This window comes from Paenibacillus sp. Dod16 (genome assembly GCF_049893405.1).
In the GTDB taxonomy this organism is placed as follows: Bacteria; Bacillota; Bacilli; order Paenibacillales; family Paenibacillaceae; genus Paenibacillus_AQ.
The window spans coordinates 1-115,343 of record NZ_JBNDYG010000011.1; the positions used below are offsets into that span (position 1 = coordinate 1).

The 115,343-nt window shown below is 51.4% G+C and carries 93 protein-coding genes, 3 pseudogenes and 1 riboswitch (1 of these 97 running past the window's edge); of the genes and pseudogenes, 26 read left to right on the forward strand and 70 right to left on the reverse strand.

Annotation, left to right across the window (positions count from 1 at the left end; translation table 11 throughout):
• Positions 1-571 precede the first annotated feature (571 nt).
• The 21 genes from ACPV3A_RS10785 to ACPV3A_RS10885 form a co-directional block, all read right to left on the reverse strand.
• Positions 572-1,942 (reverse strand): NCS2 family permease, encoded by a 1,371-nt coding sequence (locus ACPV3A_RS10785; protein ID WP_071220837.1) that lies wholly within the window; start codon positions 1,940-1,942, stop codon positions 572-574.
• Positions 1,943-2,156: 214 nt separating this feature from the next.
• A riboswitch (purine riboswitch) is annotated at positions 2,157-2,255 on the reverse strand.
• Positions 2,256-2,600: 345 nt separating this feature from the next.
• The gene (locus ACPV3A_RS10790; protein ID WP_220686543.1) at positions 2,601-3,539 is read right to left on the reverse strand and encodes an NADP-dependent oxidoreductase; all 939 of its coding nucleotides are present in this window, start codon (positions 3,537-3,539) and stop codon (positions 2,601-2,603) included.
• Between the two features lie 228 nt (positions 3,540-3,767).
• Complete coding sequence (gene guaA, locus ACPV3A_RS10795) at positions 3,768-5,306, reverse strand: glutamine-hydrolyzing GMP synthase (RefSeq protein WP_113059352.1); 1,539 nt, start codon at positions 5,304-5,306, stop codon at positions 3,768-3,770.
• 78 nt (positions 5,307-5,384) lie between these two features.
• The gene (locus ACPV3A_RS10800; RefSeq protein ID WP_426199506.1) at positions 5,385-7,709 is read right to left on the reverse strand and encodes a transglutaminase domain-containing protein; all 2,325 of its coding nucleotides are present in this window, start codon (positions 7,707-7,709) and stop codon (positions 5,385-5,387) included.
• On the reverse strand, positions 7,681-8,979 hold the full coding sequence (locus ACPV3A_RS10805) for a DUF58 domain-containing protein (RefSeq protein WP_426199508.1): 1,299 nt from the start codon (positions 8,977-8,979) through the stop codon (positions 7,681-7,683). The genes ACPV3A_RS10800 and ACPV3A_RS10805 overlap by 29 nt, the downstream gene beginning before the upstream one ends.
• Entirely contained in the window at positions 8,976-9,983 is a 1,008-nt protein-coding gene (locus tag ACPV3A_RS10810; RefSeq protein WP_426199509.1) for an AAA family ATPase, read from the reverse strand. The genes ACPV3A_RS10805 and ACPV3A_RS10810 overlap by 4 nt, the downstream gene beginning before the upstream one ends.
• 276 nt (positions 9,984-10,259) lie before the next feature.
• Complete coding sequence (locus ACPV3A_RS10815) at positions 10,260-14,702, reverse strand: endo-1,4-beta-xylanase (RefSeq protein WP_426199511.1); 4,443 nt, start codon at positions 14,700-14,702, stop codon at positions 10,260-10,262.
• Positions 14,703-14,759: 57 nt separating this feature from the next.
• Positions 14,760-15,719 (reverse strand): carbohydrate ABC transporter permease, encoded by a 960-nt coding sequence (locus ACPV3A_RS10820; protein WP_007127858.1) that lies wholly within the window; start codon positions 15,717-15,719, stop codon positions 14,760-14,762.
• Positions 15,719-16,678: an ABC transporter permease gene (locus tag ACPV3A_RS10825; protein WP_426199514.1), complete on the reverse strand. Its 960-nt coding sequence runs from the start codon at positions 16,676-16,678 to the stop codon at positions 15,719-15,721. Before ACPV3A_RS10825 ends, ACPV3A_RS10820 begins: the two co-directional genes overlap by 1 nt.
• 86 nt (positions 16,679-16,764) lie before the next feature.
• Complete coding sequence (locus ACPV3A_RS10830; RefSeq protein WP_145040907.1) at positions 16,765-18,468, reverse strand: extracellular solute-binding protein; 1,704 nt, start codon at positions 18,466-18,468, stop codon at positions 16,765-16,767.
• A 126-nt stretch (positions 18,469-18,594) separates the two neighbouring features.
• Positions 18,595-20,127 (reverse strand): response regulator transcription factor, encoded by a 1,533-nt coding sequence (locus ACPV3A_RS10835; RefSeq protein ID WP_220686547.1) that lies wholly within the window; start codon positions 20,125-20,127, stop codon positions 18,595-18,597.
• Positions 20,099-21,943: a histidine kinase gene (locus tag ACPV3A_RS10840; protein WP_426199517.1), complete on the reverse strand. Its 1,845-nt coding sequence runs from the start codon at positions 21,941-21,943 to the stop codon at positions 20,099-20,101. The genes ACPV3A_RS10835 and ACPV3A_RS10840 overlap by 29 nt, the downstream gene beginning before the upstream one ends.
• Before the next feature lie 17 nt (positions 21,944-21,960).
• On the reverse strand, positions 21,961-23,508 hold the full coding sequence (locus ACPV3A_RS10845; RefSeq protein ID WP_426199519.1) for a response regulator transcription factor: 1,548 nt from the start codon (positions 23,506-23,508) through the stop codon (positions 21,961-21,963).
• A 188-nt stretch (positions 23,509-23,696) separates the two neighbouring features.
• Positions 23,697-24,530, reverse strand: a complete 834-nt coding sequence (locus ACPV3A_RS10850; RefSeq protein WP_113059342.1) for a carbohydrate ABC transporter permease — start codon at positions 24,528-24,530, stop codon at positions 23,697-23,699.
• A gap of 31 nt (positions 24,531-24,561) precedes the next feature.
• Positions 24,562-25,512, reverse strand: coding sequence for a carbohydrate ABC transporter permease (locus tag ACPV3A_RS10855; RefSeq protein WP_113059341.1), 951 nt, complete (start codon positions 25,510-25,512; stop codon positions 24,562-24,564).
• A 30-nt stretch (positions 25,513-25,542) separates the two neighbouring features.
• Positions 25,543-26,865, reverse strand: coding sequence for an ABC transporter substrate-binding protein (locus ACPV3A_RS10860; protein WP_071220850.1), 1,323 nt, complete (start codon positions 26,863-26,865; stop codon positions 25,543-25,545).
• Positions 26,866-27,005: 140 nt separating this feature from the next.
• The gene (locus ACPV3A_RS10865) at positions 27,006-28,559 is read right to left on the reverse strand and encodes a response regulator (RefSeq protein WP_426199522.1); all 1,554 of its coding nucleotides are present in this window, start codon (positions 28,557-28,559) and stop codon (positions 27,006-27,008) included.
• On the reverse strand, positions 28,534-30,312 hold the full coding sequence (locus ACPV3A_RS10870) for a histidine kinase (protein WP_426199524.1): 1,779 nt from the start codon (positions 30,310-30,312) through the stop codon (positions 28,534-28,536). Before ACPV3A_RS10870 ends, ACPV3A_RS10865 begins: the two co-directional genes overlap by 26 nt.
• 313 nt (positions 30,313-30,625) lie before the next feature.
• Positions 30,626-31,801, reverse strand: coding sequence for an NAD(P)/FAD-dependent oxidoreductase (locus tag ACPV3A_RS10875; protein ID WP_071220853.1), 1,176 nt, complete (start codon positions 31,799-31,801; stop codon positions 30,626-30,628).
• Between the two features lie 31 nt (positions 31,802-31,832).
• On the reverse strand, positions 31,833-32,303 hold the full coding sequence (locus tag ACPV3A_RS10880) for a DUF1641 domain-containing protein (protein ID WP_194540930.1): 471 nt from the start codon (positions 32,301-32,303) through the stop codon (positions 31,833-31,835).
• 270 nt (positions 32,304-32,573) lie between these two features.
• A complete protein-coding gene (locus tag ACPV3A_RS10885) occupies positions 32,574-33,881 on the reverse strand; it encodes a polysaccharide deacetylase family protein (protein WP_426199527.1) in 1,308 nt (435 codons plus the stop codon).
• Between the two features lie 104 nt (positions 33,882-33,985).
• On the opposite strand from ACPV3A_RS10885, the gene ACPV3A_RS10890 reads away from it, so the two are divergent.
• The gene (locus ACPV3A_RS10890; RefSeq protein WP_426199529.1) at positions 33,986-34,168 is read left to right on the forward strand and encodes a hypothetical protein; all 183 of its coding nucleotides are present in this window, start codon (positions 33,986-33,988) and stop codon (positions 34,166-34,168) included.
• A 471-nt stretch (positions 34,169-34,639) separates the two neighbouring features.
• Here ACPV3A_RS10890 and bcp read toward each other — a convergent pair whose 3' ends face one another.
• Positions 34,640-35,122, reverse strand: a complete 483-nt coding sequence (gene bcp, locus ACPV3A_RS10895; protein WP_426199531.1) for a thioredoxin-dependent thiol peroxidase — start codon at positions 35,120-35,122, stop codon at positions 34,640-34,642.
• Positions 35,123-35,251: 129 nt separating this feature from the next.
• Here bcp and ACPV3A_RS10900 point away from each other — a divergent pair, with 129 nt between their 5' ends.
• The 5 genes from ACPV3A_RS10900 to ACPV3A_RS10920 all read left to right on the forward strand — a co-directional run bounded on the left by ACPV3A_RS10900 (position 35,252) and on the right by ACPV3A_RS10920 (position 40,626).
• Positions 35,252-36,340, forward strand: a complete 1,089-nt coding sequence (locus ACPV3A_RS10900) for an LCP family protein (protein WP_426199533.1) — start codon at positions 35,252-35,254, stop codon at positions 36,338-36,340.
• 79 nt (positions 36,341-36,419) lie between these two features.
• Positions 36,420-37,736, forward strand: coding sequence for a glutamate-1-semialdehyde 2,1-aminomutase (locus ACPV3A_RS10905; protein WP_339295569.1), 1,317 nt, complete (start codon positions 36,420-36,422; stop codon positions 37,734-37,736).
• A 172-nt stretch (positions 37,737-37,908) separates the two neighbouring features.
• Positions 37,909-38,781, forward strand: a complete 873-nt coding sequence (locus tag ACPV3A_RS10910) for an aminoglycoside 6-adenylyltransferase (protein ID WP_426199535.1) — start codon at positions 37,909-37,911, stop codon at positions 38,779-38,781.
• 308 nt (positions 38,782-39,089) lie between these two features.
• Positions 39,090-39,689, forward strand: a complete 600-nt coding sequence (locus tag ACPV3A_RS10915) for an RNA polymerase sigma factor (protein WP_194540924.1) — start codon at positions 39,090-39,092, stop codon at positions 39,687-39,689.
• On the forward strand, positions 39,640-40,626 hold the full coding sequence (locus ACPV3A_RS10920; RefSeq protein WP_426199538.1) for a DUF4367 domain-containing protein: 987 nt from the start codon (positions 39,640-39,642) through the stop codon (positions 40,624-40,626). Before ACPV3A_RS10915 ends, ACPV3A_RS10920 begins: the two co-directional genes overlap by 50 nt.
• Before the next feature lie 248 nt (positions 40,627-40,874).
• Here the strand turns inward: ACPV3A_RS10920 and ACPV3A_RS10925 are convergent.
• From ACPV3A_RS10925 to ACPV3A_RS10990, 14 genes and pseudogenes are all read right to left on the reverse strand, one after another.
• Positions 40,875-42,323: pseudogene (locus tag ACPV3A_RS10925) on the reverse strand (ABC transporter substrate-binding protein).
• 130 nt (positions 42,324-42,453) lie between these two features.
• Positions 42,454-43,320, reverse strand: coding sequence for a carbohydrate ABC transporter permease (locus ACPV3A_RS10930; protein ID WP_216532521.1), 867 nt, complete (start codon positions 43,318-43,320; stop codon positions 42,454-42,456).
• 1 nt (position 43,321) lies between these two features.
• Positions 43,322-44,257, reverse strand: coding sequence for a carbohydrate ABC transporter permease (locus ACPV3A_RS10935; protein ID WP_194540920.1), 936 nt, complete (start codon positions 44,255-44,257; stop codon positions 43,322-43,324).
• A gap of 96 nt (positions 44,258-44,353) precedes the next feature.
• Positions 44,354-45,674, reverse strand: a pseudogene (locus ACPV3A_RS10940) (response regulator transcription factor).
• Positions 45,674-47,506 carry a cache domain-containing sensor histidine kinase gene (locus ACPV3A_RS10945; RefSeq protein WP_426199540.1) on the reverse strand — a complete coding sequence of 611 codons (1,833 nt, stop codon included), beginning with the start codon at positions 47,504-47,506 and terminating at the stop codon, positions 45,674-45,676. The pseudogene ACPV3A_RS10940 and the gene ACPV3A_RS10945 overlap by 1 nt, the downstream one beginning before the upstream one ends.
• A gap of 303 nt (positions 47,507-47,809) precedes the next feature.
• Positions 47,810-49,675, reverse strand: a complete 1,866-nt coding sequence (locus ACPV3A_RS10950; RefSeq protein WP_426199542.1) for an SLC13 family permease — start codon at positions 49,673-49,675, stop codon at positions 47,810-47,812.
• A 267-nt stretch (positions 49,676-49,942) separates the two neighbouring features.
• Complete coding sequence (locus ACPV3A_RS10955) at positions 49,943-51,205, reverse strand: stalk domain-containing protein (protein WP_426199544.1); 1,263 nt, start codon at positions 51,203-51,205, stop codon at positions 49,943-49,945.
• A gap of 74 nt (positions 51,206-51,279) precedes the next feature.
• The gene (locus ACPV3A_RS10960; protein ID WP_426199546.1) at positions 51,280-51,615 is read right to left on the reverse strand and encodes a hypothetical protein; all 336 of its coding nucleotides are present in this window, start codon (positions 51,613-51,615) and stop codon (positions 51,280-51,282) included.
• 185 nt (positions 51,616-51,800) lie between these two features.
• Positions 51,801-52,067, reverse strand: a complete 267-nt coding sequence (locus tag ACPV3A_RS10965) for a hypothetical protein (RefSeq protein WP_071220868.1) — start codon at positions 52,065-52,067, stop codon at positions 51,801-51,803.
• A gap of 64 nt (positions 52,068-52,131) precedes the next feature.
• A complete protein-coding gene (locus ACPV3A_RS10970; RefSeq protein ID WP_411829542.1) occupies positions 52,132-52,995 on the reverse strand; it encodes an inositol monophosphatase family protein in 864 nt (287 codons plus the stop codon).
• A 264-nt stretch (positions 52,996-53,259) separates the two neighbouring features.
• A complete protein-coding gene (gene uvsE / locus ACPV3A_RS10975; protein ID WP_426199549.1) occupies positions 53,260-54,261 on the reverse strand; it encodes a UV DNA damage repair endonuclease UvsE in 1,002 nt (333 codons plus the stop codon).
• A complete protein-coding gene (locus ACPV3A_RS10980) occupies positions 54,258-54,575 on the reverse strand; it encodes a hypothetical protein (protein ID WP_006208215.1) in 318 nt (105 codons plus the stop codon). The genes uvsE and ACPV3A_RS10980 overlap by 4 nt, the downstream gene beginning before the upstream one ends.
• Before the next feature lie 98 nt (positions 54,576-54,673).
• Positions 54,674-55,768: a D-alanine--D-alanine ligase gene (locus ACPV3A_RS10985; protein WP_071220871.1), complete on the reverse strand. Its 1,095-nt coding sequence runs from the start codon at positions 55,766-55,768 to the stop codon at positions 54,674-54,676.
• A gap of 45 nt (positions 55,769-55,813) precedes the next feature.
• Positions 55,814-56,836 (reverse strand): amidase domain-containing protein, encoded by a 1,023-nt coding sequence (locus ACPV3A_RS10990; protein WP_426199552.1) that lies wholly within the window; start codon positions 56,834-56,836, stop codon positions 55,814-55,816.
• A 316-nt stretch (positions 56,837-57,152) separates the two neighbouring features.
• Here ACPV3A_RS10990 and acnA point away from each other — a divergent pair, with 316 nt between their 5' ends.
• The gene (gene acnA / locus ACPV3A_RS10995; RefSeq protein WP_216532530.1) at positions 57,153-59,870 is read left to right on the forward strand and encodes an aconitate hydratase AcnA; all 2,718 of its coding nucleotides are present in this window, start codon (positions 57,153-57,155) and stop codon (positions 59,868-59,870) included.
• A gap of 184 nt (positions 59,871-60,054) precedes the next feature.
• Complete coding sequence (locus ACPV3A_RS11000; protein WP_194540911.1) at positions 60,055-60,210, forward strand: hypothetical protein; 156 nt, start codon at positions 60,055-60,057, stop codon at positions 60,208-60,210.
• 204 nt (positions 60,211-60,414) lie between these two features.
• On the opposite strand, the gene ACPV3A_RS11005 is transcribed toward ACPV3A_RS11000, so the two are convergent.
• Positions 60,415-61,155 (reverse strand): IclR family transcriptional regulator, encoded by a 741-nt coding sequence (locus ACPV3A_RS11005; RefSeq protein ID WP_426199554.1) that lies wholly within the window; start codon positions 61,153-61,155, stop codon positions 60,415-60,417.
• A gap of 221 nt (positions 61,156-61,376) precedes the next feature.
• Here ACPV3A_RS11005 and ACPV3A_RS11010 point away from each other — a divergent pair, with 221 nt between their 5' ends.
• The 6 genes from ACPV3A_RS11010 (at position 61,377) to ACPV3A_RS11035 (ending at position 66,376) form a co-directional block, all read left to right on the forward strand.
• Positions 61,377-62,369 (forward strand): alpha/beta fold hydrolase, encoded by a 993-nt coding sequence (locus ACPV3A_RS11010; RefSeq protein ID WP_194540909.1) that lies wholly within the window; start codon positions 61,377-61,379, stop codon positions 62,367-62,369.
• A 133-nt stretch (positions 62,370-62,502) separates the two neighbouring features.
• Entirely contained in the window at positions 62,503-63,678 is a 1,176-nt protein-coding gene (locus ACPV3A_RS11015) for a Fe-Mn family superoxide dismutase (protein ID WP_426199557.1), read from the forward strand.
• 152 nt (positions 63,679-63,830) lie between these two features.
• The gene (locus tag ACPV3A_RS11020) at positions 63,831-64,157 is read left to right on the forward strand and encodes a hypothetical protein (protein WP_426199559.1); all 327 of its coding nucleotides are present in this window, start codon (positions 63,831-63,833) and stop codon (positions 64,155-64,157) included.
• Positions 64,158-64,445: 288 nt separating this feature from the next.
• Entirely contained in the window at positions 64,446-64,724 is a 279-nt protein-coding gene (locus ACPV3A_RS11025; RefSeq protein WP_071220877.1) for a hypothetical protein, read from the forward strand.
• A gap of 71 nt (positions 64,725-64,795) precedes the next feature.
• Positions 64,796-66,070 (forward strand): lipase family protein, encoded by a 1,275-nt coding sequence (locus ACPV3A_RS11030; protein ID WP_426199561.1) that lies wholly within the window; start codon positions 64,796-64,798, stop codon positions 66,068-66,070.
• Between the two features lie 33 nt (positions 66,071-66,103).
• Positions 66,104-66,376, forward strand: a complete 273-nt coding sequence (locus tag ACPV3A_RS11035; RefSeq protein WP_194540905.1) for a hypothetical protein — start codon at positions 66,104-66,106, stop codon at positions 66,374-66,376.
• Between the two features lie 108 nt (positions 66,377-66,484).
• Here the strand turns inward: ACPV3A_RS11035 and folE are convergent, their stop codons facing one another.
• From folE to ACPV3A_RS11080, 9 genes are all read right to left on the reverse strand, one after another.
• Positions 66,485-67,078, reverse strand: coding sequence for a GTP cyclohydrolase I FolE (folE, locus tag ACPV3A_RS11040; protein ID WP_071220880.1), 594 nt, complete (start codon positions 67,076-67,078; stop codon positions 66,485-66,487).
• Positions 67,079-67,202: 124 nt separating this feature from the next.
• Positions 67,203-67,439 carry a YneF family protein gene (locus ACPV3A_RS11045; protein ID WP_426199564.1) on the reverse strand — a complete coding sequence of 79 codons (237 nt, stop codon included), beginning with the start codon at positions 67,437-67,439 and terminating at the stop codon, positions 67,203-67,205.
• Between the two features lie 142 nt (positions 67,440-67,581).
• Positions 67,582-69,423: a tRNA epoxyqueuosine(34) reductase QueG gene (queG, locus tag ACPV3A_RS11050; protein ID WP_260069321.1), complete on the reverse strand. Its 1,842-nt coding sequence runs from the start codon at positions 69,421-69,423 to the stop codon at positions 67,582-67,584.
• A gap of 43 nt (positions 69,424-69,466) precedes the next feature.
• The gene (gene lepB / locus ACPV3A_RS11055; RefSeq protein ID WP_194540903.1) at positions 69,467-70,069 is read right to left on the reverse strand and encodes a signal peptidase I; all 603 of its coding nucleotides are present in this window, start codon (positions 70,067-70,069) and stop codon (positions 69,467-69,469) included.
• Positions 70,070-70,274: 205 nt separating this feature from the next.
• Complete coding sequence (locus ACPV3A_RS11060; protein WP_012819018.1) at positions 70,275-70,697, reverse strand: GNAT family N-acetyltransferase; 423 nt, start codon at positions 70,695-70,697, stop codon at positions 70,275-70,277.
• Positions 70,698-71,136: 439 nt separating this feature from the next.
• Positions 71,137-72,225 (reverse strand): efflux RND transporter periplasmic adaptor subunit, encoded by a 1,089-nt coding sequence (locus ACPV3A_RS11065; protein WP_426199568.1) that lies wholly within the window; start codon positions 72,223-72,225, stop codon positions 71,137-71,139.
• Positions 72,226-72,258: 33 nt separating this feature from the next.
• Positions 72,259-73,536, reverse strand: coding sequence for an ABC transporter permease (locus tag ACPV3A_RS11070; RefSeq protein ID WP_233354744.1), 1,278 nt, complete (start codon positions 73,534-73,536; stop codon positions 72,259-72,261).
• A 68-nt stretch (positions 73,537-73,604) separates the two neighbouring features.
• On the reverse strand, positions 73,605-74,372 hold the full coding sequence (locus tag ACPV3A_RS11075) for an ABC transporter ATP-binding protein (RefSeq protein WP_220686568.1): 768 nt from the start codon (positions 74,370-74,372) through the stop codon (positions 73,605-73,607).
• A 27-nt stretch (positions 74,373-74,399) separates the two neighbouring features.
• Positions 74,400-76,967: a hypothetical protein gene (locus ACPV3A_RS11080; RefSeq protein WP_426199571.1), complete on the reverse strand. Its 2,568-nt coding sequence runs from the start codon at positions 76,965-76,967 to the stop codon at positions 74,400-74,402.
• Between the two features lie 327 nt (positions 76,968-77,294).
• On the opposite strand from ACPV3A_RS11080, the gene ACPV3A_RS11085 reads away from it, so the two are divergent.
• Positions 77,295-77,903, forward strand: coding sequence for a superoxide dismutase (locus tag ACPV3A_RS11085; RefSeq protein WP_326097347.1), 609 nt, complete (start codon positions 77,295-77,297; stop codon positions 77,901-77,903).
• Between the two features lie 125 nt (positions 77,904-78,028).
• On the opposite strand, the gene mutY is transcribed toward ACPV3A_RS11085, so the two are convergent.
• Together mutY and acpS are read right to left on the reverse strand one after the other, a co-directional pair.
• Entirely contained in the window at positions 78,029-79,177 is a 1,149-nt protein-coding gene (gene mutY / locus ACPV3A_RS11090; protein ID WP_426199573.1) for an A/G-specific adenine glycosylase, read from the reverse strand.
• Positions 79,178-79,206: 29 nt separating this feature from the next.
• Positions 79,207-79,599, reverse strand: a complete 393-nt coding sequence (gene acpS / locus ACPV3A_RS11095) for a holo-ACP synthase (RefSeq protein WP_220686571.1) — start codon at positions 79,597-79,599, stop codon at positions 79,207-79,209.
• 190 nt (positions 79,600-79,789) lie between these two features.
• On the opposite strand from acpS, the gene ACPV3A_RS11100 reads away from it, so the two are divergent.
• Positions 79,790-80,341 carry a dihydrofolate reductase family protein gene (locus ACPV3A_RS11100; RefSeq protein WP_194540896.1) on the forward strand — a complete coding sequence of 184 codons (552 nt, stop codon included), beginning with the start codon at positions 79,790-79,792 and terminating at the stop codon, positions 80,339-80,341.
• Positions 80,342-80,414: 73 nt separating this feature from the next.
• Here ACPV3A_RS11100 and nadE read toward each other — a convergent pair whose 3' ends face one another.
• From nadE to ACPV3A_RS11115, 3 genes are all read right to left on the reverse strand, one after another.
• On the reverse strand, positions 80,415-81,224 hold the full coding sequence (gene nadE, locus ACPV3A_RS11105) for an ammonia-dependent NAD(+) synthetase (RefSeq protein WP_339221611.1): 810 nt from the start codon (positions 81,222-81,224) through the stop codon (positions 80,415-80,417).
• A 114-nt stretch (positions 81,225-81,338) separates the two neighbouring features.
• Positions 81,339-81,773: a BrxA/BrxB family bacilliredoxin gene (locus ACPV3A_RS11110; RefSeq protein WP_071220893.1), complete on the reverse strand. Its 435-nt coding sequence runs from the start codon at positions 81,771-81,773 to the stop codon at positions 81,339-81,341.
• A 325-nt stretch (positions 81,774-82,098) separates the two neighbouring features.
• Positions 82,099-83,823, reverse strand: a complete 1,725-nt coding sequence (locus ACPV3A_RS11115; RefSeq protein WP_194540894.1) for a two-component system sensor histidine kinase NtrB — start codon at positions 83,821-83,823, stop codon at positions 82,099-82,101.
• 211 nt (positions 83,824-84,034) lie between these two features.
• Between ACPV3A_RS11115 and ACPV3A_RS11120 the strand changes: the two genes are divergently transcribed.
• A complete protein-coding gene (locus ACPV3A_RS11120; RefSeq protein ID WP_426199578.1) occupies positions 84,035-85,312 on the forward strand; it encodes an NAD(P)/FAD-dependent oxidoreductase in 1,278 nt (425 codons plus the stop codon).
• 392 nt (positions 85,313-85,704) lie between these two features.
• Here ACPV3A_RS11120 and ACPV3A_RS11125 read toward each other — a convergent pair whose 3' ends face one another.
• Together ACPV3A_RS11125 and ACPV3A_RS11130 are read right to left on the reverse strand one after the other, a co-directional pair.
• The gene (locus tag ACPV3A_RS11125) at positions 85,705-86,967 is read right to left on the reverse strand and encodes an ABC transporter permease (protein WP_426199580.1); all 1,263 of its coding nucleotides are present in this window, start codon (positions 86,965-86,967) and stop codon (positions 85,705-85,707) included.
• 14 nt (positions 86,968-86,981) lie between these two features.
• Positions 86,982-87,713, reverse strand: coding sequence for an ABC transporter ATP-binding protein (locus ACPV3A_RS11130; protein WP_426199582.1), 732 nt, complete (start codon positions 87,711-87,713; stop codon positions 86,982-86,984).
• 251 nt (positions 87,714-87,964) lie between these two features.
• On the opposite strand from ACPV3A_RS11130, the gene ACPV3A_RS11135 reads away from it, so the two are divergent.
• The gene (locus ACPV3A_RS11135) at positions 87,965-88,429 is read left to right on the forward strand and encodes a MarR family winged helix-turn-helix transcriptional regulator (protein ID WP_194540890.1); all 465 of its coding nucleotides are present in this window, start codon (positions 87,965-87,967) and stop codon (positions 88,427-88,429) included.
• Positions 88,430-88,495: 66 nt separating this feature from the next.
• Here ACPV3A_RS11135 and ACPV3A_RS11140 read toward each other — a convergent pair whose 3' ends face one another.
• The 12 genes from ACPV3A_RS11140 to ACPV3A_RS11195 all read right to left on the reverse strand — a co-directional run bounded on the left by ACPV3A_RS11140 (position 88,496) and on the right by ACPV3A_RS11195 (position 104,729).
• Entirely contained in the window at positions 88,496-89,497 is a 1,002-nt protein-coding gene (locus ACPV3A_RS11140; RefSeq protein WP_426199678.1) for a glycoside hydrolase family 53 protein, read from the reverse strand.
• A gap of 338 nt (positions 89,498-89,835) precedes the next feature.
• Entirely contained in the window at positions 89,836-91,908 is a 2,073-nt protein-coding gene (locus ACPV3A_RS11145) for a beta-galactosidase (protein WP_426199585.1), read from the reverse strand.
• A 40-nt stretch (positions 91,909-91,948) separates the two neighbouring features.
• The gene (locus ACPV3A_RS11150) at positions 91,949-92,827 is read right to left on the reverse strand and encodes a carbohydrate ABC transporter permease (RefSeq protein ID WP_113058259.1); all 879 of its coding nucleotides are present in this window, start codon (positions 92,825-92,827) and stop codon (positions 91,949-91,951) included.
• Positions 92,828-92,848: 21 nt separating this feature from the next.
• Complete coding sequence (locus ACPV3A_RS11155; protein WP_426199587.1) at positions 92,849-93,739, reverse strand: ABC transporter permease; 891 nt, start codon at positions 93,737-93,739, stop codon at positions 92,849-92,851.
• A 173-nt stretch (positions 93,740-93,912) separates the two neighbouring features.
• Positions 93,913-95,598 (reverse strand): sugar ABC transporter, encoded by a 1,686-nt coding sequence (locus ACPV3A_RS11160; protein ID WP_339295555.1) that lies wholly within the window; start codon positions 95,596-95,598, stop codon positions 93,913-93,915.
• Positions 95,599-95,695: 97 nt separating this feature from the next.
• Positions 95,696-97,321: a response regulator transcription factor gene (locus tag ACPV3A_RS11165; protein ID WP_426199590.1), complete on the reverse strand. Its 1,626-nt coding sequence runs from the start codon at positions 97,319-97,321 to the stop codon at positions 95,696-95,698.
• Positions 97,302-99,092 carry a sensor histidine kinase gene (locus tag ACPV3A_RS11170; protein WP_194540887.1) on the reverse strand — a complete coding sequence of 597 codons (1,791 nt, stop codon included), beginning with the start codon at positions 99,090-99,092 and terminating at the stop codon, positions 97,302-97,304. The genes ACPV3A_RS11165 and ACPV3A_RS11170 overlap by 20 nt, the downstream gene beginning before the upstream one ends.
• 255 nt (positions 99,093-99,347) lie before the next feature.
• On the reverse strand, positions 99,348-100,868 hold the full coding sequence (locus ACPV3A_RS11175; protein WP_426199592.1) for an MDR family MFS transporter: 1,521 nt from the start codon (positions 100,866-100,868) through the stop codon (positions 99,348-99,350).
• Between the two features lie 170 nt (positions 100,869-101,038).
• Positions 101,039-102,670, reverse strand: a complete 1,632-nt coding sequence (locus ACPV3A_RS11180) for an ABC transporter ATP-binding protein (RefSeq protein ID WP_426199594.1) — start codon at positions 102,668-102,670, stop codon at positions 101,039-101,041.
• Between the two features lie 4 nt (positions 102,671-102,674).
• On the reverse strand, positions 102,675-103,205 hold the full coding sequence (locus tag ACPV3A_RS11185) for an ECF transporter S component (protein ID WP_071222298.1): 531 nt from the start codon (positions 103,203-103,205) through the stop codon (positions 102,675-102,677).
• Positions 103,206-103,387: 182 nt separating this feature from the next.
• Complete coding sequence (locus ACPV3A_RS11190; RefSeq protein ID WP_426199596.1) at positions 103,388-104,146, reverse strand: energy-coupling factor transporter transmembrane component T family protein; 759 nt, start codon at positions 104,144-104,146, stop codon at positions 103,388-103,390.
• A 1-nt stretch (position 104,147) separates the two neighbouring features.
• Positions 104,148-104,729 carry a GNAT family N-acetyltransferase gene (locus ACPV3A_RS11195; protein WP_426199598.1) on the reverse strand — a complete coding sequence of 194 codons (582 nt, stop codon included), beginning with the start codon at positions 104,727-104,729 and terminating at the stop codon, positions 104,148-104,150.
• Positions 104,730-104,953: 224 nt separating this feature from the next.
• Here ACPV3A_RS11195 and ACPV3A_RS11200 point away from each other — a divergent pair, with 224 nt between their 5' ends.
• Positions 104,954-105,964, forward strand: a complete 1,011-nt coding sequence (locus ACPV3A_RS11200) for an alpha/beta hydrolase (protein ID WP_426199600.1) — start codon at positions 104,954-104,956, stop codon at positions 105,962-105,964.
• A gap of 101 nt (positions 105,965-106,065) precedes the next feature.
• Here ACPV3A_RS11200 and ACPV3A_RS11205 read toward each other — a convergent pair whose 3' ends face one another.
• Positions 106,066-106,371 (reverse strand): hypothetical protein, encoded by a 306-nt coding sequence (locus ACPV3A_RS11205; RefSeq protein WP_071221900.1) that lies wholly within the window; start codon positions 106,369-106,371, stop codon positions 106,066-106,068.
• Between the two features lie 188 nt (positions 106,372-106,559).
• Between ACPV3A_RS11205 and ACPV3A_RS11210 the strand changes: the two genes are divergently transcribed.
• Together ACPV3A_RS11210 and ACPV3A_RS11215 are read left to right on the forward strand one after the other, a co-directional pair.
• Positions 106,560-107,045: a GAF domain-containing protein gene (locus ACPV3A_RS11210; protein ID WP_194540881.1), complete on the forward strand. Its 486-nt coding sequence runs from the start codon at positions 106,560-106,562 to the stop codon at positions 107,043-107,045.
• A gap of 75 nt (positions 107,046-107,120) precedes the next feature.
• Positions 107,121-107,483, forward strand: a complete 363-nt coding sequence (locus ACPV3A_RS11215; RefSeq protein ID WP_071221902.1) for an AMP-dependent synthetase and ligase — start codon at positions 107,121-107,123, stop codon at positions 107,481-107,483.
• A 68-nt stretch (positions 107,484-107,551) separates the two neighbouring features.
• Here ACPV3A_RS11215 and ACPV3A_RS11220 read toward each other — a convergent pair whose 3' ends face one another.
• From ACPV3A_RS11220 to ACPV3A_RS11235, 4 genes are all read right to left on the reverse strand, one after another.
• The gene (locus ACPV3A_RS11220) at positions 107,552-108,160 is read right to left on the reverse strand and encodes a hypothetical protein (protein ID WP_426199603.1); all 609 of its coding nucleotides are present in this window, start codon (positions 108,158-108,160) and stop codon (positions 107,552-107,554) included.
• Between the two features lie 172 nt (positions 108,161-108,332).
• Entirely contained in the window at positions 108,333-108,530 is a 198-nt protein-coding gene (locus tag ACPV3A_RS11225) for a YwbE family protein (protein WP_053490029.1), read from the reverse strand.
• Positions 108,531-108,719: 189 nt separating this feature from the next.
• The gene (locus ACPV3A_RS11230) at positions 108,720-109,526 is read right to left on the reverse strand and encodes a C40 family peptidase (protein WP_194540879.1); all 807 of its coding nucleotides are present in this window, start codon (positions 109,524-109,526) and stop codon (positions 108,720-108,722) included.
• 417 nt (positions 109,527-109,943) lie between these two features.
• Entirely contained in the window at positions 109,944-110,708 is a 765-nt protein-coding gene (locus ACPV3A_RS11235; protein ID WP_194540878.1) for a pirin family protein, read from the reverse strand.
• 237 nt (positions 110,709-110,945) lie between these two features.
• Here ACPV3A_RS11235 and ACPV3A_RS11240 point away from each other — a divergent pair, with 237 nt between their 5' ends.
• From ACPV3A_RS11240 to ACPV3A_RS11260, 5 genes and pseudogenes are all read left to right on the forward strand, one after another.
• Complete coding sequence (locus ACPV3A_RS11240; RefSeq protein ID WP_426199606.1) at positions 110,946-111,632, forward strand: response regulator transcription factor; 687 nt, start codon at positions 110,946-110,948, stop codon at positions 111,630-111,632.
• Entirely contained in the window at positions 111,629-113,122 is a 1,494-nt protein-coding gene (locus ACPV3A_RS11245) for a sensor histidine kinase (protein ID WP_426199608.1), read from the forward strand. The genes ACPV3A_RS11240 and ACPV3A_RS11245 overlap by 4 nt, the downstream gene beginning before the upstream one ends.
• Before the next feature lie 169 nt (positions 113,123-113,291).
• Positions 113,292-113,993: a response regulator transcription factor gene (locus tag ACPV3A_RS11250; RefSeq protein ID WP_426199610.1), complete on the forward strand. Its 702-nt coding sequence runs from the start codon at positions 113,292-113,294 to the stop codon at positions 113,991-113,993.
• Positions 113,990-114,996, forward strand: a pseudogene (locus ACPV3A_RS11255) (sensor histidine kinase). The gene ACPV3A_RS11250 and the pseudogene ACPV3A_RS11255 overlap by 4 nt, the downstream one beginning before the upstream one ends.
• 183 nt (positions 114,997-115,179) lie before the next feature.
• A protein-coding gene (locus ACPV3A_RS11260; protein WP_426199612.1) for an ABC transporter ATP-binding protein crosses the window boundary here: on the forward strand, positions 115,180-115,343 show its 5' end (the start). Its footprint extends 607 nt past the window's final position; 164 of the gene's 771 nt are visible here — the first part of the coding sequence; its start codon is at positions 115,180-115,182; the stop codon falls past the right edge of the window.

The following is a 115,343-nucleotide window of genomic DNA, read 5'->3' on the forward strand; positions in this document are numbered from 1 at the left end:
TCATACCCGAAGGTGATGAGGTGTTCCATCCTATGTTTGACTTGCTCATTTCTTAACTGACGAGAATTTGTTCAATTCTCTATTTCAACGTCCCACCAAAGTGGTTCGTTTTACTCACTCGTTGTTCAGTTTTCAAAGATCAACTTCTTCGTCGCCGGCGAATCTCGTTCGCGCCAGCAACTCTTATATCTTATCACATCCGCTCGATCATTGCAAGTTTTTTTTGAATTTAATTTTTCAAATTCATTTTGGCTTGTTGTCTCAAGCGTTTGTTTCGACCGTATTTCTTGGCCGGAAATATAATATACCATGTGCAGATCAAGAATGCAAGTCTTTTTCGAAAAGTTTTTTTCATAGAATGCTTTCTATTAATATAATGCTCTTGATGACACGTCTACTCGGTGACAAAACCTTTCTATACTAATATGACTAACTTAACCCTAGCTTCCCCAACATCCTGTTATCTTAGCAATTACCCATACCTACATTGGCAGATATAAAAAGCGAAGGCTCCGGATAGATACCCGAAGCCTTCGCTCTATTTATTCATTTATATAGTAGTATTCCGAAATTACTCGGCACCGAGGAAAGCGTATCGGATCAGGATGATCACAAACAAGATCCACATCAGCCAATGCACCTTAGTATCTGTGCGTCCGATCAACTTGCCGAATACCGCAAGGATGACATAAGCAATGATACCAGCAGAGATGCCGTTAGCGATACCGCCAGTGAAAGGCATCAGGATGATGGTCAAGAATGCCGGGAATGCCTGCATGAAATCATCCCACTCGATATCCCGAACCTGACTCATCATCAGCACACCGACAATTACGAGTGCCGGCGCGGTAGCAGCCGAAGGAACAACCAGAGCAATCGGAGCCAAGAACAATGCCAATATAAAGAGTACGCCCGTAGTAACAGCGGTCAAGCCTGTACGTCCACCCTCGGCGACACCCGAAGTACTTTCCACGAAAGCTGTGATTGTACTTGTTCCAAGGAATGCGCCTGCGCTTACGCCGCCGGCATCCACGAGCATCGCTTTACCAAGCTTCTTCTCGCCTTCCTCTTTGTTCTTGAGGAGTCCCGCACGACCTGCGGTACCAACCAATGTACCGAACGTATCGAATAGTTCAACGAATGTAAAGATGAAAATAACTTCGATAAGACCAATGCCAAGCGCGCCCTTCAAGTCCATCTGTCCGACAGCCAGATTATCAAATGAAGGAATCCAGCTTGCAGTGCTCAGACCTGACAGATCGGTTACTCCCATCGGAATGCCAATCAGCGTCGTGAGCACGATACCAATAAGCAGAGCGCCTTTCAGTTTCAGGACCATCAGGATGGCGATCAGGAACAGCCCGATGATCGCAAGCAGCGTATCCTTGTTCTCAACGAAATTCCCAAGGCCAAGATTGAAGGCACCGCCAGGTACCGGATGAGTAATATCCGTTCCCGGGTTAATGGAAGCCGTCACAATGTTGCCCAGCTTAAGACCTACGATGGTAATGAACAAGCCGATACCGACCGTAATGGCAATCTTTAAGTTGTTCGGAACTGCAGTCAACAGCATTTGGCGGACTTTGGTTACCGTGAGAATGATGAAGACAATACCGGAGATGAATACTGCACCGAGTGCGGCCTGCCAAGTAATCGCACCGTTCGAGCTTAATACCACCGTCATGAAATACGCGTTCAAACCCATACCTGGTGCCAACGCAACCGGAATGTTAACGAAGAAGCCCATGGCCATCGTCACAAGACCGGCACCTACTGCAGTAGCGAAAAATACGCCTTCCTGCGGAATACCTGCGCCATCAGGTCCCAGGAACAGATTGTTGACCAGCAGGATGTAAGCCATGGTCATAAAGGTCGTCAAGCCTGCGATAATCTCGGTTCTTACATTTGTTCCGTGTTCCTTTAGTTTAAAGAAACGCTCCATTGTAGAGATATCCCCCTTAAAATTAATGACCGGCAACATACAAAAAAGACCCTAAGGATAAATCCCCAGGGCCGTCGCTTGAAAAAAGAGCCGCAAAACAATCATTCGCATGCTGCAGGGCAGCATCCTTATCGAATAACCGGCTGCTGCTTAATGGAACGCTGCTCCATCTTGCAGGCCGATATCTCGAATGCTGGACGAGTCCGCATCATTATATTGCCGCTCTTCTTTTCGTAGCGAGATCATTACGGTGACCTGTAGAGACTCCCGGGCCCATTCCCGGGATTATACGAAAAAGCTCGTTATTTGTAGTTGTCATGTCAGTTTCTACACATATTCTAGGACGAGAAGCCCAACCTTGTCAATAACAAAAACGAATATTGTGCTTGTCAATTTAAAGAAACGTTCGGGATTTGATATTCCACAACCTATTCATTCTAGGACAACCGAACTACTTACGACAAAATACACCCCCATAACAGGGGACAATGTGCACATGACCCCTCAAATCCGCTCGCGAGGTCCATTCGTTTTCAATTTTTAAATCTTAGCTGTCCTTACGCTCCCCACCTAGCCCTCTCATTTCACTCGATGGCAGCAGACGCGATCCAAACCGGATGGTTTCCACACGCAGAATAAACAGGGATCACTGTGCTCCTTAGGAGAAACTTATGGCTATTTTACCGACAGCATGGTGGGTCTCACTTAATGCGTGGGCATCGTAGAGCCCTTTTTGCGAAAAAGGAAACATAGCTCCCACTACGGATCTTACTTTTTTTTGCTCCAACAGGGCTGCTATTTCCTGAAGCTGCTGACCATTGGGATCCAGCCATATATTTTTGGCGGTTACGTCGTATTGTCTTACCAGCTCTTCATCAAAATCGCTGACAATGGATATGATTCGCCCGGTATGTTTCTTCAGCACTTTAAAGCTGTTCTTCTGAACGTCACCGCCCATCGTATCGAACACGACATCCACATCCGATAAAACATCTTCAAAAGGGGTCGTGCGATAGTCAATCATCTGATCAGCTCCGAGTGAAGCCAACAGCTCATGATTACGCTCACTGGCTGTCGTAATCACATAGGCGCCCGCTTGTTTGGCAAACTGGATTGCGAACATGCCAACGCCACCCGCGCCTGCGTGAATCAATACCTTCTCTCCATGGGTCAGTTCACCATGTGTAAACAGCGCCTGCCAAGCCGTCAGTCCTGCGAGCGGAACGGATGCGGCTTCCTCCCATGAGATAGCAGCAGGCTTACGCGCCAGCAGGTGATCATCCACCAAAGTATATTCGGCATATGTGCCAAAACGGGTCGTTTCCGGACGGGCAAACACTTCGTCTCCCATCTTCCAATCCGTTACCTCGTCCCCAATTTCCGAAATCGTCCCGGCCACATCCCAACCCAAAATAATCGGAAACTCCCAATCCATCATTTGTTTTAAATAGCCCTCACGGAGCTTCCAGTCTATTGGATTTATCGAGGTGGCGGCCACCTTAACTAAGACCTGATGCGCTTGCGGTGAAGGGGTAGGCACTTCTCTTTCCTGTAGTTCTTCCTTGCCCCCATAACGATCAATGACGATAGCCTTCATTCTTTTTCCTCCTCACAGGTTTAGGTCTTGGTTCAACCTCCCTTAACGCTCGCACCTGACTTTTGCACCCTAACGTATTATTTATCTTAATTCACAAAAGATGCATGCAATAAAACCAATGGCATTTACCCGTCCAGAGGAGAACGGTTTTGGTCGTATAAGCAAAAAACCTTCAATTCCACAGGTGTGGATTTGAAGGTTTTGGGGTTTAGTACAGCTGTATAAAAACTATTCCCACTCGATCGTTGCTGGCGGTTTGGAAGTCACGTCATACACGATACGGTTGACGTTCTCGACTTCGTTCACGATACGGACGGAGATTTTCTCCAGCACATCCCATGGGATACGCGCCCAGTCCGCTGTCATGCCGTCGATGGAGGTTACGGCACGGATACCTACGGTGTAGGAATACGTACGTGCATCACCCATGACGCCGACACTCTTCATGTTCGGAAGCGCCGTGAAATACTGCCAGATCTCGCGATCCAATCCCGCCTTCGCGATCTCTTCACGCAGGATGTAGTCGGAATCACGAACGATTTGCAGCTTGTCCTCCGTTACTTCACCCAGTACGCGGATCGCAAGACCTGGGCCAGGGAAAGGCTGACGGTGAACGATCTCATCCGGCAAGCCCAACTCCTCGCCGACTTTACGAACCTCATCCTTAAAGAGAGCTTTCAATGGCTCAATCAGCGTGAATTTCATGTCTTCTGGCAGCCCGCCGACATTGTGGTGGGATTTGATCGTATGCGCCGTGTCCGTACCGCTCTCAACGATATCGGTATACAGCGTGCCTTGAGCCAAGAATGCAAAATCATCAAACTTGCTGGACTCCTCATCGAATACGTAGATGAACTCGTTGCCGATGATTTTCCGTTTTTTCTCCGGATCGTCTACGCCTTTCAGCTTGGACATGAAGCGTTCCTGAGCGTCAATCTTAACGACCTTCATATCAAACTTGCCGACGAAGGTTTCCATAACGCTCTCAGCTTCGCCCTTGCGCAGCAGTCCATGATCGATGAACATGCATGTCAGCTGATCGCCGATTGCCTTGTGAATCAGCATGGCCACAACGGAGGAATCCACGCCGCCGCTCAGCGCGCACAGCACTTTTTGCTCGCCAACGACTTCACGGATTTCACGAACCTGGTCCTCAATAAAAGTCTCCATGCTCCAGTTGCCTTCGCATCCGCACACTTCGTACAAGAAATTCTTGATCATTTCATTACCATGGACGGAGTGACGAACTTCCGGGTGGAACTGCACGGCGTACAGCTTCTTATCCTCGTTACTCATCGCGGCGATCGGTGCGGATTCCGTTCCTGCATCCAGCTTAAAGCCGGAAGGCAGCGATACCACGTGATCACCATGACTCATCCATACCGTTTGTTTTTGCTCAATCCCTTTTACAAGCGTTGAGTTCGGTGCAAACTCCAATTCGGCTTTGCCGTATTCACGTTTCGAAGCACGTTCTACTTTTCCGTCCAGCTGTTGAGCCATCAGCTGCATGCCGTAGCAAATGCCGAAGATCGGCAGTCCCAGATCATAAATGGCGGGGTCCACATGCGGTGCATTCTCGGAATACACGCTGGAAGGACCTCCTGAGAAAACAATGCCGCGCGGGGAAAGTTCTTTAATTTTCTGAGCGGACGTGTTGTATGGCAGAAGCTCACTATAAACGCCGAGATCGCGAATGCGTCGTGCTATAAGTTGGTTGTACTGTCCACCGAAGTCTAAAACGACGATGATTTCATTAGGCTTATTCATTACCGGGCCTCCCTTGATTAATGAAATTAATTATACGCAACCCTAATTCATACCGTCAAGAAAGAGGGGCTTTTGTTTTCATGCCAGTTTTTTGACAATTCGAATACATTGGCGTAAAAAGAGGACTTTTTCGGTACGGGACCACGGTTCGTCATCGTATGCCGCCCGCTCCCAGCGCTGCGCAAACTGCTCCAGCTCCGCCCTGAATTCGGCATCGGCAATCGACAAAGCATTGACGTATTGACGCATGGTCTGCCCTTTTTCCAAATCTCCAAACCTTCGCTGGAGCTTGTCCCAAACCCATACCGAGATCGATACGAGTCCCTCCCGCCCGCTTACCGCTATCGTTCTGGCCATCCTCAGAAAGGCCAAACTTTGGCGCACGGTCGGAATTTGATAAACAACCGCCACAAGGATGGGAAGAACCAATAGTAGCGCAGCCCCAAACATAACAGGACCGATGGCGGTTATCAGAAAGAGTACTTTAACGGCTCCGTAAATCATGGAGTTCCACAGGCTGTTCCAGTACTTAAGCCCGGCAGAACCGGAATCACCAACCAGTGGAGGCGTGGACATCTGCTCGATGCTAAAGCCCGGGGTCGGATCGAACAGCACCCAGCCTTGTCCCGGGAAAAAAACCTCAACCCATGCATGCGCATTCTTTTGGGCTACCTCATAACGGTCTACCGTACCTGCCACCGGCTCACCCGGTGCAAATCCGGTCACGTAGCGCGCCGGGATACCTTCGGATCGAAGCAGCACGGTCATCGTCGTAGCAAAATGAACGCAGTATCCTTCCTTCGTATCAAATAAAAAATAATCGGTAAAATCCCTGCCTTCCGGAGGCACGGATGTTTGCAGTGAATAGGTATAGTTCTGCTCCAAATAGGATTCGATAGCTTTCGCCTTTTCATACCTGTTCTCAGCGTCCAATGTGATCTCCCTTGCTAAATCCCTCACCCTGAGGGGCAGCTGCTCGGGAAGCTGCAGGTACATTTCCTTCATATATTCGGGATCGTTATTGGTCGCACTGCGGAGCGATTGCTCCTCAGGCTGACTATATAAAGTTTCTATGGTATAACCGGATACCGCCCTCTCGCCCTGCAAGGATACCGTTTCGGACAGCCTGTCAACGGCGAGCCTCGGTGTACCTCTCTCTTTGGAGAAATGGATCTCCTTTACGCTGGTAATAATGCCTCCGGACAGCACGGATTGGATCGGAGTATCTTGTTCAAAAGTCAGTGTCTGGACGAGCTTGTCTCCGGAAGGACGCTCCCAATAGGGCAGGATGCCGCTCAGGTCCTCGGACAGCTTAACGGGCTTGCGGATGGAAGGATCCACCTCCCACCTCCGTCCATCATACCGGTTATACGTGTCTCCTCGCCAATAAGTCGGTTCAGGCGACTGCGCGGTAAAATACAACGCATCACTCAGCGTTAACGGACCTCCCAAATCTTTTCCCTGGGAAGCGTATCCGGCAACCTGGGAGGCAGGAATCGACGGTTCCCTGTTTCCCCAGTCAAGGTCTCCCCATCCCGTCAGACGTGCCGCCATTTCGGATACCGTTAATCCCACGCCTGCCGACGGCTCGCTAATAACTCCCCCCACTCGGGTAATACCGGCGATCAGACCGGAAGCAAGCAGCACCACCAGACTCCAGCGAAGCACAGGCAGCCCGGACAAGCGGCCGGATCGAACGGGCTCAGGGATGTCCAATTCAAAAGAGGTTCCCTCCACGGTTTCCTGCTTCAGCTTTAGGATCAGCATCATGCCCTGGGCCAGCAAAATGTACAGCACAGCACGCAGCATATCGCCATAGATGCTTTCTTCCATGGCAGATTCCAGCACCGCCAAATAAACCAGCGTCGAACCGCCAAACAGCCACACGGTTCGGCGATACAAAGCCAGCATATGGACCGCGGATACCATGATAGCCCAGCCGACAAGCAGAATGATCGTTCTCGTCTCCTGGCTTAAGGCAGTAAACTCCCACGCATTTCCGAATGCCGAAACGTCACCCGGAAGTGTCTCCGAAGCATAATCGGACAGCCATGCCAGCGGATGGCTATATTCAAACAACCGGGCACACAGCCAGACCACCAGAACGGCGTTCAGCGGCAGCCATACCCAGCCCCGCAGCGTAAACAATCCTTGGAGCAGCAAGAATAAAGCCCAGATGAATAGGGTTTGCAGCATAAGATGGCTGCCCATGTCACCTGCATCCCGAAGCGGCAATAGCCACTCTGACAGCAGTCCCATAACCGGCAGCGTAATCAATATACGATGAAGAAGCGTTCCGTGCGTCAATCGGGAGACGAAAATAGAGGGTACACTCCAGGCTCCGGATATTCCGGCCTTCCGATGGCCTTCATCCCTAACGGGCGAGCTTCCCGGTCCGCTCATGGTCGGCACCTCCTATCTTCGTTGGCTTCCTCTCTGTCCGCTTTTCATGCAAGTAAACCAGCCTTCCGCCTTTGCTGAAAAACTCCCGTGCCCACTCAGGCAACGCCTGATTCTCTAATGCACTCACCTCTAAGCCTGAGTTACCAGCCGATTTCAAACGCTTTACACTTTGCGTACAGAAGATGGTAACCTTTCTGCTGCCCTCATTCAGCAGGTGGATTGCTGCGACAGCCGCTCCCTCATGAAAAACGCCCGTAATAATCGCCCAATCCTTATTCTTTTGCGAGGGAGAAAGAGACTTCACGAAGCTTCGGTCCCGTACAGGATCGTTCCCGGTTAGCTGAACGGAGGCAAACGGAACTAACGTGTTCTGCTGCCCCTTGAACACGTCCTTGTATTCGTTTCGCCGATCCTCTATCCCAGCCCCATCGATATATAGTTGATAGGGAACTTTGTAGCGGATGAGCCGGGATACCAATCCTGCTGCCGCAGATACCGCGTCTTCAAATGCATCCTCCGGTTTCAAGGAGCCAAGACCTGCATACCCTTGGAGCGATGTATCCAGCACAACCCCCTGCCTTGATCCATATCCCTCATGCGGCATGAAGGATTGCAGGCGTCCCAGCTTCGCGGAATTCTTCCAATGAATCCGGTTCATGGGATCACCGGGAACATAGTCGCGCACGCCCGATCCTCTCATTTCATTCCAAACATGGAAGCGTACCCGTTCATCTTCGAAGTCCATATCGCTTCCATGCATGGGCACTTGGGCCTCTGGCCACTCGGCGGGTCTTGGCAGCACAATTATGCCGCCAGTATCGCTTTGCACGCTCCGGCTTGTTCTGAACCAGCCGAACATATCGCCCCATTCCACCTCGCTATAGATCGAAGACCAGACTCCACGGGGAACCTGGTTCAGTCTGTAGGTATACTCGAGCCTTCGCTTCATGCCGGGGAACAGCAGCTTACGGTATTCCCTGATGCCGATCCGGTCGGTTATGATAAGCCACGGCACGGGTAGAAAAGAACGATAGGTTACTTGAACCGTCATCTGAGCAGAATCTCCCGCTTGTAAGCATGAAGGGGAGCTTGTATGCGAAATGGTGATTCGTGTTGGGCCCAGCAAACTCGTCAAAGCTCCGCCAAGCAATAGAATCGTGCTTGCCCACCATACAAGCCGCAGCGATTCCCCGCCTAACCAAACATAAAGCCCCAAAGAAACGGACCAGATGGCCACTCCTCTCGACCATTCCAGCAGACGGCGTTTCATGACGGATTCCCCTTCCGGCTTCGCTGGCGCGGCAGATCAAACCTCGTAATGATGGACTCCACCATTTCATAAGGAGTTATGCCGGCAGCGCGTGCCTCATGAGACAGATGAAGCCGGTGGGTGAGGACAGGAACGGCAACGCGCAGGCAGTCATCAGGGATGACATACATTCGTCCTGTCAAAAAGGCGGCCGCCTGTGAAGCGCGGAGCCACGCCAATGTCCCTCTCGGACTAATCCCTAAGGACACTCCCTGCTGTTTTCGGGATGCATCGGCCACACTGACCATATAACGTTTTATGGTGTCATCCACAAATACACGGGAAACCATCTGCTGCATTCGTATGAGTTCGGATCCCATCATGAGGGGCTTCAGATCGTCCAGTCTGGAACTGCCCATCCCCCGCTCCAGCAGTTCCAATTCACCTTCCATATTGGGATAACCCAGCGATAATCTCATCAAAAAGCGGTCCAGCTGCGCCTCCGGCAGGCGGCTTGTGCCTTCATATTCGTACGGATTTTGCGTTGCCAGCAGGAAGAACGGGGCAGGCAGCGGATACGTATGGCCGTCCACGGTGACGCGCCCCTCTTCCATCGCCTCCAGCAGCGCGGATTGCGCCCGCGGCGATGCCCGGTTGATCTCATCGGCCAACACAATATTGGACATCACGGGTCCTGGCCTGAATACGAATTCTCCCGTATGCGGATAATAGACCGACGCCCCTGTAATATCCCCTGGCATCAAATCATACGTAAACTGAATGCGGCTGAAATCGCAGCCGATTAAAGCGGCCACCGACTTCACCAGCATGGTCTTCCCGACTCCCGGCACATCCTCCAGCAGCACATGTCCTCCGGCCAGCAAGGCAATCATCGTTAACGAGATTTGCTCCTCATGTCCGACAATGACACTCCCGATCCGTTTGGTAACCCTCCCCAGAAGCTCGGGTGCCCACTCCGGGTGGTTCTCTTCTTCAGCATGAACGGATGAACTAAACAAGAACATCAACCCCCAACCTATATTCATAGATTATTAGATAGCGGTAACTTGGAATCTTGAATCTATGAATAGGTTTTCCAAGAAAGCAAGAAGATAGACGTTATTTACTAGAAAAGCATTGGCCTGTCTTGCATGATTTATAGCGTACGGTCCGCCTGGCCTAATCGGCATCTACACAAAAAAGGCCAGCCCGTTACTCACGGCTGGCCTCCAAACTCATTCATAATTTTCATTCAGGCTTTCATCGTTCAAGTCCGATCATCGTATTAACGATTCACAGCCTTAATCATTCCAATTCCAAATCCGGTCAAGGATCACAGCCGCCTGAGCACGCGTAAAGTATGCCTTCGGCTCGATTTTGCCGTTCATTCCGTTCACGATGTCCGAACCTGCAAGCGCTGCTGCACTCGATTTAGCATACTCGGCGACCTGATCCCCATCAGCAAAAGAATCCAGTGACCCCTGTCCTTCCAGCTTCTTGCCGGCTGCCTCCAGAGCACGCTGCGTCGTTACCATCATGTCCTGGCGTTTCATTGGCGTGTCCGGCAAGAAACGGTTTCCTCCGACACCTTGAACGAGCCCAAGCTCTGCGGCGATCTGCACGTCTTCGTAATAATATGCCGAAGGCAAAACATCTCCGAACGCTGCCCGGCCTTCTCCCGAGCCTTCCAGCTCCAACGCGCGTACGAGCATAACGAGGAATTCGGCTCGAGTAATCGGGTTCAACGGATTGAAACTTGTTTCGGTCTCACCTTGAATGATCCCGCGAGATGCCATCGTTTCGATTGCATCGATCGCCCACGGCACATGCTTCAGGTCATGAAACGTCTTGAATGCGGAGGCGACTGCAAACGTGCCGCCATGCGGCAGCGCAGCACGAACGATCCCATCTGCGGAGTTATACCGGCTGCTGGAAAGCGGAACCCCGCGTCCGTTAGAGTCGATATGCCAAACCATGATATGATTCGGTCGTGCAAGCTCTTCCTCGGTGGGGGAATAAGGCACCGACCAGATGAGACGATGCCTGCCCTGTTGCCAGGACAAAGCCCGCTCGCCAGCAAGAACCTCTGCCCGGAACACCGGACGATCGCCGATCTTCTCGCGAAGGGCCGCATCCAGATTGCCGCCCGACGATTTCTCCAGACGCAGCGTTACGGTTTCCGTATCCGTTACACCGGTCCCCTGAATCAACACGCTTGGCATTTCCAGCGTACCGAACTCCGTTTGGACTAGGAGAACGGCCTGCGGATTCTCCAGCAGCCACTTACCCGGCAGCAGAATGTCATAGGACTGGGCTCCTTTCTGCGCCGGAACGTTAACAAGCGCCCGCTTCGTTCCGGTAGTTCCAGCCACTGCCTTTTCCATTGCCTGCTGAAGCACTCGGCTCGAGACTCCAACTATAATCCGCCCGTCATGGTTCCGGATTTCGAGTGAAGACGTACTTGGAGCTGGACTCGGACTGTTTCCGCCACCGCCCGCAGTTCCGCCGCTTCCACCGTTACCGTCGTTACCGCCCCCACTATGTTCTCCGCCGTCTCCATTTCCTCCGCCGGGAGCGGAGCTCTTCGTAAATTCCAGCACGCCGAATCGGGTCGTGTTCTGATAGGATTGGCCGGTCGGATCCGACCATATAGCCACACTGTCTCTTGTACCTTGGCCGTCTTCATCGTTGTTCACCTGAAAATCGAACCCGATCACCGTCCCTTTCTCAGGTTTGATCTTATCCAGGCGGATCGCTGTTTCAACGACATATCCGCCCTCGATAACCTTCGCAGCGGATGCGAAATTATCCTCGCCCGCATGACCGCCGAAGGAACGCGCATTGTTGAAGTTCATCCGGTACTGTCCATCATCTTCTTGGTAAACATCCGTCTTTCCATTATTCTGATCCACAAAAATCTCTACCGAATCCTGCTCCCATACGTTGGGACTCGCATCCGATAACAAGCTGTCGCTAATAATGGCATAAACGTACAGGTGATCCTCATCCCATAGCGTCCGGAATGTGGCGGTCGCGCCGCTGTTTCCCTCGACCCACACGTCGGTTGCCAGTTCCCCGGCATCCTTCCAGACGCCGTCGAGTTCGCCGTCTACCGTTGGGGTGCCATAGCCGGCCTGGGCCGATTTCGGCGCAGCGGAGAGCGTTAGAATGCCGAGTCCCTCCTGATCGCTGTCCTGGGCATGCCTTGGATCGCTCCAGGACACCACCGCTCCGTTCTTGCCATGCTCGGAGCCGTCATCCGAGCCGGAATCCGTTACTCGGACATCGAAATAAATCTCGCCGCCCAGCGCTCCTGCTCCGTTTAACTGGAGGAGGGCTTCCCCTGCGTAACCTGCAGCGGTCTCGACCGTATTGGCGGCTCCACGCTGAATCTCGGCTTTTTGCACAGCACCGTTCACTACAGCGAATATTTCGGCCTGATCTCCCGGAGATATCGAGCCGTCCGACACGTCAACCTTGACGTAGACATGGTCCCTGTCCCATAGCGTCTTAAATTCGGCAGATAGCGAGCCAAGCTGCTCCGTCTTAAATGCCGGAACCAGATTCCAGGCAAAATCCGGTTGTCCGTCAATAACCGCCTTCCCCTCCACGGCCATTCCGGTCTTTCTTACTATCGTTAGCCTGGAAGGATCGACCATCCCCCAATAGGCTGGCTTGGCCTGATACTGCTTGTCAAAAGGAAACGGGGCATCCTGTCGTCCCGTACCCGCGGGACGGTCATGCAGCCAGGTATGGTCGTCTGCGATCCCCCAAAGGGTGACATTGCTGATCCAGCCCCCTTCCACGCCTGCATCGGCGCCCATTTGATCCAGCCGCTTCAATTCTTCAAACAGCTCTTTGTACCGATAGCCTTGCTTATCTAGCAATTCCTGGGGAACGGTCTGGTAGGTGTCGGTATTGTTCGTGTACACCGAAACGTCCAGCTCGGTAAGCTGATTATCAAAGCCGGCCTCGCCGAACATCCGGATGGAATCCGAGATTTGCTGGATGGACGGCCCACTGATATTGATGTGCGTTTGATGGCCCACGCCATCGATTGGAACGCCTTCCGCCTTCAGCTGTTTTACAAGATTCAGCAGATAATCGCGTTTCTTCGGGTTGTGCGTGCTGTAATCGTTGATGTAGAGCTTGGCCTCGGGGCCGGCAGCGTCACGCGCCGCATGAAAGGCGGTCCGGATATAGTCGAGTCCCGTTATCCGGTACCACTGGCTGTCCCGCATGCCGTCCGGACGCCCTTCGTCAATGACCTCATTCACGACGTCCCAATCGCGGGCATCTCCCTTGTAGCGGCCGGCCACCTCATGGATATAAGCTTCCAGTCTCTGAAGGACGAGCGCTTTATTCTCCGGCGTGGCTTCGAGATATTGGCCCTGATCATCCTTCAGCATCCATTCGGCGCCTTGCTGATGCCACAGCAGCGTATGGAACCGGAGGTTCATGCCATGATCCCTGGCATAATCCCTGATGAGATCCGCGTTGGTAAAGTTATAGGTTCCCTCTCTCGGACTGAGAGATTCCGGCTTCATCACGTTCTCGGCAACAAGCGAGTTGTAATGGTAATCCAGAAGCTCCTTGTGCACGCCGGACAGATGCTTGGGCTCCACGGCTGCCCCGATCTCGAAATAATCCGCATACACATCCTTCAGCGCGGGAATATCCGTCTGAATCGAGCCCGGCAGTGCGAGCTTAATGTCATCGACATAGAAATTGGAAAGATCCGAGGTTTCCATATACAGCTTCAATGTTTCCATATCCGAAGTGAAGCCAAAGGTTCCTTTCAGCTCCACCCACTCCGTGCCGCTCGCGGAGGCTGAGGCAACGGTTGTATAGGACGTTTCTGCTGCGCCCGCTGCTTTGTTCTCCATCGAAAGGGATATTTTGACCGGAGCGGCAGGTGCCTGCTCAAGCCTCGCATAGGCTGAGATCGTATACGTTTTTTGGCTCACCATGATGTCTTTAACGTCTTGGCTGGGTCCGTTCCAACTGTTCGCCCGCTCATGGACCTTTAAGCCGTAGCCGCCGCTATGGGCTGCTTCTGGGACAGCTTCTACGGTCTCCGAATCGCGTGGTCCCCAATCCATCGTCGTTCCGTCTTCAAAATCCCATACGACCGTATTCTTTCCCCCCGGTATCTCAATACCCGGGTCTGGTGCCTGCTCAATCAACCGGACCTTGAATTCGTCCATATAATAAGCGGCGTCCGCACTGCTTGGACTCTGCAGATATACCTGCAAGGCTGAAGCGTTAGCATCGTATTTATAATGGCCCTTCACCTCTACCCACCCGTCGGCAGTTACATCGACCGGACTGCTGAAGTTCACATATTCCGGCTCGGCTCCGGTTTGCTGCATGGCAAGCTGAAGCTGCTGAGTCCCTTGGGTGTCCTCCTTCAAATGGACATATGCGGAAATTTCATAGGTAGCTCCTTTGTCCAGCCGGTTCGTGGCGGATAGATCAAATCCCGGTCCGTTCCAATTCGCCGTCCTTCCCTCCGTCAACAAGCTCCCTGTCCCTTCATAAGCATAGGTAGCGGAGGTCACCGTCTCCGTCCCCCGCTTAAACCACCCTTCCGTCCCTCCATCAAAATGATGATGAATCACAAGATTCTGATCAGCGGACGTTTGGACCGGTTCAACTGCCGCCGCACTCCGGCTGGGCGGAATGAGCAGCAGGGACGCGATCAGCATCAGGCTGATCCTCCTAATGATTGTTCTCTTAGACACGAAATGCTTGCCTCCTCATTGGTTGCATTTATGGTCTGTCATATAGCGAAACCTGGATTATTCCTTGACGCTGCCCACGTTCAATCCGACTACGAAATATTTCTGCATGAACGGATAAACCAGCAGAATCGGAACCGATGCCACGACCGTTACGGCAGCGCGAATCGAAATCGGCGTTACCATGTTCACCGCAGCGTCCTGCGTCATCCCGGCTCCTGCAGCCACTGCCGGGTTGCTGTTCGCGTTCATACTGGATGACAGCAGCTTCATCAGCTCATACTGCAAAGTGCTCAGCTCTTGGCGGGAGGAGGTATAGATGAATGCATCGAACCAGGAGTTCCAAGCCCCCACGGCCACGAACAGCGCAATGGTTGCCAACACCGGCTTACAAAGCGGGAAGATGATCCGGATGAAGATTTTAAAATCTCCGGCTCCGTCAATTCTTGCCGATTCGACCAAGCTTTCCGGAATCGTTCCGATATACGTCCGGATAACGATCATATTGAATGCGCTGATCATCGACGGGATCACATATACCCAGAACGAATTCAGCAGGTGCAAGTCCTTCATCAGAAAATATCCAGGAATCAAGCCTGCGTTAAAGTACATCGTCAGAATAAAGATCAATGTAATCGGCTTGCGGAATACATATTCCCGACGGCTCAGCGTATACGCCAGCATCGTGGTCAAGACCAGATTCAGCAGCGTTGAAAGCACCGTTCGTGCCACAGAAATCCAGAACGCGTCATATATCGTTCCCGAAGCAAATACCGCCTTGTAGTTCTGCCAGGTAAATTCCCTCGGCCAGAGATAGATTCCGCCCCGGATCGTATCATTCCCCGCATTCAGGGAAACGACGATCGTGTTCAGAAACGGATATAATGTGACAACGACAAGACCAATCATAAACAAGGTATTGAATGTATTAAAAAGGATCGGCTCTACTCTTTTTTTTCTGACGGATTTAGGCGCTGCGGCAGCAGTTGCTGGCCCAGGGCTGATTGTTTGATTTGCCATTATAGCAGCCTCTCTTCCCCTAGCCGTTTCGCGACTCCGTTTGCAATCAATAACAGCGTCACACTAACGACCGTTTTAAATATACCGGCAGCCGTTGCTAATGAGTAATTGCCTTGGGCAAGCCCGTACTTCAGCACGAAAATGTCAATCGTTTGCGACCAGTCGACAACAAGACCGTTGCCCAGCAAGTATTGAACCTCGAAGCCTGCTTCCAGAATGTGACCGACCTGCATGATCAACAGAATAATGATCGTTGGCTTAATGCCCGGCAAAGTAACATGGAACATTTTCCGATAGCGGCTTGCCCCGTCCATATCGGCAGCCTCATAAAGCGCCGGGTCGATGGATGCCATCGCAGCCAAATATATAATCGTATTCCAGCCGACTTCTTTCCAAACATGCGACGCTCCGACGATTCCCCAGAAGTATTTGCCTTCACTGAGCCATTGGATCGGCTCCTTGATGAGATGCAGCTTCATAAGGACATCATTGATGATTCCGTCCGAAGCCAAGCTCGTCGCCACAATCCCGGTTACGATGATCCAGGATAGAAAGTGCGGAAGATAGGAGATCGTCTGTACGGTTCTTTTCCAAAATACTTTCCGGATTTCATTCAGTAACAATGCAAGGATAATTGCAGTCGTAAAGCCGAGAATCATATTGATAACACTCATTGCGAGCGTATTGCGAAGCACTTGCAGGAAACTTTCATCCTTAAAAAGAAATTCAAAATGTTTAAAGCCTACCCACTTCTGTTCACTAAAGTCTCTAGCCGGCTTGTAGTCCTGGAAAGCCATGGTCCATCCCCAAATAGGAACGTAGGCAAACAAGATGATGTAAGCCATTAGAGGCACCGACATATAGATCAACTGTCTCTGTTCTTTGAGGACGGCCCAGGTGATTTTCTTGTTTGTCTTAGGCTTGCGGACGGCAGAGTCTTTGACTACGGTCTCTTCCATAAGTTTGTTCTCCCCAAAACCCCATATTTCGTAAACAAGGAAGGCAAGAAGCCTTCCCGTTTCCGATTCATGTACCTTCCGCTGCTTTACTTAACAGACCAAGTGTCTCTTCTCCATTGCAGCACTTCATTAATCCGATCCTCATAAGCCTTGATGTTGAGCTTGCGGATATCAGTGACGTACTCATCCCAGACGCTGTCGAATTCTTCCGGTTTAGCAAGAATGGCTTTTGGCAAGTACTTCGTGGACAACTCATTTTGCTTCGTATTCACGATTTTCGCCTCAGATCCGTCTACCAGGTCGACCGACCATGCCGGGTAAGCAATCTCGTTCTCAGGAGCTGGACTGAAGAAGTCAACATAGCTGTTGAAACCGTATTGGGCAAGGAAGTTCTTGTCATACTCTCTCAAAGCGGCTACCATTTCTTCAGGCTGTGCAGCGCCGTCCGTAGCGTTGCCGTCCGAGAATAAACCTTCCATTTTTGGTGCTTGACCGTGGAAAGAATCGGCTTTATTCGCGAGCTTCCAGGTTGCATCGGTAAACAGATCGCGCTGCTCTTGCGTTTTCATGAAGCGGCCGTCCTTGACAATGTAATCTTCCCCTTCGATCCCCCAGGACAAGATTTTTTGCCAATCTTCTTGAATCAGCGTATCCAACAATTTGATAATTCTGATTGCCTGCTCTTCGGATGCGTTGACCGTGATCCCGAAACCGTTGTTGAGGTTCAGAGCCGGACGATCTTTGTAATGATCCTTGATACTTTCATCAAATACAAGCGGAAGACCGACATACGTTCTTTCATCTTTCTTCTGGGTAATCAGCGCGTCCTCTGCGCTTTGGAAGTTCCAGTGCTGGTCAAACATGCCAAGAACTGCACCGCTGGAGATTTTCGCCATATACTGGTCAAAGTTCTGGGTGAACGTTTCCTTATCGATGATACCCAGGGCATTCATTTCGTTCAGCTTTTTATAATAACGTTTGGCATAGTCCTTATCGGCAAAAATTTCCGCCTTGCCGTCTTTAACAACTACACCGCCGTCATTCGGATGACCGATCAAATGCTGAGGAGCATTGAACAGGCCCCAGTTTTTCCAGTCATAGTTCAGAATTTCAAAGCCAATCGTCGGGGTACCGTCAATGGTCGGATGCTTTTCCTTGTATTGTTTAATGATGTCAAAATATTGATCCAAGGTTTTAACCTCTGGATATCCTGCCTCTGCCAATACGTCCTTCTGAATCCAGAAGGCTGGGCCCGAATAATAAGACGAGGTAACATCAGCATTCGTTACACCGTAGTTTGGAAGATTGTAAATATGACCGTCATTCGGGTCTTTCATCATGTTCCAGTACTTCTCATAATGCTTCTTCAAGTTTGGCGCATGTTCTTCAATCAAATCCTCGAGCGGGATAAAGGCACCGGCAGCTGTCAGCTTTTGATTCGCTGTCATCATGTCCGGATAATCGCCGCCTGCAATCATAACGCCGAGCTTCTGGTCAATATCGCCTGCCAGGAACTCGAATTTGAAGGATGCTCCTGTCTTTTCCCTGATTAATTTATAAATCTTGTTGTCAGGCGTTGGTTGCTGGTCGGGCTGACCGATAAAAACACTCACCTCAAATGGTTCGATCTTATCCCCGTCCGTCCCGGGTGTTGTTTGTTCTGCGGAGTCCTTTGCTTCCGGCTGGGCCCCGCTATTCCCGTTTCCGCCCCCGCAGCCCGTAAGCACGATGCAAAGCGACAACAGCAACACCGTGCTGAGCCGAAGCCATGATTTTGTCTTCCCCCCCATAAAAGCACCTCCGTCATAATGTGGTTACATCGTTGGTCGATACGCCTCTTCATGTAACCTTCCTTTATTTTAAAAGCGCTTTCAAAGGCGAACTATACTATAATTAAAGCATTAACCTTAAAAACTTTAGAACATCCTCTTCTTGAACTCATTCGGTGCCATGCCCCATCTTTTTTCGAAATGCTTAAGGAATTGGTTGTAGTGGGTGTAGCCGACCCTTTCGGCGATTTCGCTGTTCTTCAGCTTGTTCTGCTTTAACAGCGCGGCCGCTTCCTCAATCCGCAAATTATGTATGAGTTCGTTGAAGCCAATCCCATTCTTACGCATCAGCAGCTGGCCGAGATAGACGGGATGCAGATAAAAAAGCTCCGCCAATCGCTTAATGGTCAGATTCTCCCGGTAGTGCTGCCGAATATAATCGTTAATCTCCTGGATTATGCCTTGCGAATGCCGGGCCTGCTCCTTGAGAAGAAGCTCGATGCACTCTTCCCCGAAGCGCAGCAGCTCTCCCATCAAGTCGTTCAAATGGAAGGTTCCGTCCGTTAATCCAGCTGCATTAGATTTGGCTGCCAGGATTCGAGCTTCCGCACCTTCCGCCTCCCTCACCAAATCCATGATTTTATACAAAACATGGATCACCATTTTCTTCACGATCCCCGGCGCGATTCGCTGCTCCGCAAACCTGGACGCAGCCAATCCGGCAGCCTCGCGGTATCCCTTCTTGTCGAGGAGTTCCACGGACCTGATGACATCATCCATCAGGTTCGTGGGGTAACGATAATGAAACGGCCGATCCCGTACCTCTTCATATGAAATCATCCCGCCGTACGCCGGAACGTAAAATTGATGCTCGATGGCTTCCTTGGCGGTTTCGTAGCAGCGACGGATATGCACGAGAGACTGCTGGCCTTCTCCTACAGCCATAAACAGCCGCTGTCCTGCATAATGGCGGACCAGCTCGCGGATCGTGCCTGAGGGTACGCTCCCGTTGTCAGGGGAATAACCGTTCACCAAACCAAGCCGGTTCGATTCCAGATCGATGACATACTCCGAATTCGCGTGGGCTGACAAGCGGGCGACGGTTTCCTTGACGTCAGGAAACAAGGCAGACTCCGCTTGGATCAGACATACGTTCCACTCTTGATGGGCGGAGGATAAAACCTGAAGCCTCGACAGGCCGCTAGCCCTAAGCGGCATCTCCAAGAGCGTTTGCATGATCAGCGAAACATCCTCTTCCCTCTTAGCAATCGCGCTCAGGCTTAATCTGCGATGCTCCTGCATCAGCTCAGCATGAATCTTGCCGAGCTCCTCCTCGGCTTCCTCTGCAATAATAGGCTTCAGCATGTAGTGATGGATGCCGTGCCGCAATGCCTTCCTTGCATATTCAAATTCACTGTAGCCGCTCATGATGGCAAATTTCACACCGCTATCCCGGTGATGCTGCTGCCAGGTTTCAATCATATGAAGCCCGTCCATTAGCGGCATGTTTACATCGGTAATGACCAAATCCGGCGCAAGCCCATGAATCATCTTCAAGCCTTCCACTCCGTTGCCCGCGGTTCCGCAGACGCTAAACCCCAAGCGTTCCCAATCGATCCACAGCGCCAGCCCTTCCAGCGCACCCGGTTCGTCATCGATCAACAGCACTTTGAAAGGCATGGTTCTCCCCCTCTCCGCCTTCATGCTCCCGGGACTCCAACAGCCGGATCGGAATCTCGAATGAAACGGTTGTCCCTTGATTCGGGGTGCTGGCAATGTCGAAAATGACATGATCGTCGTAGTACAGCTCCAGCCGCCGATATACGTTTCGAATGCCGAAGCTGTTGCCCGAGAACTGCTCGTTGCGAACCGAGAGAATAATGTCCCGTAGCTTGCTTTGCTCAATGCCCTTACCGCTATCCGAAATGACGATGCGAAGATAATCACGGGCAACCGAAGCGCTTATGGTCACCAGACCCGCTCCATCCATCGCCTGCAGGCCATATTTGCATGCATTCTCAACGAGCGGCTGAATGCTCATTTTCGGAATTTTATAATGAAGCGCTTCCATATCGATGTTGAATTGATATTCGAATTTATCCCGAAAGCGGAATTTTTCGATTTTGAGATACATTTCAATAAATCTGATTTCCTCCTCCACGGAGACCAAATCCTCTCTCCAGCTCAGGAGTCTGCGAAGCAGCTTGGACAAGCTTTTGATAATATCCGTCACATCCGTGTATCGATTCTTCGTGCAGACCACCAATATCGCATTCAGGGTATTGAACAGGAAATGGGGATTCATCTGGCTCTGCAAAAAGTTCAATTCAGCCCGAACCCGCTCCATCTCCAGGCTTTTCTTCTGAATCTCCAGCTTGTACACATTGTTGATCAGGGAGTTCATCTTCGCTGTCATCTGATTGAAATTCCGGATGAGTCCGCCGATTTCGTCCCGGCCTTCGTCCAGTTCAATCAAGTCGAATTTCTCGTTGCTCACCTTCTGCATATGACGGGACAAACGCTTCACCCGGTAATTGTAGGACCGGAGCATAACGGTAATAAAGACCGCCGCAACCAGCGTAACAACCGCTGCCAATACAACGGTAAACAGCTGCATATCCAGCATGGCGCTCGTAATCCGGCTCCCCCGGTTGATGCCGATCAGCTTCCATCCCTTCACGTACCTGGCCGTTCCGATCGAGAACACATGCCGATCCTCTTCGTCGTATTGCTCCAGGTCAAGCTTCGAATATGCGCTGTACTTCCCTCTTTCATAACCGCTGCTGGCCGACATAATAATCTCATTGTTCTCGTTCACCAAATACATATCCAGATAATCGCGTTCCCGTACAATAACGTCATAGATCTTGCTCAGGTCGATGTCGATGCGAAGCAGCTTCTCATAAGTGGAATAGCTATCAAAATAATCCATCTTCTCAATGACGCTTAAATACGGAACCGTCGAAGCCGAATTGCTTGCCTCCGTAGCCCTGTATGCCGCCACCAGCACCGGATGGGCCGAGCTCTTCCACAACGCATACCAGTCGCTCTCGAGCACGTTATCGTTGATCACATGATAATTGCCGCCGGACACAATGGTGGAATTTTCGGTGAAGATGCTAATCCGCTGAATCTGGTTGTTAACCGGTATGTAGCTCGTTACCCGATTCCGGAGCTGTTCATCAAAGGTTTCGTAGAAGTCCAGCTGGGACTCATACTCGCGATCGAGCATTTCGTAAAGGGTCTTATCCGTACTCAGCGCATGACTTACAGCCACCCCGCCGTCGATGAAATTATGAATATCCTTCCTAGCCCGCTCCATCGAGATATCGAGGTTCTGCTCCTCTCTCTCCCGGATCAGCTCCGACATCCGATCCATAAAGATGAGGTTGACCACCAGAATAGGCAGCAGTACACCAATGACAAAAATAAGAAAAAATTTAGTTTTCAACGGAATATCGTTCACGAAATTCCCCAGCCTGAACATTCTCTTCATGAAGGCACCCTCCCGGTTTAGCGCTGCTTGCTTTCAACATGATTCTTGTAATTCGAGGGCAGAATCCCGGTTGTCAACTTAAACTTATGGATAAAATAGTCCGCGTTCGGGAACCCGACATGGAGCGCAATCTCGGAAACCTTCATTCCGCTCCGTTTCAGCAGCAGCTTGGCCTCCTCGATCCGCTTGTCATTCAGGTATTCCTTGAACGGCTTGCCAGCATGCTTCTTGAACAGCTGCCCCAAATAGGTGGCGTTCATATGGAAATGTCGTGCCAAATCCTGAAGCTGAAGCCTGCTCCGGTACTCCCGGTCGACATACTGAATCACTTGAAAAATGGTGTTGTGCTCGTTAAGCTTGCTTAACTCTTCCAGCTGCGAAGCGGCCTCAAACGCGAGCAACCGCATATAATTCTTCAACGGCGCTTTATGGCAAGCATCACTCAGATGACCAAGCTTCCTTTGCAGCCGGTTCATGAATAGATCCGGATCTCCATTCATTTCCGCGATTCTTCGACACAGCTTCAATTCCAGATCGGCCACATCGGCTTGAAAAGCCCTCAGGTGGAGGAGATGATCGGGCATGGCCGCAAAAATCCGCGCCAAGCATGACTCGATGGACGCATGCTCCCCCGCCATAATCATGGAAAGCAATTCGTCCATCCATCCGCAGGGAAGTCCCCGGAGCCGCTCGTCTCCTCTCGGTTCTTGGCAACAAAACACGCCGCTTCGGCCTTGGCTTCGCTTATCGTCGCGCACCTCCGCGCTTTGCCTGTAAAGCTTTCCGATCGCCTGGATTCCCTCCCCTGTGCCGCTTAACGCCACGATAACCGGCCCTTCAAGCTCCCGGGCCAGAGCAGACTGCAACTGCAGCGCAGTCTCCATGACCTCATCCGGAGTCGAATGCTCGACATGCAGCACCACTCCGATGCTCCCGCTATTGTCCTGGAAGCATCCCAGTAAGCTCGGGGGCCCGTAATCGGTCATCCATTCGATCCAATCCACTCCCGTTTCAGTAATCCCTGTTTCAATCAATAGGCACTGCAGCAGCGGCTCGCCCTGGATTTGCATCGCATTGCTGGCTTGCTCGGCCAAATCAGGGCTCAACTCTTCCCGAATGAGCCGGTTCAACAAATAATGGACGGCAAGGCCCGCTTTCTTCCGGTAGCTGCGTTCAGCGTCTCGTTCGTCCCGGATCTCATGGCTGAGCTTGGCAAGCACTGCCTCGATCTCCTCGTCATCAATCGGCTTCAGCAAATACTCGGCGACCCGTTGGCGCATGGCTTGATGCGCGTACCCAAAATCATCATATCCGCTCAAAATAACGAATTTAGGAGGAAGGGGCAGTATCCGTTTGCTGTGCTCAATCAATTCCAGGCCGTTCAGGACTGGCATGTGGATATCCGTCATCACCAGCTCGGGCTTCAACTGTTCCATTAACTTTAGCGCTTCCGGAGCGCTCAGGGCTTCTCCGCATATTTGAAATCCAAACCGGTTCCAATCGATCATGGTTCGAAGTCCTTCCAGAACCCACGGTTCATCGTCCACCAGAAGTACATTGAACAATACCCTCGTCCCCTTTCATGATATGTTAGATGTAAGCGCACTCATTTTACCTTATACTACCATACTAGTATATCTGTGAGAATATACTGCAGCTCCTCTGCTTTATATTGGTATCCTGGTCAGAACACAAATAACCCGTAAGCGGGGTTCCTATACAAGAACTCCGCTTACGGGCTGCTTAAGCTCGCCTACCCCTTAATTCCGGATAAAGTAACGCCTTCAATAATATATTTCTGCCCGATGATATACACGATGAGAACCGGGACGAGCGCAATGGAGGCCCCCGCCATCATCAGTGTCCAATCCGTTGAATACATGCCCCGGTACAAATTCAGCATCATCGGCACGGTAAACTTATCCGTGCTGCTGAGAAATATCAGCGGGTTAAAGAAGTTGTTCCACATCCCGAGAAAGGTGAAAATTCCGAGTGCCGATAAAGCCGGTTTGATTAGAGGAAGCATGATCCGGGCGTAGATCGTCCAGCGATTCGCACCGTCCACGATGGCAGCCTCTTCCATCTCCTTCGGAATGCCTCTGAAGAATTGCCGGAGCAAAAACACCCCGAAGGCGTTCAGCAGCGCAGAAGGGACGATAATCGCCAGATGCGTATCCAGCCATCCGATATTTTTCATGATCAGATAAAGCGGAATAATGGTCACTTGTCCGGGCACCATCATGGTTGCCAGAAACAGAATGAACAGCGGCTCCCGGAACGGGAACGTGATTTTGGCAAAAGCATAAGCCGCCATGGAGCAGGTAACCAGCTGTGAAACCACGACGATTATATTGATGTAGAAGCTGTTGAAATACGCACGCCCGAACGGCAGCGCCGTCAGTGAATCCTTATAGTTGGACCAGATGAACGGGTCCGGAATCCACTTGGGCGGAACGACGAATACTTGCGACAAATCCTTGAGCGAGCTCAGCACCATCCACACAAACGGCAGGGCCATCATGCAGGCGCCTAGGACCAGCACGATATGCAGCACCACGGTGGACATCCTCAATCCCCGATGTATCATTCATTTTCCCTCCTTCCTAAAGGTTCGACCATCAGTCTTCGTAATGCACCCACCGCTTGGACATTTTCATCTGGAACAAGGTAAGCGACAGAATCATCACGAACAAGATGACCGCCGATGCCGTGCTCTTGCCAAAGGTAAAGTCCGCAAAGGCGGTCTCGTAGATGTGATAGACAAGCGTATAACTTGCCTTCGCCGGCCCGCCGGAGGTCATGACAAACGACTGGTCGAACACCTGAAAGGAACCGATAATGGACATGATCGTTACGAAAAAGGTCGTCGGGGACAGCAGCGGTATCGTAATATGGATCAGCTGCTGCCATTTGCCGGCGCCGTCAATTTCGGCTGCCTCGTAATAACTTCTCGATATGCCCTGAAGCCCGGCAAGGAACAGCACCATGTTGCCTCCCAGCCCCATCCAGACGCTCAGCAGAGCAATCGAAGGCATCACGTACCTGGAATCCGTCAGCCAGGAGGGGCCCGTTATCCCGAACCACTGCTGCAGGTACATGTTAATAAGGCCGAAGTCGGCGTTGAACAGCCACATAAACACAACGGCGACGGCAACGGACATCGTAATGTTCGGCATGAAGTAGATCAGCCGGTACAGAATCTTCCCTCGAACCCGGTTCAAGCCTACCGCTACCAGCATGGCGAGAACGATGCCTGTCGGTACCGACAAAATCGTGTAATACACCGTGTTCACCAGTGCGATGTGGAACTCCTCATCCTGAAGCTGGGACACGAAATTTTGGAGACCGATAAACTTCTTGGCTCCCATGCCGTCCCAGTTCATCATGCTGATGACAAAAGCCGAGATGAGAGGGACCAATGAAAAAGCGATCAAACCGATCATCTGGGGAAAGATAAAAAAGTAGCCCCATAAACCGTCGGACGTCTTGCTCTTTAAGGTCGTTCTCCTCTCCGGAATCCGCTCCGGAGAAGGAGCGGCTCCGGAGCTTCCTGCAGGCTGCGTGTTCATTTCATCTCACCGTTCCTCCCCAGAGCTGGATCAATTCTTGCCGCTCTTGTAATCCTGAATTTTCTTGTTGGCCATATCCTGAATATCCTTCAAGGAGCTTTCCAGATCCTGATCTTTCAGCCACAGCGCCTCGAACTTGGACGTAATATCCTGGCTAAGTCCGGGAATACCGGCCTCGAACGGAGTCAGGGAATACCCGATCTCACGCGCGTCCAGGAATAACTGGGCATGCTCCGGCAGATTGCCTTCCAGCACCACTTCATCCGTTCCCTGTACCGACGGGACCGCATTGCCGCCGCCCTGCAGGCGGAAACGTTGACCCTCTTTGCTTACGTACTCGGAGAAGAAGGTGTATGCCGCTTCCTTATTCTTCGATGCCTTGTTCATCACCATGTATGCGGTCGGGATACCGGCAGGCTCGATTTTATTGCCGGTATTGGTTGGCCATGTGACCACGTCATATTCAAGCCCTTGATTCTTCTTGAACAGCGGCAGGTACCAGCGGCCTGCAGCTACAAATCCGACCTGGTTGGACATAAACATGGCATCCCCGCCCTGCCCTTTGGGAAGCGTGCCGGAGAAGGTAATGTTTTTGGATTTCACGTTGTCGTACAGGAAGCGGAACGCCTCCATCGCCTTCGGATCCGAAGCCGCTACGAAGTTCCCTTCGTCGTCGTATACTCGGCCGCCGTTGGAAGTAACCCAGCTGTGATAGCTGTTCCAGGAGTTATCCAGCACGTAGCCGTACTTTTTGCTGTCCCGAATCTTGTCCGACATTTCCTTGAATTTGTCCCAGGTCCACTGTCCGTTCGCCTGAAGGTCGGCCGGCATCTCGGTGATCCCTGCTTCCTTCAGCACCTTCTTGTTGTACCACAGCACCATCGGATTACAGTCCACCGGCACCCCGAAGGTCTGACCGTCCCGAACGGCTGCGCCCCACAAGCCTTCAAAATAATCCTCCTTCTTGATCACGCTTTCCGGTGCGTCCATATACGGCGTCAAATTCTCAATGCTCTGATTCTCGATCAGTTTCACAACCAGGGCGTCCCCTGCATAGAAGATATCCGGGGCGGTCCCTCCTGTTAATTGGGTTAATATTTTCTGATCATATTCGCCCGGAATCGGAATAAATTCGACCTCAATGTCCGAGTGCTTCTTATTAAAGTCCTTCGTGAGCTCCTGAAAGCGGGTAAGCTCGCCGGGATTTCCCCAGGTCGCCCATTTGATCTTGACCTTCTCACCGCTTCCGGACTCCCCACCTTCTGATGTTCCACCGCCTCCACACGCTTGGAGTATGGATGATAGTAGAAGAATGATTGCAAGCAATGACCCTCTCACCTGTTTCCTTGTCATTTCATTTCCTCCATTCAAACCAGATTTGGACTCGCTGGTAAGCTCTTGTAAACGCTTTAATTATAAAATTTTGACAAAAAGCTTTTGAACGGATTTTGTTCCGAAAAAGTGGATTCTTTTCCGATCCTATGAAATTCCCATTATTTTCGATGCTGTCCCTGGTATTCCGCGGGCGTCATGCCTACCATCTTCTTGAACAGTTTGCTGAAGTATTTCACGTCATTGAATCCGGAGCGATCCGCCACCTCATACACGCGCAGCGATGTGGTGGAGAGCAGCTCCTTGGCCCGTTTCAGCCGCAGATCAATCACATAGTCAATGAAGTTATGTCCGGTGACGCGCTTAAACATTTCGCTAAAATAGTTGCGGCTTACGGCCACTTCGTCCGCCACCTCCTGCAAGGAGATCGGCTCGGCAAAGTGCGCCTTAATATATTGAACGGCCTGCAGCACGATCCGTTCATGCAGCGTGGATTCCGGTAAGGGGTGCCGCATAGCCTCCTCACGCAAGGTATGGAAGCCTTGGAGCACCAACTCTTTCACTTCCTCCACCGAACGAAGCTTGCCCACTTCCCCGATCTGCGGAAGCGGCGGGCCGCCGGGAAGATGAAACATAGCGAGCAAGCTCAGAAGTTCCTCTGCTTCCCGGAGAACCTCCTGCTTCTTCATCCGTCCGGGCTGCCAGCGCTGCATGACCGACTGCAGCCGCTCTTCGGTTTTGACCATGTTTCCGACCGCCAGGGCGGCTCTAAGGGCATGCATCTCGGAAGCAGACGTCTTCTGGGCCAAATCGGCATCGGTAAGAGGGAGCTCCTCTGCCCGAAGAATCTGTTGATCTCGATGGAAGAAAAGGCCCTCCAGGCTCTCGCTAGCTTCTCGAAACGCTTCCTGCAGCTTATCCATGCCGTTATATCTCCTGCTGAGCCCCATGGTGCATCGGATCGGCAGATGGATAGCCGCTTCGTGCTCTAAAACCTGCCGATTTGCTTCGTCCCCTAACGGCAAGCATACAGCGATCCGGTCCGTCTCCAGCCGAACTGCCAGCGCCTCCGGCACCTGGTCATACAGCTGTTCCATTAATCGCTCGATCTCGTCATGCCAATCCTTGTGCTGCACCCCTGCCGTGCCAGCCCCTGGGTCAGAATCAAGCTGGAGCACGGCCAGCATATAAGCGCCGTTAAGATTTCGTGCTTCCAGGCTGGCGATTGCGCCCGGCTCTCCGGAAAGAGCCTGAAAGAGCATTTTCTCGGCGGCCTTCTTCTTATTCAGCCGCTGCTGCTGCTCATGCTCGGTCAGAATCCGCTGCATCTGCTTCTCCTCTTCCAGCTTCAGACGCATGTGATCAAGCACGGCACCCAGAGAGTCCGCATCGAGCGTCGGCTTGAGAATGTAATCGGAAGCACCAAGCCTGATGCCTTCGCGCACGTATTCGAAATCGCTATGACAGCTGAGCAGCAGTACCTTTACCCAAGGACAAAGCTCCCTTGTCCGACGGGTCAGTTCTAACCCGTCCATGACCGGCATCGCGATATCCGTGATCAGAATGTCCAAATCCCCGTTTACGATCCACTTCATGGCCCGCTGTCCATTCGAGGCCTCGCCCACAAGCCGGTAACCGTATTTCTCCCAGTCGAAGGTCGAGCGCAGCCCCGTACGCGCGATCGCTTCGTCATCCACGAGCAGCACTCTGTACATAATCGTCCCCCCTTTGTCTCGCAAACGTGATTGTGACCCGCGTTCCTCCGTCTTCCGGGCTTTCCACCCATACCCCATATCTGCTGCCGTAATACAGCTGAACTGTCTGGTGAACATGACACAGGCCGATATGGGTCATGCCATGCTTGGAGTGATCCTGCTCATAGGACAGCAGTCCTTTTATTCGTTCAGGCTTAATGCCGACTCCATTGTCCTCGATCCGTACCATGACATCCTGCTGCTGCGATGTTATCCGGATCTGAATGACGCCCCTTTCATCAAGCGGGGCAATTCCGTGAAAGATCGCATTCTCCACGATCGGCTGCAGCAGCATCCGGGGAACATAAAGGCCCTCCATCTCCTCGGGGCAATCGATCCTTAACTCGATTTGGTGGTCATAGCGGTAATTCTGGATGATCATATATTTGCGAAGCAGCTCCAGTTCATCGCCAAGGCGTATGAACACCCCATTGCGCTCCAGGCTCCCCTCCAGCAGATGAACAAGGGCCGTAACCGATTGATCCACGTCATTCGTCCGGTTCAGCTTGGCCATCCAGCGGATCGAGTTCAGCGTATTGTAGAGAAAATGGGGATTGATCTGATACCGCAGCGCGCGGATTTCGGCTTTTTTCTTTTCGGACTCCTCCGCGGCGATGCGCCGGATCAGGAGGTCGATCTGCTCTATCATTTTGTTAAAGCTTCTGCCCAACTGACCGATCTCGCTGGGTCCTACATTCTTGCTGCGGACCGATAAATCGCCTGCCTCGCTTCTGCGCATCAAGCGGCTCAGGTGAACGAGCGGATTGCCGATTCTCCGCGTCATGAAATAACCCATGCCGATCGCTGCCAGAATCGATCCGAATACAATCCAGACCGTGAAGCTCCGGATACTGGCGGAATCGGCCGTTAGTTCCTTCAGCGGCACCATGCCTACCACATGCCAGCCGTTGTTCAGGCGCGAGGGGATCATCAGCGTTTTGTTGTTGTTTAAGTTATATTCCGTCAAATCCGAGGGCAGCTTGATCCGGGACTGCCTCCCGTACATCGAAGGATCCGGATGATAGAAGTAACGATTCTCGTCATTGGCCACGTACATATACCCCGTGTCCCCGAACTGGACGTGGTTTAATTCATCGATCAGGACATCCCCCATAATCTCGATAAACATGACTCCGACAATCTCCCCTGTATCCCAGCTCCGAATCGCCCGACCTAGTCCGAAGACCGGAAATCCCATTCCCGTTTGCTTCAGGTAGGAGGTATCCGACAAGCCGAACCATACCGCCTGTCCGTTCGCCTCCAGAATCGATCGATACCATGGAGAATCCCACTGGTCCGGGATGGACATCAAGGAATCGGCACTGAGAACCGAATTGTTACGCTGCACGTCAAACACGTACACGTCCAATATCTCCGGCGAGTTAATCATGATGGAGGTCAGCAGGTCCTTCCCCTCCTTCACCTTCAATGTCAGGTCATACTTACTGATATTCTGATCCTCTAGTATGCCGTGAACTACCTTGCTGTTCAGCACCATCATCGAGGAATCGTCCAGCTTCTTGAAGAACATGTTCAGCTTGTCACTGACTTGGGTGATGGTGAGGGAAGCCACTTTACTGACCTGTTCCTCCACGATCGAGGCCGATTTGTTATACGACAGGAACCCCATAATGAGAACCGGGAGTGTTGTGCCGATGAAAAAAAACAAAAACAGTTGAGTGACAATGGAATGAAGACGATGATATCCCCGCATACAAGCTCCCTCCGTTTCATAAAATGAAAACTGCGAACCTTTTACGATAGCGCTTACATAACTGTTTGACCTTCTTTCTTCTTCCTTTTCACCTTCTGCCTTTCCCTTACCTCCTTCTCTAACATCCCGCTCCGGAGCACCATGAAGGTCCTGTTGTATCCCTCGCTCCCGGGTGTAATCATCGTATTATGTTTTCATGTCGATGTCCCTAAGTCCATCTGCTTATGTTTGGGCTGCGCAAATAAAAAAAGAGATGGACCCGAAAATCTCGGGTCCATCTCTTTATATGTGGATATAATGCCGCCTTCTAGGCTTAGTAAGCCAGTGTAAACAAACCGTTGATGTGGGACAGGTAACGCATGTTACTTGCTTCTTTCATCAAGGTTGCAGGCAGACCTTTCAATTGGGTCTTGTTAGCGCCAATGGTACCGATGGCATCTTTACGTCCCAAGCTGCCGAGCGTACCGGAGAATACCGGTGTGAACGAAGCTGGTGCGCCGCCGTTCAATTGAGCGAAGATGTTGTAGCCGATCAGCTCGCCCATTTGCCATGCGAGCTGTGCCGTTGGAGGGTATGGACGACCTTCAGGTCCCATAACCACCGCGCTGTCGCCTGCAACGTATACATCAGGGTGAGATGCGGATTGCAGGAATTCGTTAACAACCGCACGTCCGCGATTGACTTCGATGCCGCAGTTAGCCACAACGGAGTTGCCCTGTACGCCGCCAGTCCATACCAATGTGCTGGTTTCGATCGTGCTGCCGTCTTTCAGTTCAACGGTTGTACCGTCCATTTTGGTAATTGGCAATCCGGTCAGGAAGTTCACGCCGCGTTTCTGCAGGCTTGTTGTCGCGCGGTCAACCAATTCAGCAGGGAAGCCCGGCAGAATCGAAGGAGCTGCTTCAACACAATAAAGCGTGATTTCTTGTGGGTCAATACCGTATTTGCGAGCCAGCTCGCTTCTCATATCGGCATATTCACCAACAAGCTCAACGCCAGTCAAGCCGCCGCCGCCAACCACGATGGTAGCGTCCGCTTTGTTTTTCGTTTTGCTGTATTCCGCAATGCGGGACTCTACATGAGCACGCAGACGATTAGCATCGTTCACGGACTTCAGAATGAAGCTGTTCTCTTGCAGTCCCGGAATGCCGAAGAATGCCGTTTCACTGCCCAGTGCGATAACCAGGGCATCATAGGTGAAGTTTCCGCCGTCATCGAGGGAAACCGAACGCTCATCCGGCTTGATTTCCTTTACGTTGCCGATGCGCAGGTCAACGTTCGCGCCGCGCAGAAGCTTGTCGAGCGGCAAAGCTACTGCTTTCTCTGCGATGTTGCCTGCTGCCAGACGGTGCAATTCCGTAATGATCTGATGGGTTGGGAAACGGTTGATCAGCGTGATTTTTGCAGCAGCACCAAAATGCTCGCGTGCAGAAAGCGCACTAAGCAAGCCGCCATAGCCTCCGCCCAAAATTAAAATATGTTTAGACATGACCATCCTCCGTTCTTCGTATGATTATGGATTAACGCTTGTTTTGTTGGTCGCGCTCGTTAAGAACGTCCAAAAAAGCCTGAGCATAGCGAAGACCCTTTTGAACCTGAGGATCTTTCAGCATTTTCATCAGACCAAATACGCCGATCTGAGCTTGGTCGCCTTGAGCGTGTACACGGTCTCCGGCTTCGATGGCTGCAGATGCAACGCTTTTTGCTGCTGTCGTGATTGGCTTCGCGAATCCGCTAAGGGAAGCCATGGTGTCTTCCGCAAGCACGGGATCCGTAGCTACGGATTTACCGAAGTCATAAGCTTTAGTCATGACGGTCAGCATTTCCGTAAGTTTTGGAAGATTGTCCACGAGAGTTGTGAGGGATTCCTGAACCTCGGGCTTCAGCAGTTGTTCGAGCAGCACATCAGGACGGCTGGACGCCGCAGCTTCTTGGTTTCCTACAACATTTTCCGGAGTTTCGGACGGCTGTGGAGAAGATGTTTCTGTCATAAAGAATTGCCTCCTTTTCTTTAAGTGAATTCCCAAGATGAACTTGGCGACGATCGAACCGGCTAGCTTTAACTTTGGGATAACCGGTATCTATTATGCATCACTTACAAAAGTGCGAACTTATGGGTGACTCACTATCGCCAAAAATAAAGCAGGGGGAAATTTCCCCCTCCTTTATTCGGAAACAATCTTAGGGATTGTGATAAATATCTCTAAGTACTAGTCTATAACTTGTGAAGCATAATTACAAACATAAAATGCAATTTTCGACTACAAAGTTAGAACGCGATACTCGCTTTCTTCATATGTAACTCTTGTAACAGGGCTGCCGGAAAAGTCAAGCGCTTCCCGAAGCGGAATCCAAGCGGTACCGCCGATTAAATGAACATCCGAAGACACCGGTTTGCCCCCTGTTTGCATGGGGAATAGCAAGCCACCCACCGGGTCGGCTTCCCAGCGATTCCCTGCAAGTGTCACCTGTACGGTCTTGTTGTGAGACTTCCAGGTCACGCTTCCGCCGAGCCGCTCCACCAGGGATCGCAGCGGTACCATCAACCGGCCGTCCACCATTTTGTATTCACCTGCCGCGAACGCAGTCTCCATTCCTCCGAATTCCACAGCCAGCGTTCTCCCGGTCTCAAATAGCGCGGCATTGGCTGTGACATGCTCGCGAATCCACTGCTTTGAAGGCTGCGAAGCCTTACGAGCACTCTGCTGGGCACGAAATTGAACAGGCTGGATATCCGGAGACAATACGTCAAAGGCATAACCTTGCTTTTTATAATAGGAAATTATCTCCGGCAGGGCCTTGACGCTCTCAGCATGCCCTTTACCGTCATGAAGAAGCACGATCGCCTCATTGCCATTCACTTTTGTGGTTGCCCCTTTGACGATGTCTTTAACCGGAACGCCTCGATACTTGGAATCGCCGCTGTCGACGTTCCAATCGAATACATGATATCCCCCCTGCTTCATGTATTGAAAATAGGCTTCGTCAAAATGTCCGGCCGTCCCCCCGGGAGCTCTGACCAGCTGCGGCCGTTCACCCGTAATTAAACGAATGATTTCCTCCGTCTTCTTAATCTGCCCCCAGAAATCCTGAAAATGCCCGTAGAGCTCGTCATAACGATGATCATATGTATGATTCCCAATCACATGGCCTTCCTCATAGATGCGGTTGATAATTTCGGGACGGGTCTCCGCCTCCTTGCCCAGTACAAAAAATGTGCCTTTAATTCCTTCGCGCTTCAAAATATCCAGAACATCCAGCGTCAGATCCGATGGCCCGTCGTCAAATGTCAGGTATACCGTTTTGTCATTTTGTTTCTTATATTGAACAGGTGCGGCGTTCACGGCCGGTGTATTCTTGAATGCAGTCGTGACGATTGGCAGGCTGGCCTCTTCCGGCTTCACCTGTACATCCTGTCGAGTTATTGTCATTGACGCCGATGCCAGAGGAGCCTGTTCCACATATATGTCTATCGGCCGCTGGACCTCAAGCCCCATACCGATCATGATCAGCAATGCCAACACGCCGAAAAATACCGCAATTGATGTTACCCGCACCATATTTTTCATTATCAACTCTACCTCCATCGTTTCTATGAGTTCGGCTTCCTGATAGATTATATGGAGGGCGTTTCAAAAAAAGACTAGGATTTGATATTTTACAACCGGAAGGGATGATAGAACATCCGGTCAGACAAGAAAATGGCGCGGTCGTGCGAATCTTCTCCGGTTCTTCCGGCAATGTCGTATCCGCCCTCCTTGAGGGCAGCGGTCCCTTCCGGGGCAATGCCGTGAACGCTGCTAAAAGCCAGGTGTTGTGGCTGGGTCCTGGAATCGACGGAGAACCAAGCGAATGACGGGCAACAGCGCATGGTACTCCCAAACAGCTCGATTCTCCTGGATTAGCGGTATTTGATGATATTCGAGGACTGTGGTTCCGCTATTCCTTTGTTTTCTGCCCTTTAATGGAGGTATGAGGACATGAGATCCGCTATTGCAAGATATTCCGGGCTAAATTCGTGATTTTGGGTGCATTAACGGATCCTCTGTCCGGATGGCCTACCAAATGGATCGGTTTTCGGTAAATAGCGGATCGAGTGTCCAAATGGGCTCAAAAACAGCTTGTTTTTACAGCATACAGAGGATCCTATGTCTGCCGGCCCGAAACAGCTCGTTTTCGGTAAATAGCCAAAACGCGGGCGAGCCGCTGCGAGAGCCGGTGGCCCCCTACTCTCCCTTCGCCGACCTATACCTCTGGTCTTATTTATTTAAAAAAAGGTCCCTTATCATGCCTGTTCAGGCATGCTGAGGGACCGTTCTTCATATAGCTATGACAGCACGGCTGCGAGAACCGCTTCGACATGACCTTTTACTTTCACTTTTCGCCACTCGGCGGCCAGCTTTCCCTGCTCATCAATTAGGAAGGTCGAGCGTACAATACCCATATACTCGCGGCCGAACATCTTCTTCATCTGCCACACGTCAAACATTTCGCTTACCTTATGCTCCTCATCAGACAAGAGCATGTAGGGCAGGCTATGCTTATCGATGAATTTGGCATGGGATTTCAGGGGATCCGGGCTAATCCCGATCACGACTGCCCCTGCCTGCTCCAAGCTTCCATAATGGTCCCGGAAGCTGCAAGCCTCTTCCGTGCAGGTTGGGGTCATATTTTTCGGATAGAAGAACAGCACGACTTTACGTCCACGAAAATCGCTTAAAGCTACCTTCTCCCCGTTCGAAGCCGGAAGTGAAAAATCCGGCACCTGGCTTCCAACTGTTAACTGCGTTTGATCTACAATAATGCTCAACTCCTAAAATACGGACTTTAGTCCCGAAAATTGATTGTCTTTTCGAAAAAAATTATAATAGAATGAATGTCGAATGTTCAAATGTTCTATCGAATTAATTCATCAGCGTAATCCGAAAGGAAGAACACAATGACCAAAAAAACAAAGAAGACGATTATATGGAGTGTCAGCCTCATCCTTGCCGCTATTATTGGTTACGGCATTTATTATGCGGCATCATTCTACGACGGCTTGCAGAGTCTTCAGAAATCAGGTGAATCCTCCCCTTTTCGTGAAATTGAAAAGGTAGATGCCAAAGTACCAGCGCCACCCGAGTGGGAAGGAACGGAGACGGTCAACATTCTGCTGATGGGCGTGGATGCGCGCGGTTTTGAGGAAGGCGAAATTCCTCGTTCCGACAGTATGCTTGTTGCCTCGATTGATCCCGTGAAGAAGAAAATGCACTTATTCTCTATTTTGCGCGATACTTACGTAGAAATACCCGGATATGACCGAAACCGAATCAATACAGCCATTACACACGGCCCGAATACGGCCATGAAGGCTGTTGGCGATCTGCTGGGCATTCCGGTTCAATACTACGTCTATACGGATTTCCAGGGTTTCATGAAGCTGGTTGATTCCGTTGGCGGGGTTGATTTCTATGTTGAGAAGGACATGAAATATTCCAGTAAAGCTGACAAAAACGAATACGACATCGAATTGAAGCAAGGCATGCAGCATCTGGATGGCAATGCGGCGCTGCAATATGTGCGGTTCCGCTATGATGCGATGGGCGACTTTACCCGCACCGAGCGTCAGCGCGAGCTCTTGAAGGCCGTAGCCAAGAAAATGCAGACCACCACTTCCATCATGAAGCTTCCGGACATTCTGAAGTCCGTCAGCCCGTATATCGATACCAATCTCGATGTTGAGGATATGTGGAAGCTTGCGAACGTTGCCTACAAGAGTAAAATGAGCGGCAGCGAACAGGTGCCTCCGATGAAGCTCCTGAAGGAAGAGCATATCGGCGGAGCAGCCGTTCTAACGGTCGGCAATTCGGATACGCTGAAACAGTATATCCAGGACATCTTAAATCCGCCAACGCCTGACCCTGAGACAGAAGGCAGCGAAGGTACGGAAAGCAATTCTGAAACCACTGGTTCTGAGAATAACGATTCTGAGAATGGTCATTCGGATAGCTCTACTGTTCCATCTGCAACAACGGATCGTAACTAATACACTTACAGTAATCAGGACAGGAGCTATGTCATTTTAGCTGCCTGTCCTGCTTCATGAAGAAAGGAAGTTAATGATGATGACAACATCAAGAAACCGTTCAGAAACTCTATATCAAGAAGCGCTGCAGCATATCGTAGGCGGCGTAAACAGCCCCTCCCGTTCGTTCAAAGCCGTAGGCGGCGGCGCCCCCGTTTTCATGAAACGCGCGAATGGAGCTCACTTCTGGGACGAGGACGGCAATCGCTACATCGATTATTTGGCAGCCTATGGCCCGATCATAACCGGACATGCTCATCCGCATATTACGGCCGCAATCACGGCAGCCGCTCAAAACGGCACCCTCTACGGGACGCCTACGGAGCTTGAGATCACCTTGGCCAAAATGCTGAAGGCTGCCATCCCGTCCATGGACAAGGTGCGTTTCGTCAATTCCGGCACCGAGGCGGTCATGACCACGATCCGGGTCGCCCGCGCCTACACCAAGCGCAACAAAATCATCAAGTTCGCCGGCTGCTACCATGGCCATTCCGATCTTGTGCTCGTGGCAGCAGGCTCCGGTCCTTCCACGCTCGGCATTCCGGACAGCGCCGGGATCCCGGCCAGCATTGCGACGGAAGTCATTACCGTTCCGTTCAACGATCTGGAAGGCTTGCGGGCTGCCCTCGACGCATGGGGCGATGATGTGGCTGCCGTTATGGTGGAGCCGATCGTTGGCAACTTCGGGATGGTGATGCCGAAACCGGGATTCCTCGAAGGCCTATGCCAGATGACGCACGATAACGGCTCATTGGTCATCTATGACGAAGTTATCAGCGCTTTCCGCTTCCACTACGGATCTACCCAAACTTATGCGGGTCTGGACAATCACGAGGCGATTCAGCCGGACCTTACGGCGCTTGGCAAAATCATCGGCGGCGGTCTGCCTATCGGCGCTTATGGCGGCCGTAAACACGTGATGGAACAGGTCGCACCGCTCGGTCCTGCTTATCAGGCAGGAACCATGGCGGGTAATCCAGCCTCCATCGCCGCCGGAATCGCTTGCTTGGAGGTTCTGCAGGGTGAAGGCGTATATGAAGAAATGGAGCGCTTGACCATCAAGCTGACGGAAGGCTTGCAGGCATCCGCCGACCGCCACGGCATTCCGCTCACAATCAACCGCATCCGGGGCTCCTTCTCCACTCACTTCTGCGATCACCCGGTCACGAATTATGACGAAGCGCAGGACACCGACGGCGAAGCGTTCGCCGCATTCTTCCGCCATATGCTGGACCGCGGCGTGAACCTGGCTCCTTCCAAGTACGAGGCCTGGTTCATGACCACAGCCCATACGGATGCCGACATTGAGGCTACGCTTGAGGCTGCGGAGGAATCTTTTAAGGCCATGAAGAATTAATATAGATAAATGCATAACCCGCGAAAGGAGATCTCCTCATGAAAAAGCAGCTGAACAAGTTATAACATGCTCCACATCCCTGCCGTGCTTCCACGGTCCGAATTCGTGGACCTCCTGACCTGCCCGATTCAAATCGTGAGCAATCTAAATATGAATGCGGAGGCTGGATAACATGAGAAGCGAGCAAGAAATGATGGATTTGGTATTGGGCTACGCAGCCCGCGACGAACGTGTTCGGGCCGTTACCCTGGAAGGCTCCCGAACCAACCCCAACGTGCCTAAGGATATATTTCAGGATTACGATATCAGCTTTCATGTCACGGACATGGAGAGCTATATTCAGGACCCGGATTGGATCGACGTCTTCGGTGAACGGATTATTCTGCAGACGCCCGAAGACATGGCACTGTTCCCTCCGGATCTGGGGGGCTGGTTCTCGTACCTGATGTTGTTTACCGACGGCAACCGGATTGACATGACTCTGATTCCCATCGAGGAGAAGGAAAAATACTGCAAGGAGGACAAACTGATCCAAATCCTAATGGATAAAGATCAGGCGTTCCCGGCGATTCCGGCTCCGTCTGACGAGGATTTTTGGGTAAAGCGCCCTTCCGCAGCCTTTTTCGAGGATTGCTGCAATGAGTTCTGGTGGGTATCCACGTATGTAGCCAAGGGCTTGTGGCGGGAAGAAATACTGTATGCCCAAGACCACTTCCACAACATCATGCGACCGATGCTGATGAAAATGCTGGAGTGGCAGGTGGGCGCCCAGACCGATTTCTCGCTCAGCGTGGGCAAGAACGGCAAGTACTTGAAAAACTACCTGTCTGCGGACAGCTGGAACAAGCTGATGTCCACCTACCCGCGCGGAACCTACGAAGAAGTGTGGGAGGCGTTGTTTACGATGGGAGCGCTGTTCCGCAAAACCGCGCTGGATGTCGCTGAGCAGCTGGGCTTTGAATATGATATGGGGCAGGATCAGCGCGTAACGGGCTTCCTGCAGCATGTCCGGCAGCTGCCGGCGGATGCCAAGGCGATCTATTAATAATGCCGAAGACGCGGTTCACTTGATTCCAAATATCGAATCGGGCAGCCGTGCTCGAGGAGGGGTGACCACTGGTCCAAGTCAACTCCCGATCGTAATAAGGATATGAAACAGCAAAGAGAGACGCCGCTCCGGCGTCTCTCTTTGCTGTGCTGCAGACTTCTCCAAAATCCCATCCGGGACAGCCGCTCCTTTACTTCAACCCGATCTTGGCGACTGCGCTCTCCTGCAAACAAAATTTATTGAATCCATTTGTCACATTTGTGCTTTGCCCAAACGTAATACAAATTGTAAAGGGGTGAAACCACTTGGATGAACCAGCATTCCATCAGATCGTTGCTGATGTTTTGAAGGGAGAGATCGACAAATATGAGCTGATCATGAACCGTTGCAATAAAGCCATCTTCAACTATTGCTATCACATGCTTGGCGACTATGCCGAAGCCGAAGATTGCACCCAGGAAGCTTTTCTGAAAGCTTACCGCAATCTATCTAAATTCGAACCGGACAAGCCCTTCGAAGCCTGGCTGTACAGCATCGCCTGCAACCAGTGCATCGACTACCTCCGCAAGCGAAAGCTATCCCGATTCCTCCCCTTTCTGTATCAGAAGGATCAGGATAACCGGCATGTCGATCAGGTCATCGAGCACAAATACTACAATCCATCCGTGCTCCGGGCGCTGGCCAGGCTGACCGCAGAGGAACGAAGCCTGCTCATCCTGCGCTGTGTCGAGGACAAGAGCTATCAAGAGATCAGCCTGATTTTGAAACACAACACGACCTATCTCAGGAAAAAATATGAGCGGGCCGCAGCCAAGTTCCGCAAACATTACGCCATGGCAGAGGGGGAAGAAACGAATGAGCAAGGACAACGATCAGGACCTGAAACCACTCTTTCAAAGGGTTGAACCGCCGGGGACGGCCCTCCAGGAACACGTCATGAACCAAATTCGGGAAAAACAACTTAAAAAGGAGCGATTTTTTGTGAAATACAAAGTTAGCATTCTCTTAATGGCCGGCATGCTGCTTACCGCATCGACCGGATTTGCCGCCGTACAGTACCATTCCTTAACCAACAGCAAAGGGGAAGTTCTCTATGAGGAGAAATCGGACGCTCAGGCGCCTTCACCAAAAAACTATTCAAAAAAGGAACTGAACCGCATACATCTCATGAACACCATCTGGGACGAACAGATCAAGCCGGGCGAAGCCGCCATCATTTATGTTGTACCGGATAATCCAAAGCATGTCATCGACATCAAATCCACTCCGCATGCCGTCAAGGATTTCGCCAAGCTGCAAAGCATGGTGAACGTGCCCGGTTTGCCGCTGGCCAAGGAACTGTCCGGTTCGGGCACATATACGTTCAAAAACGCCAGCGTGCACATGGAACGCGAGACTGATGTGACCCCGCTGACCGAGCAGGAAAAAGCCGACATCGCCAAAAAGCTGCTTGAAAAAGCCAAAGCCTCCGGGAAGGACTACGCCCTGATGCCGGTGAAGTTCACCGATCAATTCTGGCTTTCGACGGTATATTATGCCAGCGGCAATAAAAAAGTCTCCCTTACCATTCTGAATAACGGGGACCACGGGAGCGTGACCTCCTACTGGGACGAGAGCACGGGCATGACCAGCCGGAAAATCGAGATCAACGGGCAGGACGTGCTGCAAAAAACGTGGAGCGGCGGAAACTCGGAGCAGCTGGCGCCGCTGGACTGGGTCTATGAAGAACCAACCACCGGACATCACTACATGCTTTCGCTCAACTCTACCACGGGTGACATCGCTGCCGAAGAGCTGATCCGCATTGCCAAAACAATCATTCCGAAGACGGATTCCAAGTAAGCAGCGTGATGTCACTTGGCTTAGGGCTGTCATAATAGCAATCATTATACCAATATAAAAAAAGTCGCCTGTGGCAGTTTCGGGATCCGGACACGAATCAGGCGACCGTGTTTAAGAAGGGCTGACCTTTCGCCCGGCTTGAGCAACTATTTCCAAGGATATGAGAAAGCAAAGAGAGACGCCGCCCCGGCGTCTCTCTTTACTGTGCTGCAGAATTCTCCCCAATCCCATTCGGGGCAGCCGCTCCCTTACTTCTGTTCGATCTTATCGAAGAAGTTCTCCTGAACCAGCTTGGCTGTTTCATCCAGCTGTTTCTTGGAATCCGTGCCTTCCTTCGAGAACGACTCCTGTACAACGTTGGACATCGCCGCATAATAATCCTGCGTGCCGAATTGCGCTTCCGGTTTGCCTTCCAACAGGCTGAAGAGCTGCGGATCGTATTTGTAGACGTTGTCGTACTTATCGTAGATGGCTTTTACCTTCGCGGCATACTCGGAATCATCGCTGAAATATTCCAGCGGCGTCGGTACAAAGTATTTGCCTTCGGCTTTGCGGGCATTAATCGTATCTTCCACCGATTTCAGCGCATCATCCGTAAAATAATCAAACGTGATGTAACGGAATGCCATTTCCTGCTCTTCCTTCGTGGCATTCGGGTTGATGACCAGATAATTGCCGCCCAAAATGCCGTGGTGCGCTCCGCCTTTCTCCATCGCTGGCATCGGATATGCCAGCACATCCTCAGGCTTCATGCCGCCCTCGTTCAATGCCGGCTGGATCACGTCGAATGCGCCAGCAATGACCATTGCCGTACGTCCCTGCTGGAACGAGCTGACGGCATCGCCCCAACCGAGAGCCCAGTCCTGCGGAATGGCATTCGCTTCCCATCTCAGCTTTTTATAGAAATCCAGCGCCTTTACGCCGGCTTCCGAGTTAAACACGGCCTTCACTTTGCCGCCCTCGTTCACTTCGATATCCCCGCCGGCTTCGAACAGGAAGTTGGTCCAGTTCCAGCCCGCTTCATTGCCTTTGCCCATCGGCGCGATGCCGGATATGCCGGCCTTCGGATCTGCTGCCCCTTTCGCCGTGTTGTACATGTCGTCCCACGTCCAATCCATCGGCGGAACCGGTACGCCCTTCGCATCCAGCAGCTTCTTGTTCACGATCGTTGACGTGATGTACCCGTTCTGCGTAACGCCATACACCTTGCCGTCCACGATGAATTGATCCTGGAGCACGGGGTTCATGTCGTCCTTGTATTCCCACTCGTTCCAGAACTCCGTGATGTCGGCCACCCAGCCCCGCTCTACGAGCAGCTGTGCTTCCGTAGCCCAAGTGTTCTAAAATGTCGGCGCTTCGTTCGAAGCCATCTTGACCCCGATTTCGTTGACGCTGTACTGCCAGTCGTCCTTCACGATGGTCACGTTCGGATATTTCGCCTGGAAACGGGCGATTTTATCATCCTCCTGCTGACGCAGCGTTGTATCATCCGGCAGCGGATAGTGGATCTTGATCGTTATCTTTTGATCCGCGATATCCTGTTTCGGTTCATCCGTCTGCGTTGCAGTCGTTCCGCCCGAATTGGCAGTCCCTCCGTCTTTATTGCCGGCCTCCGGCGCTGCTTTGCCTCCGCCGCAAGCGGCGAGCAAGGAGCTGAACAGCATAAGGCAGATCAGTAATGCTGAGAACTTGCGCATGGATACTCCCCTTTTCCTGATTGAATTGATAATGTTCTTTCTTATCTCCATCATAAAATTGAAACTCGGAAAGGACGATGTGCATTCATATGACGATCATGTGCAGGGCTACGATGGTGTACACGCTGCCCTACCCTTTAACAGCCGAGAGACTGACGCTGCGCATAATGAATTTCTGGAACACCAGAAATACGAAGATCGGCGGCACCATAACCATGAACAGGATCGCGAATTTTATGCTGCTGTCCAGGCTCCTTGCGTTGATGACATACTTGTAGATGGCCGTGGCCAGCGTGTACTTGTCCTGCGTCTGCATGACCAGCGACGGCCAGAACCAGTCATTCCATGCCGTGGAGAAGATAAAAATCGCCAGCGTTGCAAAAATCGGGACAGACAGCGGTACGGCAATTCGCAGGAAGCTGCTCAACTCCGAAGCGCCATCGATGCGTGCCGCCTCGAAGATCTCCGGATGAATGCCATCGAAGAAGTTTTTGATCAGCAGGAAGAAGTACGCATTCGCTCCGGCCGGCAGCCAGAAGGCCCAGTAGGAATTCAGCAGCCCCAGCTCCTTCAAATTGACGAAGTTCGGAATCATGTAACTCGACGCCGGAATAAACAAGGTCATGAGAATGAAGAAATAGATGACGCGGTGATAGGGAACCCGGATACGGGAAATGCTGAATGCCGCCAAGCCCAGTACCAGAATCGTCACCAGCAGATTGCCGCCAAAAATAAGCAGCGTATTCTTCAGAAACATCGGCAGATCGATGTATTCCCACCCCTTCGGGAAGTTATCCCAATGCCATTCCGACGGGAAAAAGCGCGGCGGAAACGTATTGATCTCCTGATTGCTCTTCAGCCCGTTAAACATCGTCATGCCGATTGGATACAGCATCGTAAAGATCATCACCGCAATGCACAGCACCATAAATCCGTATATCGCCTTGTTCCACGGTTTTCTCAGATCCGAAGCGGACAGTATGCCTCTCTCTTTCATCCTAGTACTCCTCCCTGTTCATCTTGAATTGCAGGATGCCCAGCAAACTCAGCACCAGGAACATCAAGATGCCCATCGCGGTTCCTGCCCCGTAATCCAGCTGGTTGAACGCGTATTTTACGGTTAGAAGCGCATAGGTGAGCGTGGCCTTGTTCGGTCCGCCGTCCAGCATCGCAAGCTGCGACTGGTACGCCTGCGAAGTGCCGATCAGCTGCAGGATCAGCATGAGCATAATCAAATTGCGCATCGAGGGGAGCGTAATGTATTTAATCCGGGCCCATACGCCCGCACCGTCGATCTCGGCGGCTTCATACCAATCCTTCGGTATGCTGAGCACGCCGGCGAGATAGATCAGCATCGCCGAGCCGAATTGCTGCCATGTCTCCATCACGACCAGCGACACCATGGAGAAACGGCTATCCGAAATAAAGGATACCGGTTCTGCCCCAAAGAAGCCGAACAGGGCGTTAATCGGACCTACCGGGTCATACATCCACCTCCACATGCCGTAAAGTACGACGCCGGGTACGACAAACGGCAGATACGCGGCAATCCGGGCGAAGCCCTGGAACAGCTTCAGCTCCGAGATGGCGATAGAGGCCGCGATGGGCACCCAGAAGCCGATGACCAGCGTTAACAGCATGAAATACAATGTATTTCGAACGGAAACCAGCAGATCGGGATTGCTGAGAACCTTGGCATAATTATCAAACCCGACGAAGGTGTTTCCTTTTACGAAATCGATATGAAAAAAGCTGTAAAAGACCCCTTTCAAGATCGGCACCCACAAAAAGACGATAAAGATCGCAATGGCTGGAACGAGGAACATATACCCCCATATGTACTTCTTCCACAGCGGCTTGCGCTTGTGCTCCTGTCGGGTGCGATGACCGGGCTCTATCCGAGCCTGGCCTTGCGGCATGGCCGTTTCTTCCATCTGACTCCCTCATTCCTTAATTAAATGTCCAGCTTTAATTGTAAAAAGACAGGGAGTCTTCGAACATGTCTAAAACTATGTGAAGTATAGCCGTTCTTACTTCTTTAGCTCGCTGGGGCTGACGCCATAGTATTTTTTGAAGATTTTGCTGAAATGCTCCGGAGATTCATAGCCGACTCGCTCCGCGATTTCGTAGCGGCGGAGATCCGTGCTCAGGATCAGGGACCTGCTCTCCTCCATCCGCAGCTTCACGACATACTCCCACAGGCTGCTGCCTGTATATTTTTTGAACAGATAACTCAAATAGTTCGGGCTCACGTGATTGTTCTTGGCTATCTCGTGAATCGTCAATCCCTTCTGGCGGTAATGCTCCTCGATATATTGCCTTGTATTCTCCACGATCCGATTGCCCTGGCTCGAGAGCACCTCATGCGACGTCTCCTGGGCATAGTTGTGCCAATTGAAATCCCCGTAATAAAACACATGGAAGTCCTGCAGCTGCTCGCTCCACAGCATCGCTTTGTCCGCCTGACGGCTGAGCACACTCAAAAATTCGGGCCCCCTCAATATTTGGCTGATCCCAACGGTACAGCTTCGTTTCAGGTACAGCTCCACATGGTGGTGCAGACTCCGGCCGATCATCTCCAGATGCTGGATCTTGCCGCCTGCATTCTCCTCCATCTCCTGCTCGCTCCATTGGAGGATGATGTTGATGTCCCGCTCCGGCGAATAGAATACGAAGGCGTGCGGCTCCTGCTCCAGCAGCTCCTTGGCGATATTCAGCGCGGCATATTGAATCAGGCTTATATCTTTCCTTGAAAAAGAAGCGCTGCTGTCCTCCCTTAAGCCCAGCTTCATCTTGATAACGGCAAAATAAGGACCGATCAAGCCCAGCTCCGATTCGTCTAGGCCGGCCAGTTGCGGCTGATCCCGCTCCGTGGAGAGCCGCTGATTCAGCCGCTCTATTCGTTCGGACGGAGTCTCCTCCATCCGAAAATGCTCGTTATCGGCCATGAGAAATGGCTCTATCTGAGGCGCCGGTTTGATCCATCTTGAGCAGAACGCTGCGAACCGAATCCAGAAACTGCTCGCTGTTCAGCGGTTTGATCAAATAATCCTTGGCTCCGAGCTGGAGCGCCCGCTGCGCATATTGAAATGTTTCATGGGCTGAAATAATGATCGTCTGAACCCAAGGCTTCACGATCTTGGCCTGCTGCATCAGCTCGATGCCGTTCATCTCGCCCATCTGGATATCGGTGACCAGCAGATCGATATCCCCCATCCTTATGTAATCCAGCGCTTCCTGACCGCTGTAGGCCGTAGCAATCCCATCGATGGCCAGGCCCGAGGACGTTAACAGCCCGGCCAAGCCCTTGCAGATCAAAGGCTCGTCATCTACCACCAAAATGTTATACATCAGGAAACCTCCTGTCCGGTTGCGATAATGGTTGTTTCTTCTATTCGGGGAATCGTGATCGTCACGCGGGTTCCCCCTTCTTCTCTTGGTTTATATTGCAGACCGCAGCCGCTTCCAAAATGCAGCTGGAGCCGCTCCTGGATATTGCGGATGCCGTAGCCCAGCGAAGGGTCCGGCGCTTCATCATGGAGCAGCCTGTGGATGGACTCGTAGTTTACGGGGCGGAAGCCGTTATCTTCAATGACGATCCGGCATTGTCCCTCTTCCAAATGGCCTGAAATCCGGATGATTCCGTCCTCGCCCATATTTTTAATGCCATGAATGATCGCGTTCTCCAGCAGCGGCTGCAGCGTAATCTTCGGCACTTGGTTCACCAGCAAGGACTCGGGCACTTCCCAGTGGACGGTAAACTGATAATCGTAACGGTTCAGCTGCAGATTGATATAAGCCCCCGCATGCTCAAGCTCTTCCCCAAGCGTGATGAGATCCCGCCCACGGCTGAGACTGATCTTCATCAATTTGGACAAATCCTTGATCATCTCGGCGGACTCGGTATTGCCCTCCATCGTGCTCTTCCAATAGATGCTTTCCAAGGTGTTATACAGCAAATGGGGGTTAATCTGCTGATACAGCAGCTGCAGCTGCGCTTCCTTCTGCTTCAGATCCGTACGGTATTTGTAGTGGATCAGATCATTCAATCGGCGGGCCATGTCATAGATCGTGGAGATGAGGACACTGACTTCATCTTTTCTGCGCCTGTAGGGGGTTTCCGGCACGACGTTCCCCGGTTCATACCTTCTCACAAAATGCGCCAGCTTCTGGAGCGGCGTCATCAGCGACTGCCAGAAATAAAAAACGATAATGAGACCCACGGCAAAGTAAGCGATGGAGATGACCTGGATAACACGTTTCATCTCGCTTTGCTGGGCGAGCAGCGTTTTGACGGGCACCTTGTAGACCAGCTTCTGATTGAGCACGTAGTTATAGTCAATAACATAGATAAAATCCGACGTAATCACGTCCATGATGCCGATCGTGGATTGACCCGGATCCGCTTCAGGGGGCAATTCCAGCCTCCCTGCCATGCCTTGTACCGACGAAGTCAGGATATGGTCGTTCCCATCCGTAAAATACAGCTCCCCATCCGGAATCGAAACCGTCGATAACGACTCGCCGATCCGGGCGTCTAAATTCGTGACCACCAGAACGCCGATGGTTCCGCCCTTATAAATATTGTTCACGGCCCTTACATAGCTTAAGGTCTCTTGATCCTGGCGCCCTTGTACCGGCGGCGACAGATTCGCTATGCGCTTGAGATACCCGTTCCCTTTCATCGCCACGGCTTCATCGAACCATGCCGGCTTCTCCTTCTCGTCGGAGAAAAAATATACCCCCGCTTTTCGGCGGTCAGGGTAATAGGGAGCAAAGAAATAGCTGTTGTTCGGGTCATACACATAGAGCGAGTAATAAACCGGCTCGCGTTCATCCGTCTCTTGGGAGAAGGACAGCAGCATCTTTTCCAGCCGCTCGTAGTTTTTGACGCGCGCGAGAACGGTGTCCTCGGCAAAGGGATCCAGCTGCTGGATCTGCGAATTTTGGATGACCGTGGAGGTCACTTTGTTAACGGTTTCAATATCACGGTTAATCAGCTTAAAGTTCTGCTTGTTCAGTTCGATATAAGCATTGGTCACATGGCGCTTCAGGATTTGACCGGCCATGGAATTCCCGTAGGCGTTCAGCGCAAACAACGGAATGACCAGCACCAGGAACAGCAGAATCATCTGCTGCTTGATATTCATTCGGCCCAGTGGATTTTTCAAGCGGTTCTTCATCGGCCCTTGCACCTCCGGCTTTCTCAAGCATAGCAACAATCCAGCGGCATCAGCGTAGTCATTTCTACGGAAATGATGCGTATTTTTACGATCAGGCAGAAAGTCCTAAGTGGATGTATTAGCCTTACGACAGGCGATTTCCTGCAAAAGCGGCGGGCGTGTCTGGCGGGAGTCGATCGATCGAGGAGTAAGGGGGTACTGATCGGACAAGGCTTCACGACATGCTGCCCCCAAAATGGAATAACACCCGCATGCGCAATCCTCATCGGATGGAACATGCGGGTGTTATGTGCCGGTTCTCCTTTAGAACGGAAAGAACAGCGGCAGTACCGCCATCATGACCAGGCCGATCACCAGTTGAAGCGGCAATCCGACCTTCACATAATGGCTGAATTTATAACGGCCAGCCGACATAACGAGCGCGTTCGGCGGCGTGGAGAACGGTGAGGCAAAGCACATACTCGCTCCAATGGAGACGGCGAACAGAAACGGATACGGACTGGCTCCCATCTGGATCGCAGCCGATAACGCAATCGGCGCGAATAATACGGCGCAAGCCGTATTGCTGATGAACATCGTTAACAGCGAGGTGGTGAAGTACACTCCTGCCAGCAGGGCAAGCGGACCATAGCTTCCCAGTGAATGGACCAGCATATTCGAGATCAGCGTGGCGGCTCCCGTTTTCTCGATGGCAATGGACATCGGAATCATGCCGCCAATGAGCACGATGCTCTCCCAGTTGACCGTCTTGTAGGCCTCCTCCATGTTACGCACGCATCCGAACACCACCATCAACACCGCGGCAATCATCACGGAGGCCACCGCCGGAATCCATTCGGTCACCAGCAGGATCACCATCAAGAGCATAATCCCGGCCGCAATCGGCGCTTTGTGGTCCATCGTCACTTTGCGCGACTCCTCCACGGGCTGCCCCACCACCACGACATCCGTTTGCTCGGCCGCCAGAAGGGCTATATCCTTCCATGTTCCCTGAACGAGCAGCGCGTCGCCAAAGCGCATTTTCTCTTCCTTCAGATGATGCAGAAGATACTGTTCTTTTCGCTGAATCCCCAATATGTTCACCCGATATTTCTCGCGGAAACCTGAGTGCTTGACGAGCCGGCCAATCAGGCGCGAGGACGGAGTCAGCATCACCTCGGCAATGCCGACGTCACTCGTGGCGTATTGCGACTCCTCCGTACGTTTTCGATGCTCGGGTACACGCTGGTCCAGCATGACAAGCCCATACGTCTCCGCAAACTCCGAGGCCCGCTCGAACGGGCCGTTTACATACAGAATATCGTCTTCCTCAATCACGGTCTCGGGACCGGCGATTTCCTGGTTGATCGTTTTGAAGAATTGATTCTTGGCCGACATTTTACGGCGGATTTCAATGACGTTCACTTCGAACTTCGCAGGAATGTCCAGCTCCCGCAATGTTTTGGATCGAATGGAGGAATCGGCACTAACCTGAATCCGATACAGGTTCTGGGTCAGCCGATACTGTTTGGCCAGCTCTCGAAGCGAGCGCCCGCCCTGTTTACCTGCACCCCCTTCTTCATTGCTGGGAAGAAAACGGCGAAGGAACAATATCGCGAGGATCCCCGTTGCCAAACACACAAGTCCGATCGGCAAAAAAGCAAAGAACGACAGCCGTTCGTATCCTGCGTTGATCAGCGTCTCCTGAATCACGAGATTCGGCGGTGTGCCGATTAACGTGAGCATGCCCCCCAAGCTGCTAGCAAAAGCAAGGGGCATCAGCAGCCGCCCCGGATTAATCTCGGCGCTGAACGCCAGACTGACAACAATGGGCAGCATGACCGCTACCGTGCCGGTATTGCTGACGAATCCGCCAATGAGCGACGTTACCAGCATGATCATAATCAAGAGCCGGGTCTCGCTTCCCCCTCCAAGCTTCAGCAGCCTTCCGCTTGCCATCTTGGCTAATCCGGTCTGAAAAATCCCCCCGCCCACAACAAACAAACCGATCATCATGATGACAACCGAATTGGAAAAGCCCGAAAGGGCTTCAGCCGGACTTAAAATGTCCGTTAACATAAGTACCATCAACACGCCGATCGCGACCAAATCCGACCGCACTTTTCCCGACATGAACAATGCGGATGCCACGGCCAAAACAGACAACGTAACGATCATCGGTCCATTCATTCCTTGTTCCCCCTATAATGCCCTATCTATGTTTCTTCCAAGATTCGACATTCGGCTACCCTTTCCCTACCGCTTTCACGCATCTGCACTTTCCAGATGTCAGGAAAGGGGTTCAAAATCTGATCTGATGTCAAACCACCCATGAAAGGAAATGATGTCGTATTGTACCATCTGCCTGGAGTTACTTATGTTAAAAACATCACAAAAACGCTAATGACAAAAAAAGCTGCATCGACTCCTTCCAGCCGATGCAGCTTGCTTATGGGATTATAAATTAATGAATGCGGTACGCAATTTGGTGCTGTATTGAACGTCAAAACCAAGACCGGATGCAATCACCGCGAGCGGGACGTAGGTTTTATCTTCTTTTCCTACTTTTTGCAGGAATGCCGGCGTGTCGATCGGTACAGCCGTTCCGTTAACTTGAACGGTTTTGGCACCGATCTTCACTACCACCGTCTGATCTCCAAACGTAATCGTTGCACTGGACGTTTTATTTTCCCATGTGGTCGTCGCCCCCACTGCATCTACGATATCCTGTATCGCTACGTAATTCAGGTTATCGCGAAGGATCGGCTTATACGGCGTGTTCAGCTCCTGCCCCTTCACGATGATGCGCATCGGCTGCCCCTGTTCTTGAACAGCGGAATTCTTGTAGCTGCCCCAGATCGTCTCTGCGAACACACCGGCCATCGTCTCATATCCATATTGGTTCGGATGAATATCGTCTTTCAGGATATGGGTCATCGTCAGCTCGGAGCCCACGAACTTCTTCGCCACATGGGCTACCTTAATATTCACGCCCTGAGTGGCAAAACTGTCAGCTACGCCTTCCACCAGCTTCGTAAACTCTCCGGATGCTGCAAGCAGTTTAGCATATGCGACCTCGTCAGCGACTTTGGGAACCGGATTATACTGGTCCGCCACCACAATTGCGGCATCCGGATTGATGGCGTGCAAGTTGGTAATGACGGATGAGACATTATCGGTATAAATCTTGAACAGTTCCTGCATCTTTGTTTTCAACTGTTCATCGCTTAATGTTTCCACGGTACTGACCAGACTCATCATGTCATTGCCGCCGATAGTAATGGTAATCAGATCCGCACCCGCGATAATCGGCTTGGCTTTCGCTGCGTCAGCGCCAATCTGCTTCGTGCGTGGATCGATGCCGCTTAGCCCCGGCTGCAGCTCTTCCGCCGTAATTGCGCGTTCATCCAAGACGGCCTTGACGTAATGGTTCAGCCCATCGGTTTTCAGGCCGCCGATCCCCAGATTCGTTACCTCGGTCCGGCCGTGGAACAAACCTTGCTCATACAGCCGGTCAACAAAACCGTAAGGCTTGCTGTTCAGATCCATTCCCGGCTCATACCCAACGGTCAACGAGTCCCCCAGCGCCACAATATGATATGTATCCTTGCCTGCAACCTCATCGGCATAAGCCGGCGCAACGCTCGGTCCAACCAGTGCCACCGCGAGCGTCAAGGTGCCGGTTACTGCCGCCAGCCCCTTCTTCCATTGTTTGAACATGCCTTCACTCCCTCAACGTCAATATCTTAATACAGCCTTATTTTACCACCAGCAACCTGTGAATGGTACCGAAGTCAATCGGGACGATAAGGTTTCATGAGAAGATAAGCGAATAAATAGCCAAGAGATGCAGCTCCAAACCAAGCAAATATCCCAGGCGTGGCTGCCAGATACAGGCTTGGCAATATCGACCATCCAAAAGCAACCAGCAGCAGCAACCGGTAGGAATAAAGCACCCCGAGCATCGCCAAGCTGGCTGGAAGAAACAGCATAACGAACGTAGTTAAGGCTGGTTTCCAGCTGGTCTCATCGGAATAAGGGTTGAAAAAGATAAGGATGCACCATAGCAGCATGGAGGCTGCCCCGGATGCGCCTCCCAGAACATGACATATTTGAATCCGAACTCGCATGATCTCCCCCCAATGTGGTCAAGGTCAACCATAGTCACACCAACTTGAGCCAGCCTAGAACAGTGTGATCTTGGCCAGCCATCATAAAAAAATGGACAGCACGCTCTATGCTGTCCATTCCAGGTTCGGGTCTTTAACGAATAGAGATGTCCCGCTTCGTAAACATCCCATCCCTTAAAGCGCTATCAAGCTTCTTCACCTGAATCCTCAGGCTTATCCTTCTTAACTGCCTTATCCATATACTTGTCATATCGATCATCCACTTCCTTCGCCATGCTGCGGTATTTCTGCGTCTCTTCCACAATAGGATCGAGCTGCGTCTGAATCCGGATCTCGTATTTCGGAGAGAGAAGCCTGCGCTCCTCCTTCTCCCGATCCTTCTTCTGCATTTCACCGTCCGTTAACATCTCGCTGAGCTGGCGCTCCAAATCCTGATCCGACTTCTCATTCATCGTAAGCACACTCCTTTATCAAGCGGTTGTAAGTGACCTGCATTTCTCTGTCGCCCCTGGCCGTTTAGCGAACCAAAGCTTCACCGGCGTCTTTTAGTGTATCCAGAAAACGCTGATGAATCAGCCCGTTGGTTGCCGCCAAATGACGCACCGACAGATCATATGGCTTTCCTTCCGTATCGGTTACTTTACCGCCGGATTCCTGAACCAATAGTGCGCCTGCAGCAACATCCCAAGCGCTCAAGCCGTGCTCCCAGTATCCGCTGAGGCGGCCGGCAGCCACATAAGCAAGATGAAGCGCTGCGGAGCCGCCTGCTCTTACATTGCGGACCATCGGCAGCAGCGCCTGCAGCTCCGCCATATTCAGCGGCAGGTTGACCGTGCTGTCCAGCGGGAAGCCCGTGGCCAGCAAGCTGTCCGACAATTGATCTTCCTTGGAAACATAGGTAGGGTTGCCGTGAACGTAGGCCCCTTTTCCTTTTTCCGCAACAAACAACTCGTCCCGGGAAGGGTCGTAAATAACGCCGACAATGACTTCTCCATGATGAGCCAGTGCAATCGACACAGAGTAAAACGGAAATCCATGAACATAGTTCGTCGTTCCGTCCACAGGGTCAATAATCCAGAGATACTCTTCGTCCTTGGCGTCCTCGAGTGCCTTATTGTAGGCATCGCTACCCGGGGCAACCCCTTCTTCTCCGAGGATCGCATGATCCGGAAAGTGCGTCAAAATCAGCTTGCGGATCATCTGCTCCGCGCCTTTGTCCACCTCGGTTACGATATCCTGTGCCGAAGACTTGGTGCTCAACTGCTTGACGGTACCGAGTTTGCTCTTAATCCACTCTCCCGCTTTGGCGGCGCAATTAATCGCAACGGCGGTGTAGCTCTTACTGCTGACAACATAAGGAATCTTTTCATTCTCGTTCAAAGCATTCACTCTACTTTCTATATAAATCTAGTGATTTTTGACAATCCCTACATCCTATTCAGTCATGGCGGTAATCGAAAGGGCAACCACGCGAAAATTCCGCCTATTTCAATAAAAGTCCGTCCTATGCTGTGCACCTGAATGCTTGGCGAGAACGAACTTTTTTATCCGATGTCATGTGTTAAGGGGAATCTCTGTTTGGATACTTCCAACGTAACCCAAAATCCATCAACTTGCAAGTGTTAACAATCTCATCTTACCCGGTTAAGGGTTTACTTCGATGGAAGCACCGTCGAGAATGGTTACGCCCTCTTCCGTATAATCTCCCAAATCCTTCATCAGATCAAACAAGGCGCCGTCCTTCATCTTCGCTTCAATCATGACGTCCACCTTCGGCGTAGCCCCCGCAATATTCCGTAAAAACGCCAGCAATGGCACGACATCCACCCCATCCGCATGGCTGCGGATATCGGTAGGGCTCTTGGGACTGGATACGTGAATCTTGGGCGGGAGCGGCTGCGCCCGGTCCGAATCGGCCTGCGCAAGCGGCGTCTCCCAGGTGCGAAGGATATCCGGCCACAGCTCCCAGGGAGCCTCGCCATCGTTATTGACCCACTGGTGATGAATGTCCAGTACCATCGGCAGCCCGGTCTGCTTGCACACGGCCAACGTTTCCTGGGCGGTAAAGGTTTTATCGTCATTTTCAAGGGTCAGCCGTTCCTTGATGTGCGGCGCAAGCTCATGAAAATGTTCAACGAATCGAGCCGCTGCCGAAGGCTTGTCCCCATAAGCTCCTCCGATGTGGATGTTGTTCTTCATCGAAGCAGGCAGCTCCATCGCCTGCAGCATATGGACGTGCGACTCCAGATCACGGATCGAATTGGCCAGCACTTCGGGACGCGGCGTGCTCAGCACCGTGAAATGATCCGGATGAAAGGAGACCCGCATCCCGTGCTTTTTCACGAATTCCCCAATGGCCTGAAAGCCTTCCCGCAAAGCCGGGAACGGATTCCAATCCTGCATATCATGATGCGTGGCCAGCGGAATCAGCTTGGACGAGAAGCGGTACACCTTGATATCGTGAGCCGCATTATGCTTCAGAAGCCGAAGGGTATTATGTAGATTCTCATTCGCGATCCGCTCCAGTTTGTGTAAGCCGGCCTCACGGTCATTCAGCTTCATAAAACTCTTCATGGTCATCGTCTTGGAAGGAGAAGCATTCTGCACGACCGTGGACATGGCCACATAACCGAAACGGACAATCATGCATGATCTCCGAAGAACATTTCGTGAGCGAGCGCTGTTTGTACGCGTGCTTCCTCATCCGTCAATTTGCGGATCAGCTGCAGTTCGACCGAAGTGACCTCGCGGCCCTGGAAGTTAATCTCCGATACGCATGCAGTGATCAGGACGATGGCGACCGCCTGATTATCCGGCGTATAAGCAATAACCTTCTGTCCTGTCGGAAATACCCGGAGCCCGTCCTTCAGCATTTTACCGCGGCCGTATTCCAGCAGCTCATAGAGCTCCTGCTCACTCTTAAACTTACAAACGGAATTGAACTCGGTTTGAAATCCCATAATACGTATCTTCCTTTCATCCCATAATATTAGACTCAAGGGGAGCCGTATTAAATAGCGCGGACTCCCCCTGGTGTTTCATATCCTATTGTGACGGCTTACGCCTGGTTCTCATAAATCAGGGATTGCTTGCGGTTGTACCGCTCAAGACCCAGCTCGATCATCCGGTCAAGCAGCTCGCGGTAGGACACGCCCGTTTCCCGCCACAAGAGCGGGTACATGCTGAACGGCGTAAAGCCAGGCATCGTGTTCACTTCATTGATCAGAATCGCGCCGTCCGAACGGCGGACAAAGAAGTCGGCCCGAGTAATGCCGCCGCCTTCAATCGCTTTGAACGCGGTAATGGCGAGGTCGCGGAGACGATCAGCCGTGTCCGGTTCGATTTCGGCCGGAATTTGCATCTGTGATTGTCCATCCGTATATTTGGCCGCATAGTCGTAGTATTCACTGGAAGAGACAATTTCACCCGGAACGGATGCCATCGGCTCATCATTGCCGAGCACGCTGACCTCCACTTCGCGTGCATCCACGAACTCTTCTACGATGATCTTGTCATCGAACCGGAGCGCGGATTCGATCGCCGCCTTAAGCTGCTCCCGGTTCTTAGCCTTGGATATCCCGACGCTTGAACCCAGGTTAGCCGGCTTGACGAAGCTCGGGTATCCGAGTTTGTCCTCGATATCCTTCAGCACTTCATGCTGACTCCGCTCCCACTGGGTACGATTGAAATAACAGTACTCGCATTGCGGCAATCCCGCTTGGGCGAAGAGCTTCTTCATGACGACTTTATCCATCCCCGCTGCCGACGCAAGCACGCCGGTTCCCACATAAGGAATGTCCGCCATTTCGAACAGTCCCTGAATCGTTCCGTCCTCACCGAACGTCCCGTGAAGCAGCGGGAACATAATATCCACCGCCTGACTCTCTTGTCCATACAGTCTGCTGAATACGGCGTTCAGCGCGGTTTGCGTGCCTTCCCCTTCAGCCAGCTTCAATTCCTCGAGCTGGGCAAAAGGAGCCGACAGCTTGCTGCCGATTCTCCAGCTACCCTGCTTGGAAATATAAAACGGAACAATCTCATATTTATCAAAATCAAAAGCGTTCATGACCGCGAATGCCGTGGATAGCGACACCTCATGCTCGCCGGATTTCCCCCCGTATACTAAACCTACCGTCAATTTATCCTGTCCCATGTTAACCTCTCTCTTGTCCGTATTGCAGCACGACATGCTGTCATCTTAAAAATAATCGGGGATATGGTAAAACCGGTATTCGGTGTTATCATTCCAAGCGTAGGAATCCCGGTAGTCCCAATAGCGATGGCGGCTGGACACCGTATGTGCATTAACGAGCGGCATACCGCCCGCGTCAAACGCCGTCACGATGGTGCTGTGCTGAAACGCGCCGTCACCATCCCAGTCGTATACGATGACATCCCCCAGCATCAGCTGCTCGGGACGCTCCACCCGCTCGGCCCGCAGCCCCGAGGCACTGGCATTCAAATAATGCGCAAAGCTGTTTGATACCGCCCAGCTGTAGCTCCACCATTCCCGTTGGTTTACGTACCCCTTGTACCACCATCCCGTTTCTCTTTTACCAGTATAGTGGATTGGGGCTTTGCCTGCAAAGAGGCACTGGGAGATATAATTCGTGCAATCCACGTCAAATTCCTCAAACTCCGGATTCCCGGAATCCCACCAACGGTCGGCATATGCAGCTGCGGCTTCACGCTCGTAACGGCCGGACCGCGGGCTGCTGCCGGCGGCGTATACGCGTCCGTTCATAAATGGAGTCGACGGCTCTCTACCAGCCACATCCGGGCTTGCTGCCGGAGCATCGGCTCTTTGCAGGGGATGGCGTTCATCCTGCAGACGTTCGATGCCTACGATCAACCAGGCATCCCCGTCCCGGATCAGCGTCAGCCGCTCTTTAAAAACCGTATCCTCCCGGTGCGTCATCCCTCTTTTTTCATAATAAAATACGCTGTGAAGCCGCACGTCCGCGACCACATCATCCTCCGTCTCCCTCAGAATGCGCAGGAGGCGGGCACGAGTCTCGCTCTTAAGCGGCGTTGCCTCCCGCTGCGCATACCACGACTGCAGCCGAAACTGCCTTTCTCCTCTCTCTACCAGGAAATTCAGATCCGCTACAATCTGCTCTTTCAGGCCTGAAGAATAGTCCACGCGATTTTGGTTATATTGATTGACGTAAATATATAGAGCTTGCTTCCAAGGCTTCTCTGCTTGCTTCAGACTGTTCATCTACTCTCCTCCTCTAACCTTGCCTTTCACGCTGTTCCCTATCACAACTATATGAAGAAAATGTTCGGGCTATGTACTTCGGCCAAGAGAATACAGAAACACCGGGATCACAGCGACTGTATTCGGGTAAAAAACAGGCTTGTTTTCACCTTTTTGAAATACGTTTCTTCTATAAAAAATGCTTTACGCAGCGAGTTGAAAACGGTATACTTAAAGTAGTTAATTTATGAAATTAGGTTTCACCTAGTGAAACGAAAGAGGATTTATCTCAAACTGTCTTTATTCGATTTATGAAATGACTTAAGGAGGTTCATCAATGCCAGCAAAGGATCAATTCTCCATCTCCCGCAACCTAGAGGTGGGCGGTAAAAGTTACCGTTATTTCAGCCTGCAGGCTCTCGAAGAGCAAGGATACGGCAGTGTATCCAAGCTTCCTTTCTCCATTCGGGTGCTGCTGGAAGCAGCCGTGCGTCAATTCGACGGACGCGCAATTACCGAAGATCATGTAAAACTCTTGTCCAAGTGGAATGAAGGACGCGACAACAACAAGGAAATTCCGTTCATTCCTGCCCGTATCGTATTGCAGGACTTCACCGGTGTTCCGGTTGTCGTAGACCTTGCGGCTATGCGTGACACCGTTAAAAAATCCGGCGGCGACCCTAAACAGATCAACCCTCTCGTTCCGGTTGACCTCGTTATCGACCACTCCGTCATGGTTGACGCTTTTGGTACCGATCAAGCTCTGGAAACGAATATGAAGCTTGAATTTGAGCGTAACGAAGAGCGTTACCGCTTCCTCCGCTGGGCTCAAACGGCATTCAACAACTTCCGTGCAGTTCCTCCGGGAACGGGGATCGTTCACCAGGTTAACCTGGAATACCTTGCTTCCGTAGCGGCTACGAAGACGGTTGACGGCGAAACGCTGGTCTTCCCTGATTCCCTCGTAGGTACGGACTCCCATACAACCATGATCAACGGTCTTGGCGTTGTAGGCTGGGGCGTAGGCGGTATCGAGGCGGAAGCCGGCATGCTTGGCCAACCGCTGTATTTTGTAACACCAGAAGTTATCGGCTTCAAGCTGACGGGCAGCCTGGCGGAAGGCGCAACAGCGACCGACCTTGCCCTCACAGTAACCGAGCTTCTCCGCAAGAAAGGCGTTGTAGGCAAATTCGTAGAATTCTACGGTCCTGGTCTTGCTAACATCAGCCTGGCTGACCGCGCAACGGTTGCCAACATGGCTCCGGAATACGGCGCTACCATCGGCTTCTTCCCGGTTGATAGCGAAACCTTGGCTTATCTCCGGAATACGGGCCGTACCGATGAGCAGGTTGAGCTCGTGGAGAGCTACTATAAAGCGCAAAACATGTTCCGTACGGCAGATACGCCGGACCCTGAGTTCTCCGATGTGATCGAATTGGATCTCGCTTCGGTTGTACCGAGCTTGGCTGGACCGAAGCGTCCGCAAGACCGTATCGAGCTTACCAACATGAAACAGAACTTTAACGATATCATCCGTACGCCAATCGACAAAGGCGGATACGGCCTCAGCGATGAGAAAATTGCGGAAACCGTTAAAGTCAATCATAAAGACGGCTCTACCAGTGAAATGGGAACGGGTGCGGTTGTTATCGCAGCCATCACCAGCTGTACGAACACGTCCAACCCAAGCGTTATGCTCGGCGCAGGTCTCCTGGCGAAGAAAGCCGTTGAACGCGGCCTGACGAAGCCTGGCTATGTGAAGAGCAGCTTGACCCCAGGTTCCCTTGTCGTAACCGACTACCTCGAGAAGTCCGGTCTCTTGCACTACCTTGAAGCTCTCGGCTTCTATGTTGCAGGCTATGGCTGCGCAACTTGTATCGGTAACTCCGGTCCATTGCCGGATGAAGTGAGCGAAGCGATTGCCGACAACGACATGACGGTAGCCGCCGTATTGTCGGGTAACCGTAACTTTGAAGGCCGCGTGCATGCTCAAGTCAAAGCCAACTACCTGGCTTCGCCGCCATTGGTTGTTGCTTACGCTCTGGCAGGCACAGTGAACATCGACCTGCAGAACGAACCGATCGGCTACGATCCGAACAATGAGCCTGTCTATCTGAAAGACATCTGGCCAACGAGTGCGGAAATCCGTGAAGCGATCGGTCAAGCCGTTAGCCCTGACGCTTTCCGTGAGAAGTACGAGAATGTGTTTACCGCCAATGAGCGTTGGAACAAGATTCCTGTTCCTGAAGGCGAGCTGTACGAGTGGGACGATCAATCCACTTACATCCAGAACCCGCCATTCTTTGAAGGCCTGGGCAACGGCCTGAACGACATCCAGGACATCAAGGAAGCGCGCGTGCTTGCTCTCTTGGGCGATTCCGTTACAACGGACCATATCTCCCCAGCGGGTAACATTGCAACGAACAGCCCGGCCGGTAAATATCTGAGTGACCGCAACGTTGAACGCAAAGACTTCAACTCCTACGGCTCCCGCCGTGGTAACCACGAAGTCATGATGCGCGGTACCTTCGCTAACATCCGGATCCGTAACCAGGTAGCTCCAGGCACGGAAGGCGGCGTTACGACTTACCTGCCAACGGAAGAAGTGATGTCCATCTATGATGCTTCGATGAATTATCAAGCAGGCGGACAGAACCTCGTCGTTATCGCCGGTAAAGAATACGGTACAGGAAGCTCCCGTGACTGGGCGGCAAAAGGTACGTATCTCCTCGGCGTCAAAGCCGTGCTGGCTGAAAGCTTCGAGCGTATTCACCGCTCCAACCTTGTAGGCATGGGCGTTCTTCCGCTCCAGTTCCAGGAAGGTCATGGCTGGAAGAGCCTTGGTCTGAACGGCCGCGAGACATTCGATATCCTGGGCCTCAGCAACGATGTGAAGCCAGGCCAGGAATTGACCGTTGTCGTTACGCGTGAAGACGGAACCCAATTCGAGTTCCAAGCTATCGCCCGCCTCGACAGCATGGTGGACGTGGACTACTACCATAATGGAGGTATCCTCCAAACGGTACTGCGTCAAATGATCGCATCGAACCAATAAGACACACCCTACAGGCGCTTTAGCCTTAGGAACAAATCCCCATCATCCGCTTATGGATGATGGGGATTTTGTTATTTTTCGGTACTTTTTTCCTGAATATTGGATTTTCCGTTTCGGATGACGCCAATAAGGTTAATTGGTAAAAAAGCATTTCCGGAAAATCCATCCCAGGAGGAAAGTACCTATGATCAAAATACATACGTTAGCTTCGTTCCAATATCAATACCAACGGCCGCAGCCGGTGGCAGCGCCTAAGAAGGACGAAACGACGGATAAAGCCCTCACCTTTCAAGAGATCCTTAATCAGAAAATGAAGGAAAAGAACACGAAGCTGACTTAAGCTGGCCTTGCCTGTTACATAGCGATGCCGTCACGGCAAAAAGGACCGTTCCTACGATCACCAAGATCATGGGTAAGGTCTTTTTGCTCGTTATCGAACGCTCGTTCCCCGCATAAAAAATGACCAGGCAGCTGTATCACATGGGGCCGCCCGGTCATTCAATAACTTATAGTGATGCTGTCCGCACTCTCGCAATAGAATGAATTAAATCATCATTCCCATTTCCCGTGCCGCCTCCATCAGGATTGGCGCATGTTCGCGAAGCGTTTCCGCTGACAGGCGGGTGACTGGCCCTGACATCGACAGTGCTGCCGCCACTTGACCATTCCGGTCAAAGATGGGTACCGATACCGCAGCGGCTCCAGGCTCGCGCTCTTCGATGCTGATCGCGTATCCCTTCTCCAGTATTTCGGCCAGCTGCTGCCGGTAAACGATCCGGTCGACAGATTTCGGCCAATCCGGCGCATTCAGCAGCTCCTCCTGATCGGCCGGTGGCGCAAAGGCCACCAGTACCTTGCTGGATGCGCCAACCGACAACGGAAGTCGCACTCCGACCTGGGCGACCCGCCGAATGCCCTGGTTGCTCTGAACCGCTTGAATCCGAAGACGATCCGAACCGTCTCTTAAATACAAGCTCACCGTTTCCCCAAGCTGATCCCGTAAGGCCTCCATCGCGGGCAGAAGGCGAATCGCCGGGTCGTCGCTTTGAGACAGATGCATGGACAGCTCCCATATCTTCAAGCCGAGCCGATATTTCTCCGTCTCTTTGTTACGCACAACGAATCCTTTGTCTTCCAGCGTTGTTAGCAGCCGATGAACGGTACTTTTATGTAATCCGATAAGGGTAGAAATCTCTGTGAGGGCAAGTTCACTGTCTTTCGTAAAACACATCAATATATCAAGCGCCCGCTCTACAGCACGCACCGTCAATTTACGGTCTTCCATCCCGACCAGCTCCTCTCCTGTTTCATTCTATGAAACCTGGTTACAAGAATTATATGAGAATTCTTCTCAAAAGTAAACCATCGAGACAGGGACTTTACAGTTGTCTTACAATCTATGGATTTGCATTGACTTTATAGGCATCCGGGCATACGATTATTATAATTTCAACTCTTTCATGTTAACGAAACAAATCCAGACTATATGGTAAGGAGGGGCCACTTATGAGCACAACGACTGGTAGTAATGCCCCACTCTCCCAATTAAATGACACGCCAGCCGAGCTGTCGACAGGCTTGGTTCGTTTAAAGCATATTATATTAGCGTTGTTATTATCTGTCGTTTTTTTCCTTGTTTTCTGTTTTATTGCGCTTCATGCCTATATTGCATGGGTTTTGTCGAATCCGACGGTTGCTCCGCTCTACTCCAATCCCAAGCTTGCTAAAGATATGAATTACGAGAATATCACGTTCCACTCCATTGACGGCAAACGAAATATAAATGGATGGTATATCCCGGCCGAGAACTCCTCCAAAACCATCGTGCTCAGCCACGGATACGGCGCTAACCGGGAGGAAACCTGGGTACCGATGTACGATATCGCCCATTACGCGCACAACATGAATTTTAATGTGCTGATGTTTGATTACGGTTTTGCCTCACAGACCAGCAAGGAAGTGGCAACCGGGGGCAAGGAAGAGAAACGCCAGCTTCTCGGGGCCATTGAACATGTGAAGCAGCGCGGCGCTAAGCAAATTGTCGTCTGGGGCTTCTCCATGGGTGCCGGTACGGCGCTGCAGGCAGGGCTTGAGACCAAGGATGTAGATGCCATGATTCTGGACAGCGCCTTTTTATTGGAGCCGGACACGCTTTACCACAACATTCACAACCAGATCAATCTTCCTCGTCATCCGTCCCTGGAGATTCTGGAGCTGCTCTTCCCGGTGCTCAATGGCACCAGCCTGGATCAGATCCCGTACAATGAGGTGAAGAAGCACGATTATCCGTTCCCGACCTTGTTCATTCACGGAACGAAAGACGACAAGGCACCTTACCCGATCGCCGAGAAGATTGCTTCCAACCAAACCCATACGGATTCGGATTCCTGGATTGTAGAGGATGCGCATCATGAGCTTATCTTCCGTGAGCACCCTAAAGAATATCTGCGCAGAGTATCCACCTTTCTAGGAAAACTCGAAACACCGGATGAATCCTGATGCTTTATTGATCATACGATCCACTTCCCCCTGCTGCTTTGATGCGGCGGGGGTATTTTTATTTCCCCCTCATAATACAGGCCGTCACGTGAATATAGTGTGTTTAGTGAACCTGATACTGGAGGGAATGGACATGTTATTTATTTACGGAGCGAGGCTCCCGGTACGATTACTCGAAGAGATCCGCTATTGGAAACATCAGGAAAGGAAGCATACTGGCCTTATCAAAGCCGTTGTGCCGGAGCTGGAGCCGGACTATGTCAAAATGCTGGATCAATGGGCCGTGGTGTTCTCCGACACGGAAAAAGCAGCAGACGAACTTCTGCGCCACATTCTTCGTTATGACGGGCCTCCTTCGCCGCAGGTGCTGGCTCAGGTCGAACAGCTGCTGCGCGCTTCCTGCGAGCAATCCAGAGAGTTCATCCGCCAACTGCATGGCTTGAAGGAGCATAGTGAGGCTGTTCGGAAAGTGCCGCTCGCCAGCACGGTGCTGCACCATGTGATTCGGGAGTCCGAATACTTCCTGAACGCGCTGGAGACGCTCAACTCCGCTGGAGCGCTGGAGAGATTTATGGATGTGGAGATGCCGGTGCAATCCATGACGCTTCACGAGGCCTCCTCCCCACCGCCATCTCGCTCTGAGGCTGATCTGTCCATTCAAGGCATGGGAGACAGCGGCAAGGCCGTACCGATTGGTGGACATCGCCTTCCTCCGCTGCCTTACGCATATAATGCGCTGGAGCCTCATATCGACGAGAAAACCATGCGGATTCATCACGATATCCATCACCAAAGCTACGTCGACGGTTTAAACAAAGCGGAGAAAAAACTGGAGGCGGCCAGAAAAAGCGGCGATTTCGAGCTGGTGAAGCATTGGGAACGCGAGCTGGCTTTTCACGGTGCCGGCCACTATTTGCACACGATCTTCTGGGACATTATGAACCCGCAGGGTGGTGGCGAACCGGGCGGGGAGCTTGCCCAGCAGATCAAGAAGGATTTCGGAAGCTTCGATCGCTTTAAAAAGCACTTCTCCGAAGCTGCAGACAAAGTGGAAGGCGGCGGCTGGGCGATCCTCGTCTGGAGTCCGCGCAGCCATCGACTGGAAATTCTGCAAGCCGAGAAGCATCAGAACCTCTCCCAGTGGGACGTCGTACCTCTTCTGGCACTGGATGTATGGGAGCACGCCTACTACCTCAAACATCAAAGTAAACGCAAGGATTACATCAAGGATTGGTGGAACGTGGTCTACTGGCCAGCGGTTGCGGAGCGCTTCAAGCATGCCAGTGAGCTGAAATGGAAGCCTTTTTAATTTAAAGCCTTGCTGGGTTGCTTCACATTGGTTAATATTGGGTATGATGTCTATAGCCCTCCTTACTTCATTATGGAGCTTAAGGAGGGCTTATCCTTATTCAAAGGGGTGATTCTCTGTACACTGGAGCACATTGGATAAAGGGGTCGGGATTGCTTACCTTACTCATCCTTTTTTTTGTATCCGTAGGATGCGGCCATCCGTCTTCCATCAACAATGACAATCGCCATGGCAATGAATCCATCGTTGCAGCAAGCAATGCTGCGATTCAATACTTTAAGGAAACGTACGATCTGGAGGTCCAAATAACGAGCCAAAATAAATTACCTACATATGTCGCCGATGAAATTGATGTTGGAGGTTTTGTCATAGGGCATCCCGATCAGACTTTCAATTTATCTGTAAACTACAAGACCCTTGAAACCGGGCACTTGGTCATGAGTCCAGAATTGGACAAGATTATTAAAACTAAGGAATAACCCGAGTTGTTAGGTCTTTTTTACTACATATCTGGTTATTTATTCGGTTGAACGCTACCATATGCTGGATTATGATATGACAGTAAGCTTGGTGCGCCACTTCTACATTGCCTAAGGCGAAACGAAGAGAAACGCTGCGTTCCAAACTAGTACTGCAAGATTCAGCATGCCTGTAAGAGCAGAACATCACCACTGAAGGGATGGGTCAGTGTGAACAGTAGGTTCAAATCACGTGTTTTCATTTTTGCTTTTGTGCTTATCATTTTAATTGTTGGAGGATGCCAGCCAGTGAACAATAACCAAGCCAATACAGACGACAGCTCGGACGAAGTCATAACGAAGGCTAAGACCACAGCCGTTGAGCATTTTAAAGAGAAATACAACTTGGATGTCGAGATTACCAAAGAAGAGATGATGCCTTCTATTGTAGCGGACAAGGTCAACCTTGAAGGGTTTGTAGTAGATCATCCGGAACAAACCTTTAAAATATCCGTTGATTTCAACACAGGCGAGACATCTAATTTCGTAATGAACCCGGAGCTCAGAAAAGCGATTAAGGGCGAGTGATGGGTTGTGCTGCCTTTTGGCTGTAACTAAAGGTTCTGATCCTGCTGAGTCATGTTAAGGAGGGAGTATATTTGAGTTCACCGCAAGTGGATGACGAGACGTACCGATTGATGTCAGAAGCGGCTTATCTCGATCTGAAAAAAGAAGATACCGTTGAGGACTTGCCTGGGTGGGAAGTCCTTGAGGACTATAAGAGCAACAGCATATCAGGCTTTGATGCGGTAACTTTTTACAACAAGGAAACGAATCAGGCCGTTATCGCTTACCGGGGCACCGAGGCAGGGAAAGACTTATCCCATGCTCTCCCCGATTATTTGGCCGATGCGGACATTGGTATTGAAGAGATCAAAAGAAAAATCCCGGAATTTCGGCCACCTTGGGCGGACCATGTAGACAAAGTCAAAGAAGCCACGGGGATTAACGATGTCACGGATTGGTTCGGTGAACAATCGCGGCAGATCGATAAAAAAACGGATATATTGGGAACCAACCAGTTGTATCAAGCCGAGGATTATGCGCTGGAAATGAAGGAGAAATACAAGGGTGTTGATTTCACCCTCACGGGTCACTCCCTAGGGGGAGCCAACGCGCAATATGCTGCCGCCTATACGGGCATGTCGGCTGTCACCTTCAGTGCTCCGTCGGTCATCGGTAGCCTCTCCCCTGAAGCCAGAAGAAAGGCAGAGAACGGGGAATTCGATTCCCAAATCATTAATTTCGCCCATCCAGGCGACATTATTGCCAGCGGCGCGCTCGGCGGCTTCGATGGCCATGTCGGTTCTACCTATTACATAGACTCCAGTTATAAAGACGCCAATGACGGCCTCAGTATAAAAGAAAAAATTGATAATACACTGGGCGGCCCCAATTATCATCAGCTTGACCGCTATCGATTCGAGGATGGCTACATTTCGAACCGTCTTTATGACGGCTCTACCGATAAAGCCGTCGATTCGCCCAGAATCCCTTCTCACGGCAATCTCTTGTTTGGTCTTGGCGGACCGCTGAGCAATTTGGGCTTAGGTTTGGGCGGCTCGCTGGGAGCCCTGGGCGGCTCCGCAGGAGGCTCCTCCGGTACCATCCAGGTAACCCCTGCCGAGCTGCGAAGCGTAGCCGAGAAATGGAGAGCACACGCCCATCAAAGGGATGCCGAAATCCAAGGAATCCGGCAGCGTCTCTCCAAATACATGTTCTCCAGCCACAGCAGACGTCTGCAGCCGATTGTCCAGCAGCTGGATACATCCATCATGTCGATGAGTCAATGGCATCTGCAGCATACCACCGACATCGTTCAGTATATTAAATTCAAAGCGGATTTATTTGAACGAACAGACAACAGCGGGTAAACATCAATACGAAAACTACCGGGAGGGATGGAGATGAGTCGAGAGATTCTGCTGGAGCTGGATGATTTGCTTCAGGCCGAACGCGAGCTGTCAGGACTGCTGGCAGCCATTCGGGCCGACGAACAGGAGGCACGGGTCATGTACGCCCGTCTGCAGGATTGGAAGGGACAATCCGCCAATGTGCTGCGCGATCAGATTGAAACCTTCTTCATGGAGATGTCCCGCCGCATCCGGGATATCGAGGAGCAAAAACAAGCACTCATCCAATATGTGCAGTATATGAAACAAGTGGATGGGGCCTCTTAAGAAGCCCTTGCCTTGCATCGATTAACATATGAGCTCACATTCGTTGCTGAGCACAAAAAAAGGCTTCGCCTCCGTGGGCGAAGCCTTTTGCAATTGTCTGGATCCTGCTTAGTCTTTAATCAAAGACAGAAATTCTGAACGCTGTGCAGAATCACTCTGGAAGGTACCGCGTACAGCTGACGTGACCGTTTTGCTGCCCGGCTTCTTCACACCGCGCGCGCACATGCACAGATGCTCGCCTTCCACAACGACCATCACGCCGTTTGGCTGCAGCGCCTCCACCATAATGTCAGCGATCTGCGAGGTGATGCGCTCCTGCACCTGAAGACGGCGGGTAACCGCCTCTACCAGACGCGCCAGCTTGCTCAAACCGGCGATTTTGCCGCTAGGGACATAACCGATATGGACTTTGCCAAAGAACGGCGCCATATGATGCTCGCACTGGCTGTAATATACGATATCCTTCACGATAACCAATTCCTCATGATTCTCGTCAAAGGTAACCCCGAGGACATCCTTGGGATCCACTTCGTATCCCGCAAAGATCTCCTCATACATCCGCGTTACACGGGCCGGTGTCTCAAGGAGTCCCTCACGCTGGGGATCTTCACCGATCAGTTTCAATATTTGCTCAACATGATACTCGATCTGCTCCCGGTTATCGCCTACTTTATTGTTCACATAATCCTTTACACCCGCCACGGTACATCCCCCTTTTTCGTTCCATAGAAAAAGCAAACGGTTAACTTATAGCCGCTGTTAGCGGCCTTTTTAAATAGAAATGCCCCTCCGTCATTTCATTTAGACGGGAGCGGGCTTTTTTTCATTATGATTTGCGTTTACGGCCTTGCCCTTTACCCGGCATAGGCTGATTTTTCATCATTTGCTGTGCGCGCTGCATTTGCTTGCTGTTCATGTTATAGCCCATTTGTTTTGCCATCTTCTGCAGCATTTGCGGATCGTTCTGCATCTTCTCCAATTGCTTGCGGAGATAAAATACGCCGATAAAAAATCCGCCAACCAGACCCACGATCAATGTAATAATCGGAATGACTATTTCCATCACTTGACCACCTTCTACTATACTAATATTTACCATTTAATGGCGCATATACGAACCTATCATAGCATGTCCTTTTCGCCACAGCAAATGAAAATAACGGATACATGGCAGCAAGCGGCCCTAGTCATGCATATTGTATCCTTTACGACCCTTTTCGGCCTGGCATAGCTCCTTCAATTGTTAACAGAGTGCGTTTGATCTCCGGCCCGCCGGCATATCCGATGAGAGCTCCGTCAGCACCTACCACACGATGACATGGCACGATGATCGGGACCGGGTTCTTGTTGTTCGCTCCGCCTACGGCACGAACCGCTTTAGGACGCCCGATGGATTCGGCTACATCCTTATAGGAACACACCGTTCCATAAGGAATGGACTTCAGCGCTTCCCACACCTGCAATTGGAATGAGGTTCCGCGCATGTCCAGCTGTACGTCGAACGCCTTTAGCTCCCCTGCAAAATACTGCTTCAACTGCGTGATCGCAGGAGCTAACCTTGCCTCGTCACGCTGGTAGCCGCCGTTACCGGCCCAGGTCCGTGACCACTGCTGGATGACCGCTTCCTTCACATAGAAGCTGCCAAATTCAATAAGACATAATCCCTTCTCCGTTGCGCAGACCGTCAGCGGTCCAATCGGAGATTGAAGTTCATCGTAATACAGCATTTCCGGTCCTCCTTCAGGGATGGCCATCGGCTCAACTCCCTGAATAACAGGACTCTCCTGTTCCGGTTTGTCCCCATTAGAGGAACCCGCAGCAGGAGTGCCAGCGGAAGAAGCATCAGCCGCAGCTCCGGCAGGCGCTTCTTTCTCACTCGGTGTATTCAGTTTATTCAAGGCTTGCTGCAGCATATCTCGTACTTGGGAATCCCCTTCTGATTTCATGCTTTTCTCTAAGTTGTTCAACGCTTCTTCGCCTCCAATACGGCCCAGAGCCCATGCAGCGGTTCCCCGCAGCTCCGGACGCGGGTCTTTCAGCAGTACCTCGCTCAGCTTCGGTACGGCTGAAATATCTTTAAAGTTGCCAAGCGCGATGACAGCATTGCGCTGAATCGGCTTTCGGCCGCGCCAAGCGGCCGAAGTATCTCCAAATGCCTCCTTGAATTCCCGGTTGGTCATATCCAGGATGGGCAGGAGCAGCGGCTTGGCTTTTTCAGGATCGGGCTTAAAGTCCTCTTGATGAGTCCAATTCTTGCCCCGGTTCTTCGGACAAACAATTTGACAGGTATCACAGCCGTACAGCCGGTTACCGATCTTGCGCATGGCTTCTTCGTCCAGAAACCCTTTGGTCTGGGTTAGAAAAGAAACGCAGCGCTGGGCATTCAGCTGCCCGGGACCGACAAGCGCGCCGGTTGGGCAAGCGTCAATGCACTTGGTGCACTCCCCGCAGTCCTCGGTTACCGGCGTATCCGGCGGAAACGGAATATTGGTTACCATTTCGCCGAGGAATATCCAGGAACCGAACTTCGGAGAGATGATGGCGCAGTTCTTAGCGCTAAAACCAATCCCCGCTCGCTGCGAAACCGCCCGGTCAACAAGCGCGCCCGTGTCCACCATACTTTCAAGCTTCGCATCCGGCACGCGTTCTTTAATGTATTCCTCCAGGCGGCTCATGGCCTCGCGGAGAACCTGATGATAATCCCTTCCCCATGCAGACCGCGCCATAATCCCCCTGTACTTGCCAGGCTCTGATTTAGGCGGGTTCTCCATCTTGGAGTGGTACGTTATTGCAATGGCGATCAGGGACTTCGGCTTCGTACCGGGAAGGGCCGGAGTAACCCGCTTATCCAGATCGGACTCCTCAAAGCCCGACTCATACCCTTTATCCCGATGGTTTTGCAATATTCCCTTCAAGGATTCGAACGGCTCCGCCGAAGCAAAGCCGATATCATCAATGCCAAGCTCCGGTGCAACGGTCTTAAGCTCCTGCTTAAGCTCCTCCCATACCGAAGGCGGAGGAGCATACGAGCCGAGTGTGTAGGTCATTCTCCAGCGCCTCCTTTCCTGGGATGATGTTCTGTCTTTTCAGCTACAGCTTTTTGATCTCGGACAACGGCCAGAAAATAAATTCAGCCCTGCCCACGATGTCGCTTTCCTTCACGCTGCCGAACATGCGGCTGTCCTTGCTCTTTCCAAGATGGCGGTTATCTCCCATAACGAAGTAGCGGCCCTCTTCCAGGGTTATGGGCTCAAAGCCCGGGTCCTCGATCGGGACATCGGTATATCCTTCCTGCTGTGCAACTCCGTTTACGTACAGCTTCTGGTCCTTTACCTCAATGGTGTCCCCAGGTACGCCAACGACACGCTTTACAAGAAACTCCTTCTTATCCGGGCCATCGCTCGGGTCCTTAAGCACAATGACATCGCCATGGCTCGGTTCGGCAAAGCGATATACCACTTTATTAATAAACAGCCGCTCCGATGCTACCAGTGTCGGCTGCATAGATTCACCTTTAACCATAGAAAGGTTGAACACAAACATATTTAGAAGCACCATAATAACAAATGCAATCGCAATCGTCTTTACCCAATCCCAAAGCTCGGCAGCCCAGCTGTTCTTCTTGCCAGGTTGATTCTGAGGTCCGTTGTTCTCGCCCTGCTCAGTTGAATCCGGAGAAATCACTTGTCCCATGCTACACCTACTTTACTTCGATTTCGCCTTCGGGTATCAAAGGCGGCACCTTCAAAAAAGGTACATTAATAGAAAAGCATATCTCCCACCCATTTGCAACGGCTGAAAGATATGCTTCATATCGAAAAAATGTCGTTTCTTATCTCTGTCGAAGCTTAAGGCCGCCGTTTGCGCCCGCTCGTATGTACCGCTCTCGTCATGACTACTATTGACCAAGGATACTGAGCTTCTGGAACGACCGCAGGATTTGGCTGGCACCGTATCCCATAGCTTCATAAAATGGCATGGCTGCGGCGTTGTGCTCGTCTCCGGCTACCATGATCCGACTGACTTTCCGTGATTGAAAACGCTGTTCCATTGCCGAAATCAATGCTTTGCCAATCCCTTTTCTGCGGTAGTCGGGATGAATGGCAATGCGGTAATAACAACCATGATTGCGTTCGATCGTACCGATTAAGGCACCAACGATTTCACCGTTTTCTTCAGCCACCATAATCAGATCGGAGTCCCAAGCAAGCTGTCTGGAGAAGGGCTCCATCGTGTTTTCGTAGCATTCTTCCGATAAAGCAATCTGCAGAAGCTCGGTTACGGGGTTACAGTCACTCAACTGAAAGGAACGAACATGCATTTCAAAATCTCCCTTTTCGTTAGCATGATGCGGTTTACCCGGTTTACAAAAATCTAGTATTCCGTTAACGCAAACCTGACATTTATATTACTACAAAAAACCCGAAAATCCTCTTTCCTTGTCCATTAAACCACATCTTTCTCGTAAATTCACGAGTTTTCTTCTGAAAGCGCTTTATATGAAGCGTTTTCATCTTTTTAGCTGGATAATATTCCATATTTTTGTTGAATAACAGGTTTGTTTCCTGCTGTTAAACCATTAGCTCACTGTTAAAATCACACCCATGAATTTCCAATCCTTTTCTTTCTGATTGAGATCTATATTTTAATAAAATAACCGGACTTTCCCAGTCCTGCCGTTGATATAGGCAAGTAAAAAAAACAACAGCGTTCTCTAGGCTATATGCCTTTGAGCAACGCTGTGTTTTCGTTCATGATATTTACTGGAGAACGACGGTGTCGCCCACTTTCAGCCCTGACACAACCTCGACTTTATCCAGCGTTTGCAAGCCGGTCTCGATATCCTGCCGTTCAATCTGGCCGCCTCCCTTGTCCACCATGACGTAGGAGGTGCCTCCGTCCGTCATAACGGCAAGTTTAGGAACCACAACCGCCTTATCTTTTCGTTTGGTTACAATATCTCCGTTCAGCGTCAGCCCGCCGATCAAACGATCTTCCTTCGGCAGCGAGATGATCACCTTAAACTGTGGCGTCTGGGAGGTTTGCTTCTCCTGAGCCGTCGTCTCGGCAAATTTGGCCACTTCCAGCACCTTTCCCTTCAGCTTTAGATCCTTGATGGACGGCAGCTTTACTTCAACCGCCATGTCCTGCTTAATGCTGAATATATCGTTTTCCCCGACATATGCCACTAATCGAAGAGAATCCAGGTCGACGATTTTGCCGATATACTGGTTCGCCGTCACCGATTGCGGCCGCTGCTGCGTCGGATCGAACAGAAACAGGCCTGTTGCAGGTGATAGGTATGTAGCTTTCTTCAGCCTGTCATTCAAGTCGGCCAGCGTCTGGCGTTCAATATCGTTGGTAACCTCGTTCAGCTGACTGCTCAGCCGAGCATTTTCCTGGTCTGCCAGCATTTTAAGGCGCTCGGCCTCCGTTCCTAACGCCGGGGCGTTATCGAGGTCCTGATTTAACGTGAACTCCTTCAGCTCCTGCTCCAGCTTCCGCTTCTGCAGCTCGGCTTCCTTCTGCTGAAGCTGCTGGCGAATGGCCGTTTGCTCCAATTTAAAAAGCGCATCGCCTTTCTTGATCTGCTGGCCGTTCTCTACGTTCCAAGACTCCACTTTCGCTTCAAAAGGTGCGTACACATTGGTCTCCCGCCCGTATTCGGACGTTCCCTTGACCTGCACGGTCGAGACGATGCTTTCCTCGGTTACGGGAAATGAGATGACCTGCGGCTCTTCCATCATGGGAATCTCGGGTTCTTTCGGTTTCACCTGTCCATATCCCCAATATCCCACCAAGCCCAGCACGGCAACGATAACCGTCCATTTTATGATTTTTTTTATCATACCGATTTAGCTTCCTTTCCGAAACTCATTATCCTAATCCCGCTTGATGGCCAGAAGTGCGTTCGTTCTTGCTGCACTGATCGCCGGATAGATCCCCGAGAAGATTCCGGTCATCACGGCGAATGCAATGCCGATCGGCAGCGTCTCCAGCGTAACCGCAATTTGCAGCCCAGACATGCCCGCCGAAGCCATAATGAATGAATTTAGTCCCTTGATGATCAAAAATGCGAATACGATGCCAAGCAATCCGCCAAGCAAACCGAGCAGGCTGGCTTCTACGATGAACATGTTGCGGATTTGCGGCATATTCGCTCCCAGAACCTTCATGATGCCGATTTGTCTGCGGCGCTGATGCGTAGACATCGTCATCGCTACGATGATCGATATCGAGGCCAATAACAGGATAAATACGCCGATGCCGAGAGCGATCGCTTTGAATGTATCCAATTGGGAAGCGACCTGATCACGCATAGCCAGATTGTCGCTAGCATTAAGCGCAAGCTTTGAGATCAATTCCTCGAGCGGTTTAATATGCTGCAGATCATCCACTTTGACGGTTAGGCTATCGTATACCCGCTGTTTCGAAGCTGTCCCATTTTGCAGTTTCAAACTATTTGTTAGCCATTCCGCCGTATCAAAGGAAATATAGGCCTGACGATCGTAGATCGCAAACTGGGCATCTCTCCCTGTAGGCACGTCCAGCACGCCTCCAACATAAAGCTGCGGGCTAAGCTGTTTCTTGTCACCGTCCATCTGCTCCAGCTGAATATTTTTACCGTTCATTTCCGATACGGTGCTCTCATACATCTGATATTCTTCCCATATCTTCGGATTGTTGGGATCGGTATTGATCATATTCATCAATCTTTCGCTCGTCTCTGCATCCTTCCATCCGGTTGTTGCCCCGTAATTGAGCACCATAGCACCGATCTGATCAAGCGGCCCGCCTTCCTTGAACCTGTTACCCTGCTCTTTGAGCTTTGACAGGTCCACGGCCACCACGTTGAAGCCGTCGTTGATCAGGTTGTCGGACGAAATGGCTCTAAAATACCCGAGCTGCTTAGTGGCTATAACGGATTTGACATGATCAAAGCCCTGAATCACCTGAACCTTATCATCTGTCAGCAATCCACGGTCTGCTCCGACCGCGGGGCCGCTGCCTTCCCCTTGCCCGCTTGAGCCCTGCGGAGTCACCGTAATTTCGTCAAGCTTCATGCCGCCTATAATTTCCGTCTCCAAATAATTTTGGGCGCCGTTGCCAATGCTGATCGCTACGATAATAGCCGCGCATCCAATTGAAATACCGGTCATGCACAGGGCTGTCACCACTTTACGGCGTTTGATCTGTCCCCATGCCAGCCGTATGCTGTCTAAAATTATCAGCTGACCTCACCTGCCTCCTCCGCATGAACCGGGACCCCAGACAGGGACGAAGGGGCGTTTGGCCCCCGTTGTCCTGCTGCTGGGGTTGTATAGTTTTCCGGCTGAACCAAATAACCGTCACGGAGCATAATCGTTTTTTTCATTTGAGCAGCGACTTCCATCTCATGGGTAACGATGACAAACGTCGTTTTCATGGACTCATTCAGCGCCATCATAATTCGGATAATTTCCTCTTCCGTCTTGGTGTCCAGGTTCCCCGTCGGCTCGTCCGCAAAAATTACGGAAGGCTCGGTAATCAACGAGCGCGCAATACTGACGCGCTGCTGCTGTCCGCCTGACAGCTGGGACGGGTACAGTGAAGCCTTATCGCCGATCCCCGTCATCTCCAGCAGCTCCATCGCTTTCTTGCGGCGCTTGGACGGAGAAACGGATTGAAAGACCAGTGGAAGCTCCACGTTCTCCCGAACCGTGAGCGTCGGGATCAGCTCATAGGCCTGAAAAATAAATCCGATATGCTTGCGCCGGAAGACAGCAAGCTTGTTTTCCCCGTATTTGACAATATCCTGATCGGCAATATAAATATGGCCTTCCGTCGGCTTCATCAGTCCTGCCATTAAGTTGAGCAGCGTGGACTTGCCCGACCCGGAACTGCCCAGCAGGGCAATCATCTCTCCCTTCTGGACTTCGAACTGGATATTATGGAGCACCTTTAACACTTCGTTACCGTTCTTAAAGCTGTGCGATACATTTTCCAAACGCAACATGTTCGCTATTCCTTTCCGGTTCTTAATTTAACTCTCCTCGTCAGGAACTGCAGTAGGCGTGAATATCAGATTGTAGCTTTGGCTGCCGAGCGTGATCCGCTCATTCTGGAATTCGTCCACCAGGGTTAAGTTAAACCAACCGCCGCGAAGTTTTTTGTATTGCTCATCCGACAGCTCCATCGACACCGACCGGGTGCCCGGCACCTGGATATCGGTACCTGGCGTGAGCGTACGCTCTTGTGTCTGTCCGAGGCTGTCTTTGATGATTAAAATCAACTTGTGGCCGGAGTCCGCCGCAACGATGCTCTCGCTGCGTTTTACATCAAACGTGATATTCAGCGGAATGGAAGAACTGCCCTCCTGCAGATGTCCTACCGCTTTCGTAACCGAAACGTGGTAAGGATACCAATCGAGGTTCGTCAGTCCGGAGCTTACGGCTGGTCTGATCGGATTCAGCATCAATTTTTTCACGCCCATGACACCGGTAGCGTCTTTACCCGTCTCCGCAAGCTTGCTTCCGGTCATTGCCGTACCCAGAGCAAGCCCCAGTTCGCTTGCAGCCCCCTTCGGCACTCTGGCCCAAAAGACGATCGACTGCTTGGATCCCGGCTGAAGCGAGGCTTCCGGCTGAATGGTTTCTGCTTCGTAGATCTTGCCATCCGTGCTTTGGAAATACCCCTTCAGCACTGCTGCTTGAACGCGGCGCTGTTCATTGCTGGTCAGCAAGAACTCGGAATAGACAATATCGGAGTCCACGCCTTCATAGATGACCGTCCGCCGTTCCTGCGCCTCTGCGCGCTTACCAATCGCGGTAACCGTATACGGCTTCCCTTTCTCCAAGGTGCTGATCGACTGCGTCATGCCGGACGTGGTCATGGTAAGGAACGACGTTTTGGCTGTATCCTGCTGCGTAAACAGCTCAAAGCGGAGCGAACGGATATCCTTGGTATAAGGGATTCGCGCCATGACATATACCTCGGTTGATGACCCCGGGGGAATCAGGGAACCCTGCTCCTCCGCAATAACCTCCGAACCGGCCAGCGTCGTTTTTTCGTCCGCTGTGACGTTTACTTTAAGCTCAGGCAGCGGCAGCGATTTGGATTCCTGGGTATTCCGCAGACGCAGCTTCGCAACGATCAGATCCTGATCCTGCCATGGCAGACGCTGCATGGATTCCAGCGTGTACGCAAATCCTTTGGCCGTCTGCGCGTCGTACTCCACGCCGATCGATGATTTGCGTTCCGTTTGGTAAGGGATGGCAAAATATGCAATCGGCAGGGTCAATGACTCCTGGACCTCGGTGGTCGTCTCACTGCCCGGTTCGCCCGAGCTCGCCGGCGGATTGGATGAGCTGACAGGGCCAGGTGCCCCGATCATTTGCAGCTTCAACCGGTCCTGCTTGAGATCAAGCGGAAGTGTTATTTCCATCACCATCGTTTTCTCTTCCCCGGGACGGAGTGTCAAACCCGCCTTGTTATCCGGAGTGTAAGGATGGAAGGAGCCTTCGGATGCTTTAATCGCATACTCGTAGGCCGGAATTTCCACCGATTTTTTCCCTTTGTTCTTGAAGGCCATCTCGATATTCCATATGCCCTGTCCCCCGGCGGCGCGCAGCGAAGCCTGGCGGATTTTGGCATCGACCGGAATGCCCTTGATGGTCAACTTCTTGGCCGCGCCAGCCGCGACATCCCACTTTGGTGCTGTTGCCGCAGGCAGCTTGAAGGATGCGACCGGCAACGACAGCTTCAGCGTTTCATCGTTTTCGGTCCACAAGAAACGCAAACCGGTCGTTTTAAGATAGGAGGGAACTTCTGTTATGTAATAAACCAGTTTCTTTTCTTTCGGCTGAACAGGCACACCCTCGGCTCCTGCCTCATGACGCAGAAGGAATGAACTGCCACTTCCCGTCACCAAATACGGTTCGAACCCGCGGTCATTCCATACCTTTCCGCCATGGTTCGTCATATACATCCCGACTTTGGCGATGACCTTCCCGTCGTACTTGATGATCTCCAGTGATTCAGCCTGTACGGTAACCGGACTGCCGCCAAGTTGCAGCTTGGAGCTCGAACCGGATGGTACGGCGGCTGAATAGTTGGCCGGCATCCTGTACGTTCCGACACGTTGCAGGTAGCCTTTGACCTGCGGATTCCATACGTCCATCACCAGCTTCATGCCGGACAAGGAGCTGCTATCGGTCTTCGCATAGTAGGTTACACTCAGGCTTTGACCGGGTTCTACCTTCTTCTTGGTAAGATCCTTGGAAATGGGATTGGCTGCCGTCACGGAACCGCCGGGAAGCACCACCTTGGGAAAATAAGATACCAGGCGCGCTGCGCTTTTCCCTCCGTTTTTATAAATCAGTGTAAATACCGCCACATTCGTGCCGGTTTGCTGCCATATGTCGGCATGGTCAAGCTTTGCCGTGACGTTGTTGCCAAGTTTCACGCTCCAGGCGAGCGCTGCACCCTTCTGCGCAGTCGACTTCGTGATTTGCGATGGCTGCGTCTTAGATGCTGCAGCTTCCACTTGCGGTGCCGCAGCCAGAATGGCAGCCATCAGAATGGCAGCCACTCTGAGCTTTGTACTATTCATGTTATGTACCGACCCCTTTCTACCTCGACATATCCCTTGTATATCGACGTTTAATCATAGATTTGTTCAAGACTATATATATAACGACAAATTTCAAAGAAAAGTTTTCCATTAATATTCATTGCGCTGAAACAACGTTCCATCGTGCAAGAAATTAGCCCTCTGTCGACTTTTCAAACATAAAAGTTGATTTAATCACCCAAAACGGTTTAATATATGTAGTGTAGCCGGATTACATATTACGTTGTTCCGGGATGATAAAGACTTCCTGATGAAGGAAGACCCTTTCATCATAACCAAAAACTAAATTTACAGGAGGTTTTTACTATGGCATTTCAATTACCAGCACTTCCTTACGCTAACGACGCGCTCGAGCCTCATATCGACGCACAAACGATGGAGATCCACCATGATCGCCACCATAATACCTACGTAACCAACTTGAACGCTGCTCTTGAGAACGCTCCTGAGCTTCAAGGCAAATCCCTTGAGGATCTAATCGCTAACCTTGACGCTGTACCGGAAAGCATCCGCACAGCGGTTCGCAACAACGGCGGCGGCCATGCTAACCACTCCCTGTTCTGGGAAGTTATCGGACCAAACGGCGGCGGACAACCGACTGGCGCATTGGCTGATGCCATCAACAGCGAGCTCGGCGGTTTCGATAAATTCAAAGAAGATTTCGCAAAAGCGGCTACAACTCGTTTTGGCAGCGGCTGGGCTTGGCTCGTTGTTAAAGACGGCAAACTGGCAGTAACCAGCACACCAAACCAAGACAGCCCGATCATGGATGGTCAAACTCCTCTCCTCGGCCTGGACGTTTGGGAGCATGCTTACTACCTGAAGTATCAAAACAAACGCCCTGATTACATTTCCGCATTCTGGAATGTAGTAAACTGGGAAGAAGTCGGCAAACGTTACGATAACGCGAAATAATATCGCTTAACTAAAAACCGATATCATACCAAAAAAGGCTGCTTTCAGCTGTAGACCCTGTCTACCGCGAAAGCAGCCTTTTTATATCAATATCATGCTGTTACATTTCAAGGGGATTTTCGGCTTCAAGATGAGAAATACGAGTTCAGAATCCGAATGAACACATTCGGAAATGCGTAACGTTCCATGTCATGAACGTGAATCCAGCGAAAGTTCTCCTCCCCTGTCTCATAAGCCGCTGCACTCTCTGCTGCTTGCAGGGCTGCCGGCGGAACCTCGTGCCACTTACAGCGGTACACGCCCATATTCCATTGAATATGGCTAAAGGTATGCTCAGCGTCCATCACATGGCCGATCGGCAGAACCGGAACCCCTTCTTCCAGTAGGGCATCCCTCAATCGGTTCATCGTTGTCTCCTCCGACATCGCGGCCGGTACGCCGCTCCCTTCGGTCGATACAATTACATGCGGCAGCTCCCACATCCCTGCCAATAAACCGGTGGATGGACGCTTACGGATCAGAATCTTCCCTTCGTGCACGCCGGTGCCCTCTACAATCGCCGTAAGGCGGTATTCAGGACGCGGCGGCTTGGCCTTCGTCTTAATAGGAAGGGACTCCTCTTTGCCCTCAAACCGCGCTGTACAATGCTCCATCACCGGACATACCAGACATTTAGGAGACTTCGGCGTACAGATCAACGCCCCCAGTTCCATCAGCGCCTGAGTGAAATCCGATGCTCGCCCGTCCGGAACCAGCGTCAGCACCAGATCCTCCATCTTGGTCCGGGTTTTCACCTTCATAATATCTTCTTCAATCAAAAAATAGCGGGACAGCACACGCATGACGTTACCGTCCACTGCTGCGGCAGGAATGTTAAATGCGATGCTGCGAATGGCACCCGAGGTATATGGACCAATGCCTTTAAGTCCCGACACTTCTTCTTTGCCGCTCGGCATAACGCCACCATACTGCTCTGTCACCTGCCTGGCGGCAGCCTGAAGGTTGCGTGCCCGGGAATAATAGCCGAGGCCCTCCCAGCATTTCAATACATCGTCCTCCGGCGCATCCGCAAGCGACTGAATCGTTGGAAACCGTTCGATAAACCGGTGGAAGTAAGGAATTACCGTGTCCACCCGGGTCTGCTGCAGCATAATTTCAGATACCCATATATAGTAGGGATCGCGGTGCCTGCGCCATGGCAAATCCCTTTTGTTGATCTCATACCAATCCAGCAGCTCGTGGCTGAAGTATTGTTTGTGTTCCTTGTTATACATCTATAAGTAATCTCCTTCGTTATCCTTACTTAAATCTTCTCAACCACGGCAAAAGCGGAAGCCAGCGTGGCCTGATGCGAAATCGTCAAATGAATCGCATAATGGGCGGACTCCTCCATTCCAAGGCGGTCCCAGGCTTCCTGGGATAAACGTGCCTCAGGCCTGCCAAGAGCACCCGGCAGCACTTCGATGTCACGAAACCCGATTACACCCCCGATTCCGGAGCCAAAGGCTTTGGATATCGCCTCTTTGGCAGCAAAGCGCCCGGCAACAAACTCCGTGCGTTTCGCCCCCTTGCCGGCGGCAATGACCTGCTCGCCCTGCGTAAGCACGCGCTGCATGAACCTCTCTCCATGCGGGCCTGTCATTAACATCTCCATTCGCTTCATGTCCAGCACGTCATGTCCGATTCCGTAGATCACAATCGTCCGCTCTCCTTCATGGATCCAGTCTTCCTGTCCAAAAAAATATACTCCTACTTATTGTATCAGTCGATGTACCTCAACGCGAGACCAACAGTGTTACAACAACATGAATTAAATAAAATTGTTGTGTTTCAAATTTTATCCATATAGACTGTACAAAATAGCATGATTGAGGGGGAAGCATATTATGGGCTCATTGATTTATCACGTTGCCGTTTCGCTTGACTATTTTATCGCAGATCAAGCCATGATGGATGGGAGGATCGACCGCACTCTCTTTTTATTCGATGGGGAGCATGTTCCGGACTTCTTGGCAGAGATTCAGGAGTTTGAGGCTGTGCTGATGGGCGGTAAAACCTATGAGTTTGGATTTAAGATGGGGGCTAAGCCGGGTGAACCTGGTTACAAAGGACTCAAACATTATATATTCTCACGGTCATTAGAATTCGAATCCAATGATGAAGTTGAGTTAGTCAAGGAGGACGCCATCCCGTACATCCATAATCTCAAACAACGGACAGACGGTAAGCTCTGGCTGTGCGGCGGCGGGGAATTGGCAGGAAGCCTGCTTCAGCATCAACTGATCGATCAGCTTGTCTTAAAGGTCAACCCGGTAATAGTTGGTGACGGCGTTCCGTTGTTCGGCAGTGTCAAACCCCGGCTAAGACTCGAACTGGTCGATATGAAGCAATATGCCAACGGCGTTCTCAAACCGACCTACAACATCATGTATACCTAACCTAGTGCCTCGCTAAATAAATAGCCTTCCGGAGGGTATTTCTCCGGAAGGCTATTTGCTGGGTATTCGTATGTTAGATGCCTGGAATCGTATTGCGCTTGTGCGCGGTTTTATTGTAATAGCTCTCGAGCTTCTGCTGAACATCAGGATTGATCGTCTTGCCTTCCAGATAATCGCTGTTATCCTCGTAGCTGATTCCGAGCTCTTTCTCGTCTGTCTGACCTTCCCAAAGGCCGGCAGAAGGCGCTTTGTCCAGAATCGATTGCGGAACCCCCAAATAGGATGCGAGCATCCGAACCTGACGCTTGTTCAGGGAACTCAGCGGCGTAATGTCCACTGCTCCATCGCCCCACTTGGTATAGAAGCCGGTAATCGCCTCGGAAGCATGATCCGTGCCGACCACGATCAAATTCTGTTCGAATGCCAGCGCATATTGTACCACCATACGCACCCTTGCTTTCACATTGCCTTTGCCGGGAATGCTCATATGCTTATGGACGCCGATATTCTTCAGGCCATGCTCTACCTCCAGTGCAACCTCGTTCACGGCTTCCTCGATATTGGTCTCGACGGTATATTTCAAATCGAAGGCCTTCGCCGTGGCGTAGCTGTCGGAAATATCAGCCTGCTCGCCGTATGGCTGGAACACCCCTAGTGTCTTGTATTCCTTACCGGTCTCCTCCGTAAGCTCGTCAGTAGCCCGTTTGCACAGACCGGCAGCCACCGCCGAATCAATCCCGCCGCTAATGGCGATCAGCAATCCGGAAGTACCCGAGTTCTTCACATAGGTTTTCAGAAAATTAACGCGCTTGCGTACCTCTTCCTCCACATTAATGGTAGGTTTGACACCCAGTTCGGCGATAATTTGTTCTTGTAGGCTCATGATAGATGACTCCTTTCAGTATGTTCTCTCTTTTATGAAGTGCTGTGCTCCTATAACAAAAGCCCCGCGGCTTCGGAATATGCCGAATGCTTCGGGGCCTATGTAACTGCCGGATTATTGGCAGTAGCGATTGAATGCGTCGGTCAAATCCGCCGCGATTTCTTCTGCAGAACGATTCTCCACTTGATGACGCTCAATAAAATGCACCAATTCTCCGTCCTTCAACAGCGCAATCGATGGGGAGGATGGAGGATACGGAGCAAAATACTCGCGGGCTTTCGCCGTTGCTTCCTTATCCTGTCCGGCGAACACGGTATACAAATGATCCGGCTTCACCTGATTCTCAAGCGCTATAGCTACACCAGGACGTGCTTGCCCAGCTGCGCATCCGCATACGGAGTTTACAACGACCAGCGTTGTACCTTTCGCTGCCGGAAGCACTTCCTCCACCTCTTCAGGCGTTGTCAGCTCCTTGATTCCCAAGCTAGTCAGCTCATCCCGCATCGGTTGAACCATATCGCGCATATATCGGTCAAAAGACATACCCATAACTGCTTCACTCCTTATATAAACAAGATTGTTCGAATTATAACAGCTCATCGATATCTATATTATACAATCCTAAAGAGTGAAAGCAAGAAAATACAAAACGAGCAGCATCACAAAATAGGATACCGCCCGTCTTTCATTGTTTCATTCTTTGAACTAGGTAGCAGGATAGTTTACCCCATCTTTTTTCTTGTCAACGATGGGCTCGCCACGGCGCTCTTTGTTTTCACGCTCCTGCTGCTCCTGTTGTTTGGAATCATTTTTACTCATCCGAATCCCTCCTTTACCCTAAGCTCTACCTTAGAATGCCTAATTACCAATCCGTTTATTCGGAAGCGGCAGCGCTCTCGGTTTCCGGTAAGCTTTGCAGGTAAGAGTGGACGGGAAAGGAAATAATGAAAACCGTTCCTTCCCCTAGCCTCGACTTCACATCAATGGTCCCGTGATGACGCTGTACAATGCTCATGCACAGGGCAAGTCCCAGCCCCGTTCCCTTGCTCTTCGTCGTAAAGAAAGGCTCAAACAAACGCTCCAGCTCATTCTCGGAGATGCCGATTCCCGTATCCGCAACATAAAGCAGGACCTGATCCCCATCGACCCGGGTTTCGATCGTCAACGTCCCCTTGTCGTCCATAGCCTCCATCCCGTTTCGGCACAGGTTCAGAATCAGCTGTTTCATCTCCTTGGCATTCAGATGCAGATGGGGAATTTCGGTTCCGAGTTTCAGCTCAATGCTCTGGCCGCGCAAATTCGCGTCAGCCCACAAGAGGGGACTGAGCTCATGTATAATGTCATGCAGGTGACACTCTTCTTTTTCTGCAACCCGGTTTTGGGCGAGGGATAAAAAATCGCTGATGATACCGTTAGCCCGATCGAGCTCCTCCATGACAATCCGGTAATAATGGTCCAGCGTATCCGGACTCTTCTCCTGCATCAGCTGCAAGAATCCACGCACGACAGCCATCGGATTGCGAATTTCATGGGTAATGCTTGCCGCCATTTGGCCAACCAAACTTAAACGCTCTACATTAATAAATTCCGTCCGAAGCCGCTCCAGCTCCGTAATATCTTCCATAATACCTACCGCACCCAAGATGTCGCCGTTCTCGTTATGTATAAGCGGATAAATGCCCGTGGAATACACCCTAGTAGCGCTTCGCATAATCTCACCGGTGCTTTCGATTCCATCTATCGCTCTATGAAACCGACTGCGCAGATGTTCTTTTTGAATCATGCCATCTAATAAGTCAAACAACGGTCTGCCGATCACATCCTTGGTCGACAGATTGGGAAACACGTTTCGAAAGCTGCGGATAAGCGGTTGATTAAAGGCGATGATATTGCCGCTTCGATCTACCGCGACCATCCCTAAAGGAATCATCTCCATCATTTTGGTTAACGATGACCACTCTCTGTTCTTCACATCATATTGGCCCGCGCCCAGACGCTCATTGGTTAATTCGATCCAATACACAATCATTCCAGAATAAAAAATGCCGATCAGCATATACAAAATGGTCACCAATATCGTATCCGGATTCAGAGCATCATTCTTAACCTTTCCTTCAATCGCGTGGGAGGCTACAATAATCAGCATGGCCGGAATAAGCGCGCTCCACAGCCAACAAATCTTCTCGGTCATGGAGCCTTTCCTGAAATTAGAGGTGATCCAAGGTAATAGCGAATATCCCAGAACCAGCATATTCAGGATGAGGCCGATCGTGGACCAACCATTAATCAGCCCTTGGCTTGTGATATACACAGCTGCAAGAAATAGCCCTGAACGACGACCTCCATATAATATGCCTAAAAATAACGGAATTACCCCAAGGTTGATCGGTACGTAATAATCGTTCATGGCCGAGATCAAGACACATAATACAGTGCTGATTCCGCATGCAATGACAATATGTTTGCGAAATCGAAGCAGATCATCCGGATTCTTCTTGTTCAGGCACTTTAGATGTCTGTCGAGGAGAAGCGGCAGATGAAAGATGAGTGTACCAGACAGCAAAACTTGCAGCAAAATATCTTTCCATAGGCTCAGCACAGTGATCGATCACCTCAATTGGACGACGCATCTAATATTTCTGATTAAAGCATAGGCGACATCATATTACAATATCTTGTAATTTCTCTTTCGAAGCCCGGGTAAACTACATCCTATGTCCTATTCATGAGGTTTGGGATAATTCGCAAAAATCCTATATAATAAGATTCATCTATTAATTGATATACCCCCAAAGGAGCTATGAGCAAACATGCTTGAATATGATATTATTGTCGTCGGCGGCGGACCTTCCGGATTGATGTCCTGTGTTGCGGCAGGGGAAAGAGGAGCTTCCGTTCTGCTGATTGACAAAGGAGATAAACTAGGCCGTAAACTTGGCATATCGGGCGGCGGAAGATGCAATGTGACGAATGCCAAAGAACAGGATGAATTGATTGCCAACATCCCGGGAAACGGCCGTTTTCTATATAGTGCTTTTCAGCATTGGAACAATAAGGATATCATGTCTTTTTTCGAGGGCCTTGGCATTCGCCTCAAAGAAGAAGACAATGGGCGCATGTTTCCTGTGACGGATAAAGCCTCCAGTGTCGTGAATGCCTTGATTGGCAAAGTGAAGGAGCTCGGTACCGACATCCGGACAAACAGTCCGGTGAAAAAAGTTCTCTATGAGAACGGCCGAACGGCCGGGATCGAACTGAAATCCGGGGAAGTGATCAAGTCTTCCTGCGTGATCATTGCAACCGGCGGACAGTCTGTACCGCAAACCGGTTCGACGGGGGACGGGTATCCTTGGGCTGAGGCGGCAGGACATACGATCACGGAGCTGTATCCAACCGAAGTGCCTATCGTCTCCACCGAGCCTTTTATTGCCTCTAAAGAGCTGCAAGGTTTGTCACTGCGGGATGTGGAGCTCTCCGTCTGGAATCCGAAAGGAAAAAAAGTGATTGCCCACCGGGGAGATATGCTGTTCACCCATTTCGGGGTGTCCGGTCCGATCGCGCTGCGCTGCAGTCAGTTCATCCGCCAGGTGCAGCGGAAGTTTGATATCGTAAATGTGGACATGGCCATCGATATGTTCCCCGATCGCTCTCAAGCTGAGCTTGAGGCCGATCTCAAAGGACGGCTGGAGGATGAGCCGAGAAAAAGCATCAAAAACGTGCTCAAGGGCATGCTGCCGGAACGAATGATCCCCCTGCTGCTATCCAAGTCCTCCATCGACAGCGACATGATCTGCAGCGGTATCTCCAAAACGGCGCTGACAACCTTTATCTCGATTCTAAAAAAGTTCACGTTCCGCGCGTCGGGCACCCGTTCGCTGAAGGAAGCCTTCGTGACAGGCGGCGGCGTCAGCCTCAAGGAAATCCAGCCCAAAAGCATGGAATCCAAGCTGATGCCCGGCCTCTTCTTCTGCGGTGAAATTCTGGATATTCACGGATACACCGGCGGTTACAATATTACGGCCGCCTTTKCAACCGGTTATACGGCAGGCAAGCATGCTGCCGAAGCAGCAGCGGTAAGTAAATCATAAGAAAAACGTCGATCGACGTACTTTCACAGATGACAGACCGCAGTTAGATGAAGTTTTTCTTGCGATATCAGGAAGTGTCACTAGCTTCGAAGTTTATACTTTCTGATATCTATAAGAAAAACGTCGATCGACGTACTTTCACAGATGACAGACCGCAGTTAGATGAGGTTTTTCTTGCGATATCAGGAAGTCACTAGCTTCGAAGTTTATACTTTCTGATATCTATAAGAAAAACGTCGATCGACGTACTTTCACAGATGACAGACCGCAGTTAGATGAAGTTTTTCTTGCGATATCAGGAAGTCACTAGCTTCGAAGTTTATACTTTCTGATATCTTGAATAAAAGCGCGCTGTATGCCCCATCCCTTGGAGCATTCCAGCGCGCTTTTTATTATTCTTGTGGGTGTCTCTCCTCTTTGTAGACCGGCCAAGACATAAGCGATGGCGCAACCATGACTGCCAGCACAGTCAGTGCAAGCACGGCGAGCCATCCCATTCCCCCTTGCAAAAGCGTTAGCCCAGCCACGAGCGAATAAAGAAATGCGGGAAGAGCGAGCAAGGTTCGGACCGCGAGGACGCCAGCCGTACGATGCTGCTGATTCGTAAACGGGAGCACCTGCATAAACTCGGCTTTGGCGAACACCGCCCATCTTGTATTCAGCCAATACGACATCATCAATACCAGAGCAAGGTATACGATGATTTTGATGATCGGCGGCGGCAGCCAGACAGCCGGAATGCCGACCAGCGTAATCTGAATGTACAATAACAAGCTCTCAGGGTGGCGCAAAATCGCCTTTAACCCCGCATCGGCCAACCTCTTCTCCACTGTACCTTTGAACAATCGGCCGGACTTGCGCATAAACCAGGTCTTGCTTCGTACACTTGGTGGTTTGCCGACGGCTTGAACGAGCAGCTTCTCCGTCAACTGGACCCTTGTCTTCGCATCCTCACGCGCATCTGCGATGAAGGTTCCTTGCATGGCAAGCCGCTTGCGGCTAAGAAGAAACAGCACCATAAGCAGAATCAAGGCAGCTGCCCACAATACAGCATAGGACTCAAGCCAAAATGTAACAAGCAGCGCTAACAGTCCGAATGAGAGCCAGCGTACGAGATAAGTCATTCCATGTTTCCGCCAGCCTTTATAGCTGGAGCGAATCATAGCGGTTAATAAATTCGCGCACCAGGCGCATACAGCCGTCATCATCAGCAAGGTCACCAGGGCAATGCCGGTTATCTCATGTTCCCTGACCAGAATTGGCAACGCAAGCACAGTAACGACCAATCCCTTGATCGCTGAGACCGTATGACTGTATGCCATGCCCCTGATCATTAACCCCTTCATCCAGCCTCGCTGCTGGCGAAGAAACAATACGTCAGCCTCTTCCAGGAACAGCAGCACTCTGCCTGAGAACATAAAGAGCAGAAGACCTACCACCGCCTGCAGCGGGAAGAACTGTGCCCATCCGGGAAGCGGGCTCGTCCATAACTCGCGGTAGAGCCCGCCTCCCAGCAGCAGACCCGGAACAATGATATACAGCATTACGATCCAGTCGACCACGGTTGCCAGATTGTCGCGTTGATTCTTCCAATGAGCGGTCACCCTTCGCCAAAAGAGGGAGCCCGGATGGCTAAAATGATAGGATCGATCCATGTCCATTCCCTCCCTCATGTCAGCGCATCGAAACAATCAAACAACGATGCGCCGGGAAGATCAGCGGCCTGGCGGATTTGATCCAACGTGCCCTCCGAGGCAATCCGGCCTGCGGATATGAGCACAAAGCGATCGCAAATTTTCTCTGCAGTATCCAGCACATGGGTGGACATCAATACGCCGGCTCCACGACTTCTCTCCTCAAGCAGCAGATTCAAGAAATCTCGGGTGGCTCGGGGATCCAATCCAATAAACGGTTCATCTACAATATAGACGTCCGGCTTGGAGAGAAATCCGATCATCAGCATCATCTTCTGCTTCATTCCTTTGGAGAAGCCTCCCGGCAGTTCATTGCGCACCGGCTCCATTCCAAACTGACGGAGAAGCTGATCGGCCTGTCTCTCGAAATGTTCATCATCCATTCCAAATGCAGCAGCCGCTAAATCCAAATGCTCCCACAGCGTCAAATCCTCATAAAACACCGGCTGCTCGGGAACGTAAGCATATCGGGGAGGCTGACCTGCAATAAAGACGTCGGCTTTACTATCTTTAAGCAGCCCCAGCACCGTCTTAATGGTTGTGCTCTTTCCGGCTCCATTCGGACCGATCAACCCCAGCAGTTCGCCGGGTGCCACTTGAAACGATATATCCCGTATGCGCGGGCGGCCTGGTTCGTAACCCGCCTGCTGAATCTCCACCTTCAGTACCGGTTCGGTACCCCATTCATTCTCTTGAATCTTATGCATCCTAACACCCCATCCGTTAATCCTTATCTCAGTATTACGCAGATGGACAAAGATTCGTTGCATTTAGCAAAACATTCATTTAAATCCCTCTGATTCCGGCTTATCGAGCTGGAGGTGTAGTTGATACGAGCGGAGAATGAAAATGTTTCGGCCGGATTGTGACAAATCACATGTTGAATTTACTCATTTCAGCGTAATCTTAGATTTGAAGTAATTCAGGACATGAGTCCATATCAAAGGCGGGAGAATGTATGAAGGTGTCACATGAACGCGATACACAGCTTGCTATGCACCTGTATCGGGTGTTTGCCAAGTCATTCAAGAGCGTCAACGAACATGTCGTGAATAATAGTAAAATCGAAGGCTTTAATCCAACTTCATTTGCCGTAATGGAAGTACTGTTCTATAAAGGCCGCCAGCCCATCCAGCAGATCGGGGCACAGCTGCTCCTGCAGAGCGGAAACGTAACCTATGTAGTTGATAAGCTCGTTGAAAAAGGTTATGTGCGCCGCAAACCCTGTCCCGAGGACAGAAGAGTCATTTACGCCGAGCTGACTCCGCCCGGAGAGCAATTAATGCAGAAGCTATACCCCCTGCATGAACGACACATCGAGCATGCCCTGGGTGGATTGGATGAGGAAGAGAAACATCAACTCATTGGGCTTCTGAGTAAAATGGGGAAACATGCGGAACAGGTACAAATCGTGCGCCAGTAGAGCTGACAAACAAAGAGAAGAACCCTTTCTCCTTCTTGGAATCAGGGTTCTTCTTGTTAAATACACTCAGTCTTTAAAGCCTTCCAAGGCAATAGTCGGCTTCCCGTCCGCCTGCCAGGCTCCCTTGATGTATCCCGCATTGTATCCCGGCGCTGCTTCAGGCTCCCAGTAGAACACGCCCAGCCCCGTACCTCCCGCTAAGCCTCTTACCTTGGTCTTAATGCTCTGGATAAAGCTCTTGGCTGCCGCGGGCTGATTGTAATCCATGCCGATTTCGCTGATCATGATGCTTTTCCCATATCTGGCGGTCATGTCTTTGGCATTGGCAATCGTTTGATCGACCTTCGATGACCAATCGCCTGCTTCCGGGTACAGCGACATGCCGATAATATCAAAGTTCGCGCCGTTGCTGATCAAGCCGCCAATGTTCCACTTGAACAATTCATTGTCGTAGCCATTCGATAAATGAACGATCGTCTTGGTCTGGCTGCTGACGGACTTCACTGCATTATGCCCCGTATTGACGAGCCAGGCGTAATTCTTCATGTTCGCCAAAGCTTTGCCATCCTCCCACAGCATCCCGTTGTTGGTTTCGTTGCCGACCTGTACCCAATCCGGCGTCACGCCCTTATTCTTCATGGTGTTCATCACATAGACGGTATGGGAATAGACCGCATCCATCAGCTGCTGAAAGGTAAAATTACGCCAGGCATACGGCTTGTTCTGCTGTCCCGGGTCCGCCCAGGAATCGCTGTAATGCAGCGTAAGCATAATGCTCATGCCTTTATTCTTGGCACGCTGGGCCAGCTCGGCGGCTTTTTCCGCATTCAGATAGCCGTTCATGTAATCATTCATATTGGGATTGACCCAGACTCGAATCCGGGCGGAATTGATCTGGTAATCGTTCTTCAGAATGTCCAGAATATCGCGCTGAACCCCTGTCTTGTCCTTCCACTTATATCCTTGAGCTTCCATACCGGGAACCCAGCTGATGTCCGCTCCTTTTGCAAAGGCAGGCGCCGCCTCGGCGGCGCCGTTACCCGAAAAGCCAAACGTTAACGCAAGCATTGACACGCAAAGAAACATCCTGAACCAAACTCCTTTCGCGACTCCAGTCATTACGATACCTCCTGGTTTTCGTTCACTGCGCAAGTGCCCCCCTATTGTAAGCGCTCTCCAAATGAAGCCACAGGGCATAATGCCAACATTTCCGGTCCTTTTCCAAGCAAAATGAACCCCGTGCGCAAGAGGGCGAAATGTCAGATCCGGTGCGGATAAGACGATCCTATGGTATAGACAAAAGAGCTACGCTGTATATGAAGCAAGGACAGGCACCTTACGAAGGCACCTGTCCCTGGAAGAGGCATGTTTTGTAAACGAATCGGAGCATCGAATGCTAAGACGGCTTACGAAATCCCGCCTTTTATGATCACCTTCACTCCATAAGGAACCAACACAAGTTCAGCCCCTATGGCTTCGCCTGAAATAAAATCGCTGTACCGGGTTCCGTCCAGCGTGACCCGCTTCGCTTCGCCAGAGAAGTTCATCACGAAAATGTAGTCCGACTCTCCATCTGTACGAATGGACGAGCTTACGCCCGGAGGCAGCTCCACCGGCAGCGCCCGGCGGACGCCTGTCTGTTCAACGAGCTTCCTGTAAAAATCGGAATGAAAAGGCTCCTTGTTCCGGGAGGCGATATAATAGGCCCGGCCCTTCCCCAGCTGATTGACCGTCAATGCTGGCCGTCCCGCATAGAAATCGGACCGATAAACGGCCAGCGCCTCCGCCGTCTCCAGATGAATGAGGTCGCAGAGCTCAATGGCTTCATAAGCTTTGGCCAAGCCAAGCCCCCCTCCGTCATTCGTTACGATCCCATTGACATCGTGATCATGCAGAGCATCGATTTCTTCCGACCATACGCCAAGCGTCTTACGGAGGGGGCCCGGAAATCCGCCAAGGAAGCAAAGGTCAAACTCGTCGACGATTCCCGACCAATACGTTGCAACAAACGTGCCGCCCGCTTCCACAAATTGTTGAATCCGCTCGCCCACGCCTGGGCGCACCATATACAGCATGGGCGCTACCAAAAGTTTATATCCGGAGAAGTCCTGCTCCATATCGATGACGTCGATCGGGACTCCCAACTTCCATAAAGCCCGGTAATGCTCTTGCACGGTCTCTTCATACTTGACTCCCTTGTTCCGGGGACCCTGGGCATCGTTGATGGCCCAGCGGTTCTCCCAGTCAAAAATGACCGCCGCTTCAGCCGGAATGCCCGTTCCTACAACGGCATCCATCTTCTTGAGATAGTCCCCGACCTCGGCCACATCGCTGAACACCCGGGTGTGTTCATGACCGACATGATCGACGACGGCGCCGTGCAGCTTCTCGCTCGATCCCCTGCTCTTGCGCCATTGAAAATATTGCACCGTATCCGAACCATGGGCAACGGCTTGCATGGAAGACAGCAAATGCATACCCGGACGCTTCAGCTTGCTCACCGGCTGCCAGTTGGTCAGACTTGGCGTGCTCTCCATCAGCATCCAAGGCTGTCCGCCTTTGATCGAGCGGATAATATCATGCATCATGGCAACGCGGGCTGCCTGCACGGCCTCATCCCCGCCCTGATCATGCCAGGTCGGATAGCTGTCCCAAGATACCACGTCCAGCAGATCAGCGAACTTCCAGTAATTCAGTCCTTCAAAATATTCCATCAGGTTGGTCGTAACCGGAAGGGATGGATTGACCCTGCGGAGGGGTTCAATTTCATGACGGATGAAATCCGCCGTCTGATCGGTTACAAACCGTCTCCAATCCAGGTTCATTCCATGGACCTGCGTCTCACCGTGCGGTGCTGGGGATTCGATCTGGCTCCATTTCGTAATCGTGTGACTCCAGAACGAAGTCCACCAGGCATGGTTCAGCTCATCCAGCGTTCTATACTTTGACTGCAGCCAGGACCGGAATGCGTCCTGACAATAGTCGCAATGGCAATCGCCGCCAAACTCATTCGAGATATGCCAGCCGATTACAGCTGGATGATTGCCGTACCGCTCCGCAAGCTTCCTGTTGATCGTATGGACCTTCTCCCGATAGACCGGCGAAGTATAACAATGATTATGCCGGAAACCGTGCAGGTTACGGACCCGTCTCTCGCTTACGCGCAGCACCTCAGGATACTTCTCCGACATCCAGGCCGGTCTTGCGCCGCTTGGCGTTGCCAGAAAAGCAAAAATTCCATTGGCGGCAAAGCGGTCCAATACGGCGTCAAGCCAATCAAACGTGAACACGCCTTCCTCGGGCTCCAAGGAAACCCATGAAAATATGCCAACGGACATCACATTGCAATTCGCCAGCTTCATCAGCCGGATATCCTCTTCGAGGACTTCGGGATAACGAAGCCATTGCTCCGGATTATAATCGGCTCCATGCAGCATGTGCGGAACGCGCGAGCTAATCGGATTAAACGTTCGTTTCATAGTAGGTTAAACCTCCTGTTTCCTGTTATGTTTGCATCTCTTATTCTTTGACAGAGCCCAGCGTCATCCCTTTAACGAAAAAACGCTGCAAAAAAGGATAGACCAGCAGGATGGGCGCCGCGCCGATAAAGATCTGTGCGGCATTCACCGTCGTCTGGGACAACAGCTCCATCTCTTTCGGGCTCATGCTCATCGAGCTCATGTCTCGCTGGATAATAACCGTCTGCAGGAAGGTCGCCAGCGGGAAGTCCTTGGCATTGTTCAGGTATAGCAGCCCGTCAAACCATGAGTTCCAATGGAACACCATGCTGAACAGCGCAATCGTGGCAATCGAGGGCAGCGAGATCGGCAAATAAATTTTAAACAGCGTTTTAAAATGGCCGGCTCCATCAATGAAAGCTGCTTCCTCCAGTTCTTTCGGAATCCCCCTGAAGAAGTTCAGCATCAGGATCACCAGAAAGGTATTCACGGTGCCGGGAATGACCAGCACCCAGAAGGAGTTGATCAAGCCCAGCTTCTGAATCACGATATAGAATGGCACCAGGCCGCCATTAAACACCATGCTGAACACAAACAGCCAGGAATAAATACTGCGGCTGCGGAAGACGCGGTTCTCCTTGGACAGCGGGTATGCAGCCAGGAACGTTACGGCAAGCGTTAGAGCCGTTCCTAATACGGTACGCGCAATGGAGATCCAGATCGAGTGCAAAAACGCCGGGTTATTGATCGTTTTCTTGTAAGCCTCCAGCGAAAAATCGACCGGCCATAATCCCACCAGACTGGCGTCGGCAGCGGCTTTGGAGCTGAACGAAATCGCCAGCACATGAAGCAGCGGAATGATGCAGAGAATGGCCAGCGCGACAAGCAAGCAGGTATTAAACACGTTAAATATGCGGTATTCCATCGTTTTATGGTACATGGCTCTCCCTCTTTCGCTCTGCTAGAATATACGGTAGCCCGCCCACTTGTAGGCCAGCCGATAGGATACGAGAATAAGGGCCATGCTGATCACCGATTTAAACAAGCCGATGGCCGTTCCAAACCCCATCTCGCCATTCAGGATTGCTGTACGGTATACAAAGGTATCGATAATATCGCCTTTCTCGTATACCAGCGGATTGTACAGGTTGAAGATTTGGTCAAACCCGGCATTCAGGATGTTGCCCAGCGCCAATGTTCCGACAACGATCGTGATGGAAATCATGGCAGGGATCGTGATATGAAGCGTTTGCTTCAGGCGTCCCGCTCCATCCATCTCCGCAGCTTCGTACAAGGTCGGGCTAACACCGGCCAGCGCAGCCAGGAATACAATCGTATTGTAGCCAAACTCCTTCCATACGTCAGACACGATCACCGTGAACCGGAACCAGTTATTGTCTCCGAGAAAAAAGATCGGATCGATGCCGACGGCCGCCAGAATCCGATTGGCAAAGCCGTCCACGGCGAGCATTTCGATCAAAATTCCGCCCAGGATGACCCAGGACAAAAAGTGGGGCAAATACACCATCGTCTGGATGCTCCGCTGAAGCGCCGTTTTTCGAATTTCATTCAGCAGGATGGCAAACACGAACGGAATCAGCAGATTGAACACGATTTTCATCACCGCGATGACCAAGGTGTTCCATATGACCTGCATGCTGTCCTGCCTTTCAAACAAATAACGGAAATTGTCCAAGCCCACCCATGCGGAGCCGCCAACGCCCTCCCACGGCTTATAGTCCTGAAAAGCCATAATGATGCCGCCCATCGGCAAATAACTGAATAAGAACAGACAGATAAGGGCCGGCAGCAGCATGACGTGGAAAGGCCATGTTTTTTTCATCCTCTTCATCCAAGATCCTCCCGTTAAATCAATCTACCTCTTGATTATAGGACCCGTCCCACGGGACGCAGTAGCCCACAAAACCAATATTCATGGCACGATAGCAATCAATTTGCGGCGGCTCCAATGGCACAAAAAGGACGGCCTTTGGCAGGCCGCCCTTCATAAATCGGTAACCAAAACTACTTCACGCTTTGATACCATTCGTTAACCTCTTTGGTGATCTGTTCACCGCCTCCCGCTTTCCACGTCTCTACAAATTTATCAAACGATTCAACCGGCTGCTTGCCGTAAATGATCTCGTTCAGGGTTTGATTCTCGATCTTCAGGAGATAATCCCACTTCGATTTCATGGTGGCGGTAACCGGTCCCGTAAACATGTTCTTCTTGGAGATCTCCTCTTGGGAGAGGAGCACCTCGGCAGCGGCCGGCGTATCCTTGCCATAGTTGACCGCGACATCTTTTTCGAGACGGCTCTCCGGCTTCTCCCCTTTTGCCAGCTTCAGCAGCGCCTTCATCTGCTCGTCCGGAATCCGGGCACCGTCGCGGACCAGCAAATAACGGACGACATTGACATAACCGCCTTCGATTTGATCGTTCGGAACCATTTCGCCATTGGCATCGAGCTCGAAGTCATAGCCTTCGAACAGTCCATTGGCAAATTCGCCGCCTTCCTTGGACACGGCAAAGTTATCAAACAGGTAGTTCTGATACGTGAAGAAAGCTTCAGGATGCTCCATGTCTTTATGGATCAGGGTAACGCCATTTGTATACTGCGTTCCATGCCGCATCGCAGTGCCATCAGGACCAGCCGGAATTTGCACAGGCTTCCAGACGGCTTCCGGCGCATTCTTCACGGTATCGATCAGCGGCCAGCCGCTCATCCAATAGGGCCCCGGAATGATCCCGGCCGTTCCGGCTACAGCCGGCTCGGCAGTCTTATTCTCATCCCACAGTGCGGCTTCCTTCGGAATATACCCTTTATTCATCCACTCGTTCAGCTTCGCCAAGCCTTCCTTCATGCCTGGATGGACCGAGCCATATTCCAGGCTTCCGTCCTCAGCCACGTTCCACTGCTGCGGCAGCGTTCCGTAAGCGCCGAATATCCAGGACGGATCGCCCATCCAGGTGCTCATGGACGTTTTGAAGCCAATGCTGAGCGGGGTGACTTTGTCCGGGGCTAGACCGGAAGGGTTCTGGTTCTTGAAGGCCTCCATCACCTGCTCAAGCTCATCCATCGACTTCGGTGCGCTCATCCCCAGCTTGTCCAGCCAATCCTGCCGGATCCATAATACATAGTCGTGATTATAGGCAAAATCCAGTACCGGAAGCCCCATTCGCTTACCGTCCCGGCTGTACTGATTCCACACATTGGAATCCAGATTCATCGCGTTCTTCCACGTTTCCGATGCATACTGGTCAAACAGCGTGCCTACCTCGGCAAACATGCCGGAATCGATTAAATCCTGGGCCAGCTGCTGATTTTCGGTGCCGAGCGTGACGATATCCGGCATCTCCTGTCCGGAGGACATAGCCAGACGCAGCTTGGTTGCAAAAGCGCCGTTGGTATCCGTAATGGACCACAGCGATTTGATGTTGATGCCGAACTTCTCCTTGGCCCACTTCGTAGCCACGTTGTTCTCGATCGTTTCCCCATTCTTGAATTGCAGCGTTGGATCGACGCCCCACACCGTCGTAATCGTAACTTCCGGATCGTATTTGTCTTTGTAGACGTTTTCAGTTTTGGATTCGGCTGGCTGCTGTGCCGATTCCGGCTTCGGCTCGCTCCCGGAGCATCCGGCCAAGGATCCGGCCAGCAACAAGGACGCGGCCAGGATCGGGAACCATTTCTTTCTTCTAGCGTTCATATCTAAATCCCCCTTCTACCACCTTATGGATTACATGTTTAATTATAGAGGGGCCGGCAGTCGCATCCTATGTCACGAATCGAAGATTTCTGCACCTTTAGCAACATCCTTGGTCTCTGTATTCGTTCGGCGTCATCCCGTAGTGCTTCCGGAACATCTTGCTAAAATACTGCGGGTTCTGGTAGCCAAGCTCAGCGGTAATTTCATAAATCTTTTTGTTTGTATGCTTCAGCAGGTATAACGCCCGCTCCATTCGCTTGCGGATAATATAATCGCCAAGTCCCTCTCCGGTTTCACTCTTATAAATCTTGGATAAATACACCGGATGCAGAAATACCCGGTCCGCAATCGTCTTGACGGACAGGTCATGACCCGAATCGGCAGTCACCATCTCCTGAACCTGTTTGATGATATGGCTTTTGCTCGTTGTCTCCTGCTCGGAGGAGATATCATGAAGTTTGTTCAGCATATCAAGCGACCAGGAACGCAGCTTCGCAGCCGACTGAACCACCTGCTGAATATACAGGGGATCCCAGCCGGCCTGATCGAGCTGATGAACGTAATGGCCCTGCTTATGAGCCAGGTACATAAAGGCATTCGCAACCGATAAAAACATTTCATACAACGCCGTCTGCCCAATGAATGCGGTTTCAATCTCTGCAAAGACTTGTTCTATTTTGTCCCGGGCGGCATCCCACTGCCTTGTCTCCAGCAGATGCAGCAGACTGGGCGGTTTGGCAAAAGCCTGGGTCACGTCCCATACAGGCTCACGCAGCCGGCCATCATGGTCTTCAGCAAACCGGATGGCTTCATGATCTCCGTTTCGCCAGAGGTAAAGCGAGCTTAATCCCGACCGGTAAACGGATGCCAATTCCTTCGGAAAATCAAAGGAGGCCGACACGAGAACTGAAATGCTTCCCTTCAGATAGCTGTCCACATCCTGTTGAAACTGGATTACATACTGTTTCAATGCGCGGGAATCCGCGAATGGATTCATTTCTTCAACCTTGGACTGAGCTAACAGAATCAAGCCGTTATGCGGCGTTTTGCTGGACCATACATGGAGCAGCTCGGCAAATACCTCCTCCGCAATATTACCGATGGCATATTCCATCAGGCTGACCGAATGTTCGTCCATCCTTGTAAATTTCTGCCCGAGCTGGATCAGCAGCATGACCGTCCGCCGGTCTGTTCGGAGCGGGATCTCGTATTCATGCAGCTTGTGTTCGAGTGAAGGGCGCGGGATCTCGCGTCCAAGCAAGAGATCATGCATGAGGCTGTTTCGCAGAATGCCGAGATCCGATTTGCGGCTGTACATCAACTGATGGTACTGCCCAAGCTCCTTCCGCTCCTCCTTGATTGACGCCAAGGCGGAGCTCACGCTGCGTATGAATTCATCATCGTCCACCGGCTTCAAAATGTAATCGGATGCCTGCAGCCGAATCGCCTGCTTGGCATATTCAAAATCCGAATAACCCGTAAGCAAAATGCAGCGGATATGCGTCCACCGCTCGGTTATGGTCTCCATCAGCTCCAGGCCGGTCATGACCGGCATCCGAACATCCGTGACCACCACATCGATGTCCTCCTCCTCCAGCAGGTCGATCGCCTCCAAGGCGGAAGAAGCCTGATACACTTCTTCAATATCCAGCTCACGCCATGGTATCGTCTGATATAAACTTTCCGTGACATAACTCTCGTCATCAACCAATAAGATATTCATTCATTCCCTGCCCCCTGCCCTGACTTTGATTGATTCCTTCCGAGCGATCCGGCAGCGGCCAATAGAGCACAGCCCGTACGCCGCCCTGCGGAGATTCCGCAAACCGCAGGCCCGCTTCTTCGCCATAACGCAGCCGCATGCGCTGGTGAACATTCCAGACGCCGCATCCCATCTCCTGATCCATCGGCTTGTTCAACCGAGCCTCCAGCTCGGCCAGCTTCTGCCCGTTCATGCCTATTCCGTTATCGTCCACTTGGATGCAGGCCATGCCGTCCAGAATTCGGAAGGTTACCCTGATCTCGCCATCACCCGAATGAGGTTCAATGCCATGCAGTACGGCATTCTCTACCAAAGGCTGAATGACCAGCGGCGGGATCTCCATGCCTTCAGCTTCTTCCGTCAAATCGAGATGATATTTCAGACGCCTCATTCGCATCTGCTGTATTTCCAAATAATGCGTAACGAACTCCATCTCATCGGGCAAGGGAACCAGTTCCCTTTCCTGACGCGTGGTATACCGGAAATACCGGGACAAGTTGTGCGACATCGCCACGACGGCTTCGTATTTCCGAAGCTTCGCCATACTGGTGATAAACGAGAAACAATTATAGAAGAAATGGGGATTGATCTGGGACTGCAGCTGCTTCAGCTTCGCTTCCCTGACGTGGATCTTCTCCATGTATACATGCTCGAACAGCTCCTGGATCTGCTCCACCATTGAATTGAATCTCGTAGCCAGAAAACTGAACTCGTTTCGGCCCGATACCTTCATCCTCACCGCGTAATCCCCGGCCTGCAGCCTGCGGAACACATAAACCAGCTGCTTGATCGGAACCTGGACCTGGGAGTACAGCAGGTATGCGGCGAGGCAGCTCATCAAGAGCAATGCGGCGATCGATATATAAAAGAGCCTGTTGGACGTATGGATCGGCTTCATAATGTCCGATAGCGGAATATAGTCTATCAAATACCATCCGGTCGTTTCCGATAATACGATGCTGACCGAATAGGTTTTGCCGCCCACTTCCTTCACGCGGTTCTCCACGTCTTGAAGCGGCTCCCGACCCAGCTCCGCAATCATATGGTTAATCAGTTCCTGGTCCGCGGTACGGTTGTAAATAACGCCGGTATCCGGTTTATAGTAGAACGGATCGCTCCTTCCGTCGCTTTTAAAGCGGTCCAGCATATCCTGAATGTTGGTGCTGTCGAATTCAACCTTGATCACGGTATTCGCCTTGCCTGTATGATGCTGGGTGGAATACGGTGCCACCGAATACCAGACAAACAGGAACCGCCGATCGCTCCCCTCATCATAAGAAGTAACCTGCCAGCCCGGCTTCACGTCCTCCGCAAGCTCTTCTGGCGAGTAAAAGCCGGCATCGCTTTCGGTGACCACCCGCCCAAGGGACGGGGAATAAATGGCCAGATGGCTGCGCCAGTTCGAAGAGCTCTCCTGTATGCTCAGCTTCGTCTGGATCTGCTTCACGAGGTTAATCGCGTCCAGGTTCAGATATTTATCCTGCAAATAAATATCCCGAAAGCTTGAAATATCCGGGTCATGCAGCAGCAAATTCGGCCACGATGCCAATATATCGATATTTGTGTTCACCTGATTCTGAAAGAAGACGAGCTGGTTCGTATTCGATTGGCTGAGCTCCTTGCTGAGCACGTTTGTCGTGGTTTGGTTCGAATAGAAATAGAGGCCGACAATCGGAATCAACATCAGGAAAATAAACAGCATGATTTTTCGGAACAGATTAAATTTGGACATACATCGGCAGCCCCTTGGGTTTATGTAGTATGAGAAATTCATTTATAGAGCGAAATATGTTTATTATATCGGAGTTCACCCTGCACCGTGTAGGGCATATTAGCAAGATTTCAGACACTTTCGAAGGGATTGTTGCGAAACGCGTTAGCGTCCGCAAAGAGTTGCACTAAACAAGAAAACAGGATCCCGGCCTGAGAGACCGGGATCCTGTTAAATATGCTATGAAAAAATATATGCCTTACATGAGTCCATCCATCAATGGCCTGACGGCTGTGTCTCTTCCGTTCCCGTCTCGGGTTCAGGAGGCGCATTGCGGAAGGCGGCCACGATCAGCATACAGATCACCGCCATCACCGCCATCACCACAAACAGGGAATTCAGGCTGCCCTCCAGTATTCCGCTCAGCAGGCTGCCTGAACCTTCGGGCAGTTCAGCCATGCCATGCGGAGAGAGCAGCTTATTAATATCGTCGCTGGTAATGCCTGCGGCATCCGGCTCCGCCGCAAGTCTGCCCGCAATTCCCGCATTGACCCATAATCCGAACACCGCTACGCCCACGGTCTGACCGAACGTGCGGATGAAGGAGTTCAGCGCCGTGGAAGCTCCCCGGACCTCATAACCCACCGAAGATTGCGCGATGATCTGAAACAAGGTGGAGATATATCCGAAGCCGACCCCATAAATGAACGTAAAGACCAGCAGCACTCCCAGCGCCGTATCCTTATGCATGAACGCCAATCCCACCGCTCCGATGATTAGAAATACGACGCCGATAATCGCCGTTTTCCGGGAACCGGATTTAATGATCAAGCGCCCGCTGATAATCGAACCGATCAGCCATCCGATCGACATCGGGGCTAATGTCAGGCCCGACAAGGTCGCGTTGCCGCCCCGAACCCCTTGAATCCACAGCGGCAAATACGTGGTCAGCCCGATAATAAGCGCGCTTACCAGAATATTGGCTACCGTCGATACCGTAATATCCCGGATCTTGAACAGATGGAGCGGCAGCATCGGCTCCTTCACCCGGCTCTCCACCACCAGAAACGCAGGGAGCAGCACCACGGAACCGATCATCAAACCGAGCATGAACGGAGAAGTCCAGGAATAGCTCTCTCCGCCGCCTACCGCGAGCGCAAACAACAGCGCCGTCATTCCCACGGTAAACAGGGCCGCTCCCCCGTAATCGATCGATACTTCGCGGGTGGTGCGCTCCTCTTTGAAATAACGGAAAATCAGCCATATCGATAACAGCGCAAACGGTACATTAAAAACAAAGATCCAGTGCCAGGACAGGTAATCCACGAAATACCCGCCAAGCAGCGGTCCGATCAGAGAAGAGATACCCCATACGGAGCTGATCATCCCCTGAATCTTCCCTCGTTCCTCCAGATTGTAAATGTCTCCGACAATCGTAAAGGTCACCGGAATAACCGCACCGGCCCCAATTCCTTGGATTGCCCTGAATATGATCAGCTGCGTCATGTTCTGCGACAGGCCGCACAGCAATGAGCCTACGAGAAAGATCAGCGAGCCGTATAAAAATACGGGCTTGCGTCCATATAAATCGCTTATTTTACCGAAGATCGGCGTTGTTACCGCCATCGTCAGCAGGTAGGCCGTAAAAATCCAGCTCATGAGGCTTACGCTGCCGAAGCTGCTGATAATGGCCGGTCCCGCCGGGCCGACTACCGTTCCTTCGATCGCAGCCATGAAGGTGGATAACAAAATACCGACCAGGACATAACTGCGTTTGTCTTGTTTTAATACACCCACGTTCCTTCGTCCCCTTTACTCTAGACAGCCCCGGCATAATTCCAGTCCCTGCTGTATCAGGTTTCCGATATGTGTCCTTCTGATAAGGATAAAAACCGGGGCCAACAGCATAAAAGCGCCTCCCGATACCAGGAGCGCTTTCACATCATGTAACATTTCTATTGTAAGGGTTACAACGAAGGTTGCACAGTCATTTTCCCGCTTCGCAGATGAATAAAGGAAGTGGCATGTCTCTTCATGAGCTCGGGATCGTGCGTAATCATCAATATGGCCGAACCTTCCCCAATGACAAAACGGCACAGCTCGATCACCTTATCGATGGCGGCATAGTCCATCCCCGACGTCGGTTCGTCCAGGATGTACAGCGCTCTTTGCAGCATCAATTGGCTGATGATGCTCAGAAGGCGCTTCTCCCCCTGACTGAGCAGGTAGGGAGACATTTGAAGCCGATCCGTAAGTCCCGCTTTCTCCAAAAGAAACCTAGCGCGCTGCTGCTGGCCAGCAGACAGCTCCGGACGCTTCTTCACGGACACCCCTCCATGAAGACTGTAAATCAGTTCCTCCCACACATTCGGGGCGGTAAACATATATTCCGGCTGCTGGAACACATAGCCGATCATCTCGGCTCTGCGGTAGACGGCCATTCCCTTCGTATCTTCCCCTTGCCAGCGTATGCTGCCTGCCGGGGCCTGCAGCAGTCCCATGATCAGGCGGCTGAGGGTCGTTTTGCCGGACCCGTTCTCCCCGGTCAGCAGCACCCAGTCGCCGGGATCAATCTTCGCATCGATATCGCGCAGCGCCTCCCGGCCGCCGGGATAGGCAAACGTCAGCGAATCAATCTGGAGCAGCGGGGAGACGGCAGACAGCCTCGCGCCTTCCGCATTGGGTACCGCCGCAGGCACGTCACCTGCGGGAATCGGTACTTCCGCACGGGATACCGATGCAGGCAGGGAACCTGTGGGGATCGGCACTTCCGCACGGGGTTCAGCCGACTGCGGAGGAGTTGCCGCCGGGACAGGCTTGTCCCCGGCGGCGGCACCCGCTGCCTCGCCTGCGGGCCGAGGCAGCAAGCCCAGCTGCACCAACTGCTCCCCGCAGCGGTGCAGCAGCTCCTCCGGCGGCCCGTCGAGCACGACGGTGCCGCCGTCCAGGACGATGACGCGCCCTGCGGCGCGCGCGACATCGTCAAAGCGGCCGGACGCGGTGATCAGCGTCCGGCCCTCCGCCTGCAGATTGCGGCACAGCTGCAGGAAGTTCGCCTGCGCCGCGGCATCCAGGCTGGCGCAGGCGTCGTCGAAGACGAAGAGCCGCGGGCGCAGCGCCAGCACCGCGGCAATGGCCGTCCGCTGCCGCTGTCCGCCGGACAGGCTGCGCACCGGATCCATCCGGCGCTCCAACAGCTCGACCGCCGTAAGGGACTGCACCACCCGCTCCTCAATCTCAGCGGGTGAAACCCGCATATTTTCAGGACCGAAGGCCGCCTCGTCCTCTACGATGCCCTGAACGAGCTGTGCATCCGGATCCTGAAATAATACCCCTATCGCCTCGGCCACCTCGGCAATCGGCGCCGTGGCGGGATCGAAACCATTAAGCAGCACTTCCCCAGTTCTTGTACCTCCGCCGCTCCGCGGAAGAAGACCGCACAGCAGCTGGCACAGCGTTGACTTCCCGCTGCCGCTTGCCCCGAGGATCGCGACCCACCCGTTCTGCTCGATCTCCAGATGGAGATCCTGTATAACCGGGCGCTCTTCTCCATCGTAAAGAAATCCGAGGTCCCGGCATGTTACCGTTGATCCCGACATGGAACTATCCCTTTACGGCGACGGCAAACCGGCGAAGCAGGCCTGTCTTCACTAACGCCTCTCCTAACACTTTGGTTAACAGACCGCAGAGGAGCACGCCGCTCAGAATGCGCACGACCAGCGCAATACCAAGCACTTCAAGCGGCCAAGACGTATATCCGAACATGTTGGCCGCGAACAGAAACCACAGCGGTACCATCGCGCCGCCAACCAGCATGAGCACGCCGGCACTCCACTTTTTGTGGCGGTAGATGGCAAAAATCGTCTCGGCTACGATCATATAACAGCCTGCTGCCACAAAACACGAAGCGATTCCGTATACCGTCCCCGTCAGAGCCTGAATCGTGCCGCCAATCGCAAACGTGACAACCGCCGTTCCCGGTTTACGAATGATGTAATAGGCTAAGAGCCCGTATACCATGTAGATGCCTGTTGTCGTCGAAGTTGCGATGGGCCCGCCAAGACTGCTCAGCAGTTTGTTAACCGGCCCTATGTACACCGTTAGAACGGCATTGACCGCAGCGAGCATCGCCATCAGGATAATTTCCTGGGTCGTAAAAGCAAACCATTTTTTTGGAGATGATGATGTATTCAAATGTAGTCCTCCTTAATTCCAGCCATGATTGGCTGTACTAGCACTTTCGGATGCTTCATTTCATATTTTGCATGCTTCCGCCCCAATCGTCAACCTTATTTTTAATATAAAAGGTTAACAATTTAAACAATCCACCACACAAAAACCGTTACTAACACATACATGACAGCCGATATGACCGCCCATAAAGGAATGTTAACCTCCGTACGGTACGTTCGTTCCGGATACGCGCCAAAGCCTTTGGACTCCATGGCACCCGCCGTTTGCTGCACGCGCCGCAGCGCATTGAGCAGAACAGCCGAGACAAACTTCAAGCCATAGCTGATGCGGTTACCGAGGCCCCTTGGTGGTCGATGGCCCCGTACCTGCTGGGCAGCCAAAATATGGGTTCCCTCTTCCTCCAACAGCGGGATAAAGGTTAGCGCAGCGGATATGCCAAACGCAAACCGGTAAGGGATTCGAAGACGTCTGGTCAATTCGGCTACCAGTTCTCTCGGATCTGTCGTCAAAATATAAGCCATCGAGGTTAGAAACAAGGTAAACATCCGGAGCGTCATGGCACCCGCAGCGTTTAGCGCCTCCACTGTCAAGGAGATGGGTCCCCACTGCAGCCATGCGGTCTCTCCTTTGACCGTCAGGCTGGTCAGAATGAAATAGGGTACTGCAACGATCGCAATCAGCCGGATCCCTCCAAGCAGCCGCTTGCCTGACACCTGGCCTGCAAATCGGGCTTGTCCAATGCATAACAGAAAGAATAACGCCTGCTGCCAGGCCTGATCAAGCAGCATGGCTATCACAGCGGTGCAAAATAATATCACCAGCTTGCTTAATGGATCATATCGATGAAGAAGCGTGTTACCCTTCTCATATTGAATCAGCAAATTACAACTCCTGCCTTTCTATCGACCTTGCCCAATCTTTTCTTAACCGTGAAAAAACGACGGCATCCACATAACCGCTTGGCGTATGGCGATAATCTCTTAAGACGCCTTCGCGCGTATAGCCGATCCTCGTAAACCAACGACATGCCCGTTCATTTCTCGAATCAACAAAAGCTTCAATCCGGTTTAGTCCCATGGACGTATACCCAAATGCCGCAGCCATTTCGGCCGCCTCCGACATAAAGCCCTGCCCCCAAAAAGCGCTTGTGAGCTCACAGCCGAACTCGCCTTTGAACGCGCCATCCAGCTGCCAAATATTGAACCCGCAGCTGCCGATCAATTGGCCTGTGTCGATGGCTTCGATGCCCCAGCGGATGGCCTCGTCCTGCTCGGCAAGCAGATGCAGCCAATGAATCAAAGCCTTTGCGTCCTCAGCCGAATGCATGGCGGGCAAATCCAGAAAAGCGTTCGTATTCGGATCGGACCAGCAGCGGAACATCGCTTCCGCATCATCCGTCTCCAACCTGCGCAGCCGTATTCGCCGGCCATTCATTTCCGGAATGATTCCCTTGCAGACATACATGGTTTTTGCACCTCCTTGCAAAAAATCCGACTTGTATCGGCTGTTTCCGGTGATACTATGTCGTGTATAAAAGAGTATAGCGAATATTTAACCCGCGTCCTGGTCATCCTTCAGTATCTTTAGAAGCTGGATGTATCTATATTGATGGATTCGGGAGGCTTCCGTCAATATGCATGTTACAGCCCCGTTGAACAGTACCGAAGAAGGAGGAAAGTCATCTGAGTATGAATATCGCGATTATCTTGCTGTTCACCGTCGTTATCATTCCCGCTGCCATTACACAAATCGGATATCTGCAGATTACAAGGATGAGAGTAAAGAACGATCTTAGGCTGTTCACCGTTCTGGAAAAAGCCGGACTGTACAGCAGAGAGCAATATGAGTCCCTTCAGAAGAACGAAGTCGTCATCACAAGTTTTGACGGTTTAAAGCTGTGCGGCGCAGCCATTGAGAACAATCCCGGCTCCAAGCATTGGATGCTTCTCGCACACGGCTATACCGGATCCCGAGCGGTATCCACCCAATTCATCAATTTGTTCACAGAAGAGGGCTACAATGTCCTTCTCATCGACCAACGCCGCCATGGGCGAAGCGAAGGACGTTATACCACATACGGCTATTATGAGAAACACGATGTGCAAGCGTGGGTACGCTGGCTTACTCGGCAGTATGGCCAGGATGTGGCCATCGGGCTTCATGGTCAATCGCTGGGAGGCGGGACCGTGCTTGAATATTTGTCCATTGCCGAGCCGCAGGTCAAGCTTGTCATCGCCGATTGTCCGTATTCCGATTTGACCGATTTAATGCGGCATCAGCTTACACGCATTAACAAAATCCCTTCGGTGCCGTTCCTGTCTTGGGTCAATGCCAGAATACGGCGCAAAGCCGGGTTCAGCCTCGATCAAGTCAGTCCGATCCGTGCTGTTCGGAACAGTACGCTCCCGGTTATGTTTATCCATGGAACCAAGGATAATTACGTGCCTACCCGAATGAGTATCGAGATGTTTGAGGCCAAACCGGAACCAAAAAAACTTCTTCTTATCGAAGGCGCTATCCATGCAAACGCTTATCACGTTGATCCCAAGCAATATCGGGAAAGCGTGCACTCTTTCCTTCGTGAACATATAGATCAACCCGTAAGAGCACCGCAGGTGGACGCTGAACGAGCATCACAGCCGGATACGGAAGCTGCGCCTTTCCAGCTGGAGTTGGACGGCTCACTTGAAACGATATAGACCGGAGCTGATACTTCATATCCCTTCAAAAAAGCCCCCGCCTGCACGCGTAAGAACCAGCGTGAGTCGGGGGCTTCTTCTAATGTTATGCTGTTATCTGCCTACGCCATGGAGTCTGCCTTCTTCGGATTTACCGGTTTAAGCACTTCATCACAAAGCTCCTTAAGCCTGCTCTGGATTTCCTTGAATTCCTCGATCCCGGCTCCAGTGAGACTGTATCCTTCCCCGTGAGCCGTCAGAAAGTTCTCCTCGGTCAAGCGTTCGAGCTCATGCTTAACCTCCCGGTCGCCAACCTTATATCCATGGCGCTCCAGCTCGGGCTGCATCTCGCTGATCGTTAGGTCCCGCTCATGGGCGTGATAGAGCATGTGAATACCGATAAACAAATTCTGTACGTCTGCCCGCATTAAGGTCTCTCCCTCCATCTGATTAAAATTGGATACCTGGTCATGTCATACATTACCCTTGCGCCTGGAAGAGGAATCAGCCGGATCCTTTTGATGCTTCTCTTCTCCGTGGCTTGTCCCTTGACGAATATCATATACTTATACTAAGGTCATAAAACCAAGCGAATAAAGGAAGGACGGAAATCCACATGTTTCAAAACACACCCTATGAAGGCACCCGGAGCGAGCAATACACCCAGGTCCTGAACCAGTTAAAAGCACTTATACACGATGAGCCCAATGCCATTGCCAATTTGTCCAATGCCTCTGCGCTCCTCAAGCAGTTTTTATCGGATACGAACTGGGTCGGCTTCTATCTCTATGATGGCAAAGAACTGGTGCTCGGGCCGTTCCAAGGACTGCCCGCTTGCATTCGGATTCCGATGAATCGTGGCGTTTGCGGCACGGCTGCGGCTGAACAGACGACACTGCTTGTTCCCGATGTACATGAATTCCCCGGGCACATTGCCTGTGATGCAGCTTCGAACAGCGAGATTGTCGTTCCGATAATGGTGGATGGAGCATTGTATGGCGTTCTCGATATCGATAGTCCGCTAAAGAACCGTTTCGACCAGGAGGACCAGGCTTTTCTGGAGGAGTTTGTCCATATATTGGAGGGCCAACTCACTTTATAATCAGGATGTTTTCACGTATTCTTCCGTACACTAACCAAGGATTTGAAACCACAATTCTTAGGAGGAATACACGCTATGTATCAAATGAATAACAATAACTCGCAAATTTCGCAGCAAATTCGTCAGTGCGAGCAAATTCTTCAGCAGCTAACCCAACAAACGCAGCAGGCTTCGGCTATGTACCAGCAGCTGATGCAGCAGGAGCAGCAAAATACAGCCCGTCTGGAGGAGCTCGCTCAGCGTGAACGCCAAGCGGCACAGATGATCCAATCTGCCCTTCAAGGCCATCAACAAGCGATGCAGCAGTATCAGCAAATCTCCCAAATCGTTAGACAAGTCGAGAATTCCGTGCAAGCTCACAACCAAACACAGCACATTCAGCCTTCGTTTGGCCAACAGGGTTTTCCTAATACACATCAGGGCCAAGGCTTCCAATAAGCATAAGAATGTTAAAAGGGGTATCTCCTAGGTCGATAAGACCTGCGAGATACCCCTTCCATCATTATTTACTTCTTCTCTTCACTTACGCTGAATTCGATCTCGGCTTGTATCTTATACCTCTTTGGCTCTTCCCCACTCGAACCGCCCTGGTCCGCGCCGTGCGACTGTGAATCAATCACGAAATCCGCAGATCCGTAGACGACGTAGCGCCCGCCCGGAAAACCATCCTTCAGCGAATGGATGAAATCCTTGTACCTTTTGTCGTCCCTGCTGTCGTAACCGCCGCCGATTTTGTAATATTCGCGCAGTGGCTCGCCCTTCTTCAGCTTGGTAGTAATATAGGGCTCATTCATAGCGTAACTGATGTTGTAGTCCCTTGTGAGCTCTTTCATCGGGAAATAAAAGGCGGAGGCCGCATGACCGATCGTAATCTCATCCTTTTCGCCGATATACTCCAGCTCCCCGTATACTTGAACTTGATCTCCCTGTTCATACTTCTCTTTCTCGCTAACGATTCGATACACGAAGTCGCCGTCGGTCATTTCAGCCTGACTACCCCTGGCAGCATTATTCAATGTAGGATCAGACGAAGCCGCCCCCTGTGTCTCCTGCTTCACACAACCTGTTAGCATAATAAGCATCAAGATAAACCCCATATAAAGGTATCTTTTCATCTTTACTTTCACCTCAACCTCCAGACGGATGAACTGAAGGCAATGTTGCATAGAAATGCAAAAAAACCGATCCAAAACCCCTCAAATTTGCGAAGTTTTGGATCGGCTTATAATCAAACTGTTCTATATAATGGCAGCCTGAGTTATGATGGCCGCAGGATACATTGAATTTTCATGACTCGTAAATGTTCTTTACCCGTCCCACCTGGCCATCTTGAAGGCGTACTTTAATGCCATGTGGATGGTTCGGGGAATTGGTCAGAATATCCTTGACCACGCCACGGGTTAATTTGCCCGTTCGCTGATCCTGCTTCAATACGATATCAACCTCAAGTCCCGGTTTGATATTGGAACGCTGCCCACCATTCATCGTCGTCCCTCCTGTCCATTTCTTGATGCTGTCCGTTCTCTATTGTCAACCTTACTGAAATCAATGGTGAAAAGCAAATCCCGAATAACAAAGGACTGCCCGTTACAGATCATTCAGATCGATTCGGACAGTCCTTCTATCTCATGCTAAGTATGAATATATACTTAATGAAAAAATGACACTGATGCGTTATAGGACGCTTCCGCCATGCACGAAGCGATTTTTCCAGGAATCACCGAAGGTACCTACCAGGACACCACCGGATTGTTTCGAATACGTATGCAGCAGCTTATTGTCTCCCAGATAAATAGCTACATGCGTGATCCGCTGTTTGGACTTGTCCAATCCGGCATAGGCGGATGCCGATGAACCTCTGTAACTCATAAAGAATACCAGATCCCCGCGTTTTAATTGATTAACGTTATATACAGCAGTTCCTTTGTCCTTGATGTACTGCCCTTGCTTGCGGGAATCGCTTGGCAGCGTAATGTTAGCGCCGTCCATAAATGCGCGGCGGACAAAGGCCGAGCAGTCAAAGGTTCTCGTTGAATTGCGGTTAGAACCGAATTCATATGGCGTGCCCAGATACTTCATGCCTGCACTGATTACTTTTTCAACGCTTGCACTCGCAGAAGGCGCAGTGCTTCCCGAATTGCCGGAATTGTTAGAAGAGCCGCTGCTTTGGTTAATATATTTAGAGGAAGCATAGCCTTGCTTACCCTCCGAAGTTTTAATCTTATACCACCCTGAGCTGCTGCCCAGAATTTGAACGCTGTCACCTTTATACACACGGTCCAAGACTTTACCCGAAGTCGAAGGCTGATTGCGCATGTACACATTCGAGCTTGCTACACCTTTGGTTACAGACTGCACGCTGGCAGCAGACACTTCATTCACAGACCCATATCCGTAAGAACCAAGAACCGCTGCTGATAACAGCGCTCCGGCCATCAATTGTTTAAAGCTTTTTTTCGAGAAAATAATGATCTCCCCCATCTCGTTAGATTGTGGAATGACGAAATTGTCATTTTTCGTGATCCCGCAATCATTATAGACAGGCTATGTCTCGGGACGCATGCTACCATCCTCACAAAAACGCATGCCAACTATTGGTAAAGAGGGGGACTTTAGTCTCTTTTTATACTTGAATTTAGTATAAATAGATTATTTTAGAAAAAAAGATGCCAAAATAACCCAACCATTCCGGTATAACGAACGCCGGAATTCTCTGTTGGGTCTTTCTACTTACCATATATACGTATCTTTTCTTGTTATTGTTGCATGAGAGAATATATTTGAATCCTTCCGACAGCTAAAAAAGCCTGTCCAGACGGGTGTATCCCCCATCTGACAGACTTTAGTTTATCGTACATCCTAAATTTCATTCCACTACAATTTTGTAAACATTTAACCTTATGGCCTCTTGGAATAGAGCGGATACCCAGTGTTTTCCGGTACGTCAATCAGGATGACCCTGACATTCTCTTGCGCCTTAAGGCTTAGCGTCTCGCCATGCTTCGTATCCATTACCATAAAGTCCCGCTGACGAAATTGGAGGCTCTCCTCTTCGGCACAAAAGCTGCCCGCTCCCCTCACGGCAAGCACAGCCGCTCTCCTGCCGGACTTCAATTCATACTGAGCTTCGTTCCCGGCCAGAATCTGAATATCCAGCATCCTCACATCAACGGATAAATCAGTTGGTGCAGAACCGCCAATCATCGTTTTAACCAGCCCTCCCTGTATGCGGGTTACCGGAAAGGAATCCGGTCGATACTGACGACAGGCAGGATTCTGTTTCAATGAATCGCGAAGATACGGCTCGAACCAAATCTGAAATCCTTCTGCATCCGGCCCAGTGAGACGTTCCTCGTGCGTTAGTCCAGAACCCGCCCTCATCAATTGCAGGCCTCCAGGCCCCAACTCATTGTGCGTACCATGCGAATCCTTATGAACGCCCTTCCCCTGAATCATATAAGTTACGATTTCAAAACCCTGATGGGGATGAGGCGCGATATAACCTTCGACGGGCGAACGGAACCAGGACCAATAGAAAAGCGGTCCCACCCGGGTCACGGCAGACCCTTCTCCGGAGAAACCGATCGGCTTCTGCTCCGTTATCCTTCCTCCATCGAGAACGCCCTTGCTCTGATCCTCAGGTGGATATACATTTCCTATCATGTCCAGTCTCCTCCTTTCACCCATCCATGATGACCTTGAACAGGTGCTGCATTGATTGTCTCGGCTTTAAGATAGTATCCACGATAACAGAATATATATCAACATCCTTAAATTCCCTTATTGAGGATGCATATTTGCGAATCACTTTTCAGTTTATTTTCAGTTTACGTTCAGTCTTCATTCAGGATGAGCACGTATGATAAAGTTGAAGGAATGAGATAAGGGGAGTTTTGTGCTATGGAATCAATGCATCGTATTCGCATTTTGCTCGTGGATGACGAGCCGCATATCCTGCAGTTTCTGGAGCTTGGTCTCCATAATGAAGGGTTTGAGGTGCGAACGGCCCCCGATGGGGAACGTGCAATAATGGAAGCAAGCCGATTCGAGCCGCATATCATCGTTCTCGATGTGATGATGCCGGGAATGGACGGACTTGCGGTATGCAGACGGTTGAAGGAGGCGGGCCGGGATGTCGCGATCATCATGCTTACCGCAAAGGACGAGATTGATGACCGTGTGAAGGGCCTCATGATTGGCGCGGATGATTACATGGCCAAGCCCTTCAGTTTCGAAGAGCTGCTTGCCCGAATTCAAGCAAGGCTGCGCAATCAGTTCCCGAGCCTGCTGGGTGAACTCCAGCTTGGCCCATTCACCATCGACGACCGCAAGAAAGAAATTGCATACCATGGGGAGGCTCTTGAGCTGTCACCCACGGAGTATAAGCTGCTTAAACTGCTTGTGACCAAACACGGCAGTGTTTTGAGTAAACCCAACATTTTGAATATTGTGTGGGATTATGACTTTGGCGGAGAGGACAACATCGTGGAGGTTTATATCCGATCCCTGCGCGAGAAGCTCAGCGATAAGGAACACCGGGTCATTCGCACGCTTCGCGGAGCCGGCTACCGGGTTGATTTGCCATGAGTTTACGAAATCGGACAGGTTCATCCGGACCTACGTCTCTACGTACGCAGCTCTTGTCACGATCCCTCATCGTCTTGGCGCTTCTGCTCGTGCTGATCGGCGCATTGCAATATGTGTTAATGAAAAATGCCCTGCTCCGCAATCAAGCCGAGGCGTTATCCCTTCAGGCCCGCTCTATCCCTGTGGAGGTGTGGGAGCCTGATCGGGAGCCGCGTAACCGGTCTGCAGGGCGAAATAACGAAGCCCTTCCGGAAAATCCACGTCAGGGAGACAGACCTATGTTTTTTCTGCCGAATATGTCGCTTGCCAAGATAGAAGCTGACGGAGGCTACACCGACCTCGCCGCTGGCAATGGTCTGTCCGCACCACAGCTGACAGTAGAGGCTTATTCAGCGATTCTGAAAAAATTCCAGGGGCGTCAGCCTATTTCGTATGAAGTGATCGACAATGCCGAAGGCATCGAGCAGATCATGGTCTTTCGTCCTTACGGCAACCCAAACAGCCCCTCAGGTGTGCTGCAGCTTGGATTGGATACGCAGCCGCTGCATGCCGTTCTGTTGCGGCAGCTGCTGATTTTTGCCGTACTGGCTTTACTTGCCATGGCTGCGGGGATTGCATTGTACCTGCCATTGCTGCGCCGGACGCTCCACCCGCTGAACCGAATGGTCGAAACCGTAGAACGCACGGATGCCGGAAATTTGGCGGAGCGTTTTCCCGCCGTGCAGGGTCAACGGGAGATTGACCGCTTGGCCGAATCGTTTAACGGCATGCTGGAAAGGCTCGAGGATGCGTTTGAAGCCGAACGCGAAGCCAAAGAGCAGATGCGGAGGTTTATTGCCGATGCTTCCCATGAGCTGCGAACGCCGCTTACTTCGATTCACGGCTTTCTGGAGGTGCTGGGCCGCGGCGCCGCAGACAACCCGGAGCAGCTGCATGCTGCACTATCCAGCATGCACGGGGAATCCAAGCGCATGAAGAAATTGGTTGAGGATTTACTTCTGTTAGCCAAGCTTGACCGCAAGCCGGAGCTCCATCTGCAGGAGACCCGCCTGGATCAGCTGCTGCTTGAAATGGAGCCTCATCTACAGATGCTTGCCCAAGGCAGGAGTGTAGCGATTCAAACGATACCGGTGCTGTGCCGGTGTGACCCCGATAAGATCAAACAGGTCATCTACAACCTCTTTCATAATGCGGTACAGCATACTGACTCTACCACAGGGCAGATTACCGTATCGGTTAATAAAACCAAGGACCAGGTCGTATTGCGGGTTGCCGATAACGGAGCCGGGATTCCGAAGGAGCATCTCCCCCATCTGTTCGAGCGCTTCTACCGTATCGACGAATCCCGGACCAGACAGTATGGCGGTGCGGGTCTTGGATTATCCATTACCCAATCCATCATTTCCGCGCATGGGGGGCAGATGAGCGTAGACAGCACGGTCAACCAAGGAACGGTTTTTCGTGCCGAGTGGCCGGGCATCATTCCTTAGCCTGTAATCCCCTTCATGCACCGTTCGTTCACGGAGCGGCTGTCTGTAGATACCTTTCGTTTCAGCAGTGGTTTCCGCTGTCTTTGCTAACATATTTTTTCCTTAAATCTTTACAATTTGGTACAATACAGTCGGTACTAGAATGTCGAATGAAGGGACTATGATCGATATGTTCAAAATCTTTATTGTCGAAGACGATACCGGACTGGTTAACCTGCTGAAAGAGTATCTTCATAAATTCGGTTACATCACGCAGTCCGTTCATGACTTCGAGACGGTACGCGATCAATTTGAATCGTATGACCCCCACCTTGTGCTTCTGGATATCAATCTGCCAAAATACGACGGCTATTACTGGTGCCGCCAGTTCCGCAGCCTCTCCACCTGCCCGATTATTTTCATCTCCGCCCGTGACGGGAAAATGGATCAGGTGATGGCCTTGGAAAACGGCGCCGACGATTATATAACCAAACCTTTTGACTACGAGATTGCCATGGCCAAAATCAAGAGTCAGCTCCGGCGTGCCTACGGCTCCTATGCTGTCGCTCAGAATGAGCGGGTTCTGAGCGTCGCCGGACTTACGCTCGACGTTGAACGTCTCTCTCTGTCCCTTGAGCATACCCAGACGGAGATCAGCCATACCGAAGCCAAAATATTGGACGAGTTAATGAAGAAGCCCGAGCAGATCGTCAGCAGAGACCGGCTTCTCGAGAAAATATGGGATGATCAGGCCTTTGTGGACGATAATACGCTGAACGTATACATCACCCGCGTCCGCAAGAAACTCGCTGCCCTCGGGATCGAGGATGGCCTTCAAACCGTGCGCGGTCGCGGCTATCGACTGGTACCGAACTGGAGGGACGAAGCATGAAGCTATTCCTGCAAGAACAGCGTCCCTTAATAATGGTATACATTGCCCAGCTTATGTTGATAACGCTCATTTACAGACTGGATGGTTATCGCAATTTGACGGTCAGTCTATACGCGGGCATCATCAGCTTACTGCTGCTTCTCGGCTATCTGGCCTTTCGCTTTATTGCCAACCGTTCGTTCTATAAACGATTAGAGCAGCCACTCCCGGGAGAATCCCTCACCGGCGAATCCTCGGCAGAATCCTCTCACACTCCGCTCGCTGAAGCGCTTCATCAGCTGCTAAAATCCAGTTCCGGCATTACACCACGGATCTGCATAACTATAAACATAAAATTGAAGGACATCTTCAGTTCATCAACCAATGGGCCCACCAGATGAAAACGCCGATTTCGGTCATTCACCTGATTCTTCAGGATGACGATGATCCCCGTTTCGCCGCGATCGGCGACGAGCTGGACCGACTCAAAAAAGGGCTTGATCTGGTGCTGTATACCGCAAGGCTTGATACGTTCGAGCATGATTTTCACGTGGAGAACCTGCCGCTTCAACGAATCGTCCGTCATGTCACTTCCGAGCAAAAGCGTTTGTTTATCCGGCGGAGAATTTACCCGTCCATCCGGATCGATTCCGGACTAACGGTGGCCACCGACGAGAAATGGCTCTCTTTTGTGCTGACGCAGCTGCTGACCAATGCGGTTCGGTATACGCTGAAGGAACAAGGCACCCTCTTTTTTAACGGCTACACCCGGGAGAATCAAGTTGTGCTTGAGATCCGGGACGAAGGGATCGGCATTCCCCAAAGCGACCTGCCTCGGGTATTCGCCCCCTATTTCACCGGAGAGAACGGTCGCAGGTTCCAAGAATCGACAGGCATGGGGCTGTTTCTTGTCAAACAAATATGCGATAAGCTTGGACATGCCTTCGAGATCGAATCCAAAGTGGATGAAGGAACGACGGTCCGTATCATTTTCACGGATTCTTCAGGCCACATTGCACAATAGCTCCATGGCAAGCGGAGCCTCTGCTTAGTGCCCATTCGGATACTATGGCAGCGGCAGTCCCTGATCTAACTTACGGCCGTTCAAGAAACCTTACAAGGTTGTAAGGTAACTGTAAGTTACGAATATGGCATGGAGGCAACCGAATCTTTTACAATGAGATCATCGTTATAGAGGAGTGAAGATATGCCCATCCTGAGCGTCAAGCATCTATCCAAAATCTACGAGGGCAAATTGGCGTTCCAAGCGCTGAACAATATTCACTTCAACGTGGCCAAAGGGGAATTCGTCGGCATTATGGGTCCGTCCGGCAGCGGAAAAACCACGCTCCTCAATCTGATTGCAACTAT

Coding starts and splice junctions, on each gene's coding strand:
- ACPV3A_RS10785 (WP_071220837.1), bottom strand. CDS start 1,942: ATGGAGCGTTTCTTTAAACTAAAGGAACACGGAACAAATGTAAGAACC.
- ACPV3A_RS10790 (WP_220686543.1), bottom strand. CDS start 3,539: ATGAAGGCTATCGTCATTGATCGTTATGGGGGCAAGGAAGAACTACAG.
- guaA (WP_113059352.1), bottom strand. CDS start 5,306: ATGAATAAGCCTAATGAAATCATCGTCGTTTTAGACTTCGGTGGACAG.
- ACPV3A_RS10800 (WP_426199506.1), bottom strand. CDS start 7,709: ATGAGCGGACCGGGAAGCTCGCCCGTTAGGGATGAAGGCCATCGGAAG.
- ACPV3A_RS10805 (WP_426199508.1), bottom strand. CDS start 8,979: ATGAAACGCCGTCTGCTGGAATGGTCGAGAGGAGTGGCCATCTGGTCC.
- ACPV3A_RS10810 (WP_426199509.1), bottom strand. CDS start 9,983: ATGTTCTTGTTTAGTTCATCCGTTCATGCTGAAGAAGAGAACCACCCG.
- ACPV3A_RS10820 (WP_007127858.1), bottom strand. CDS start 15,719: ATGGCAAATCAAACAATCAGCCCTGGGCCAGCAACTGCTGCCGCAGCG.
- ACPV3A_RS10825 (WP_426199514.1), bottom strand. CDS start 16,678: ATGGAAGAGACCGTAGTCAAAGACTCTGCCGTCCGCAAGCCTAAGACA.
- ACPV3A_RS10830 (WP_145040907.1), bottom strand. CDS start 18,468: ATGGGGGGGAAGACAAAATCATGGCTTCGGCTCAGCACGGTGTTGCTG.
- ACPV3A_RS10835 (WP_220686547.1), bottom strand. CDS start 20,127: ATGCCTTTCAAAGTGCTGTTGATCGATGACGAACCGGGTGCGCTGGAA.
- ACPV3A_RS10840 (WP_426199517.1), bottom strand. CDS start 21,943: ATGAAGAGAATGTTCAGGCTGGGGAATTTCGTGAACGATATTCCGTTG.
- ACPV3A_RS10850 (WP_113059342.1), bottom strand. CDS start 24,530: ATGATACATCGGGGATTGAGGATGTCCACCGTGGTGCTGCATATCGTG.
- ACPV3A_RS10855 (WP_113059341.1), bottom strand. CDS start 25,512: ATGAACACGCAGCCTGCAGGAAGCTCCGGAGCCGCTCCTTCTCCGGAG.
- ACPV3A_RS10860 (WP_071220850.1), bottom strand. CDS start 26,865: ATGACAAGGAAACAGGTGAGAGGGTCATTGCTTGCAATCATTCTTCTA.
- ACPV3A_RS10865 (WP_426199522.1), bottom strand. CDS start 28,559: ATGTACAGAGTGCTGCTCGTGGATGACGAAGCGATCGCGCGTACGGGG.
- ACPV3A_RS10870 (WP_426199524.1), bottom strand. CDS start 30,312: ATGCGGGGATATCATCGTCTTCATTCCATTGTCACTCAACTGTTTTTG.
- ACPV3A_RS10875 (WP_071220853.1), bottom strand. CDS start 31,801: ATGTCTAAACATATTTTAATTTTGGGCGGAGGCTATGGCGGCTTGCTT.
- ACPV3A_RS10880 (WP_194540930.1), bottom strand. CDS start 32,303: ATGACAGAAACATCTTCTCCACAGCCGTCCGAAACTCCGGAAAATGTT.
- ACPV3A_RS10885 (WP_426199527.1), bottom strand. CDS start 33,881: ATGAAAAATATGGTGCGGGTAACATCAATTGCGGTATTTTTCGGCGTG.
- ACPV3A_RS10890 (WP_426199529.1), top strand. CDS start 33,986: ATGATAGAACATCCGGTCAGACAAGAAAATGGCGCGGTCGTGCGAATC.
- ACPV3A_RS10900 (WP_426199533.1), top strand. CDS start 35,252: ATGACCAAAAAAACAAAGAAGACGATTATATGGAGTGTCAGCCTCATC.
- ACPV3A_RS10905 (WP_339295569.1), top strand. CDS start 36,420: ATGACAACATCAAGAAACCGTTCAGAAACTCTATATCAAGAAGCGCTG.
- ACPV3A_RS10910 (WP_426199535.1), top strand. CDS start 37,909: ATGAGAAGCGAGCAAGAAATGATGGATTTGGTATTGGGCTACGCAGCC.
- ACPV3A_RS10920 (WP_426199538.1), top strand. CDS start 39,640: ATGAGCAAGGACAACGATCAGGACCTGAAACCACTCTTTCAAAGGGTT.
- ACPV3A_RS10930 (WP_216532521.1), bottom strand. CDS start 43,320: ATGAAAGAGAGAGGCATACTGTCCGCTTCGGATCTGAGAAAACCGTGG.
- ACPV3A_RS10935 (WP_194540920.1), bottom strand. CDS start 44,257: ATGGAAGAAACGGCCATGCCGCAAGGCCAGGCTCGGATAGAGCCCGGT.
- ACPV3A_RS10945 (WP_426199540.1), bottom strand. CDS start 47,506: ATGAAGAACCGCTTGAAAAATCCACTGGGCCGAATGAATATCAAGCAG.
- ACPV3A_RS10950 (WP_426199542.1), bottom strand. CDS start 49,675: ATGAATGGACCGATGATCGTTACGTTGTCTGTTTTGGCCGTGGCATCC.
- ACPV3A_RS10955 (WP_426199544.1), bottom strand. CDS start 51,205: ATGTTCAAACAATGGAAGAAGGGGCTGGCGGCAGTAACCGGCACCTTG.
- ACPV3A_RS10960 (WP_426199546.1), bottom strand. CDS start 51,615: ATGCGAGTTCGGATTCAAATATGTCATGTTCTGGGAGGCGCATCCGGG.
- ACPV3A_RS10965 (WP_071220868.1), bottom strand. CDS start 52,067: ATGAATGAGAAGTCGGATCAGGATTTGGAGCGCCAGCTCAGCGAGATG.
- uvsE (WP_426199549.1), bottom strand. CDS start 54,261: ATGATTGTCCGTTTCGGTTATGTGGCCATGTCCACGGTCGTGCAGAAT.
- ACPV3A_RS10980 (WP_006208215.1), bottom strand. CDS start 54,575: ATGGGATTTCAAACCGAGTTCAATTCCGTTTGTAAGTTTAAGAGTGAG.
- ACPV3A_RS10985 (WP_071220871.1), bottom strand. CDS start 55,768: ATGGGACAGGATAAATTGACGGTAGGTTTAGTATACGGGGGGAAATCC.
- ACPV3A_RS10990 (WP_426199552.1), bottom strand. CDS start 56,836: ATGAACAGTCTGAAGCAAGCAGAGAAGCCTTGGAAGCAAGCTCTATAT.
- acnA (WP_216532530.1), top strand. CDS start 57,153: ATGCCAGCAAAGGATCAATTCTCCATCTCCCGCAACCTAGAGGTGGGC.
- ACPV3A_RS11000 (WP_194540911.1), top strand. CDS start 60,055: ATGATCAAAATACATACGTTAGCTTCGTTCCAATATCAATACCAACGG.
- ACPV3A_RS11005 (WP_426199554.1), bottom strand. CDS start 61,155: ATGGAAGACCGTAAATTGACGGTGCGTGCTGTAGAGCGGGCGCTTGAT.
- ACPV3A_RS11010 (WP_194540909.1), top strand. CDS start 61,377: ATGAGCACAACGACTGGTAGTAATGCCCCACTCTCCCAATTAAATGAC.
- ACPV3A_RS11015 (WP_426199557.1), top strand. CDS start 62,503: ATGTTATTTATTTACGGAGCGAGGCTCCCGGTACGATTACTCGAAGAG.
- ACPV3A_RS11035 (WP_194540905.1), top strand. CDS start 66,104: ATGAGTCGAGAGATTCTGCTGGAGCTGGATGATTTGCTTCAGGCCGAA.
- ACPV3A_RS11045 (WP_426199564.1), bottom strand. CDS start 67,439: ATGGAAATAGTCATTCCGATTATTACATTGATCGTGGGTCTGGTTGGC.
- queG (WP_260069321.1), bottom strand. CDS start 69,423: ATGACCTACACACTCGGCTCGTATGCTCCTCCGCCTTCGGTATGGGAG.
- lepB (WP_194540903.1), bottom strand. CDS start 70,069: ATGGGACAAGTGATTTCTCCGGATTCAACTGAGCAGGGCGAGAACAAC.
- ACPV3A_RS11060 (WP_012819018.1), bottom strand. CDS start 70,697: ATGCATGTTCGTTCCTTTCAGTTGAGTGACTGTAACCCCGTAACCGAG.
- ACPV3A_RS11065 (WP_426199568.1), bottom strand. CDS start 72,225: ATGATAAAAAAAATCATAAAATGGACGGTTATCGTTGCCGTGCTGGGC.
- ACPV3A_RS11070 (WP_233354744.1), bottom strand. CDS start 73,536: ATGACCGGTATTTCAATTGGATGCGCGGCTATTATCGTAGCGATCAGC.
- ACPV3A_RS11075 (WP_220686568.1), bottom strand. CDS start 74,372: ATGTTGCGTTTGGAAAATGTATCGCACAGCTTTAAGAACGGTAACGAA.
- ACPV3A_RS11080 (WP_426199571.1), bottom strand. CDS start 76,967: ATGAATAGTACAAAGCTCAGAGTGGCTGCCATTCTGATGGCTGCCATT.
- ACPV3A_RS11085 (WP_326097347.1), top strand. CDS start 77,295: ATGGCATTTCAATTACCAGCACTTCCTTACGCTAACGACGCGCTCGAG.
- mutY (WP_426199573.1), bottom strand. CDS start 79,177: ATGTATAACAAGGAACACAAACAATACTTCAGCCACGAGCTGCTGGAT.
- ACPV3A_RS11100 (WP_194540896.1), top strand. CDS start 79,790: ATGGGCTCATTGATTTATCACGTTGCCGTTTCGCTTGACTATTTTATC.
- nadE (WP_339221611.1), bottom strand. CDS start 81,224: ATGAGCCTACAAGAACAAATTATCGCCGAACTGGGTGTCAAACCTACC.
- ACPV3A_RS11110 (WP_071220893.1), bottom strand. CDS start 81,773: ATGGGTATGTCTTTTGACCGATATATGCGCGATATGGTTCAACCGATG.
- ACPV3A_RS11125 (WP_426199580.1), bottom strand. CDS start 86,967: ATGGATCGATCCTATCATTTTAGCCATCCGGGCTCCCTCTTTTGGCGA.
- ACPV3A_RS11130 (WP_426199582.1), bottom strand. CDS start 87,713: ATGCATAAGATTCAAGAGAATGAATGGGGTACCGAACCGGTACTGAAG.
- ACPV3A_RS11135 (WP_194540890.1), top strand. CDS start 87,965: ATGAAGGTGTCACATGAACGCGATACACAGCTTGCTATGCACCTGTAT.
- ACPV3A_RS11140 (WP_426199678.1), bottom strand. CDS start 89,497: ATGCTTGCGTTAACGTTTGGCTTTTCGGGTAACGGCGCCGCCGAGGCG.
- ACPV3A_RS11145 (WP_426199585.1), bottom strand. CDS start 91,908: ATGAAACGAACGTTTAATCCGATTAGCTCGCGCGTTCCGCACATGCTG.
- ACPV3A_RS11150 (WP_113058259.1), bottom strand. CDS start 92,827: ATGTACCATAAAACGATGGAATACCGCATATTTAACGTGTTTAATACC.
- ACPV3A_RS11155 (WP_426199587.1), bottom strand. CDS start 93,739: ATGAAGAGGATGAAAAAAACATGGCCTTTCCACGTCATGCTGCTGCCG.
- ACPV3A_RS11160 (WP_339295555.1), bottom strand. CDS start 95,598: ATGAACGCTAGAAGAAAGAAATGGTTCCCGATCCTGGCCGCGTCCTTG.
- ACPV3A_RS11165 (WP_426199590.1), bottom strand. CDS start 97,321: ATGAATATCTTATTGGTTGATGACGAGAGTTATGTCACGGAAAGTTTA.
- ACPV3A_RS11170 (WP_194540887.1), bottom strand. CDS start 99,092: ATGTCCAAATTTAATCTGTTCCGAAAAATCATGCTGTTTATTTTCCTG.
- ACPV3A_RS11180 (WP_426199594.1), bottom strand. CDS start 102,670: ATGTCGGGATCAACGGTAACATGCCGGGACCTCGGATTTCTTTACGAT.
- ACPV3A_RS11185 (WP_071222298.1), bottom strand. CDS start 103,205: ATGGCGATGCTCGCTGCGGTCAATGCCGTTCTAACGGTGTACATAGGG.
- ACPV3A_RS11195 (WP_426199598.1), bottom strand. CDS start 104,729: ATGTATGTCTGCAAGGGAATCATTCCGGAAATGAATGGCCGGCGAATA.
- ACPV3A_RS11200 (WP_426199600.1), top strand. CDS start 104,954: ATGAATATCGCGATTATCTTGCTGTTCACCGTCGTTATCATTCCCGCT.
- ACPV3A_RS11205 (WP_071221900.1), bottom strand. CDS start 106,371: ATGCGGGCAGACGTACAGAATTTGTTTATCGGTATTCACATGCTCTAT.
- ACPV3A_RS11210 (WP_194540881.1), top strand. CDS start 106,560: ATGTTTCAAAACACACCCTATGAAGGCACCCGGAGCGAGCAATACACC.
- ACPV3A_RS11215 (WP_071221902.1), top strand. CDS start 107,121: ATGTATCAAATGAATAACAATAACTCGCAAATTTCGCAGCAAATTCGT.
- ACPV3A_RS11220 (WP_426199603.1), bottom strand. CDS start 108,160: ATGAAAAGATACCTTTATATGGGGTTTATCTTGATGCTTATTATGCTA.
- ACPV3A_RS11225 (WP_053490029.1), bottom strand. CDS start 108,530: ATGAATGGTGGGCAGCGTTCCAATATCAAACCGGGACTTGAGGTTGAT.
- ACPV3A_RS11230 (WP_194540879.1), bottom strand. CDS start 109,526: ATGGGGGAGATCATTATTTTCTCGAAAAAAAGCTTTAAACAATTGATG.
- ACPV3A_RS11235 (WP_194540878.1), bottom strand. CDS start 110,708: ATGATAGGAAATGTATATCCACCTGAGGATCAGAGCAAGGGCGTTCTC.
- ACPV3A_RS11240 (WP_426199606.1), top strand. CDS start 110,946: ATGGAATCAATGCATCGTATTCGCATTTTGCTCGTGGATGACGAGCCG.
- ACPV3A_RS11245 (WP_426199608.1), top strand. CDS start 111,629: ATGAGTTTACGAAATCGGACAGGTTCATCCGGACCTACGTCTCTACGT.
- ACPV3A_RS11250 (WP_426199610.1), top strand. CDS start 113,292: ATGTTCAAAATCTTTATTGTCGAAGACGATACCGGACTGGTTAACCTG.